Below are 101,207 nucleotides of genomic sequence, written 5' to 3'. Positions count from 1 at the left end.
ACCGTCGTTCCCGCGCAGGCGGGAACCCAAGTTATACGCGGCCCGCCGGCTGAAATTGGATCCTCGCCTTCGCGGGGACGACGCGCGCGGGCTTAAACCGCGTCCGGCCCCGTCTCGCCGGTACGGATGCGGATCACCTGCTCCACTTCCTGCACGAAGATCTTGCCGTCGCCGATCTTGCCGGTGCGCGCGGCCTTGATGATGGCGTCCACCACCTGCTCCGTCAGCGCATCGTCGACCACCACTTCGATCTTCACCTTGGGCAGGAAGTCGACCACGTATTCGGCGCCGCGGTACAGTTCCGTGTGGCCCTTCTGGCGGCCGAAGCCCTTCACTTCCGTGACGGTCAGGCCGGTGACGTTCACTTCGGCCAGCGCTTCGCGCACTTCGTCCAGCTTGAACGGCTTGATCACGCAGGTAATCTGTTTCATGTGTATCTCCTTTCAATTTCCCGGGATTATCGCATGGCGCCCGGTCAATCTGGAATCCTGGCCAGCTGCGCCATCCACACGGTCGCTTCCGAATCGCTGGGCGCGCGCCAGTCGCCGCGCGGGGACAGCGAGCCGCCGTTGCCGACCTTCGGCCCGTTCGGCACGCAGGAGCGCTTGAACTGGCTCGTCTTGAAGAAACGCCACAGGAAGATGCCCAGGTTCTTCTTGATCGCGGCGAGGCCGTACTGGTTGCGCGCCGGACTGCCGCCTTCCGGCCACGGTCCGTGTGCCGCGTCGCGCCAGGCGTTCCAGGACAGGAACGCGACCTTGGCCGGGCCGAAACCGTAGCGGATCGTGTAGTACAGGTTGAAGTCCTGCAGTTCGTACGGGCCGATGAAGTCTTCGGTCACCTGCGCCGGCTTGTTCGCGTCCCCCGCCTTGCCCGGCACCAGTTCCGGCGAGATCTCGGTTTCCAGCACGTTGATCAGGACATCGGACCCCGTCTCGCCGACCTGCTTCGTGTCCGCGACCCAGCGCACGAGGTGCGAGATCAGCGTCTTGGGCACGCTCGCGTTGACGTTGTAGTGCGACATGTGGTCGCCCACGCCGTACGTGCACCAGCCCAGCGCCAGCTCGGACAGGTCGCCGGTGCCGATCACGATCGCGTGGTGATGGTTCGCGAGGCGGAACAAATGGCTCGTGCGCTCGCCCGCCTGCACGTTCTCGAACGTGACGTCGTACTGTTCCGCGCCCTCCGCATACGGGTGGCCGAGGTCCTTGAGCATCTGGATGCAGCTGGGGCGGATGTCGATTTCGTGCGCCGTGCAGCCGACGACGCGCATCAGTTCGCGCGCCTGGCGCAAGGTGCGTTCGCTCGTCGCGAAGCCCGGCATCGTGTACGCGAGGATGTTCGCGCGCGGCAGGTCCAGCTTGTCCATCGCCTTGGCGCAGACGAGCAGCGCGTGCGTGGAATCGAGGCCGCCCGAGATGCCGATCACGACCTTCTGATGGCCGGACGACTGCAGCCGCTGCACCAGCGCCTGCACCTGGATGTTGTAGACCTCGGTGCAGCGCGCGTCGCGCCGGCGGCCGTCGGCCGGCACGTACGGGAAGCGCTCGACGAGGCGCGCCAGCGGCAGGTCGCGCTCGAGCGGCAGCGGCACGGCGAATTTCTGCACGCGGAATTTTGCCACCTCGTGCGCATGGCGCCGCACGGACTGCGCGAACGTCGTCGTGTGCATGCGGTCGACGGACAGGCGTTCCAGGTCGACGTCGCCATAGACGATGTGCGAGTCGCCCTGGAAGCGCTCGGACTCGGCCAGCAGGTCGCCCTTTTCGTAGATCAGCGACTGGCCGTCCCACGCCATGTCCGTCGTCGATTCGCCCTGTCCGGCCGACGTGTACAGGTACGCGGCCAGGCAGCGCGCCGACTGCTGCGCCACGAGCTGGTGGCGATAGCCGCTCTTGCCCACCACGACGTTCGACGCCGACAGGTTCACCAGCACCGTCGCGCCGGCCAGCGCGGCGTACGAGGACGGCGGGATCGGCACCCACACGTCTTCGCAGATCTCGACGTGGAAGCGCAGCAGCGGCAGATTCTCGAGCTCGAACAGCTGCTCGGGGCCGAACGGCACGTCCTGGCCCAGCAGCGAAATATGGTCGACGGCCGCGTTGTCCGCCGCGCTGAACTGCCGACTTTCGTAAAATTCGCCATAATTGGGCAGATAGCTTTTCGGAACCACGCCCAGGATGCGGCCGCCCGCGACGACGACGGCACAGTTGAACAGCACGTGGCCGACGCGCAGCGGCGCGCCGACGACGAGCGCCAGCGGCAGAGAACTCGATGCAGCGACCACCTCGGCCAGCGCGTCCAGCACGGCATCGAGCAGCGCGCGCTGGTGGAACAGGTCGTCGCACGTGTAGGCCGACAAGCCCAGTTCGGGGAAGGCGGCCAGCACGGCGCCCGCGTCGGCGGCCTCGCGCGCGAGGCGGATCGTTTCCTGCGCGTTGAAGGCCGGGTCGGCGACCTTGCAACGCGGACTGGCGACGGCCACGCGCGCGAAATCGTGGGAATACAGGTTGAAGAATCGCTTATCCATAGGTCTCAACAGCTCACGGAAGTCATCTTGAATTATCGCACGCATATCGTTTCTTCTCTGTCCGAGATCGGGCAAGCCCGGTGGGACGGCCTCGTCGCCCTGCAGGACAATGCCAACCCGTTCCTGTCCTTCGCGTTCCTGCACGCGCTGCACGAATCCGGCAGCGCGACGCCGGAAACGGGCTGGCAGCCGCAGTACATCGCGCTGTACGACGCCGCCGACGGCCTGGCCGCCGCCCTGCCCCTGTACGTGAAAGGCCATTCGTACGGCGAATACGTGTTCGACTGGGCGTGGGCCAATGCCTACCAGGAGCATGGACTCGACTATTATCCGAAGCTGCTGTCCGCGATCCCGTTCACGCCCGTCGCCGGCCCGCGCCTGCTCGCGCGCGACGCGCGGGCGCGGGCGGCCCTCGTCGACGTTCTCGTGAAGACGCAGAAGGCGACGGAGGTGTCGTCCACGCACGTGCTGTTCCCGCCGGACGAGGAAGCGAAACAGCTGGCCGACGCCGGCTTCATGCTGCGCAGCGGGGTGCAGTTCCACTGGATGAACGCAGGCTATGCGACGTTCGACGACTTCCTCGCCACCCTGGAACAAAAGAAGCGCAAGAACATCCGCGCCGAGCGGCGCAAGGTGCGCGAGGCCGGCGTCTCGCTGCGGCGCGTGCGCGGGCGGAACATCACGGACGAGGAATGGCGCTTCTTCACGCGCTGCTACCGCAACACCTATTCGGAACACTTTTCCAAGCCCTACCTGAACCTGGACTTCTTCCGCCGCATCGGAAAAACGATGCCGGACAACCTGCTGCTCGTGATCGCAGAGCGCGACGGCCACCCGATCGCGGCCTCGCTCGTCGTGCACGACGCGACCACCCTGTACGGCCGCTACTGGGGCGCGCTGGAACACGTGCCCTGCCTGCACTTCGAGGCGGCCTACTACCAGCCGCTCGAGTTCTGCATCGAACAGGGCATCCAGGTGTTCGAAGGCGGCGCGCAGGGCGAGCACAAGATGGCGCGCGGGTTCCTGCCGACGCGGACCTGGTCGGCGCACTGGCTCGCGCATCCGTCGTTCGCGGACGCCGTCGAGCGCTTCCTGGAGCGCGAAGCCGGCGGGATCGACGATTACATCGATGAGCTCAACGACCGCAACCCGTTCCGGAAATGAGCGGTAGGGTGGGCACGCCGTGCCCACGCGCTACGTCAACCGCAACACATAACGCGCATACGGCACGCCGCGGATCGGCGGCAAATTGTGATGGCGGCGCGGTCGGTCGGTCGGTCGGCCGGCACATAGTCGCGGATCACGCCGCCCTCCCGATGTCGCCCTTGTCCCACCACAGCTTCGGATTGTTGTCGGCCAGGTCGCGCAACAGGTCCCACACGACCTTCACGCGGCGCAGCCGGTACAGGTCCGTCGGCGCCGCCAGCCAGAACGAGCGCTCCGCGTAAAAGCCCTGCAGGACGGGCACGAGGCGGCCGTCGTCCGGCACCGCGTACGGCGGCGCCATCATCAGGCCCATGCCCAGCGACGCCGCCTCGATCTGCGCCCCCATGCCCGAGCAGCACAGGCGGCGGCGCGGCGTGAATCCGAGTTCGTTCAGGTACGACAGTTCGCGGCTGGCCAGGCGGTCCTGCACGTAGTCGACGAAGTGATGGTGCTCCAGGTCCGCATGCGTGCGGATGGGCGCGTGCTTGGCCAGATACGCCGGCGACGCGTACAGGTAGAAGCGGAACGAGGCGAGGCGCGTCACCATGTAGCGCCCCGTCGACGGCGGATCGAGCATGACGCCGAGGTCGGCCTCGCGGTTGGCCAGGTTGGCGAAGCGCGGCAGGGCCAGCAGGTCGATCGACAGGTCCGGGTGCTCGTCGAACAGTGTCACCAGCAGGGGCGCGACGACGCGCACCCCGAACACTTCCGGCACGCCCAGCCGAACGACGCCGTGCGCCGCCACTTCCGCCCCGCCCAGCTGCTCGGTGGCGGCCAGCGCCGCGCCTTCCATCGCCTCGGCGTGCGGCAGCAGGGCCAGGCCCATCTCCGTCAGCTCGTAGCCTTCGCGCGAGCGGTCGAACAGGGTCGTCCCCAGCTGCTGCTCCAGGCGGTCGATGCGCCGGGCGACGGTCGTGTGCTCGACGTCGAGGCGGCGCGACGCCCCCGACAGGGTGCCGGCGCGCGCCAGCTCCAGGAAAAACCGCAAATCCGTCCACTCCGGCAGGCTGTGCATGTTTGTCTCCCCCGGTCCCCGCCGACCCGTCACGCATGGGGTCACCGTTCAGTGCGGCTTTTTCGAGAACCCGTTGTTTGATATCAAGGTGACATATTGTGCACCAGTGCACATTGCCGCTGCAACGTTTTCGGAATATCTCTTGCGTATGCACAGCAGAGCGGTTTTCCGCGCGTTGCAACGTGCCGCGTCCTGTGGCGCCGCCTGCGATGGGCGATTCCGGCGTGCTGTGCATAAATGCACAACCGGTGGGCGCGGCGTTGTCTTTTCAACCAGTTTCATCCGAGGCACACTCCGATCATGCGAAACGTACCTGAACGCATAACACCAAACAAAATCAGGAGACATTCAATGCGTGTTAGCAAGCCGAAACTGCACCGCCCCGCCCGTTCCGCCATGTCCATTGCCGTGCTCATGGCAATGTACGGCAGCACGATCGGGGTCGCCCATTCCCAGGAAGACGCGAACACCGCCCCCGCCGCGTCCGCCACGGAAGACATCAGCAAGGTCGTCGTGACCGCTCGCCGCCGCGCCGAATTGATCCAGGACGTACCGGGCGCGGTGACCGCGCTGTCCGGCGCCGAGCTCGAAAAACAGGCCATCCCCGACCTCACCGCGCTCACCGACAAGGTGCCGAACACCACGCTGAAAACGTCGCGCGGCACCAACACCACGCTGACCGCATTCATCCGCGGCATCGGCCAGCAGGACCCCGTCGCCGGCTACGAGCAGGGCGTCGGCATCTATCTCGACGACGTCTACCTGGCGCGTCCGCAGGGCGCCCTCACCGACATCTACGACCTCGAACGCATCGAAGTGCTGCGCGGCCCCCAGGGCACGCTGTATGGCCGCAACACGATCGGCGGCGCCGTCAAGTACGTGACCCGCAAGCTCGCCCCGAAACCCATGCTGGATGCGAAGGCCACCGTGGGCAACTACGGCGAAGCGGACCTCGTCGTCAAGGCCAGCACGCCCGTGACGGACATCCTGCGCCTGGGCGGCACGCTCGCCACCTTCAACCGCAACGGCTTCGGCCACAACGTCCTCACCGGCCAGCAGAACTACAACAAGGACCTGTGGGCCGGCCGCATCAGCGCGGAACTGCTGCCGAACAGCGACCTGTTCGTGCGCTTCGCCTACGACCGCACGGTCGACGACTCGCAACCGCGCCAGGGTTATCGCGTGACGGCGGGCCCCGCGCCGGCCAACATCCAGCCGCTGCCCGGCCTGTACGACACGCGCGCCGACCTGTACTCGGTGGTCGGCCACAAGCAGCAGGTGATCAACCAGGGCACCTCGCTCTTGATCGACTACACCATCGATCCGACCCTGTCGTTCAAGTCGATCACCGCCAACCGCAAGTCGGAATCGTACGCCCCGATCGATTTCGATTCGCTCGAGACGCCGCTGTTCGAGGCGCCGGCCATCTACAGCGACCACCAGACCAGCCAGGAATTCCAGCTGACCTACACCGGCTCGCGCCTGCAGGGCGTGGCCGGCGTGTTCTACATGAAGGCCAACGCCTTCAACAAGTTCGACGTCCTGTACAACGCGGCCGGCGGCCTGTCGCTGCTGACGTACGACGACATCGACACGCGCACGTGGGCCGCCTTCGCCGACGCCAGCTACAGCCTGACCGACACGTTCAACGTCACGGTCGGCGGCCGCTATACGGACGACCAGCGGCGCGCGCGCATCTTCAAGCAGACCTATCTCGGCTTGAAAGGGTCGGCGCTGCTGGGCAATCCGGCCGCCTTCGCGTTCGGGCCGCCGAACACGGATCTCGGCAAGGACGACCTGGACCGCACCGACAAGAAATTCACGCCCAAGGTCGGCATCGGCTGGAAGTTCGCGCCGGACCACAACGTCTACGGCACCTTTTCCAAGGGCTTCAAGGGCGGCATGTTCGATCCGCGCATGGACCTGACGGCATCCGGCGGCCCGAACACGGCGGCCTCGCTGGCCAAGCGCCGCGGCGTCGATCCGGAAGAAGTCAGCACCGTCGAGCTGGGCCTGAAGTCGTCGATGCACGGCGGCCGCCTGCAGACGAATGCGGCCGTCTTCTACACCGACTACAAGAACGTCCAGATCCCCGGCTCGATCCCGACCTTCGACGCGAACGGCAACGTGAACGGCTTCGCCGGCACGCTGACGAATGCCGGCAAGGCCAGGATCGACGGCCTCGAACTGGAAATGATCGCCTACCTGACCAACGCGCTCAGCGTCAGCGCGATGTACAGCCACATCGACGCCAAGTACAAGCAGTGGTATGTCGCGAACGGGGCCAACCTGGTCAACATCGCGGGCAGCACGGAGTTCCAGAACACGCCCAGGAACGCCGCCAACCTGTCCGTGAACTACGACTGGCCGCTCGCGCTGGCGGGACGTTCGGGCACGCTGAGCCTGATGAACAGCATTGCCTACAAGAGCAAGGTGTACCAGACCGAGATCGCGCGCCCGACCGGCGTCCCCAGCCTGGATGCCACCATCCCCGGCAACCTGGCGCTGTCCCAGGGCGGCTTCGGCCTGTGGGACGCGGGCCTCGTCTGGACCAGTTCCGACCGCAAGTACCAGGTCGGACTGCATGGCCGCAACCTGACGGACAAGCGCTACAAGGTGGCCGGCTATAACTTCTCCGGCTTCTTCAACTCGGTCACCGCCTTCTACGGCGACCCGCGCAGCGTCCGCGCGACGCTGGACGTGAAGTTCTGATCGTCCGCCCGGACCGCGAGGAGAGCCCCCCGCCGGGGCTCTCCGCCGAGGCGCCCCAGGCTCGACGCGCCTGTCAACAAACCAAACGGTCACATGTCCACCTACACCGACATCACCTTCACCAGTGACGATGGCTTGTCGCTGCACGCACGCGACTACGCGGGCGCGGGCGGGCCGGCGCGGCTGCCCGTGATCTGCATCCACGGGCTGACGCGCAACGCGTCCGATTTCGACGAGCTCGCGCCGCGCATCGCCGCGCTGGGACGCCGCGTGCTGGCGCTCGACGTGCGCGGCCGCGGCGATTCCGAGCGCGATCCGAATCACGACAACTACACGCCGGGCGTGTACGCCGGCGACGTCGTCCGCCTGGCATCCGACCTCGGCATCGCGCGCGCCGTATTCATCGGCACGTCGATGGGCGGCCTGATCACCATGACGCTGGCGGCGCGGCGCATCGACCTGGTGGCTGCGGCCGTACTGAACGATATCGGCCCCGTCATCTCGGAAAAAGGCCTGGCGCGCATCACCGGCTACGCGGGCCGGACGGGCACCGTGGGCTCGTGGGAAGACGCCGCCGGCTACGTGCGCGACATCAACGCCTGCGCTTTCCCGGACAACGATGCCCCCGAATGGGACAAATGGGCGCGCCGCGCCTTCGCCCCGGACGCCGCCGGCCGGCTGGCGCCCCGCTACGACCCGAACATTGCCATCGCCCTGCAAACCGGTAAACTCAGGCCGACGTCGCTGCCGCTGCGGATGGCGTTCCGCAAGCTCTCGCACGAGCGCCCGGTGCTGCTGGTGCGCGGGGCGCTGTCCGACCTGCTGGAAGAACGGCAAGCCGCGTGGATGCGGCGCGCGGCACCCGCGATGACGTACGTCGACGTGCCGGGCGTGGGCCACGCGCCGATGCTGACCGAACCTGTGGCGCTGGACGCCATCGTGAAATTCCTGGCCACTGCACCGTAGGGTGGGCACCCCGTGCCCACCAAACATGGAGACAACATGAAACGCCTGATCAAACCCCTGCCCCTGGCCCTGTTCGCCGCCTTCGCCCTGACGGCGACGGGCTCTGCCCTGGCCGCCCCGGACCTGAAGGTCGCCCTGATCGCCGGCAAGACCGGCCAGCTCGAATCGTATGCCAAGGAAACCGAGACCGGCTTCATGCTGGGCCTCGAATACCTCACCGGCGGCAAGATGGAAATCAACGGCCGCAAGCTGAAAGTGCTCGTCAAGGACGACCAGGGCAAGCCCGACCTCTCGCGCACGCTGCTGGCCGAGGCGTATGGCGACGACAAGGTCGACATCGCCGTCGGCACCACGTCATCCGGCGCGGCGCTCGCGATGCTGCCGGTCGCGAAGGAATACAAGAAGGTGCTGATCGTCGAACCGGCCGTCGCGGACGAGATCACGGGCGCCCGGTGGAACAAGTACATCTTCCGCACCGCGCGCAATTCGATGCAGGACGCGCTGGCCGCGGCGTCGACGCTGAAGAGCGGCAGCATCGCGTTCCTCGCGCAGGACTATGCGTTCGGCCGCGACGCCATCAAGGCCGGCAAGGAAGCGCTGGCCGCGACCGGAAGCAAGGCGACCGTCGTCCATGAAGAATACGCCCCGGCCGCCGCGACCGATTTCACGGCGCCCACGCAGCGCCTGTTCGACGCCCTGAAAGACAAGCCGCAGCCGCGCGTGCTGGCCATCGTCTGGGCCGGCCCGAACCCGATGAACAAGATCGCCGACATGAAGCCGGAACGCTACGGCATCTCGCTCGCCCCGGGCGGCAACATCCTGCCCGTGATGAAGACGTGGAAGGCATACGCCGGCACCGAAGGCACCATCAATTACTACTACGGCTTCCCGAAGAACAAGATGAACGACTGGCTCGTGGCCGAGCACACGAAGCGCTACAAGGTCCCGCCCGACATGTTCACGGCCGGCGGCATGGCGGCGGCGGCGGCCGTCGTCGCGGCGCTGCAGAAGGTCCCGTCCGGGAATGGCGACCAGATGGTGACGGCGATGGAAGGCATGTCGTTCGACACGCCGAAGGGGACGATGACGTTCCGAAAAGAAGATCACCAGGCACTGCAGCCCATGTACCACTTCCGCATCAAGAAGGACCAGAAGAGCGAGTGGGACCTGCTGGAACTGGTGCGCGAGATCCCGGCGAGCGAACTGCCGCTGCCCATCCGGAACAAGCGCTGACATGACAGTCGCGAACGCCGCGCCCGCGCCCGCACTCGTCACGCGCGACCTGACCATCCGCTTCGGCGGCCACGTGGCCGTCGACGCGGTGACGGCCGAGTTTTATCCGGGCACCTTGACCGTGATCGTGGGCCCGAACGGCGCCGGCAAGACGACCTATTTCAACCTGGTGTCGGGCCAGTTGCAGGCGACGTCCGGCAGCGTGATCGTGCGCGGCCAGGACGTGACGCGCCTCGGCCCCGCGCGCCGCACCCGCCTGGGCGTGGGGCGCGCGTTCCAGCTGACCAACCTGTTCCCGCACCTCACCGTGCTGGAAAACGTGCGCCTGGCCGTGCAGAGCCGCGCCGGCATCGGCATGAGCATGCTGTCGCTGTGGTCCGGCCACAAGGAAGTCATCCAGCGCGCCGAGCACTACCTGGAGCGCGTGGCATTGACGCCCCGGCGCGGCGCGCTGGTCGGCACGCTGTCGCACGGCGACCAGCGCAAGCTCGAGGTGGCGATCCTGCTCGCGCTGGAGCCGGCCATCCTGATGTTCGACGAGCCGACGGCCGGCATGAGCGTGGACGAGGTGCCGGTCGTGCTGGAACTGATCCACCAGGTCAAGGCCGAGCGCGACAAGACCGTGCTGCTCGTCGAGCACAAGATGGACGTCGTGCGCGCGCTCGCCGACCGCATCATCGTGCTGCACAACGGCGCGCTGGTGGCGGACGGCGAGCCGGCCGAGGTGATGCGTTCGAAAATCGTGCAGGAGGCCTATCTTGGCACCCCCGAACCCGCATGACGTCCCGAACATGAAGCTGCCCATGAGCGAACCCATCCTGACGCTGTCCGGTGTCCACACGCACATCGGCCAATACCACATCCTGCAGGGCGTCGACCTCGTCGTGCCGCGCGGCGGCCTGGCCGTGCTGTTGGGCCGCAACGGCGCCGGCAAGACGACGACGCTGCGCACCGTCATGGGCCTGTGGAAGGCCAGCCGCGGCACCATCACGTTCGACGGCCGCGACATCACAAAGCTGAGCACGCCGGACATCGCCCGCGCCGGCATCGCCTACGTCCCGGAAAGCATGGCCGTGTTTTCCGAGCTGACGGTACGCGAGAACCTGTACCTTGCCGCCCGCAACGGCCCGCTGGACGCGGCGCGCGTGGACTGGATCTGCGGCTTCTTCCCGGCGCTGAAGAAATTCTGGAACTACCCGGCCGGAAACCTGTCGGGCGGACAGAAGCAGATGGTGGCCATCGCGCGCGCCATCGTCGAGCCCCGCAAGCTGCTGCTCGTGGACGAGCCGACCAAGGGCCTCGCCCCCGCCATCGTGCAAAGCCTGATGGCGGCGTTCCGCGACCTCAAGGACACGAGCACGACGATCCTGCTGGTCGAACAGAATTTCAACTTCGTGCGCACGCTCGGCGACAGTGTGGGCGTGATGGACGACGGCCGCGTCGTCCACGCCGGCCTGATGCACGACCTGACGCACGACGAGGCCTTGCAGCAACGCCTGCTGGGCCTGTCGCTCGACTCCCACCAATGAACAGGATAACCACGTGAGCGCAACCTTACCGATCGCCCAGGCGGACGCCCCGTTGCCGACGGCGCGGCGCGACATCGCCCCGCTGCTGCTCGTGCCGGCCGTCGTGCTGGCGGCGCTGCCCTTCATGAGCGTCCCGACGTGGGTCACCCTGACCGTGGCCGGGCTCGCGATGGGCATGATGATTTTTATTATGGCCAGCGGCCTCACGCTGGTCTTCGGCCTGATGAGCGTGCTGAACTTCGGCCACGGCGCCTTCGTCTCGGTCGGCGCATTCACCGCGACCTTCGTCCTGCTGCCCATGCGCGGCTGGCTCGAGACGGATTCGCTGCTGGCCAACCTCGGCGTGCTGGGCCTCGCCGTGCTGCTCGCGATGGTCGTGACGGCGCTGCTCGGCTGGGCGTTCGAACGGGTCGTCATCATGCCCGTGTACGGCCAGCACCTGAAGCAGATCCTGGTCACGATGGGGGGCATGATCGTGTCCGAGCAATTGATCAACGTGATCTGGGGCGCCGACCAGATCGCCCTGCCGCTGCCGGCCGCCCTGCGCGGCGCCATCTTCCTGGGCGACGCCGCCATCGAGAAATACCGGCTGCTCGCCGTCGCCGTCGGCCTCGTCGTGTTCGGCGCGATGTTCCTGACCCTGAACCGCACCAAGATCGGCCTGCTGATCCGCGCCGGCGTGGAAAACGGCGAGATGGTCGAGGCGATGGGCTACCGCATCCGCCGCCTGTTCGTGGGCGTGTTCGCGGCCGGGTCGGCGCTGGCGGGCCTGGGCGGCGTGATGTGGGGCCTGTACAAGGAAACGCTGGTGGCGCAGATGGGCAGCGAGATCATGGTGCTGACCTTCATCGTCATCATCATCGGCGGCCTCGGTTCCGTCGGCGGCTGCTTCATCGGCTCGCTGCTGATCGCCCTCGTCGGCAACTACGCCGGCTTCCTCGCGCCCAAGGTGGCGCTCGTCTCGAACATCGTGCTGATGATCGCCGTCCTCCTGTGGCGCCCGGCCGGCCTGTACGCGAAAGGACGTCACTGATGCTGATCCGCCTTCTTTCCGGCGACCTGCCGCGCAGCCGGCTGCTGTCCGCGATCCTCGTCGCGATCCTGCTCGGCCTGCTGTTCGCGCCCTTCCTCTTTTCCGGCGCGCGCCCGCTGAACACGGCGGCCACGATCTGCGTGTACATCGTCCTCGTCGCCTCGTACGATCTGCTGCTGGGCTATACGGGCATCGTCTCCTTCGCCCACACGATGTTCTACGGCATCGGCGCGTACGGGGTCGGCATCGCCCTGTCCAGCGTGGACGAGCCGACCTGGAGCGCGATCGTCGCCGGCCTGGCCACCGCGCTGGCGCTGACGGTCGTCCTCGCCTTCGTCGTCGGCCTGTTCGCGCTGCGCGTGCGCGCCATCTTCTACGCGATGATCACGCTGGCCGTGGCGTCGTCGTTCTCGGTGCTCGCATCGCAACTGTCGGATTTCACCGGCGGCGAAGACGGCCGCACGTTCAGCGTGCCGGAACTGCTGTCGCCCGGCTACACGCTCGTCGACCACGACGTGTTCGGGCGCGCCGTCGACGGCAGGCTGATCACCTATTACATCGTGTTCGCGGGCTGCCTCGTGCTGTTCCTGTTCCTGCTGCGCCTCGTGAATTCGCCGTTCGGCAGGGTCCTGCAGGCGATCCGCGAGAACGAATTCCGCGCCGAGGCCCTCGGCTACCGCACCGTCGTCTACCGCATCTGGGCGAACGTGCTGGCCGCCGTCGTCGCCGCGCTGGCCGGCGCGCTGATGGCCCTGTGGCTGCGCTACGTCGGGCCGAAGACGAGCCTCGGCTTCGAAATCATGACGGACATCCTCCTCATCGTCGTCATCGGCGGCATGGGCACGATGTACGGCGCGGTCGTCGGCGCGACGCTGTTCATCCTCGCCCAGAACTATCTCAAGGTGCTGATGGGGCAGGCGTCCGCGATGGTGTCCGGCATACCGCTGCTGGCCGCCGCCCTCCAGCCGGACCGCTGGATGCTGTGGCTGGGCGTGCTGTTCATTCTCTCGATCTACTTCTTCCCGATCGGCATCGTCGGCAAGCTGCGCCTGCGCCGCGCAGGGCGCTGATTCGGTAACTTTCCTGGCGGGCTCGGGGAGCCCGCCCTACCGCCCGCGCCGCGCGGGACGTCAATTCGGCGAGCATCCTGGCGCGCCCGGACCATCGTAGGGTGGGCACCCCGTGCCCACCATGCTTCACCTCATCATTCTTCCCCGCCAGCCCGCGTCAAGCGCCCATCGGTCCCACCCGACAGTACATTCGATTTGTCCAGCCTGTTCGTTAGCTAAATATCAAAATTCATTGTCATCCGACTCATAAGATGAGCCCAGCTATGGCCTCGTCGACCAGCCAGCGCGAGCGGTCCACCATCCTACTGGCTTCCATGAAAGGGCTTCCATGAAACCCGTAAAAACCTTGTATGCGGCAGCGGCATTGTCCCTGTCGCTGGCCGTGCCGGGCGCATCGAGCGCCCGTGCGGCCGGGGTCGAAGTGCTCAACGAAGGATTCGACAATGTCGCGGCCCTTGGCGGATGGGCGCAGGTCAACAACAGCGTCCCGGCCGGCAGCGGCTGGTTCCAGGGCAACGGCGCCCTGTTCCCGGCCCAGTCCGGCGCCCCGGATGCCTACGCGGCCGCCAACTTCCTCGGCGCCGCGAACGGCAGCGGCAGCGTCGACAACTGGCTGATCACCCCGGTCCTCGACCTGTCCGGCACCACGACGCTGAGCTTCTACACGCGCCACGACGACCTGCCCGGCTTCAACGACATGCTCGAAGTCCGCTACGCATCCGGCACGGGCACGGATGTGGCCGACTTCTCGACGCTGCTGGCGACGGTCGGCGGCACGGCCGCCTATCCGGCGGACTGGCAGCAGTTCACGGCCACCGTCACGGACAACGGCAGCGGCCGCTTCGCATTCCGCTACCTGGGCCCGGCCGATACCCTGAACTATGTGGGCCTCGATACGGTCTCGGTCGTAACGGCGGTGCCGGAGCCGGCGCACTGGATGATGCTGGCGCTGGGCCTGGGCATGTTCACCCTGCTGCGCCGCCAGTCGCGCCTTTGATCGGAGAAACGCCATGTCCAAGGAAAAACTGCTCACCATCGGTACGCTGGCCGCCCTGTGCCTGATGGCCGTCTTCTCGCTGCATGCCAAGGCCGCCGGCCAGGAAGGCATGGTCGTCGTGCGCGACCCGCAAACGGGCAAGATGCGCGCCCCGACACCCGACGAACTCAGGGACCTGCGCGCCAGGGCACCGGCGTCCGCCGGCCTGGCGGCGCCACGCGCGCCGAGCACCGTGAGCCGCGGCGACGGCTCGCGCGGCGTGCGCCTGGGCGACAAGACCATGGTCTACGACGTCGTCACGCGCGGCGCCGACGGCAAGCTGACGAGCGAATGCGTGCAGGGCGAGGCCGCCGTCGGCCATGCCCTCGACCATAACCACGGGGAGAAAACCCATGAAAGCCGCTAAACCTTCACGCCTGCAGCGGGCCCTGGGCGCCGCCGCCTGCGTGGCCGCCGCCTGCGCCCTTGCCCTGGGCGGCGCCGCGCCGGCCCAGGCCGCGGCCACCATCGTGATCGTCAACCAGAACGATGCCGGCGTCGGCTTCAACGACCCGACCCCGGTCGCGCCCGTCGGCGGCAATCCCGGCACGACGCTCGGCCAGCAGCGCCTGAACGCGTTCCAGCGCGCGGCCGAGATCTGGGGCGCCACGCTCACGAGCAGCGTGCCGATCCGCATCGGCGCCTCGTTCGTGCCGCTGGCCTGCACGGCGACGAGCGCCGTGCTCGGGTCGGCCGGCGCCTACGAGATCTGGTCCGATTTCCCGAGCGCGCCGCGCGCTTCGACCTGGTATCCGAGCGCCCTGGCCAGCAAGCTGGCCGGCCAGGACATCTCGACGCCGGGCTCGCCGCACATCGTCGCCCGCTTCAATTCGCGCCTCGGCCTGTTCCCGGACTGCCTGCCCGGCTCCGGCTTCTACCTCGGCCTGGACGACAACTTCGGCGACCAGATCGACCTCGTGACGGTCCTGCTGCACGAATTCGCGCACGGCCTCGGCTTCCAGACGTTCACGGACGACGAGACGGGCGCCGAAATCCAGAGCATCCCATCGATCTGGGATTACTACCTGCTGAACAATCGCACCGGCAAGCTGTGGGTGGAAATGACGGACGCCGAGCGCGCCGCCTCGGCCGTGACGTGGCGCGGGCTGTCCTGGAACGGCCCCATCGTGACGGCCGCCGTGCCCCAGGTGCTGGCGCCGTCCTCCAACCTGGGCGTCGGCGGCAGCGCGGCGGGCCAGGCCGCGGGCAACTATCCGGTCGGCGACGCGTCGTTCGGTCCGCCGCTGTCCAATCCGCCCGTCGCCGGCCAGTTGATGCCCGTCGTCGACCAGGCCGACGGCACGGGTCTCGCGTGCGACCCGCTGGGCGCCCTGAACGCCCTCGCGGTGCGCGGCAACGTGGCCCTCGTCGACCGCGGGTCCTGCGACTTCGTCACCAAGGCCAGGAACGTCCAGGCCGCCGGAGCGCTGGCCATGATCGTCGCCGACAACCAGCCCGGCGACGTGGCCGGCATGAGCGGCAGCGACCCGGCCATCACGATCCCGTCCGTGCGCATCACGCAGGCCGACGGCGTCACGCTGAAGGCCGTGCTGCAGCGCCGCTCGCGCACGCAGTCGGGCGTCGTCGCCAGCCTCGGCCTCGACACGACCCGCCTGGCCGGCACCGACAACGCGGGCCGCATCCTGCTGTACACGCCGACGACCTACTCACCGGGCTCGACCGTGTCGCACTACACGACGGAGGCCAAGCCGAACCAGCTGATGGAACCGGCGATCAACGACGACCTCACCCATGCGGTGGCGCCGCCGCGCGACCTGACCTTCCCGCTGCTGCGCGATATCGGGTGGTGATCGGGGTTGCGAGGCCGCCAACGACAAAGGGCCGCTCACCCGAAGGTGGCGGCCCTTGCCGTGGACGGTGCGGACACCGTCGGCGTCTTATTTGGCGCCCGATTCGAAGTTCTTCACGCCGGTGAGGATCTCTTCCTTGGCGGCATCCGGACCTGCCCAGCCTTCGACCTTGACCCACTTGCCCTTTTCCAGGTCCTTGTAGTGCTCGAAGAAGTGCTGGATCTGGCGCAGGGTCAGTTCCTGCACGTCCTCGACCTTCTGCAGGTTCGCGTAGACCGGCAGGATCTTCTCGACCGGCACGGCCAGGATCTTCGAGTCGCCGCCGGCTTCGTCGGTCATCTTCAGCACGCCCAGCGCGCGGCAACGCACGACGACGCCCGGGATCAGCGGGAACGGCGTGATCACCAGCACGTCGCACGGGTCGCCGTCGTCGGCGATCGTGTTCGGGATGTAGCCGTAGTTGCACGGATAGTGCATGGCGGTACCCATGAAGCGGTCGACGAAGATCGCGCCCGATTCCTTGTCCACTTCGTACTTGATCGGGTCGGCGTTCATCGGGATTTCGATGACGACGTTGAAGTCGTTCGGCACATCGCGGCCGGCGTTGACGTTATTCAGGCTCATGGATAGTCCTTGGTTGCAGGGGAAACAATAAAACAGCGATTATAACGAATCGCCTTGGGCTTGTGCGCCGCACAAGGTCCCAGAGGAATGGGATGAGCCGGTGTGCGCGCGGCGCATCGTGTTGGCACGCACCCGACACGCCCCGCGCGAACTGTTGCTCCAGGCCCGACTCGGCAGGCCAGCAACGGCCCCCCGCGCCCCGTCCGCGCCCGGTCCGGGGCGCTGGCACGCCCCATGCTGTATCGATGTCGTGAGCAAGACCGCTCACGCATCCGCAACCAGCATCGGGGGAAACAGCATGAACATCCAACAGCACATGGAAGCCATCTTCGTCACCACGCTTGCCGTCGTCGGCGCCGGGTCGCTCGTCGTCGACCGCCTGCCGGACGCCGAGGCCAGCACGGCCCGGCCGGCCGTCCCGGTCGCGAACCACCTCGGGACGCCGGGCCACATGGCCGTCGTCATCGTGCACGGCCACAAGGCGCGGCACGGTGCATGAGCGTCCGCGGGCACGAGCGCCGGCGCGGCCGCGGACACGCCCGTCACAGCACCGTCGCCAGCGCGCACTGCCGGTAGTGGTTGTCGGCCTCTTCCCGCTGGCCCAGGGCTTCGTGCAGCTGGGCCAACTTCAGGTGGGCGTCGCGCACCATGTGCGGCTCGGTGGCGTCGGACAGCGCCTGCTCCAGGTAGCGCTGGGCCTTGCCCCACAGTTTCTGGCGCAGGCACAGCGAGCCGAGGGTCAGTTCCAGTTCGGGGTCGTTCGGATGGGCGCGCAGCCAGGTCTCGCAATTCTCGATCTGCGCGAGCAAGGCGCTCGACCCTTCCGGGCCGGCCGCTTCGCGGTAGGCGCGCACGACGCGCTCGTCCCAGCCGGCCTTGAGCGCGTCCTCGACGATGCCGCGGGCCTCGTCGTGCAGGCCGCGCGCGTTGAAGGCGGCGGCCGCGCGGGCCGCGATGTACGGCTTGACGCGGTCGCCGCCCGGCACCGTGCCCCACACGCGGCGGATCGACTCGGCGTCGTGGCCGCCCTCGGACAGCAGGGCGTCGTAGGCAAGCTCGCGCAGCCTGCTCGAGAGCGCCGGATGCAGCGCGTTGCGCTTGTCCAGCGTGCGCACGAGGCGCAGCACCTCCGGCCAGTTGCGCGCCTGCTGGTTGGCCTTCATGGCCCACTGCAGCGCGTGGATGTGGCGCTGGCCGCTGGCGTTCAGTTCCGCCACGGCTTCCAGCGCGCCTTCCGGCTTGTGGTCGTCGACGAGCAGTTCCGTGACCGTCATCAGGCGCGCCGTCTTGAGCGACTGGTCGTGCGCGATGCCGGCCAGCCAGACGTCGCGCCGGGCCGGCTCGCGCATGCGGTGGGCGGCGCGCGCCGCGATCAGCGCGGCGAGACCGGCATTCTCGGGCAGGTCGGCGGCACGCCTGGCGGCCTTTTCGGCGTGGCCGAAGCGGCCCTCGAACAAGGCTTTCAAGGCCTCGCGCAGGCCGCGATTGGCGTCGCGCTCGCGCTTGCGGAAACGATACTCGGCCACGCGCTCGGGCATGTCGAGCGTGGCGCGCACGGCCCGCGCCAGCAGGTACAGCACGAGGAACAGCAGGGCCGTCAGGACGACGAACAGGTTCAGCGACAGGTCGATCCGGTGCGGCGGATAGAAAAAGACGACGTTGCCGGGATTGAAGCGCGCAGTCACGGCGATGCCGATCGCCGCGGCCATCAGGGCGACTAACCAGAGAAGTAAACGCATCGTTCAGGTCCCGCCGCTCAAGACTTCGATTTGTAATTGCGCACGGCGTTCAGGCTCTCCGACAGGTCGGGCACGTCGATGGTGACGTTATTGGCCTGCACCTGGCGCAGCAATGCCTGCGCGGCCTGGGTCGAGCGCGCCTTCGTGTCGAAGTATTTCACCAGCATCTGCTGCGCGCTGTTCAGGTCGTCGCGGAACGTGCCCTCGTTGCGCGAGAGCAGCGCCAGGCGCGCGTTCAGCAGGCGCAGCTTGAGGTTCTCGCGCACGAAATACGATTCGCTCGGCGACAGCATCAACGCGTCCGGATTGTCGACCGTGCGCACCCGGATCAGCTGGCGGATGTCGTCCCACATCTCGTGGCTCCAGTTGCGCCAGGTGTCCGCGACGCGCCGGCCCAGGCCCGGATTCGCAGGCGCCGCCGGCTGGCCCGCAGCCCTGGCGCCCGGCGTGGCGACGCCCGCCGGATTTACCCGCGTCGGGGCGATCGGCTCGGCCGGCTTTTCGTCGGACAGCAGCGGCAGGCTGTCGATCTGCGCAATGACGTTGTCCAGGCGCAGGGCGATGCCGGGCTGGTCGACGGACGGCAGCGCCTTCAGCTTTTCGATGTCGCGCGCGATGGCGCGGCGGATCGTGATGAATTGCGGCTTGTCCGAACGCGACAGCGAGCGGTCGGCGTTCTGCAGCGCGATCAGCGCGCCCTGCACGTTGCCGGCCAGTTGCAACTGCTGGCTCGCGGTGGACAGGACCTGCTCGATCTCGGACAGCGCCCACTCGTCGCGGTTCTTCGAGATGTCCTGGTACATCTGCTCGAGGGCGGCCTGCTGGCTCTGCGACTCGGTCTGGCGGTTTTCCAGCACGCCGACCTTGACCTGCAATTCCTTGGCGGCTTCCTGCGTGTCGCGCACGGCCTGCGCCGTCTCGGCGTTCGAGGCATTGTCTTTTTGCAGCGTACGCGCGACGTCCTCGCGCAGCCGGTTGAAGCGGGTGTGCGTGGACCAGGTCTGCAGGGCCAGCAGGACGGCCAGCGCCAGAATGGCCAGGTTCTGCGGCTTTTGCAGCAGCGCGCCGAGGCTTGACCCTTCGGGGACGCGGGGCTCGCCGGGACCGCCCACCGGCGCCGACGCCGGTGTGACGTAGCTCTCCGGCGGCACGACCGCACCGCCCACGTTTGGTTTTTCTGGATTGTTGGGCAATTCGTTCATGCTCGTGATTGTAACGCGGCAAGCAGCCGCTCGTCGCCGGACCCCGTGAGCGTCACGGTCTTGAAACCGAGTGCGCCCGCCGTTTCCGCGATGCGCGCATGCGGAACGATCAGGTGCTGCTGTTGCAATTTTGCCACACTTGCACCACCATCGAGCTGTTCGACGAGGCCGGCCAGGCCGCGCAGGGCTTCCGAGCTCGTGATGATCCAGTCGTTCGGACCGGCCAGCAAGGCGCGCAACGCCGCCGCCAGGTCCGGATTCAGGGACGGCACGGCGCGCCGATAGGCGGCCACCGCGTCGACCTGGATGCCGGCCGCGCGCAGGGCCTCCGGCAGCAGTTCGCGCCCCGTCTCGCCGCGCACGACGAGCACCTTGCGGCCGGCCAGCGCGGCCGTATCGAGCGCCTGCAGCAGGTGTTCTGAATCGCTGCGGGAAGGATCGAGCGGCGTGTGGATGCGGTAGCGCGCGCCGTCGATGCCGTGGCGCGCCAGCGCCGCCCGGCTGCCCTCGCCCACGACGGCCAGCGCCACCTCGGCGGGCCAGGCGTCGATGTGGGCAAAGGCGGCGTCGACGGCGTTGGGCGACACGAACGCGACGAGCGCATAAGCGTGCAGGCCGGCGAGCGCGGCGCGCAGCGGGGCGTCGTCGGCCAGCGGGGAAATCTCGAGCAACGGCAGGATCAGCGGCGTGCGGCCGAGCGCCGCCACCGCGCGGGCCAGCGGCTCGGCCTGCTGGCGCGGACGGGTGATGACGACCGCGTCAGGCATCGCCGGCGGCGGCCGCCTTGCATTCGGCCAGGATGCCGGCGGCGTCCTGAGCGGCCAGCTTCTGCGCGACCTGCTCGCCCACCGCTTCCGGCAGCGCGGCCGGGCCGCTGGCGGCGGCGTAGGCGCTGCGGCGGCCGTCCGGCGTCGCGACCATCGCGCGCAGGTGCAGCGTGTCGCCGTCGACCGTCGCGTGCGCCGCGAGCGGGACCTGGCAACTGCCGCCGAACACTTTCGACACCTTGCGCTCGGCCTGCACGGCCTGCGCCGTGTGCGTGTGGTTCAGCGGCGCCAGCAGCGCGCGCACGTCGAAACCGGCGGCGTCGTTCGACAGGATCTCGATCGCCATCGCACCCTGGCCGGCGGCCGGCAGGCTCTCTTCCGGCTCCAGATAGGCGCGGATGCGGCGCGTGAGGCCCAGGCGCTTGAGGCCGGCGGCGGCGAGGATGATGGCGGCGTAGTCGCCACGATCGAGCTTGCCGAGGCGCGTGTCGAGGTTGCCGCGCAGCGGCTTGATCACGAGTTGCGGGTAGCGCGCGGCGATCAGGGCCTGGCGGCGCAGGCTGCTCGTGCCGACGATGCTGCCGGCCGGCAGCGCGGCCAGGCTGTCGAAATCGTTGGAAACGAAGGCGTCGCGCGGGTCTTCGCGCTCGAGGATGGCGGCCAGTTCAAAGCCTTCCGGCAATTCCATCGGCACGTCCTTGAGGGAGTGCACGGCGAGGTGGGCGCGGCCGTCGGCCATCGCGACTTCGAGTTCCTTGACGAACAAGCCCTTGCCGCCCACCTTCGACAATGTCTTGTCCAGAATCTGGTCGCCACGCGTCGTCATGCCGAGAATGTCGATTTGGCACTGCGGATATAATGCGGCGAGCCGGTCGCGCACGTGCGTGGCCTGCCACATGGCCAGCCGGCTTTCGCGCGATGCGATAATCAGTTGCGCGGGAACGTGCTGCGTCGTGTCGTTAGAGTTCAAAACGGATTCTTTCACTGTCGTTGCGCCCGGATCGGGCAGCGCCGGTCAAGCCCATGCCCGAGACATAAATTCTAGCATGGGCCCACCCACACGCCACGGCCGACCGCCTGCGTGCCCCAGGAATGATTGGTAGTACCGATTCGTTGTCATGCAGTTCTCAACAATTCAACCATGGTCGATATGGACAATCCTGCTGCACTCACTCCCCCGCCCGGCGGCGTCGACAAGGACGCACCGCTGAAAGAAGACATCCGCCTGCTCGGCCGCCTCCTCGGCGACGTGCTGCGCGACCAGGAAGGCGAAGCCGTGTTCGACGTCGTCGAAACGATCCGCCAGACCGCCGTGCGCTTCCGCCGCGAAGACGACCAGGAAGCCGCCGCCGAACTCACCGGCCTGCTCTCCAGACTGTCGCGCGAAGAGACGAACTCCGTCGTGCGCGCCTTCTCGTATTTCTCGCACCTGGCCAACATCGCCGAAGACCAGCACCACATCCGCCGCCGCCGCGCCCACCTTCTGGCCGGATCGACGCCGCAGCCGTCCAGCGTCGCCTACGCCCTCACCCGCCTCAAGGACGCCGGCGTCGCGCAGGACACGGTCGAGGCTTTTCTCCGCGAGGCGCTCATCGCGCCCGTGCTGACGGCGCACCCGACCGAAGTCCAGCGCAAGAGCACGCTCGACGCCGAACACGACATCGCCCGCCTGCTGGCCGAGCGCGACCTGCCGCTGACGCCGAAGGAACGCGCGCGCAACCTGCAACTGCTGCAGGCCCGCATCGCGACCTTGTGGCAGACGCGCATGCTGCGCTATGAAAAACTGACCGTGGCCGACGAGATCGAGAACGCCCTTTCGTACTACCGCACGACGTTCCTGCGCGAGCTGCCGGCCGTGTACGACGACATCGAAGAAGAACTCGCGGCGCAGTACGGCGCGGCGGCCTCCGGCCTCGACGACGCGACCTATATGCAGATGGGCAGCTGGATCGGCGGCGACCGCGACGGCAACCCGAACGTCGACGCCACGACGATGCAGCGCGCCCTCGTGCGCCATTCGACGACGATCTTCGATTTTTACCTGGACGAAGTGCACGCGCTGGGCGCCGAGCTGTCGCCGTCCACGCTGCTCGTGCCGGCCAGCCCGGCGCTGCTGGCGCTGGCGGACGCATCGCCCGACCACTCGCCGCACCGCAGCGACGAGCCCTACCGCCGCGCCCTGATCGGCATCTACGCGCGCCTCGCGTCAACGGCGCGCGAACTGGGCGCCACCAACATCCTGCGCAAGGAAGTGGGCCATGCGGACGCCTACCGCGACTCGTGCGACTTCCGCGCCGACCTGCAGGTGCTCGTCGATTCGCTCAACGAAAACCACGGCGCCATCCTGGCCGTGCCGCGCCTGAACGGCCTGCTGCGCGCCGCGCGCATCTTCGGCTTCCACCTCGCCTCGCTCGACATGCGCCAGAGCTCGGACGTGCACGAGCGCGTGCTGGCCGAACTGTTCGCGCGCGCCGGCGTGCAGGCCGATTACGCCGCGCTCGACGAGGACGCGAAGGTCAAGCTGCTGCTGGACGAACTGGCCCAGCCGCGCCTGTTGTACACCCCGTACGAAAGCTATTCGGAGACCACGAACGCCGAACTGCAGATCCTGCGCACGGCACGCGAGATCCGCAAGTGCTACGGCGCGCGCGCGATCCGCAACTACATCATCTCGCACACGGAAACGGTGTCCGACCTGCTCGAAGTCCTGCTGCTGCAAAAGGAAACGGGCCTGTACCGGCCGAGCGAGAAGACGAGCGACGTGATGGTGATCCCGCTGTTCGAGACCATCCCCGACCTGCAACAGGCCGCCGCCATCATGGGCGAATGGATGGCACTGCCGATCGTGGCCGACGTCATCGAGCACCAGGGCCGCCTGCAGGAAGTCATGCTGGGCTATTCGGACTCGAACAAGGACGGCGGCTTCCTGACGTCGAACTGGGAGCTGTACCAGGCCGAGTTGAAGCTCGTGCAGGTGTTCGCGGACGCGAACGTCAAGCTGCGGCTGTTCCACGGCCGCGGCGGCACCGTGGGCCGCGGCGGCGGCCCGAGCTACGAGGCGATCCTCGCGCAGCCGCCGGGCACCGTGAACGGCCAGATCCGCCTGACGGAACAGGGCGAGATCATCTCGTCGAAGTTCAGCAATCCGGAAATCGGCCGCCGCAACCTGGAGCTGCTCGTCGCCGCCACGCTGGAAGCGGGCCTGATGCCGCACGGCGCCGACCGCGAACAGATCGAGCGCCTGGCGCGCTTCGAGCCCGTGATGGCCGAGCTGTCGCAGCGCGCGTACAAGGCCTACCGCAACCTCGTGTACGAGACCCCGGGCTTCACGGATTACTTCTTCGCCGCCACGCCGATCGCCGAGATCGCGGAACTGAACCTCGGCTCGCGCCCGGCGTCGCGCAAGTCGACGCGCCGCATCGAAGACCTGCGCGCGATTCCCTGGGGCTTTTCGTGGGGCCAGTGCCGCCTGCTGCTGCCGGGCTGGTTCGGCTTCGGCGCCGCGGTCTCCGGCTGGATCGCCGACGGCGACCGCGACGCACGCCTGGCGCTGCTGCGCGAAATGGCGCAGCACTGGCCGTTCTTCGCGGCGCTGCTGTCGAACATGGACATGGTGCTGGCCAAGAGCGATCTCGCCATCGCCTCGCGCTACGCCGAGCTGGTGCCGGACGCGATCCTGCGCGAACGCATCTTCAAGCGCATCTCGGCCGAGTACGCGGAAACGCTGCGCTGCCTGGAACTCGTCACGGGCACCGAGCAACGCCTCGTGAACAATCCGCTGCTGGCCCGTTCGATCCAGAACCGCTTCGCCTACCTCGACCCGTTGAACCACTTGCAGGTCGAGCTGATCCAGCGCCATCGCGCGCTGTCGTCCGAGCAGAAGGTCGATGAGCGCGTGCATCGGGGGATTCACCTGTCGATCAACGGGGTGGCGGCGGGGTTGCGTAACACCGGCTAAGACCTGCTGTTCATGTAAGGGCGGAGTCCGGCAACGGGCTCCGCCTGGCCATCCTCCTTCCCTTCATCAATAAGCGCTTCGACCCCGCCGCGCCACGGCGTCATGCGGGTCGCATTGCCGCCGCTCCGTTGCAAAGCAGTTTCTTGCGGCGACCATCAGGTTGTGTTTGCTCAAATTACCCCAAAGCATGCCCTTGAATAATTACAAGGTTCCGCAATGCGACGGGTAACGCGCAACCTGACAGGAGTCGAAGAAAGATGGCAGACACCGACATAGCAAGAACTCTCAGCCTCACCCAGTACAAGCTCGCGACGCGCCACCGTCCGCTTCGCCTGATCCTTGGTGACGCCGATGGCACCGGCGACGAGCCACTGCTGCCGCAACAAGTCATCGGCAACGAGGCAATATGCGGCGGACTCGAGCTCCGCATGCTGTGCGTGTCCGAAAGCGCGACACTGCCCCTCAAGAACTTCATCGGCGTGCCAGCCGAGCTGCAGATCGTCACCGACCGTGGCGAGCTGCGCCGAATTTGCGGCATCGTCATGGAGGCCGCATCAGGCCAAAGCGACGGCGGTCTCGCAACCTATCAACTGGTCATGCGCGACGCGCTGTCGGTAATGGAAAACAAGATCAACACGCGAGTGTTCCGGGACAAGAACGAACTTGACATCATCAAGATACTTGTCGCCGAGTGGCGAAAAGGTATCGCGGTCCTTGCGTCAAGCTTCGATCTCATCGTCGATATCGGTCTCGCCAACCGTTCGTTGCCCCGCCGTCAATTCATCATGCAGCACAACGAGTCGGATGCTGCTTTCGTCCGCCGATTACTGCAGCGGCGCGGCATCGCCTGGTTCTTCCGTTCGGGCTTGGCGCCAGGAGCGGACGCTGCCGGACACAGGCAGCAAAAAAAACGGATCGGTCATACTCTGGTGCTGTTCGACGACGCCAGCCAGCTCGACCAAAATGCGGCCGGCACCGTCCGCTTCCATCGCGACGACGCGACCGAGCAGCGCGACACCATTACTGGCTGGAGCGCAGTACGCACGCTGCGCTCGGGCAGCACGTCGCTATTCAGCTGGGACTGCCTGCAGCCGGGCAATAAGGCGTTCATGTCGGCCCAGGTGCCATCGCAAGTCGACCAGGGCGAAAACGGCAACCGGCTGGCTGCACGACTGGACGATTATCACATCGCCGCCCCGCACCTCGGCGACAGTCCACGCGATCTGCTGGACCTGAACGATACGCAGATGGCTTACCATGAGTACGCCTCTAAATGGTTCAAAGGCGAAGGCAGCGTGCGTGATCTGGCCGTTGGCGAGTGGTTCAGTCTGGAAGACCATCCGGAAATCGATACCCATCCCGCCAACGAACGCCAGTTCGTCGTCACCTCACAACATATCGTTGCCCGCAACAATCTGCCGGTGGAACTCGGCGAGCGTGTCGAGCGGTTGTTCGAGCGCAGCGGTTGGCCATGCTCGGCAAGCGCGGCCCAATCAAACGACGGCGAACAGCGTCCGCGCTACAAGACCAGCTTTACCTGTGTTCGTCGCAGCGTCCGCATTGTGCCGCCGCGCCCTGCTGCGCTGCGCCCGCAATTGCAGACGGCGATCGTGGTCGGGCCCGAGAACGAGATGGTCTGGTGCGATCCGCTCGGCCGCGTCAAGGTCCGCTTCCTCGCCACACGCCCGGAAGATCACGCACACGCCGCCGGCGCCGGCAGTTCCGATTCGGATCGCGATTCGGCCTGGGTGCGTGTCGCCTCCCACTGGGCCGGCAACGGACCGGGCAGCAACGCGCAATGCGGTACGCGCCTGTTGCCCTCCGTCGGAACGGAAGTGCTCATCGACTTTGCCGGAGGCGATCCCGACAAGCCCGTCATCGTCGGTCAGGTGTACAACGGCGACGCGCCACCACCGGCTTTCGCTCGCGAGGACGGGCTGCCCGATACCCGCTACCAGTCCGGCCTGCGCAGCCGTGAGATACGTGGTCGGCGCGGCAATCAGCTTCGGCTGGATGACACGCCAGGCCAGATCAGCGCGCAGTTGGCAAGCGACCACGGCACAACCGAACTGAACCTGGGATATCTCACGGAGCCGCGTCGCCAGAACGGCGCACGCCCGCGCGGCGACGGCGCGGAGCTCCGCACCGACGAAGCGATTGCGCTGCGCGCCGCGCGCGGCATCCTGCTGAGCGCCTGGAAGTTGCTCGGCGGCGCGGACATCAAAGGTGCCCAGCTTGCACGCGACGCCTACCAGGACTTGCTGCAGGAATGCGCCGACTTGTGCACCTCCCTCGGCAAGTACGCCACCGAACACGACGGCCTGGCGATCGACACCAAGGAGCAGGACGCGTTGCGTGCACGGTTCAAGAATTGGGACGACGGCAGCAATACCGCGCCCGAAGCCGCCGAGCCAAGAGAGCCTGTCATCGCTGTGACTTCTCCAGCCGGGATTGGGTTCGCCAGTTCCAAGGCCATCGTGAGCTATTCGGCCACCAACGTCGACACGGCCGCCCAGCAGCACTTGCAGCTGACGGCGGGCCAACGCTTCGCGGTCAACGCCGGCGATGGCGTCTCGCTCTTCGCCCGCAGCGGCGGACTCAGTGCAATCGCGCATACCGGAAAATTACTGCTGCAAAGCCAGCACGACGACGTCAGCGTCAATTCGGCGAAAGACATTCAGGTTACCGCCAGCGAAGGATCGATCACGATATCCGCCAAGACCATCCTGCTCGTCGCACAAGACGGTTCGTTCCTCAAGCTGGGGGAAGGCTCACCCGTCCTCGGGAGCAAGCAGTCCCTTAATTTTCACGCTCCCGATTTCGTGTGGGATGGCCCCGAAACGATGAATGCGCAGCTTCCGGCATTCAAAAAGGATGGGACGGATCTCAAGTTCGAACCACGCCTCTATCACCATCTCGACGGTGGCGTACCGGCAGCCGGCTTGGCCTACAAGATCGATTCTGCGGCCGGTGGCGGCACGGGCAATACGGACGAGCAAGGGTCGACCACGGTTCTGAAGCACGACCGGATGCACATTGCGAGCATTGATCTGAAGGAGGAAGGCCAGTCATGACTGACGCAAAGAGCGCATCGCTTTACAAGAAACTGCCGTTCAGCCGAGGTAACGGGCAAGGCGTGACTTTGCCGGGACAAGGCAACAAGAAGATCGTCGGGGTAAAGCACAATCTGCCGGGGTCGATCATCCTCGTGCATGGCGTGAACGACATCGGCGTCAGTTACGACGCGGTGGAATCGGGCTTGTGCGAAGGTCTGGCGGCCCGCCTGTGCGGCGATTTGACGCCCGGGACATATCGAATGCCGCAAACCGCAGACCGCGAAAAACTCGAGGAAGATCCCGATGCCGTTTTCTACAAACGGCAGATCACCGACGATACACACAGCCCGGTCATTCCGTTTTACTGGGGGTTCCGGGAAGAAAACGCGCACGTGCGCGACTGGAGAAAGACGCCGCACGGCCAAGCGGTCGACCGCTACGGCAACCGCCTGGACCGGGACTACTCGAAGGAAGGCGGGCCGTTCGCCAACGCGACAAACTCGCTCCCGGAGATGTGGAACCGCGGCAAGAGCGATGCGCATGGCAGCCTGGATTGGGCGTCGCACGATGCGACCCACCCCATCCTGAAAAACCCGGGCCGGCTTTACATGATACTGGCGGCACGCCGACTCGCCGCCCTCATTTCAATGATCCGCGACTATGACGAAAACGAAACGGTCTCGATCGTCGCGCACAGCCAGGGTTGTTTGCTCAGCCTGCTGGCACAGGCATTTCTGCTCGACCCCGCCATGCAGAAAGACCAGCCGGGCGCGCGTCCGGCCGACACGCTCATCCTGTGCAACCCGCCTTACAGTCTGATCGACGAATTGCCGACGTCGGCAGCCTTCGTCAACGGTTATTCCGGCGGAGACGCACAGATGACCGCAAATGGTGATCGCTACAAATACATCACCGGTGGACAGACGTTGCACGCCCGCCTGACGACGCTGGCGAACATCGTCAACGGCGTGCACACAAAAAAACATCAAGTGCCGGCGTTCGCGGAACTGGGGGACATAAAAAAACATGTCGGTGCGGTCGGCCCCAAGTGGGATGCGGCCAGGGACCGCGATAACAGGGGCAAGGTCTATCTGTATTTTTCGCCCGAGGACATGACGGTGGCGTTCGCCGGCGTCGAAGGAATCGGCTGGCAGGGCGTGCCGGATTTCCTGCGCGGCCATCGCATTCAAAATCAGCAGATTGTCGCACGCCCCGCCTTCAAGGATTCGTTCTCACGACAAGGCAATACAGTCGGAGTGCCGATCCCGACGACGTACAAACCACTTGCGGATTTGGGCGCCGGTTTCTTTCAGCGCGTTTTCACGCTGAAGCGCCGGCCGGATTTTCGAAACGGAAAACTCGTCATGGTCGGGCAGGCGCCCCATGACTTTGCCCTACGGGTGTCAGGCGAAGACGATCACGCCCACACGGCCGCTAGCGATTCATGGATCAGCAATCACGGTCTACGCGAGCACCTGGCCAGCCATGGCGACGCTCCCAGGGACGCGTCTCCCGAAGAGCGGGCGCGCTACGGTCTGCGCCGCATTACCGGCGAGACCTTGCCGAAACCTGTCATGGCAAGCATGGGCGAAGGCGCCTTTCCCGACGCGCAGCACCGCTACGGCGCCAGCGAGAACGTCGACCAGATCGACGCCGCGATCTCCGTCACCAGTGATTACGGCATCGATGGACATCATTGGGAATGCATCGCGGATGCCGGAGGTGCCGCGACGAAGTTGCTGGACTACCAGCCGGTTGCAAGTCCGAGGCCGGACCTGCATGCCGGCAGGGTGGCCAAATTGAACGACCAGCGAACGGCGTTGACGGAAAAGCTCAATTACGACAAGAAGACCGAGGACAGATGCGAGGTCAAGAATGTTTATGTTTGCCTGGAGGTTGGCTTTGATCGCCCGTGCAATCCGCCGAAGCTGTTGATCGAGCGGACCGAGACGCCGAACGAAGCACGGCTACGGTGGCAAAAAACGACCACGCCGCGCTCGTTCCACAGCGCGATTTACGGCGGGCGCAAGAATCACAGCCAGGTGACCGCATACGATGTGGCAATCGGCGGAGGGAAAGCGCCCACACATCCGCTGTTTTACCAGTATTTGTGTGCGGTAGCGGATTGGCGGCTGAAAAAGCCACTGCCCTCGGAGAAACCCCGGCCGGGGATACTGGTGTGGGAAAAACTTTTGCAACAGTTTGCAGACTATTGGGCGGACGAGCGCCCGTGGCGAAAGGCGCTGATCGAGGGCAATCAAGTGTACTACTCGACTGGAAAATTGCCGGCCGATCTTCCGCTTCCGCCAGAGGGAATTCCGCAAAGTCTGGTCGTCGAGTCGATGGCAGGGACAGTCGGAAAGGCAGAACGGGTGACATCATGAGTCCAGACAATAAGAAAAGGGTTTCGGCAGCGAAACGATTGTTAGCCGCCGCAGCGTTCTATCTGGTGCCAGTATCACTTCTCACGTTTTCAATTACCACAATCGCGGCACCCAATCGGACGGAGGTTTCAATGAACAAACCATGGTGGCTTCTAGCAATCGCATTAGGGATTGGGCTAGTACTTGGGGGCCGCTGGGTGCTGGCGGCACGCGAAGCCGACACTCGCGAGGCGCAGGCTTCAACAGCAGCATCGAAAGCCCGCGAACAGTTGGCGGCTGCGCATACCGAGCAAGGGCGGCGCGAATACGTGCTTGAAGTGGTCAATCTGGGCGTCACCCTGGATAAATACCGGCAGGGCAAACTGTGGGAAGCACTACAGTCCGGTAACCCGTACACATCGCTTCGCGAGCATGATCCCAAAAAATATCCTTGGACGATGTTTGACAAGCTTGGGCAGAGCGGCGGGCGCAGTGGCGACACGTTGGAAAACGGTGCCGGATATACCGTAACGGAATGGGGAACACCGGTCTTCAACGCAAGGCCGCCGGACCAGAGCAAATATGCAGGAAATCCGCTGATGCCCGACATCGGAATCGCCGCGTCGACTGAATCGTCCGGCATGGCCACCAGCCTGTTCGTGGCCGGTCCGGCGCGCTTTGCCGAACGGCCGGACCGCATCCTCGAAGACGTTTTCGAATTCTTTGACGCAAATCCTGATGTCCCTTATGTCGTGTTGAACTCGGACGATGGCATGGATGTCCGAGACATGTTTCGCCGCCCCGGTTCGCCGCCACTGGTCAAGGAAGGTTACTACGTTCCCGAAATGCCCGACTCGTCGGCGCTCTTCGTCCTCGCGCGTCGCGAACGGGTCGATCCGATCCGTCCTTTCGCCTACGAAGACATCGACGATTATCGGACCCCGATGGAAGTGCTCAATCGCGACGGCGTCGCGCGACGCCTCTTCCTGGGCCACCTCGAATTACAGAAATCGGTGCCTCGCCCGAACGACCCCGATTTGGCGGAAAGTCGGATCGTAACCGCCGCCGAATGGCTGGAATACGCCGCCAAATTCAGCAAGCGCCCGGACATCCGCGGCACCGGCCAGATCAGCTTCCTGGACCGTGAATTCAACGCCAGGCATCGACCGCCGCTGGACTGGAAGCCGACACCGTGGTTTCCCATCCCCTGGAGCAAGCTACAGTTGCAACAATTCGACCAGATGGCAACGCTCGGCTTCATCCATCGGCCCGTTTTCGTGAAAACTACCGACGAGCACGGCAAGCCCCTCGCCCGCCGCGATGCCCGCGAAAAGGCGCTGATGGATGGCTTGCAGGAGGCGCTGCGCACCCTGCCCGAAACCGAGCGAGCCAAAGGACCGGCGCGGGTGATCGCCGCCACCAACAACCAAACGGCGCAACTGGTCGCGCTCGAAGGCATGCTGCACCAGTTCGCCGCACAAGGGGGGCCCGAAATCGACAGCGGAAAACTCGACAAGTTCATCAATATCGATCGGCGCCTCGGCAACACCGGTGCGGCCACCTTGTTCATGGAGATGGCGATTGGCGTGATGGGCAGTTATCGGGCCGGTGGTCCAAGCCTGGCGGTCAACCTGCGCGATCCGCACGAGGCGAGTTTCATCTTCATCAGTCCGCCGTCCGACGAAAAACGCAAGACGCAGGACAAGGCGCGCGGCGATGTATTCCGCAGTATCAGGTCGATGGCGATCGATCCCGCGAACTACGCCGTTCCGGCAACCCAGTAACCAGCACATTCGTCATGAAAAATGTCATCCGGCTGGGCGACGCCACTACCCATGGCGGCAAGGTGATCAGCGCCGGCGCGTCCAACTTCAAGGTGCAAGGGATTCCAGTCGCGTGCGTGGGCGACACGTGCAGTTGCCCCATCCCCGGCCACTCGGGCTGCACGATTGCCAGTGGGTCGCCGCATCACACGATCGGCGGAAAACACATTGCCTTCGACGGCGACAGTCTCAGTTGCGGGGCAAAACTTATCTCGAGTTTCAAGCACTTCAGTACGAAGGTATAGCGTTGGCCCGCGCATTGGCCCGCGCTCGATGGGACGACGTTCGGGACTATCGTCTGACGGATATCCCGAACGCCAGGCTGAGCCCCGGCACGTTCCGGTTCAACCCATGCACGACCATCGCGTCGAGCTGGCAATCGCTGTTCACGAGCCACGACGCGCCCGCGTCGAGCACGGACTGCGTCCCGCCATGCGCCGCCCGCGCGATCTGCGGCGCGGCCACTTCCGCGAAGCCGTGCAGGCGCGCGCTGAACGCCTTGCCGAGCGACGCCGCGAACACGCCGTACGTGTAATGCGACCCGGCGTCGTCGCTATCGCGGCCGACGCCCGGCATCACGCCCAGCGACCAGTCGTTCCCGAGATCCCATTCGGCCGGCACGTCCAGCGATGGCCGGAACCCGGTGCCGCGCAGCGCCGCGCTGCCCGTCGGCAGGGCCGCTTCCGCGATCAGGCCGACCGCCGGCCGCATGCCGTCCTGGTCGCCGACATGCCATTTGACGCCGGCCGCGCCATCGGCCCAGCCGGCCCCCGTCGTGTGCGCGCCCGTGGCGGGGTCGCTCGCGTGCGCGATCGTGCGGCCGGCCGTTTCCACGCGCAGCTCCAGCGCGTCGGACAGGCCGATGCGCAACAGGGTGGGCGTCGTGAGCGTGCGCACGTGCGCGTCGTCATCGCGCTGGCGGTCCCATTGCACGCCCGTCTCCAGCTGCACGCGGCGTGCGCCGACCACCTGGCTGGAATTGGCGACGTTGGGACGGTCGGGGTTGATGGTGTCATCCTCCGCGCGGGCGGCCGGGACGGCGAGGACGCCCGCCGCGAGGCAGGCAACGAGGGGAAAACGCAGAGGCATCGGCATGGAGGCTATCGGTAACGCACATGCCGACAGTATGCCAAGGACGGCCCCGCGTGCACGTACGCCGGGCCCTTCCTGTCCAAACCGTAATGATCAGTGCAGCGCCAGGCGCGGCACGGCGGCCTGCGGCAGCGGGTCCCGCAGCGCGGCCGCCGGCGCCGCGTCGAGGACGAAGCTGGCGACGAGGCGTTGCAGCTGCTCCGCCTGCTGCTGCATGGCGCCCGCGGCGGCCGTGGCCTGTTCGACGAGCGCAGCGTTCTGCTGCGTGGCCCCGTCGATCTCGCCGATGGACCGGTTGACCTGGCCGATGCCCTCTTCCTGCTCGCGGCTGGCCGTGCTGATCTCGCCCATGATCGCGGTGGCGCGGCCCACGCTGTCGACGACGTCGCGCATGGTGGCGCCGGCCTCGCCGACGAGGCGGCTGCCCAGGTCGACCTGGGCCACGGAGTCGTCGATCAGTCCCTTGATCTCGCCGGCCGCCGCGTTGGCGCGCTGGGCCAGCGTGCGCACCTCGCCCGCGACGACGGCGAAGCCGCGCCCCTGCTCGCCGGCGCGCGCCGCTTCCACCGCGGCGTTCAGCGGGAGGATGTTGGTCTGGAACGCGATCCCTTCGATGACGCCGATGATGTCGACGATGCGGCGCGACGCCACGTCGATCGCGCCCATCGTGTCCACCACCTGGCCGACGACGGCGCCGCCGCGCCGGGCCACCTCGGACGCCGATGCCGCCAGGCTGTCGGCCTGGCGTGCGTGCTCGGCGTTCTGGCGGACCGTCGCCGTCAGCTGTTCGATCGACGACACCGTTTCTTCCAGCGCCGCGGCCTGCGCTTCGGTCCGGCGCGACAGGTCGGCATTGCCGGCGGCGATTTGCGCCGTCGTCGCCGCGATCGCCTCGGTGCCGCCACGCACGTCGCCGACGATGCGGCGCAGGCTCGCCTGCATCGCCTTCAGCGCGCGCTTGAGGCGGCCCGTCTCGCTGCGGTCGTCGTCGGCGCACGCCAGGTCGGCGTCCAGGCGGCCGGCCGCGATGCGGTCGGCCAGGTCGATGGCCTCGTCGAGCGGGCGGCTGATCGAGCGCACGAGCAGCAGGCCCGCGACGAACGTCGTCAGCACGGCCACCAGCGCCATGGCGACGACGCGCACGCGGGCGGCGTGCACCGTCGTGTCGCCGTCCGCGCGGGTCGCTTCCGACGCGGACTCGATGCGCTCGGACAGCGCCTCCATGCTCTTTTCCAGTACGTGGAAGCGGTCCATGAAGGCCGGAAAGACGGCGCGCGCCGCGGCGGGATCGCGCAGCGCCAGCGCGACGATCTTGTCGACGCTCTGCAGGTAGGCGTCGACGTCGGGTTTGACGGTCTGGATGGCGGCGCGGATGGCCGGGTCCGTCACCTGGGCGTCGAGGTCCGCCATCAGTTTGCGGAACAGGGCCGTGTGTTCGGTCGCGTCGCGGCGCGCGGCGTCGCGCGCGGCGGCGTCGTCGTTTTCGCCGGCCAGCAACGCGGCCAGCACGTCGGCGCGCAGCGCGTCGTGGGTCTGGTCGGCTTCCATCTGCTGGCGGATGGCGCTGCCGTTGGCGGTGATGGCGTCCATGGCGCCGTCGAGCTGGCTGACGGCCAGTTCGCCGATGGCGCCGACCATCACGACGAAGGCGATGGCGGCGACGTTCCAGGCAAGCATGCGCTGGCGGATGGTGAAGCGGTTCAGCATGGTGTTCTCCTTCAGCGGCGCACGGACAGGCCCAGGCCGATGCCCAGGTCGGCCGTGCGGCGGTTCAGGCCGCGGGTCAGCGCGGCGTCGATCTGGATGTCCTGCGCGAGCAGCCATGTCACGCCGGTGTCGAAGCTCGCCTGCGTGCCGCCGCGGTCCGCGCGCGCGACGCGGGGCGCGGCCAGTTCGACGAAGCCGTGCAGGCGTTCGCCCAGGTCCTTGCCGAGCGTGGCGGCGAGGATGCCGTAGCCGCGCCGGGCGCCGCGTTCGTCGTTGTCCGTGCCGACGCCGGGCATGACGCCGAACGACAGGCCATCGGCCAGTTCCCACTCGGCCGCAAGCCGCAACGACGGCCGCACGCCCGAGCCGCGCAGGGCCGTGCTGCCGCTGGGCAGGTCGGCATGCAGCAGGACGCCCAGCGACGGCGCCGCGCCGCTCTGGTCGGCCGTGTGCCATTTGATGCCGGCCGACGTGTCCGCGTAACCGGCGCCGGCGCCGCCGCCGCCCGCGTGCGCGACGGTGCGGCCGTCCGTCTCGAAGCGCAGCTCGGTCGTGTCGCCCACGCCGATGCGCAACAGGGTCGGCGTGGTGAGCGTGCGGGCCGTGACGCCATCGGCGCGGTCGCGCTCCCACTGCAGACTGGTTTCCAGCTGCAGGCGGCCACGGCCGACGACCTGGCTGGATTCGACGAAATCGGGACGGTCGGTGGCAATCGAATCGTCGGCGGCGGCCGATGCGGCCAGCGGCAGGCCGCAGGCGGCCAGCAGGAGGAAACAGGAACGGGAGGGGAACATGAGCAGCGAAACGGGAACTAACGATGTGCCAAGTATCCGCAAGCCGGCTAGGTATTGCCAGACGGAATTTGAATTTCCCGTCGGAACCATTTTTCGTTCGACAACTTATGTCGGACCGGCACAACAAAACCTTGTCGGTCCTGCATGCCCGACGCAGCGTATCAGTTTTGGAAGGAAATACGATGGCCGGGACGCAACGGAACCGCGACGGCCGCCAGCACGAGGCAGAGCGCGGCCATCAGCCACCATGCGGGGGCGAGATCCGCGAGGTACTCGCGCAGCAGTCCGGCGATGAACGGCAGAACCGCCGCCAGCAGATAGCCGCCGCCTTGAACGAATCCCGCGATCGCACCGGCATCCGCCGGGTTGTCGCCGTGATCCATCGCGACGATGAGCGACAGGGGAAACAGCGCGCCGATGCCGCATCCGGCCAGCACCGCCGCCGGCCACGCGAGGACGGCTGGCGCGACGGAAAAGCCGAGCATCCCGGCGAGGAGCGCCCCGATCGCCACGAGCAGCGCCGCGCGGCGGTCGGGCGCACGGCCGATCAATGCGGAGACCGCGATTCCCGACGCCACTTCCGCGCACGTGAGGGCGCCAAGCAACGCTCCCGCCGCCTCGGCCGTCCAGCCGAGCTGGGTGTAGAACGGCGGCAGCCATGCCAGGACCAGGGTGTAGGCACCGGTGCCCAGGCCGAAAAAAGCCAGCAAGAGCCAGCCGCGCCGCTTGCGATGGACCGGACGCCGTACCGCATGCACGGGCAGCACGTCGGACGGCGACGTGGCCAGGCACCAGGCAACCAGTCCCACCAGGGCCGGGAGCAGCCATACGCCGAGGGCCGCCGTCCATGTCAGTCCCTGCGCCAGCCAGGGACTGGCCGCGCTGGAGATCATCGCCCCGCCCATGATCGCCGTCGAATAGATCCCCATCAGCCCCGCCGCCCGCGTTCCCGCGCGCTGCCGGATCACGGCCGGCATCAACGCCTGGACCATCGCGATGCCGATGCCGCCGGCGACCGCCGTGGCGAGCAGCGCGCCGGCACCGATCCACACCCAGCGCCCCAGACAGGCCAGCATGATGAGCAGCACGCCGGACGCGATGCCCCGGCGGTCGCCAAAGGCGGCTTGCAGGCGGCCAGCGCCCAGCATGCACAGTCCCATCAGTGCGACCGGAAGCGTGGTCAGCAGGCTTGCCCCGGTATCGCTCAACCCTGTCTCATGCTGGATCACGTCGAGCAACGGCCCGATCGTCGCCATGGTGGGACGAAGATTGATACCGACGAGCACGATCGCTGCCGGAAATGCAAATGCGCTGAGTGATTTCGACATGAAGACTTCCCGGAACCCTTTGCCGTGCAACCGGCGTTCCATATAATTTGATGTGAAGATATTTTATCTCTACATCAAGATACTTGCAAACATGGATAGAGCACAAAAAGCAGCGGAACAATGGGCGCGCGAGCGGCCGGACCTCGACATGGGACCGATGATCCTGCTGGGACGGCTGGGCGAAGCGGGCGTGGTCATCATGCGCGACCACCTGAATCCGCTGTTCGCGCGCTTCGGCCTGCAGCCGGGCGAATTCGACGTGCTGGCAACGCTGCGGCGCAGCGGGACGCCGTATGCGCTGACCCCGACCGAACTCTACGAAGCGGCCATGATCTCGTCCGGGAGCATGACGAACCGCATCGATCGCCTGGAAAAGGCCGGGCTCGTGCAACGCCAGCCCAACCCCAGGGACGGACGGGGAACCCTGGTGGCGCTCTCCGCCACGGGACTCGCCCTCATCGATGAGGCCGTTACCGGGCATGTCGCCAACCAGCAGGCGGTCGTCGCCGGGTTGACGGACGGGGAGCAGGCGCAACTGTCGGCACTGCTGGCCAAGCTGCTCGTCTCGACCGGCGGCAAGGCGTCGGGCTGATGCAGACGCCGCTCCCGGCGCCAGCCGTCACGCCATGGATTCGGCGCGCAAGGACGCCTGCACGGCCGGCCGTGCGCCGACCCGCTGCGCGTACGCCTGCAGCGCCGGCCAGCGACCGAGGTCGATGGCGAAGAACCTGCACCAGCCCAGCACGGTAAAGAGGTAGGCATCGGCGACGCTGAATGACGCGCCCGCCAGATAGTCCTGATGGCGCAAAACGTCTTGCAGGAAATCGAATCGCTTGAACAGCCGGTTGCGGAAATACGCCAGGGTTTCCTCGGGAAGCGCGGCATTGAACAACGGCGCGGAACCGGCGTGGATCTCGCTGGTCACGAAATTCAGCCATTCCTGGAGCCGCACCCGTCCCCATGTACCGGCGCGCGGCGCCAGCCCGCTTTCCGGCTCGAGGTCGGCCAGGTACTGGACGATGGCCGGACCTTCGGTCAGGACCTGGCCGTCGTCCAGTTCCAGCGCGGCCACGTTGCCCTTGGGATTAATGGTGCGGAAATCGCGGCCGTCCGCGGTCTGTTTGGTCCGGTTGTCCACCTTGACGAGATCGAACGGCAGGCCGAGTTCGCGCAACACGATATGGGGCGACAGCGAGCAGGTATGGGGGGCGTAGTACAGCTTCATGGAACTCCTCGGAACGTTGACAGGCAGGCGCGGCACGTTGCCGGCGCCGCATGGCAGTGTCCGCGCCGGGCATCAGCCTGTAAAATTAATGTTCAATTTTCCATGTATTAGCTGAGCTACTGATCGACATGATGAATCTCCTGCACTGGCGCCTGCTGGTCGCCGTGGCCGATGCCGGCAACGTGTCGCGCGGCGCCGAGCGCGTGGGCATCACGCAGTCCGGCGCCAGCCAGGCCATCGCGCAACTGGAAGCGGCGCTGGGATTCCAGGTGTTCACCCGCGAGCGGCGGCGCATCGGCGTCACCGCGCTGGGCGAGCAAGCGATTGGGCACGCCCGTGCGATGGTGGCGCACCTCGATGCGATCCGCGTGCTGTCGGACGACAGCCGGGGCCTCAAAGGCGGGCGCATCCGTCTGGCCTGTTTTCCATCGGTGATCGCGCTGCTGCTGCCTGGACTGCTGCGGGATTTCCGCCGTCGCCATCCCGGCATTGAACTGGTGGTTCTCGAAGGCACGGACGAGGAAGTGGAAGAATGGCTGGACGCCGGCACGGTGGAGCTGGGCGTCGTATTGAATCCCGCGCCGGGCCGCGCCGCAGCGATACTGGGACGCGATGCCTGGGTGGCGGTACTGCCTTCCGGTCATCCGCTGGGCCGGCGCGCCAGCGGGAACGGCGTCACCCTCGAGGAAGTGGCCGCCCTGCCCTTCATCCTCGCCACCGGCGGTTGCGCCGAGCACGGACAGGGCCTGGTGGAGCGAGCGGGCCTGCGCCTGCCGGACGTGCGCGTGACCGTGCGCGACTGGGCCAGTGCCTGCATGCTCGTACGCGAGGGCATGGGCGCAGCCCTGGTGCCCGAATCGACGTTGCCGGAAGACCAGCGCGGCCTGCGCGTGATGCAGCTGAGCCCGCCTGTCCACCGCGAGTTCGGCCTGGTCTGCTCCGACGCCGGCAAGGCGTCCCGCCCGGTGCAGGCCCTGCTGGCAGGACTGCGCAAGAACGATTCGGCAACCCGGCGGTCGGGCGGGCACCCCGTGCCCACGCGGAACAGCCTTACTGGTTCTGCAGGAACGTCTTGAGCTTGTCCGAGCGCGACGGCTGGCGCAGCTTGCTCATCGCCTTCGCTTCGATCTGGCGGATGCGTTCGCGGGTCACGTCGAACTGCTTGCCCACTTCTTCCAGCGTGTGGTCGTTCGACATCTCGACGCCGTAGCGCATGCGCAGGACCTTCGCTTCGCGCGGGGTCAGCGAATCCAGCACTTCCTTGATCACGTTGCGCATCGAGGCGTGCAGCGCGGCGTCCAGCGGGGCCAGCGTCGCGTTGTCCTCGATGAAGTCGCCCAACTGCGAGTCGCCGTCCTCGCCCATCGGCGTTTCCATCGAAATCGGCTCCTTCGCGATCTTCATGATCTCGCGCACCTTCGATTCCGGCATCTCCATCTTCGTCGCCAGGGTCGCCATGTCCGGCTCGCTGCCCGTTTCCTGCATGATCTGGCGCGAGATGCGGTTCATCTTGTTGATCGTCTCGATCATGTGCACCGGCACGCGGATCGTGCGCGCCATGTCGGCGATCGAACGCGTGATCGCCTGGCGGATCCACCACGTCGCGTACGTCGAGAATTTATAGCCGCGGCGGTATTCGAACTTGTCGACGGCCTTCAGCAGGCCGATGTTGCCTTCCTGGATCAGGTCGAGGAACTGCAGGCCGCGGTTGATGTACTTCTTCGCGATCGAGATCACGAGACGCAGGTTGGCCACGGTCATTTCGCGCTTCGCCGTGCGGGCACGCTTTTCGCCGGCCGCCATCTGGCGGTTGATGGTGCGCAGGTCGGCCAGCGGCAGCGCCACGCGCGCCTGCAGGTCGATCATGCGCTGCTGCAGTTCCAGGATCGCCGGGGCGTTGCGCTTCAGGACGGCGCTGTACGGATACGCGCAGTCGACTTCGCGCTGCACCCACTCGAGGTCCGTCTCGTTGCCCGGGAAGACCTTGATGAAGTGGGCGCGCGGCATGCCGCAGCGGTTCACGCAGATGTCCAGCACGGCGCGTTCGATCGAACGCACTTCGTCCATCTGGTGGCGCAGCGTGTCGCACAGCTTTTCCACGACCTTGGCCGTGAAGCGGATGCCCAGCAGTTCGGTCGAGATCACTTCCTGTGCCGCCGTGTAGGCCGGCGAGCCGTAGCCCTGCGTCTTGAACGCGTGGCCCATCTTGTCGAACTGCTTTTCGATCGTGCTGAACTTGTCGAGCGCGCCCTTCCTCAGCGCGGCCAGCTGCTCGGCCGAATAGCCGGCCGCGGCGCTGCCGCCCGCGCCGCCGTCGTCCTCTTCTTCGCCGACGTCGTCCTCGTCCTCGTCGTCCTCGTCGCCGGCGCTGCTCACGGGCGCGCTCGCGGCGGTGCCTTCGTTCGGATCGATCAGGCCGTCCACGACGTCATCGATCTTGAGCTCGTCCTTGGCGATCTTGTGCGACAGCGCGATGATCTCGGAAATCGTCACCGGGCACGCGGAGATCGCCTGCACCATGTCCTTCAGGCCGTCCTCGATGCGCTTGGCGATGGCGATCTCGCCCTCGCGCGTCAGCAGCGACACGGCGCCCATTTCGCGCATGTACATGCGGACGGGGTCGGTGGTGCGGCCGAAGTCGGAGTCGACCGTCGACAGCGCCGTCGCGGCCGCCGCTTCCACCTCGTCCTCGCTCGTCGGGGTGACGACGGCGTCGGACAGCAGCATCATTTCCGCTTCCGGCGCGCGCTCGTAGACGGCGATGCCCATGTCGTTGAACGTCGCGATGATGCCTTCGATCGCTTCCGGATCGATGATGTTTTCCGGCAGGTGGTCGTTGATCTCCGCATGGGTCAGGTAGCCGCGCTCCTTCCCCATATTGATCAGGTTCTTCAGCTGCTGGCGGCGCTTTTCCAGTTCCTCGCTGGAAAAGCCTTCCGCGGCGCCGAACAGGTTGGCGCCGCCCTTGGCCTTGCGCTCGCGCAGTTTCGACACGGCCTTCAATTCGGCGCGCTCGACGGCGTTCAGCGCCGCGATCTCGTCGTTCTCCGGCACGAATTCGCTCGGCTTGCGGCCGCGGCGGCCCGGCACTTTCACTTGCGGCAGCAGATAGCCGGACGTGTCGATCGCGGCCAGCGCGGCGGCGTCGGTCGTCGTGCTGACGGTGCCGGTCGGCTGGGTGGACGTCGTCGCCGCGGCCGACGGCTCGATGCGGCGCGCGGTGCGGGCGCGCACGACGCGCGCGGCCGGGGCCGGATCCGACGCTTCGGCGGCCTGGACGGCCGGTGCTGCGGGCGCGGCGGCAACGGGTTCCGCCACGGCCGGGGCGTCGGCCGGCGTCAAGGCGGCCAGGCGCGACATGCGTTTCTTGACGATGACCGGCGGCGCGGCCGGCGCCGTCGGCGTCGGGAGCGCGCCGTCCGCCTCGTCGAAGGCCACGGCGGCGACGCCCGGCACGATCATCGGTTCGGCGGCGTCGACGGCGGACACGTCCGCCGGTTCGGCCGCGGCCGGCATGGCGCTGTCCGCGGTCTGCACGTCGGCCGCGACGGCGTCGGACGTTTCCGGCTGCGAGACCTGCCCGGCGTCGGTCTGGACCGCCTTCAGCGACGCCAGGCGCGAACGGGTCTTCACCACCGTCACCTTGGCGGCCGCTTCCGTTTCGAGGAAATACGAAGTCGCGGTCTTCGGCACCGACAGCTGCGCGGTGCTCTTGGCGGGCGCTTTCTTCGCTGTCAGTGTCAGGGTCTTGGCGGTGTTTTTCATATAATTTCTCCAGTCGAGGCGTGGCGCGCGCCTGCGAAGTCAATAACCCACCTGGCCCGCAGTGCGGACCCCGGAGGGCGGGGATGATGGGGATGGCCCGAGAAGGACGGTCTTACCTAAGGGCGGAAACCTGGATATCAAGCACTCCTGGCGCTGCGCCCGCTCGGCGGGCGTCGTACCGGGCAGCCTGGACGGGCTGCGGCACGCGCGCACAAGGGGATCGGGCGGAACGGTGAGTGGTTGAAATAGCGGCTTAGCATGTCGGAACGAAAAAAAGCCCGTCAGACAACGGGCTTGAATCTATTTTCCAGGTGAGAAATAGAGGAGACCTACGCATTATGCGTCAAGGAAATGTTTAGCGATAATTGAAATATCCGATAAGGGATATCACTCAGCCGCATATTTCCTTTTCCTCTTCCAGATCCTGGCTGCGTCGGCGCAAACCGTGCGCAAGGAAAGGGGCGGATGATACACGATTTCTCGGCCGCGCGCCGCTGCACATGCAGGAAATAACAGTCATTTGGTCAACAAAACGATCCGTTACACGGCTGAGCGGCGCACGCGCGGGGCGCGGCCATGCTATCCTTCCGCTTCCCGTTCTTACCATGAAGTCAATGAATACGATGAGTCCTGTCGCCGAGCTCCCCGAGGCCACCGAAAACGCCACCCACGCCGTTCCCGACGCGCATCCTGCCGACGGTGCGCCGCAGGCTCCGGTCCCGGAAGCCGACGCGCACGATGCGAGCGCAGCCGCAACCCCGGCCGCCGCCGCGTCGACCGCCGGCGCTGAAGTCCAGTCGCCGCGCGCCCTGCTGAAGCAGCTGCAACAGCAGTTCAAGGCCTTCCGCGACTGCCTGCCGCTGGCGATCGGCATCGACAAGCAGGTGCTGGCCCGCCTGCCCGGCCTGAACCGCAAGACCATGCGCGCCGCGCTGGGCATCCACACGGGCTCGATGCGCTATCTGCGCGCGATGGAAAAGGCCACCCTGCGCTACGACCTGGACGGCAATCCGGGCGCCGAAGTGACGGACACCCACCGCCAGCACGCCAAGGAACTCCTGCAGGAACGCTTCAAGAAGGAAGCCGAGCGCAAGAAGGCCGAGCGCGATGCGGCCGCGGCGGCGGAATCCGACCGCAAGCGCCAGGAAAAGCTGCAGCAGCTGGCATCCAAGTTCGCCAAGCGCTGAGCGGCCCCGGATGAGCGAGGCCGAGGACGACCTCCCCCCTTACCAGGGCATCGCGCTGGCCGATGTGCGCCTCGTCCGTAGCCGCCAGGACGCGGACGGCGCGCTGGCCGCGCTGCTGGCGTCCGACGCGATCGGCTTCGACACGGAGTCGAAACCCACGTTCCAGAAGGGCGAGCAATCGACCGGGCCGCACCTCGTGCAGCTGGCAACGGACGCGCATGCCTACCTGTTCCAGATCGGCATGCCCCGGCCCGCCGCCCGCGCGCCCGATCATGCGGACGGCGCCGCGCCGGAGGGTGCCGCCCCGGCGGCCGTCCCCGGCATCGACGTCCTGCGCGCCGTGCTGGAATCGCCCGCGATCCTGAAGGTCGGCTTCGGCCTCGGCGACGACCTGCGCCGCCTGCGCGCCAAACTGGGGATCGAGACGCGCAACGTACTCGATCTCTCCACCGCCCTGCGCCGCGGCGAACGCAACGCGCTGGGCGCCAAGACGGCTGTCGCGCGCTTCTTCGGCCAGCGCCTGCAAAAGTCGCGCAAGATCACGACGACCAACTGGGCGCTGCCGCGCCTGTCCGACAAGCAGATCCTGTACGCGGCGGACGACGCCCACGTGGCCCTGCGCATCTACCGCCACTGGCGCGCGAATCCGCCGCCCCCGCTGCCTTTGACACCGCTCGCCGGCGGCCCGGTGCGGGCAGCGCAGCCGAAGCCGCGTACTTCATAAGATGCGTGCCGCAGTCGCATGCATGGGCATGCTGCTCGCGCTGGCGGGCTGCTCGCGCCATGACGGTCCCGTCGACGGCGCGGCCGTCTTCAAGACCTGCGCGTCCTGCCACCAGATCGGCCCGAACGCGCGCGGCGGCTTCGGCCCGCAATTGAACGGCCTGTTCGGCCGGCGCGCGGGCACGACGGCCGACTTCGCGTATTCCGACGCCATGAAGGCATCCGGCATCGTCTGGGACGAGCGCACCCTGTCCGCCTTCCTGCGCGATCCGGACAAGACGGTACCCGGCACGAAGATGCGCTTCTGGGGCATCCACGACGACCGCGACCTGGCCGCCCTGCTGGCCTACCTCCGCCGTTGGTAGGGTGGCACGCCGTGACCACGCGTGACGTATCCGATGTGCTGGCGTTCCGCGTGGGCACAGGTGCCCACCCTACGGGAATCGTTCGAGCAGTGGCCGCGTTATCGCTTTCCACTTACACCGATTGTAGGGTGGGCATTTGAGGCCGGGGCCTCAAATGAAACGTGCCCACGCGTGACGTATGCGCTAAGTTAGTGTTTTCGAAAGATTGCGTGACCTTCAAGACGACGCGGTATCATGCGCCTTGTAAAGTCGTCAACCACAGGAATGCCATGTCCGTCCCGGTTCTCCGCTCCGCCGTGCTCCTCGCCGCCATCCTGCACGCGGCGCCGGCGCCGGCCCAGCCGGAGCGCGGCGTGCCGGACACCCTGGCCCAGCGCGTCGCCGCCTGCACGTCGTGCCACGGCAGCCCGTCCGCACCGCCGCCGACGGCGGGACCGCGCTACTACCCCCGCATCGCCGGCAAGCCGGCCGGCTACCTGTACAACCAGCTGCAGAACTTCCGCGCCGGCCGCCGCCAGTTTCCGCTGATGACGTATATGGTCGCGCCTTTGTCCGACGATTACCTGCGCGAGATCGCCGCGTATTTTTCGACCCAGCACCTGCCCGCGCCCGTGCTGGCGCGCACGAGCCTGCCGGCGGACCAGCTGGAACGCGGACGCGAACTCGTCACGCGCGGCGACGCGGTGTCGAAGGTACCGGCCTGCGTCGCCTGCCACGGCCAGCGCCTGACGGGCGCCCTGCCCGCGATCCCGGGCCTGCTGGGCCTGCCGCGCGACTACATCAACGCCCAGTTCGGCGCCTGGCGCAACGGCACCCGGCATGCCAACGCCCCCGACTGCATGGCGACGATCGCCGGCCGGCTGTCGCTGGCGGACGTGGCCGCCGTCTCGGGCTGGCTCGCGAGCGAACCGCTGCCGGACGACGCGGCCCCGGCCCCGGACGTCGCCCACCCGATGCCGCTCGCCTGCGGCAGCGAACCGGAGCGGCCATGAGACGCATCGTCCTCCGGGCTGCCGGTTTGTCGGTCGTGCTGGGGCTCAGCCTGGTCGTGCTCGCGTGGCCGCGCGCCGAATTCATCCCGGCGCGGTCGCAGGAGGCGTGGGCGGCGACGCCGGCCAACATCGCCCGGGGCGCCTATCTCGCCCGCGCCGGCGACTGCCTGGCCTGCCACACGGCGCGCGACGGCAGGCCGTACGCGGGCGGCCGCGCGCTCGCGACGCCGTTCGGCACGCTCTACGCGCCGAACATCACGCCGGACGCGACGACGGGCATCGGCGCCTGGACGGCGGACGACTTCTGGCATGCGCTGCACAACGGCACGGCGCCGGACGGCCGCCTGCTGTATCCCGCGTTCCCGTACACGAACACGACAAAGGTCACGCGCGACGACGCCGACGCGCTGTACGCCTACCTGCGCAGCCTCGCGCCGGTGCGCCTGGCGAATCGCCCGCACGCGTTGCGCTTCCCTTACGACCGGCAGATCGTGCTGGCCGGCTGGCGCCTGCTGTACTTCAAGCCGGGCGTGTACGCGCCGCAGCCGGCACGAAGCGCCGCGTGGAACCGCGGCGCCTATCTCGTCGAAGGCCTGGGCCATTGCGCCGCCTGCCACAGCCCGCGCAACGGCCTGGGCGCGACGGGCACGCGGCTGTCCGGCGGCCGGATCGCGACCAGCGGCTGGTACGCGCCCGCGCTGGACGCGGACAACGAAGCCGGCCTCGGCAACTGGGAACAAGCGCATATCGTGCAGCTGCTGCGCACGGGCGTCGCACCGCGCGGCGCCGTCTTCGGCCCGATGGCGGAGGTGGTTGGACAAAGCCTTCAATACCTGACGGAGGCGGATGCGGGCGCGATGGCCGTCTACCTGAAATCCTTGCCGCCCGAACCTGCGCCGCGCCAGCCTGCCGTGCCGCCGCCCGAGGACGTGATGAAGGCGGGCCGCCAACTGTACGCGCATCACTGCGCCGATTGCCACGGCACCGACGGGCGCGGCACCAGCGTGGCCGGCCACCCCGCGTATCCGCCGCTGGCGGGCAATGGCGCGCTGACGATGCGCGACCCCGTCAACGCCATCCGCATCGTGCTGAACGGCGGCTTTCCGCCGGCCACGCGCGGCAATCCGCGGCCGTTCGGCATGCCGCCGTACAGTCCGCAGCTGGACGATGCCGAGGTGGCTGCCGTCGTGACGTACGTCAGGAACAGCTGGGGCAATGCGGCGCCGGTGGTGACGGCGCCGGAGGTCAACCGGTGGCGGGAGGTGCCGCTGTATTGACCAGCGAGCATGCCTGCCGGCGGGCACGGCGACGCCTTCCACTCCGGACCGCATCGACATGCAAGTCGGGCGTTTTGCATAAATAATGTCCAGTCTGTGCCTGTCTCGTTAAAAACTCACTCAATCACCTCCACCACTCTATTTTTCATGGCGCCATTCCCAATCATAAAATCAACGCGTCCGGAGAACTGATCTGGTTTCTTCCTGCGGACAATTCAGATCACGTTGCGGACAACGCCGATGCCGATAAAAACACGGTATGTGCACTCGAATCGCCCGAGCTGGCCTAACTTCTGGCAGCAGATGGCCACTGGAAACTGGGCCGCGGCCGTAGATAATCCGAGAAACTGGTACGGCCCCGACCAGACCGACTCACGGCAACAAGATCTTGCGAACATCCTGGAAACGCAATGACTGCAAATCAACTTCCTTCAAATGCCGGCTCGACCAAATGCAACCAGGAAAGAACAACCATGATCAGTTCGAAAAATCTTAAAAAAGCTTTCGCGGCCGGATTGGTTTCATTGGTCATATCCGCATCGGCTCAGACATCCCCTCCCACGCAAACCCCGTCGGCCTCCGCGACGTCACTCGACTGGACGACCGATGGCACCCGTGACAGGCTGGCCTCCGCTGCCCAGATTCTATTTGGAAGCGAAGAAGGGCTTTACATATCGATTCCACGCGAGGAGAACAACCGCAACCTGATCGACTCCCAATTCGAGTTTGCGTTCAAGGGGCGTCCAGAACCGGAAGTCGCTCTGCCGAGTGGCAGGCGATTATTCGCCGGCGCCGACCCGGTGTCAATTTCCGAAAAGGCGCTGGTAGTTACCGATGCGGACCGCTCTACTGTTCGGGCCGTCGCAATGTTTCACTCCGGTTGCGGTGCCGCAAAACGGTTTGACAAAAAGGAAAAAAAATGGACCACGTGCCCGCCGCGTCCCGCTTTGACGTTTTTTGTCCGTGACGGCGACAAGCTTGATGACAATGTCCGCAAAGAGGTCGCGAACTGGATTATTGGCCTCGCCAAAGAAAACAACGCGGAAGTCAGTAAATTGACGGTAAAGGCGGATTCAATGTTTATCCGTTCCTTTGGGATCAACGTCGAGAGAATCTCCCGCAAATTCCATTAATTGAAGGCGCCGGGGAACTTATGCATGGCCTGTCGTCCATCGTGGGCCGGCCGGACCCGATTCAGGACATTAATGCGGAATGGTTCCGTTTGTCGCGCTACCGGCATCTCGATTGGACGTGAAAAACCTCAGGCTCACCTTGACCAGCGTTCGTCGACCGACCGCCCCTATCCATGTCGGATCTCGATATATCGGATCTCGATAAAGTGAACGAGAAATTCGTCGGGCGTCATGCCATCAGCTCTTCAAATGGACTGATTCTATTGAGGGGAAATCCGGGAACGCTCGCACATTGCGACAAAATTCATTTTTCTGGAATCGACGGCCAGGCCGGGCGTCCGATCACGATCCCGGTACCGGTCAACCCGGGCTGGCTGATCGCATGATCCTGACGCACCGACAGGCGCCGCGCGGCGCCGGCGCGCTCGGCCGATCTGGCATACTGCGGACATCCACCATCAGGAGACTGGCATGCCGATTTATCGAGTCTGGTACCGCAATAACGAGGAACCGCTGGAATTCGCGACGCCCGGCCGCTGCAGCGAGGCGGAGATGCTCGATCACGTCCTGGAATACGAACGCATCGAACGGGGCGCCCCGGCGACCGTGCCGGAACTCATCGCCAGGCACAACCTGGCGCCCGTGCGCTACACCGAGGATGAAAGCGAGATGAACACGATCGGATAGCAGCACTACCCGATCGCGGTCAGACCATCTCGGCGAAGCCGATCCGGTCCGTCGTCGCGGCGCGCGCGTCGTCGACGCCGACCTTGTGCGCCGCCAGCAGCGCTTCCAGCACGCTGTTCATCGTGTGGCAGCCGGGCCCGCGGCCCGCGTTCATGTGCGCGCGGATGGCGCCCAGGTCGCCCTCCTCGATCATCGCGCCGACGGCCGGGCTGAGCGTCAGGCACTCCGTGGCGAGGTGATAACGGTTGCCCTGCTTCGACGGCAGCAGCGCCTGGCACAGCACGCCGCGCAGCGCGTGTGCGAGGGCCTGGCCCTGCGCTTCCGAATTGCCCAGCAGGCGCAGCATCTTCTGCAGCCCGAGTTCCGTCGAGCGCGCATGGAGGGTCGCCAGCACGAGCGGGCCCGACTCGGCCAGCGCCAGCGCTTCCTGGGCCGTCTGGGCGTCGCGGATTTCGCCGATGACGATCACGTCCGGCCGCTCGCGCAGCGCGTCCAGCGCGCCCAGGTAATAGCTTTCGACGTCGCCGTCGACGCCCACCTCGCGCTGCGTGATGATGCATTTGCGCTGCGGGATCAGGGTCTCGACCGGGTCTTCGATGGTGATGATGTGGCCCGAGCGCTGCCGGTTGATCTCGTCGAGGATGGAAGCGATGGTGGTCGACTTGCCCTGGCACGTGTCGCCGATGATCAGGACCAGGCCGCTCGTCAGGCGCGCGAATTCGCGCTCGTCCGCGTGCAGGCCGAGGGTGTCCAGCGCCAGCGGTTCCTTCGGGAAGCGGCGGATCACGCAGCCGAGGCGCTTCTTGCCCTGGAAGCTGAAGCAGTTGGCGCGGATGCGCGCGGTGTGCAGGTCGATCGAGCGGTCGAACGCGCGGTCGACGATGCGCTCGGCCCAGTTCGGCTCGATGACGTCGAAGAATTCTTCCAGCTCTTCCTTCGTGATGGGCGAATCCGTCACGGCCACGAGGCCCTTCGGCTGGCGCAGCATCAGCGGACTGTTCTGGTGGATGATGATGTCGGAAAACACCAGCTTCGAATTCAGCAGGTGCAGGATCTGCTCGACCAGGGTCCCGAACACCGGGTGGTCTTCGTTTTCGATATACGACAGGGTGGGGATCTGCGACGACTGGTGGTGTTCCATCATTCTTCGATGTACCAAACGGGCTCGGATGAGCGATGCGTTGATTATAAAACCAGCATGCTGTCAAAATTCCAACTGGAAAGATATTTTTTCCAAGACCAAGCCCCGGACGTGCCGTCGCCGCCACATCGCGTTGTGTTTTCGCTCATTGTTAGCGCATGACATTTTCGTGTTAGCATCGCCAGAAACCAATAACAGGAGACTACGATGAACCACGAACCACGCCGCATCCCCTTCACGCTCGCCCCGCTCGCGCTGGCCGCCCTGTGCGCGGCGGCACCGGCGCTGGCCCAGCAGACGCCCGAGGCGCGCGCCGCCGACCTCGTCGCGCGCATGACGCTGGAGGAAAAAGCCGCCCAGCTCGGCAACGACACGCCGGCGATCCCGCGCCTGAAGATCCCGCGCTACAACTGGTGGAACGAGGGCCTGCACGGCGTCGCGCGGGCCGGGTACGCGACCGTGTTCCCGCAGGCCGTCGGCATGGCGGCCACGTGGGACGAGACGCTGATGCACGACGTGGGCGACGTCATCGCAACGGAATTCCGCGCCAAGTACATGGCGACGCGATCCCCGGACGGCGGCACGGACTGGTATCGCGGTCTCACCGTGTGGTCGCCCAACATCAACATCTTCCGCGATCCGCGCTGGGGCCGTGGCCAGGAGACGTATGGCGAGGACCCGTACCTCACGTCGCGCATCGCCGTGAACTTCATCCGCGGCCTGCAGGGTGACGATCCTGCCTCGTTCAAGACGATCGCCACCGCCAAGCACTTCGCCGTGCACAGCGGACCGGAATCGAACCGCCACCGCGAAGACGTCCACCCGTCCCCGCACGACCTCGAAGACACGTACCTGCCCGCATTCCGCGCCACCGTCACGGAAGGCAAAGTGGCATCCGTCATGTGCGCCTACAACGCCGTCAACGGCGTCCCCGCGTGCGCCAGCGACGACCTGCTCGATGCGCGCCTGCGCCGCGCCTGGGGGTTCAGCGGCTTCGTCGTGTCGGACTGCGGCGCCGCCGCGAATATCTACCGCGCCGACAGCCTCCATTACACCAGGACGCCAGAACAGGCGGTGACCGCCGCGTTCACGGCCGGCATGGACCTGATCTGCGGCGACTACCGCAACAAGATGACGACCGAGGCCGGCCCCATCGCGAACGCCGTGCGCCACGGCGAGCTGAAGGAGGCCGTCATCGACCGCGCCCTCGTGCGCCTGTTCGCGGGGCGCATCCGCCTCGGCCTGCTCGACCCGAATCCGCCCAAGGCCTACGCGGGCATCCGGCCCGACGACAACGACACGCCGGCCCACCGCGCCGTCGCCCTCAAGACGGCGCAAGAGGCGATGGTGCTGCTGAAGAACGACGGCCTGCTGCCGCTCAAGAAGGCGCCGCGGACCATCGCCGTCATCGGCCCGAACGCGGACAGCGAGGATGCGCTGGTCGGCAATTACAACGGCCAGCCGTCCCACCCCGTGACCGTGCTCGCGGGCATCCGCGCCCGCTTCCCGGATGCGACGATCCTGTACGCGCCGGGCACGGGCCTCGTCGGCCCGGCCGAGCCGCCGGTGCCGGACGCCAGCCTGTGTGTCGATGCCGCGTGCCGCACGCCCGGCCTCGCCGCCGAACACTTCGCCGGTCCGGACCTGGCGGGCACCGCGCACGGCGCCACGGAAACCAATGCCCGCGCCGCGTGGCAGGACGGCGGCCGCAATGCGTCCACGCGCTGGACCGGCTACCTGAAGGCGCCGCGCACCGGCGACTACGGCCTGCGCTTCCTGAGCAATGCCGGCTACCGCATCTGGGTCGACGGCAAGCTCGTCGTGGATGCGTGGGACGTCGTGGACTCGCCGTCGATCGCGGCCGGCAAGGCGACGCTGCAGGCGGGACGCACGTATCCGGTCAGGATCGAGGCCGTGCAGCGCGGCGCGCGCGGCGACCAGAAACTCGTGTGGAGCACGCCGGTCGACGGCGGCAAGGAGGCCGTCGCCCTGGCCCGCCGCGCGGACCTGGTCGTGTACGTCGCGGGCCTGTCGGCCAACCTGGAGGGCGAGGAACTCAAGCTGCAGGTGCCCGGTTTCATGGGCGGCGACCGCACCAGCCTGGACCTGCCCGCGCCGCAGGAACGCCTGCTGGAACAGGTCGTCGCGGCCGGCAAGCCGACCGTGCTCGTGCTGATGAGCGGCAGCGCGCTGGCCGTCAACTGGGCCGACAAGCACGTGCCCGCGATTATCCAGGCCTGGTATCCGGGCGGCGAAGGCGGCCACGCCGTGGCCGGCCTGATCGCCGGCGACTACAGCCCGGCCGGGCGCCTGCCCGTCACGTTCTACCGCGGCGTGGACGACCTGCCCGCGTTCGGCGACTACCGCATGATTGGGCGCACCTACCGCTATTTCAAGGGCCAGGTGCTGTACCCGTTCGGCCACGGCCTGTCGTACACGACGTTCCGCTACGGTACGCCGGCGCTGTCGGCGCCGACCATCGCGGCCGGCGCGCCCGTCGACGTGGACGTCGAGGTGGCCAACACGGGCAAGCGTGACGGCGACGAGGTCGTCCAGCTGTACGTGGCCAAACCGGGCGACGCCGCCAATCCGACGCTCGCGGCGTTCCGCCGCGTGCACCTGAAGGCGGGCGAGCGCACCCGGGTCGCGCTGGTCCTCGATGCGCGCGCGCTGTCGCAGGTCGACGCGGCCGGCGCGCGCAAGGTGATGCCGGGTACGTACACGATCTACCTGGGCGGCGGCCAGCCGGGCCACGCGCAGACCGTCAAGGCGGCGCTCGCGGTGACGGGGGCGCCCTCCGCGTTGCCAAAATAAGTCCTGGCCCGATGTGCCCTATCCCGTCGTCCCCGCGCAGGCGGGGACCCAAGTTTTGCGGCCATCTCCGGCGAAATTGGGTTCCCGCCTGCGCGGGAACGACGTGCTAATAACGTGCCGACGACGCGCTGATGCCTCGCTGACGGCGGGATGACGATCTGACGAACGCCGCCGGAACATATGCAGTTCACCCCGCGAGCATGCAGTCCGGTCCGGTTTTCGTGCGGCCTGTCGCAAACCGGTATCGTGACGCCCGCCTCGCGCCTACGATGTACCCATCGAGAACATCCACGTACTCAGGAGAACATCATGATCGACAATAAAACCCGCCGCCTCGTCATCGCCGCCTGCGCCCTCGCCTGCATCGCCGTCGCGCCGCAGGCCGTCGCTGGCGACTGGAGCTGGGGCAAGAGCGAACAGGTGCAAGGCAGCGGCAAGATCCAGCACCAGGCGCGCGACGTCGCCCATTTCGACGGGGTCGCGATGTCCCTGCCCGGCAATGTCGAGATCAAGAGCGGCAGCGGCCGCGAAGGTCTCACCATCGACACGGACGACAACCTGCTGCCGCTGATCGAGACCGTCGTCGAGGACGGCACGCTGAAGATCCGGGCAAAACACAACGCGAACCTGCGCACCCGCAACCTGAAAATCGTCGTGCAGGCGCGCAGCGTCGACCGCCTCGTGCTGGGCGGCTCGGGCAATATCGATGCCGACGTCGTGCACGGCGGCCGCGTCAAGTTCGACGTGGGCGGCTCGGGCGCCATCAAGGTCGGCCGCGTCGAGGGCGATACCGTCAACGTCGCCCTCGGCGGGAGCGGCGACCTCAAGGTGGCCGGCGGCACGGCGCGCAGCACGTCGATCTCGATCGGCGGCTCCGGCACCGTCGACCTGGCCCATGTGCGCGCCGACAACGCCAGCGTCACCGTGGCGGGCTCCGGCAACGTGACCTTGTGGGTGAAGGAGAGCCTGGGCCTGACGGTGGCCGGCTCCGGGGACGTCAGTTACTACGGCGATCCGCACGTGACCCGGTCCGTGGTCGGATCGGGCAATGTGCGCCGGCTGGGCGCGGCGCCGCGCTGATCGTAGGGTGGGCGCAGGGTGCCCACCCTGCCGCTGCGGCTGAACGGCCGCACGGACCGCGCCGTCCACGCTACAGATCCCAACGCACCTCGGCCACCACGGTCCGCTGCGTGTACGGGTGAAACGCCCAGTACTTGCGGTCGTTGAGGTTGTCCACCCCGACCGCCGCGCTCCACTGGCGGTCGAAGCGATAGCGCAGCCGCGTATCGATCACGAGATAGTCCGACGTCCCCATGTACGCATTGCCGTTCGGGTCGCTGTTGTCCAGCGTCGAGTACTGGCGGCCGCTGTAGCGGGCGCCGAGGGTGGCCGTCCACTTGTCGTTCGCCTTCCACGTCGCCAGCATCGTCGCGCGCCAGCGCGGCACGCGCGGCTGCCACTTGCCCACGCTTGCCGGAAAGCCCGCGTTCTCCGTGATGATGGAGTCGGCAAACGTCAGGCTGGACGACAGCCCGAATCCCTGCACGCCGACATCGTCCGCCTGCGCCGCCACTTCGAGGCCGTCGGTGCGGATGCGGCCCACGTTCTGCACCGTGTTCACGGTCGTCCCGCCGCTCACCAGCAGCGGCTGCGAATACAGCGCGTCGCGCGTCGTCTCGCGGAACAGCGTCACGCGCAGCGAGCCTTTGTCGCCGAGCGTCTCGGCCGACAGCTCGCTCGTCCACGACTTTTCCGCCTTCAGGTGCGGATTGCCGTTGACGATCGCATTGTCGACGATAGTCCCTTGAAACAGCTCGGCCGCCGTCGGATCGCGTACCGCGCGGCCCGTCGATGCCTTCAATGTCCAGTCCGGGCTCGCGCGCCACGCCAGCGCGGCCTTGGGCGACCATGCCGTCTCGCTGCGGTCCGGGAACGGCAGCGGCGCCGCCAGCACGGCGTTCGACAGCTCGCCGCCATACGCGCGCCACCGCTCGAAGCGCGCACCCAGCGTGGCGCGCCAGGCGTCGGCGATGCGCCAGCTGTCCTGCGCGTACAGGCTTTCCAGCCAGGTGTTCCCGTTGAAGATGGAGACCTGCCGGCCGTCGCCCGCGTGCAGCCAGTCCGTGCCGCTGCCGAACACGCGGGTGCGCAGCCGGGCGTGATCGGACTGCAGCCCGAATTCGACCGTGTGGCCGGACAGCGCGCCGGCATCCGGCCGCCAGATGCCTTTCAATGCCAGCATGTTCCAGCCGCTGCCGTGCATGTCCGTGACCTGGCCGGCGCCGTTCGTGTCCGCATCCGGCACCGGCACCGTCGGCGTGCGCACGAGATCGCGCGCATAGTCGTAGACGCTGGCGGCGATCTCCCAGTCGAACGTGGCGCGGCTGTGCTTCTTGAGCGACAGCCCGTGCAGCGCATGCTCCAGCGTGCCGCGGCTGGGCGCGAAGTCGGACGCCTTGATGTCGTACGCGCGGCCGTCGATGTTCACGCGGGGCGCCGTGACGACGGGGTTGCCGGCCGCGTCGCGCAGGTACGATTCGGCCGTGCGCGCGGCATCGTTGCGCCACCAGCCGAACGTGTAGCTGGCGCGCAGCGTCGGCGTGATGTCCCAGGCGAGCTTGAATTTCGCGTGGTCCTGCACCGTGCGCGTCCGGCTCGTCGCGCCGAGCAGCCACCAGTCCTTGTCCGACGGATTGCGGCCCGCGACGGCGCCCGTCACCGGGATGCCGCCGCCGTTCGGGATGCCGCTGGACAGCAGCCTGTTGGCGAACGCGATCGGCTGCGCGTCGCTGTCCATGCGCGACACGTCGATCCACCACGACCACGCGCCGCTGCGGTCGCCCAGCGCCGCGCTGCCCTGCCAGCCGTCGTAGCGGTCGTCCGTGCGGTACAGTTTGAAACCCTGCGAGTAGCCGGACAGCTTGACGTGGGCTTCGCGCTTCGTCGGCATGCGGGTCTGGAAGTCGACGACGGCGCCGACCGAGTTGCCCGGATACGCGGCCGCGAACGGGCCGTAGAGCACGTCGACGCGTTCGATCTCGTCGGGCGTGACGAGGCCCCAGCGCGGCGTGTACGAGGCGCCGTTGCCGAGCAGGTTCGAGAGCAGGATGCCGTCCGCGTACACGAGCGAGCGCGCGCTGTTGCCCGTGCCGGACGCGCGGCTCGCGAGCACGGCGTGGTCGTAGTCGCCCGTGTAGCGCTTGCGCACGTTCAGGCTGGGCAGGTATTTCAGCGCGTCCTCGCTGTCGAACGCGTTGATCCGCTCCTCGACCTGGGCACCGGTGATGCCTTCGATCGTCGTCGGGATCTGCGCGGGCAGCGACGTCGGGCGGCCGCCCGACACGATCACGGTGTTCAGGTGCGTGTCGTCGGCGTGGGCATGCGCGGACGCGCCGAGGCACGCCCATGCGGCGAGCGCAAGGCGATGATGTCGATGTCGCATGCGTGCCTCAATGATGGTGCATCGGCATGCTCATACCGGCAGGCGTCACCTCCAGCACGGGCGCGGGCGTCTTCGATGCGGCATCGTCGGCCCAGTCCACGCGGCCCTTCTCGCACTGCTGGCCGACCTTGAACACGTAGCGGCCCGGCGCGTCCGGCAGCCTGGCCTGCAGCGTGAATTCATCGTAGTACGCGTCCGGCAGCGGGCCGCCGCGCCAGGTGATCTCGCGCACGGCGCTCGTGATCGTCTTCCCGTGCATGCGCAGCGGCGCCGCGAGCTTGCCGTCGACGAGGTTGATGGTCCAGCCCGGCTTGGGCATGGGCTTCGCCGTCACGCCGTCGGGCAACGACACCGTGATGCCGGTGGTGGCGCTGCCGTCGCAGCCGTGGCCGACCTTGAAGACGAGCGTCTGGTAGGCGCCCGCCGGCGCGCTGGCCGGCGCGACGGTGATATGGGCGTGCGCCAGCGGCGCCGCGAACAAGGCGGCGATCCAATATGCTTTCATCGTGTGCTCCCGTCAGTGCGCGGCGGTGTAGGTAAGCGGTTTGACCGGCACCTGCACGGTGACGTTCTCGCGCTTTTTATCGGCCCCGACGAAGGTCAGGGTCAGCGGCACCTGCTCGCCGTCCTTGAGCTGGCGCTTCAGGTCGAACAGCATGACATGGTAGCCGCCGGATGCCAGGTTGACGGTCTGGCCGGCCGGCAGGTCGATGCCGTCGACCTTTTGCATGCGCATGGTCTGGCCTTCCATGCCCATCTGGTGGACTTCGGCGCGGCCCGCGACGGGGGTCTGGACGCCGACGAGGCGCGTGGCCGTGGCGGAACGCAGCTGCATGAAGGCGCCGGCCGTCTTCTGGGCCGGCACGGTGGCGCGGATCCACGGATCGCCGACGGTCACCTGGGCGAACGCGGCGGACGTAAACAGGCTGGCCGCGGCCAGCACGAGGAATTTGCTATACATGACTTTACCTGACTAAAAGTGAATGGCGGCGCACAGGCACCGGGACAAAGGTCAGGCAAAGGATGGCGGACCGCGCGGGACGGCCGCCAGCCAGACGGCCAGCGGACGGGGCGCGTGATGGAACAGGAAAGGACGGGGCGCCGTGCCGTGCACGAGCGCCAGCGGCGGATGCGCGGGCGGCGGCATGCCGTGGCTGCCCGCGTGGGCGAGGCAATAGCCGCAGTCGCCCAGCAGGCCCATGCCGCGATGTTCGTCCTGCATGAGCAGCGCGGCCGCGGCCGCGAACGGCGCGCCGCCATCGACGCTGCAGACGTCGATCGGGATCGCCGGCCGGCGCGCGGCCAGCGCATGCGAGACCGTAGGCGCGAGCGCGTTCAGCAGCACTGCGAACAGTGCCAGCCAGATGAAGCGCATGCGTTTTATCGAACGAATCGGCATGATCCGATTATAGCCGCGTATGCACGCCATGGCGCACACGCGGCCCCGGACAAATTGTCCGATCAGCGCTCGGCCATGAGGATCTCGCGCTCGACCTGCACGGTCTGCTGCCCGTCCGTCAGCCACACCTGGCCGTCCTGGATCGTGCATTGCAGCTGCATCGAGCGCTGCGCCATCTGCTCGAGCTGGGCGCTGGTTTCCGCCGGAATGTTAATGATGGAAATTTTCTTCGTACGTTCGAGCTTGCTGGCCAGGCCCTTGAACCAGATGTTGCTGGTGGCGCTGTAGCAGTACACGACCACGTGTTCGGCGCGGCCGGCCGCCTTCATGAGGCGGCGTTCGTCGGGCTGGCCGACCTCGATCCAGAGATCGATCGCGCCCGTCAGGTCCTTGAGCCACAGTGCGGGCTCCTCGACGTCGAACAGGTCCTTGCCGTAGGTAAGCTGAGGGTCGGCGTGCAGGGCGAAGGCTAGCAGGCGGATCATCACCCGCTCGTCGGTTTCGGAAGGATGCCGCGCGATGGTGAGCGCGTGCTCCTGGTAGTAGTTGCGGTCCATGTCCGCAATGCTCAGGTCTGCCTTGTAAATCGTTGCTTTCAGGGCCATTGAAGCCAGTCTTTCAATCTAAAGTGGTCAGCTGAACACGACGGTCTTGTCGCCGTTCAGCAGGATGCGGTGTTCCACGAACCACTTGACCGCGCGGGCCAGCACGACGCTCTCGACGTCGCGGCCGATCGCCGTCAGCTGATCCACGCTCATGGCGTGGTCGACGCGCTCGACGTCCTGCTCGATGATCGGGCCTTCGTCCAGGTCGCCCGTGACGAAGTGGGCCGTCGCGCCGATCAGCTTGACGCCGCGCTTGTGCGCCTGCGCATACGGACGCGCGCCCTTGAAGCTGGGCAGGAACGAATGGTGGATATTGATCGCCCTGCCCTTCAAGGCTTCGCACAGTCCCGGCGACAGGATCTGCATGTAGCGCGCCAGCACGACCAGGTCGATGCGGTGGGTGTCGAGCAGGTCGATGATGCGCGCCTCCTGGGCGAGCTTGGCCGATTCGCCGGCACCCGCCTCGAGCGGCAAGTGGTGGAAGGGGATATTGTAACTGGCCGCGAGCTGGTAGAAGTCCATGTGGTTCGACACGATGGCCGGAATCTCCACCGGCAGCAGGCCGCTGCGGTAGCGGAACAGCAGGTCGTTGAGGCAATGGCCGATCTTGGACACCATGATCAGCACGCGCGGTTTGCGCCTCGCGTCCTGCAGCGCGCCCTCGGCACCCAGGTCGGCGCACAGCGAGCCGAAGCCGGCGCGCAGCAGTTCGTCGGACATCGCGTCGTCTTCCAGCGCGAAGTGGACGCGCATGAAGAACAGTTTCGATTCCGGATCGCCGAACTGGGCCGAGTCGATGATGTTGCAGCCGTGTTCGGCCAAAAAACCGGACACGCGCAGCACGATGCCGCGGTGATCCAGGCAGGACAAGGTCAGGATATATTCTGGATACATTGCTAAATACTTCAGAATGGTTGAGGTTGACTGATCCGGCACATTGTCGCATGGATTGCCAATCCGCCATTTCCCCAAACCGGGGTCAGAGCCCGATTTAAAGACATTGCCAAAAACCGGGCTCTGACCCCGGTTGGCAAAAGGAGACGCACATGACCCCAATGAACCGGCAATTCCGCCTCGCCGCGCGCCCCGTCGGCCTGCCGAAGGCCAGCGACTGGCAATTGACCGAGGAACCGCTCGCTCCGCTGCAGGACGGCGAGGTGCGCGTGCGCGTGCTGTACCTGTCGCTCGATCCGGCCATGCGCGGCTGGATGAACGAGGGTAAATCGTATATCCGGCCGGTCGCCATCGGCGAGGTGATGCGCGCGGGCGGCGTCGGCGTCGTCGAGGCGTCCAGCTCGCCGCACGTCGCCGTAGGCGACCACCTGGCCGGCACCTTCGGCGTGCAGCAGTACTGGACGGGCCCCGTCGACGCCAAGGCGGCCGCGGCCATGAAGATCGATCCCGCGCTCGCCCCGCTGCCGGCCTGGCTGAACGTATTGGGCATGCCCGGCATGACGGCCTACTTCGGCCTCACCGACATCGGCCAGCCGAAAGCCGGGGAGACGGTCGTCGTCTCGGCGGCCGCGGGCGCCGTCGGCGCGACGGTGGGCCAGGTGGCGAAGCAGCTCGGGTGCCGCGTGGTCGGCATCGCCGGCGGACCCGATAAATGCCGCTACGTCGTCGACGAGCTGGGCTTCGACGCCTGCATCGACTACAAGGCGGGTCCCGTCGCGGCTGGCCTCAAGGAACATTGTCCGCAGGGTGTGGACGTCTATTTCGACAACGTGGGCGGCGACATCCTCGACGCCGTCCTGGCGCGCATCAACCTCAAGGCCCGCATCGTGATCTGCGGCGCCATCTCGCAGTACAACAACACGACGCCCGTACGCGGGCCGGCCAACTACCTGGCGCTGCTCGTGAACCGGGCCCGCATGGAAGGCATGGTGGTCTTCGACTATGCGCCGCGCTATCCGGAAGGCGTGCAGCGCCTCGGCGCCTGGCTGCGCGACGGCGCGATCAAGAGCCGCGAACACGTGGTCGAAGGGCTCGACCAGTTCCCCGCCGCGTTGACGATGCTGTTCGAAGGGAAGAACTTCGGAAAACTGGTGCTCAAGATCGCCGACGACATCCACTGAAACCAGCCGCACGCCGCCGGAACCATTTCATTTCCCGCCTCTCTAAACTCACGAGCGCATCCATTGACGCTCGCTTTGATTGTTCAGGCACAAGGAGATCGATATGGCGACAAGCAAGGATGGCGGCAACAAGGGCGCTGCCGACTCCGGCGGCAGCGAGCAGAAAAGCCAGCCGGCCAAGCGCGGTTTCGCTGCGATGGACCAGAACCAGCAGCGGCAAATCGCCAGCAAGGGTGGCCAGGCCGCCCACCAGAAGGGCACGGCGCACGAATTCGATTCGGAGGAAGCGCGCCGCGCGGGCCAGAAAGGCGGGGAAGTGGTCAGCCGCAACCGCGCCCACATGGCCGATATCGGACGCAAGGGCGGGGAAAGCCGGCAGTCGGCCAACCGCGCCGCGGCGGCCGCGAAAGCGGGCAACCGCCAGGGCGGCAAGGAGCAATGACGTTCGGGATCGGTCTGCGCCCTGGACCGGTCCTCTTCACGAAGCGCGCAAGCGCCGACCGCGCCGCCGTGCCGGGCGTGGTCGCCCGTTGCATCACCGTCATCCGCTGACGTCGAGACATGGACGTGCTACAGTGCCGCCCTTATGTCTTCTCCCTCCCGCCTGAAATACCTGAGCGCCTATCCCGCGCACGTGCTGTCCCAGGTCGAGCGCCTGATCGCCGACGACCGCCTGGCCGATCACCTGCGCCAGCGCTACCCCGACGCGCACGACGTCCGCACGGACAAGGCCTTGTACGGCTACGTGCAGGATTTGAAAGATGAATACCTGCGCAACGCGGCGCCCGTCGCGAAGGTCGCCTACGACAGCAAGATCGGCATCGTCCAGCAGGCACTGGGCCTGCACACGGCAATCTCGCGCGTGCAGGGCGGGCGCCTCAAGGCCAAGCACGAGATCCGCATCGGCACCGTGTTCCGCGACGCGCCGCCCGCGTTCCTGCGCATGATCGCCGTGCACGAACTGGCCCACCTCAAGGAAAAGGACCACGACAAAGCGTTCTACAAACTGTGCTGCTGGATGGAGCCGGATTACCACCAGTACGAGTTCGACCTGCGGCTCTACCTCACCCAGCTGGACCTGGGCGGCGCGCGCTTGTGGGAGTGACCCGGCCCGCCACGGCGGGATATCACTCCCGGTATCGGCGTTGTCATTTATTTCATCGGACAGCAACGAAATATTGCCTATCGGACATCATATAATCCTGGCGCACACAAGGAGAATCCATGCGCCGATATGCCGTGAATGTCGTTACCGTGGTGTCGCTCGTCCTGGCACCGTTGTCCCCCACGCTCGCGGCACCCGCCGCGCAGGCGGAAGAGCAGGCGCTCGCGGCGCGGATCGACGCGCTGATCGCTCCGTATTTCCCGGCCACCGGCCCCGGGGTCGCCGTGATCGTCACGAAGGACGGCAAGACCGTGTTCCGCAAGGGCTATGGCCGCGCGGACGTGGCGTCCGGCACGGCGCTGCGGGCGGATGCCCCGGCGCGGATCGGCTCGATGACGAAGCAGTTCACGGCCGTCGCCATCCTGATGCTGGCGGATGAAGGCAAGCTGGCCCTGTCGGACGACATCACGCGCTTCCTGCCCGACTATCCCACGCACGGCGCGAAGATCACGATCGAACATCTGCTGACGCACACGTCCGGCATCCCCAGCTACACGGGCAAGCGCGGGTTCCGCGACGTGATGCGCACCGACGTCACCGTCGCGCAAGGCATCGCCTTCTTCAAGGACGACGCGCTGGAATTCGTCCCCGGCAGCCGGTTCAGCTACGACAATTCCGGCTATTTCCTGCTGGGCGCGATCATCGAGAAGGCGTCGGGCCTGCCGTATGCCCGCTTTCTCGAGGAACGCATCTTCAAGCCCCTCGGCATGACGCACACCGGCTACGAGGACGCGCGCTTCCAGCCCGTCACCGGCTACGACGGCCGGGCGCAACCGGCAGGCCCGATCAGCATGACGTGGCCGTACGCGGCCGGCGCGCTCGTGTCGACCGTGGACGACCTCGCGCGCTGGCAGGCGGCACTCGCCGATGGCAAGCTGCTGCGGCCGGACACGCTGCGCCGGGCCTGGAGCGCCCACACGCTCAACGACGGCACGCCCAATCCGTACGGCTATGGATGGTTCGTGGGCCGGCTGCACGGCGTCGACGAAGTCTTCCACGGCGGGAATATCCCGGGTTTCACGTCCGACGCCGTCTGGCTGCCGAAGGAGCATGTCTATGTCGCCATGCTGGCCAACCGCGACGCCGACGGCATCCACGTGCCGCTTGCCAAGCTGACCCACGGGATCGCAATGGACGTGGCCGGCAAGCCGCTGCCGGTGCCGTCCGCGACGGCGCCCGATGCGGCGACACTGGACGGCTATGTGGGCGTCTACCCGATCGACGACAAGCGGGCCCACACGGTCCGCCACGAGAACGGCGGGCTGACGATCCAGGGCACGGGCATGCCGCGCGCGCCGCTGCGCGGGTACCGGAAGGACGGCTTCCTGATCGGTGACAGCTTAATCACTGTACAGTTCCAGCGCGACACAAAAGGTGTCGTCACGGACCTGACGATCGACGATGAACTGAACCGCACGACGCACCACCGCAGCAGCACGACGGTGCCCGAACTGCGGGCCGTGCAGGTGGCGCCCGCCGTCCTGGACCAGTACCTGGGCCGTTACCCGCTCGCGCCCGGACTCGTGATCGAGGTCACGCGCGAAGGCGGCACCTTGCGCGCCACGCCGGTGGGACAGCCGGCGATGAAGCTGACGGCGCTGGCGCAGGACACGTTCGTGGACGCGGAACACGACATCCGGCTCCACTTCGACAAGCAGGCCGACGGCACGGTCGGCATGACGCTGGAACAGGGGCCGCACAAGCTGAGCGCGCCACGGCAGTTATAAAGCGCGGCGGCGCGGCAGCCAATGGCCGGATCTGACGCAATCCCTCGTTGCCGTAGCGCAACAAGATTTTGAACAAGGGCGGCCGACGGGCAAAAGCTGTCGACTTTCCTTTGAGCAAGGATTACAGTCGAGTTCCGCACCCTGGCGCTCCCAGCCGGCCCATCCGTCGACTCAAATGCAGCAACAACGCCTCGTTCAGTTCCTGTTACTTTCCCTGTTCGGCCTCGCCTGCCTTGGCACCGCCCGCGCGCAGGACGAGCCGGTGCGCACCCCGGACTGGCGCATCTCCGGCTTCGGCACGCTGGGCGTCGCGCATGCCAGCGAACACGATGCGGACTACACGTCGTCCGTCTTCAAGGCCAGCGGCACCGGTCTCACGCGCCGCTGGAGCACCGACGTCGACACCCGCCTCGGCATCCAGCTCGACGCCACGCTCGCGCGGCACTGGTCGGCCGTGCTGCAGGTCGTGAGCGAACAGGGGCTGGACAACACCTACCGGCCGCGCATCGAATGGGCCAACATCAAGTACCAGGTGACGCCCGAACTGGCCCTGCGCGCCGGCCGCATCGCACTGCCCGTGTTCCTGACGGCGGACTACCGCAAGGTCGGCTACGCGTATCCGTGGGTGCGGCCGCCGGTCGAAGGCTACAACGTCCTGCCCGTCACCAGCAGCGACGGCGTCGACGCCACCCTGCGCTGGGACCTCGGCCCCGTGCGCAACGCGTCCCAGGTCTTCTACGGCCACAGCGCCGTGGCGCTGATCGCGCCCCTGCACGTGTACGGGCGCGGCGGCGTCGGCATCTCGAACACGAGCGACTGGGGCGCGTTGAGCGTGCGCGCCAACATGGTCAGCGCCGAGATCTCGAGCGACATCGCCGTCGACCTGTTCGACGCCTTCAATGCGTTCGGCCCGGCCGGCCGGGCCCTGACCCGGCGTTATGCGATGGACCACAAGCGCATGATGCTCGCCAATATCGGCGTGAACTACGACCCGGGCAGCTGGTTCGTGATGGCCGAGGCGGGCCGCACGGTCAGCCATTCCTTCCTCGGCGCGACGCGCAACGCCTATGTCAGCGCCGGCTGGCGCTGGAAGTCGCTGACGCCGTACGCGACGTGGGCGCGCGTGCGGGCCGTCGGGCCGACGCTGGACGCGGGCCTGCCGACGGCCGCCCTGCCCCCGGCGCTGGCGCCGACGGCGGCCATGCTGAACGCCGGGCTGAATGCCCTGCTGATCCGGATCCCGCAGCAGACGTCCGTGGCGGCCGGCCTGCGCTGGGACCTGCATACGAACATGGCGCTCAAGGTGCAGCTCGACCGCGTCACGCCGCACGACGACTCCGTCGGCACCTTCATCAACCCGACGCCGCGCTTCCGTTCCGGGCGCACCACCCACGTGGCCAGCGTCGCCCTGGACTTCGTGTACTAGCATGGCGGCCCACAAGTATTCCCGCTTCCTGGGATCGGCCCTGCTGCTCGCCTGCCTTGCCGATGCTCGCGCCGGCGCGGCCGACCTCGTCGTGATCGTCTCCGCGCGCAACCCCGTCGCCACGCTGCGCGCCGACCAGGTGGCCGCGATCTTCCTCGGCCAGTCGGTGCGCTTCCCCGACGGCGCCGAGGCCGTGCCGTACGACCTGCGCCTCGGCGCGCCGATCCGCGACGAATTCTATGCGCGCGTGACGAGCAAGACGCCGGCCCTGCTGAAGGCGCACTGGTCGAAGATGGTGTTCACGGGCCGCGGCCAGCCGCCCGCCGAACTGCCGGACAGCGCGGCCGTGCGGCGCAAGGTCGCGGACGATCCGGGCGCCATCGGCTATATCGAACGGGGCGCGCTCGACGGCAGCGTGCACGCCGTCCTCGTGGTGCAATGATGAAGCCCTCGTCCGCTTCACCTGGCCGGCGCCGGCGTCCCCGCTGGCTCGCGCGCGCCCTCGAGACGCATATCGCGCTGCCGCTGTTCGCGCTGCTGCCGCTGGTGGCCATCTGGGCCGCGACGTTCCATTTCATCGAGACCGAACGTCTCGCGGCCGTCGCCGCCGCGCACGATTCCGCGCGCGAGCAGCTCGACACGTACGAGGCGCAGGTCGCGCGCAACCTGAATGCGATCGACCAGACGCTGAAGGTCGTCAAGTATGCGGTCGAACTGAACGGCCCGCGTGGCGCCCTGCCGGCGCTGCGCGCCCAGGGCCTGCTGCCGCCCGGCCTCGTGTTCGAGGTCAGCATCGCGGACCGCGACGGCCGCATCGTCGACAGCAATCCACCGATGCCGGCGCAGGACGTGTCGCGCGCCCCCTATTTCACCATCCACGCGAACGACGATGCCAGCGCGGTCTTCGTCAGCCAGACCGCCGGCGATCCGGTCCGCCGGGAACCGCACCTGCATTTCACGCGCCGCATCGACGACGCCGAGGGCAGCTTCGCCGGCGTGGCCATCGTCGAAGTCGATCCCGCCTATTTCACCAGCTCGTACGAGCGCTCGCGTGCCGGGGAACTCGGCCTGCTGGCGCTCGTGGGCAGCGACGGCGTGGCGCGCGCCGTGCGCATCGGCGACGACGTCTCGTGGGGCCAGCCGATCGCGCTCGACGGCATCGGGGAGGAAGCCGTGGCGCCGCAACCGACGCCGCCCGACGGCGTGGAGCGCTACGCCGGCGCGCGCCGCCTGGCCGGGTTCCCGCTCACGGTCGTCGTCGGCCTGGCCGCGCGCGAACAGATGGCGCAGTACGAGCAGCACTACGGCACCTACCTGGTGGGCGCGACGGCCGCGAGCTCGCTGCTGGTGGCCGTCGTGGCGATGATCAGCGCCTGGTCGTGGCAGGTGGCCAAGGCGCGCCGGCGCGAGCGCCAGGCCCAGCAAACCTATGCGGCGGCGTCGGAGGCCAGTCCGGACGCCTTCTTCGTGCTGCGCAGCGTGACCGGCATGGACGGCGGCATCGTCGATTTCCTGGTCGAGGGCTCCAACAGCCGCGCCGAACTGTTCACGGGCATCGCCAACGAGGCCCTGCGCGGCCAGCTGCTGGGCGACGTGCTGCCCTACTACCGCACCAACGGCATGTACGACCATCTCGTCCAGGTGGTCGCCGAACAGCGCGTCATCGAGGCCGAATGGCAGGCCAGCGCCGGCCCGGCCGCCGGCCGCTGGCTGCAGCGCCAGATCGTGCCCGTCGAAGGCGGCGCCGTCGCGATGGTGCGCGACATCACGGAGCGCAAGCTGGCCGAGGACCGCATCCGCCACATGGCCCACCACGACGAGCTGACGGGGCTCCCGAACCGCAGCCTGATCCGCGACCGCCTCGACCAGGCCGTGCGCAACGCCCAGCGCAACGGCGGCCACCTGGCCCTCGCCTTCGTCGACCTGGACGGCTTCAAGCTCGTCAACGATGGCCTGGGCCACAATGCCGGCGACGAATTGCTGAAGGTCGTCGGCTGCCGCATGCAGGCCTGCCTGCGCCGCACGGACACCCTCGGCCGCCTGGGTGGCGACGAATTCGTGATCCTGCTGCCGGACGCCGGCGAGAGCCCGCTGGCGTTGACGCCCGTGCTGGAAAAGATCCGCCAAGCCGTGACGGAGCCGGTGCAGATCGGCGACCAGTCCGTGCGCGTCAGCTGCAGCATGGGCGTCGTCGTCTACCCGCGCGACGGCGACGACCCGAAGACCCTCATGATGAACGCCGACGCCGCGATGTACCGCGCGAAGGACCTGGGCAGCAACAACTTCCAGTTCTACACGCGCGAGATGAACGCCAGCGTCGAGGAAAAGCTCGTGCTGCTGGAAGGCCTGCGCGGGGCGCTGGACGCCACGCTGGCGGATGACGCGCCGGACAAGCCGGGCGCCGACGCGCCGGCGGTCGAGTCCCCGGCGGGACGTTTTTACCTGCTGTACCAGCCGAAAGTGGACCTGCGCACGGGCCGCGTGTTCGGCGTGGAGGCGCTGATCCGCTGGCGCCATCCGGAGCACGGCACGGTGCCGCCGATGCGCTTCATCGGGCTCGCGGAGGAATCGGGGCTGATCGTCGGCCTGGGCGAATGGGTCGTGCGCACGGCCTGCCGCCAGGCCCAGTTGTGGCGCGCGGCCGGGCTCGACGCGCTCACGGTCTCGGTGAACGTGTCGGCCCGCCAGTTCGAGGAAAAGCGCCTCGTCGAGCGCGTCGCCGGCGCGCTGCGCGACAGCGGCCTGCCGCCCTCCTCGCTCGACCTGGAAGTGACGGAAAGCCTGCTGATGCGCGACCTGAACCAGGCCGTGGAGCGCATGCGCGAACTGAAGGAAATGGGCGTGACGCTGTCGATCGACGATTTCGGCACCGGCTATTCGAGCCTGTCCGCATTGAAATCGTTCCCGATCTCGACGCTCAAGATCGACAAGTCGTTCGTGCGCGACCTGGCCTCCAGCTCGGACGACCAGGCCATTGCGCTGGCCGTGATCTCGCTGGGCCACCGCCTGCACCTGCGCGTGATCGCCGAGGGCGTGGAGACGGTCGAGCAGCGCGACTTCCTGCTCGCGAACGATTGCGACGAGATGCAGGGCTATCTGTTCAGCCCACCGGTGGCGGCCGAGCGCATCACGGAGATGCTGCAGGCGCAGGCCCAGCAACGGCGCCTGGGGAATGCCGAAGCCGTCGCAGGATAAGGAGCTCGGCTACCGGGCGCCGGGCGCGGCCAGCCGCAAACGCCGGATCAGCGCATCGGGATCGGCGTCGAGCGTCATGAGTTCGGCGTGCGCGGGACGCACGAAGCCCGTCTCGACGAGGTGGCCGACGAAGGACGCCAGTCCGTCGTAGAAGCCGTCCACGTTGAGCAGGCCGATCGGCTTGGCGTGGATCCCCAGTTGGGCCCAGGTGACCATCTCGAACAGTTCTTCCAGCGTGCCCATCCCGCCGGGCATGGCGATGAAGCCTTCGGCCAGGTCGGACATCATCGCTTTCCGTTCGTGCATGTCCTTCACGACGAACAGGCGCGTGAGGCCGGCGTGGCCAACCTCGCGCTCGACGAGGTGCTTCGGGATCACGCCGGTCGCGTCGCCGCCGAGGCGCAGCACTTCGTCCGCGATCACGCCCATCAGGCCCACCTTGCCGCCGCCGTAGACGAGGCCGATGTTGTGCTCGACGAGCGCGCGCGCCAGGCCGCGCGCGGCGTCGGCATACACGGGATCGGCGCCCAGCGAGGCGCCGCAGTAGACGGCAATGGATTTCATGGAGTCCTCAGGGTTCCGGCGGCAGCTTGGCGAGAAAATCGTCGGACAGGCGCTGGAACAGCGTGAGCGTGTCGCCGCGCAGGTAGGGGCCGAGCATCGACAGCACCTGGTAGCAGCCGCGCGCCAGCGCGTCGGCGATGGCCTGCTGCTCGCTGTACTTGCGCGGATTGCGCACGTATTCGTACGACAGCCAGTACGTGGCGACGACGACCATGTTCGTGGCCATCGCGCCGATCTGGGCGTCGCCCGCCTCGAGCGAGCCTTCGCTGCGCAAGTCTTCGCACAACTGGCGCGCGACCTTGATCTTGTGGGCGAGGATCGCCTTGAAGTGCAGTTCGAGCTTGCGGTTGCGCGACAGGAGGTCGTTCAGGTCGCGATAGAAGAACCGGTATTTCCAGATCAGCTCGAACATGAGGTGCAGGTACAGCCACACGTCTTCCATGTTCGAGCGGCGGCCGGCCGGTACGGTCAGCATGCGCTCGATCTCCGCCTCGAACTGGACGAAGATCGAATTCACGATGTCGTCCTTGTTGCGGAAGTGGTAATACAGGTTCCCCGGCGAGATGTTCATCTCGTCGGCGATCACGGTCGTCGTGATGTTCGGTTCGCCGAATTCATTGAACAGCCGCAGCGACAGCTCGAGGATGCGTTCGCGGGTTCGGCGCGGGGCTTTTTGTTGCATGGAAACAAATGTGGGTGGACTCACCCGCAAGGATATCATCGACCGGACGGCGCGGCCACAGCCGCCGTCCTTCACGCCTCCGCGGGACGCAGTTCGCGCAGTATGCGCAACACCTCGGCCAGCACGCGCGGGTTGCTGCCCAGCGCCACGTGGCCAACGCCGCCGAACGCCACGTTGCGCGCGCCCGCCAGCACGCTCGACTCCCGCGGGGCGACGATGTTGTCGTGGTGCGTGTACAGCGACACGATGCGCGCGCGCACGTCCCCGGTCTCGCCAGCGGCCAGCGCGCGCAGCCACGGGCTGTCGCGGCGCATCTGGGCGGCGTTCGCACCAAGGCCGAAGCGCGCCAGCGCCGTGCCGTGGTGCGGCGTGCCGAGCGTGATCAGTGCCGCCACGCGCGCGCTGCCGCCGGTTTCATACCGTCGCATCCACGCGCGCGCGGCCAGCCCGCCCATGCTGTGCGCGACGATGGCGACGCGCGCGGCGCCGGTCGCGGCGCACAGTTCGCGCACGCGCGCCTCGATCAGCGGCGCGTAATCGTCGATGCTGCCCACGACCGGTTCGAGGTCGATGCCCGCGTGGCTGATGCCCTCGCGGTCCAGCAGCGGCGCCAGGTGCGCCCAGTAGCCGCTGTTGCAGCCGTAGCCGTGCACGAGCAGCACGGGCGGGTAGGCGCCGTGCGGGTGGATCGTCATGCGCGCACGGCCGCGCGGCACGTGCCAGGACGTCACCAGCATGCTGGCGCAAAATTCCTCGGCCAGCAGGCGCAGGCGCGCACCGGGCCCGAGCCGGTGCTCGGGCGGCGTGACGCTCGCCGCCCACCCCGCCATGACGAAGTTGTTCATGTTGATGACGAGGCGCACCAGCGCCACGGCCCCGACGCCGGCCGCCAGCGCACCCCACGCCGGCACGCCGCGGCGCAGCAGCACCCACGCGACCAGCAGCGCGGCGGCGGCCTGCACGAGCAGCACGACGCGCAGCAGCGTGCGGGCGCTGGCCGGCTTCATGGCTTCATCGCGTCACGCCTGCGCCTGCGGGCGCGCGGCCGGGCGTCCCGTCAGCGCTTGCGCGAGATCGCTGGCCAGGCGCGCGGTGATGCCGTAGATCGACAGTTGCGGATTGGCGCCGATCGAGGTCGGGAACAGCGAGCCGTCGTGCACGGAGACGTTCGCGAGGCCCCGGTAGCGGCCGTCCGGTCCCGTCACGCCGGCGTGGTCCGCGCCCGCCATCGCGCAGCCGCCCATCACGTGGGCCGACACGACGCGCGTCAGGTGCCGTTCGAACGGCAGCGCGGCGATGCCGGCCTTCGCGTCGTTCCAGCTGGCGTAGCGCGGCGCCCGTTCGTGCGCCACCTGCACGCCGCTGGCGCCGGCCGCGAACTGGATCTCGGCCATCGTCAGCAGCGCGCGCCGGGCGCCGTCCCAGATTGGATCGTTCAGCGGGTAATCGAGCACCGCGGCGCCGTCGCCGTGCAGGCCGACGCTGCCGCCCTGCGACTCGGGATGGAAGCCGTCGCGCAGCAGCGCCAGCATGCCCTGCAGGTACGGGAACTGGCGCATCATCCCGGCGTGCTCGCGGCCGAAGCCCTGCATCGTCGTGGCCAGCAGCACCGGGTGCAGCGGCGGCGCCTCCAGCTTGAAGCCGAGCGGGCCGTCGATGGCCTGCGTGTGCATGAAGTGGTCCGAATAGACGGTCTGCGGCGCGCCGGCATAGCCGTCCACGCGCTGCGGGAACAGCGCGGCCGAGACGAGCGTCGGATGCAGGAACGTGCGCTTGCCCAGCTGTCCGCTGGGGTCCGGCGCGTTCGAGCGCAGCAGCAGCGCCGGCGTGTTGATGGCGCCGCCGGCCAGCACGTAATGGCGGGCACGCACGCGCAACGTCCGTCCCGTGGCGTGCAGCCCGGCCGCGTCCAGCAGCGTGCATTCGAGGCCGTCGACCTTGTCGCCCTTGACGACGAGCCGCTGGGCGCGGGCGCGGGTGACGAGCGTGGCGCCGTGGTCCAGCGCGGACGGGATCGTCGTCACGAGCATCGACTGCTTCGCATTCGTCGGACAGCCCATGCCGCAGTAGCCCAGGTTCCAGCAGCCGTTGACGTTGCGGCGGATGAGACCCGTCGCGATGCCGAGTTTCGCGGCGCCGCGCCGCAGCAGCTCGTTGTTCTCGTTCGGCGCGCCGGGCCAGTCGGCCACGTGCAGCCGCGCCTCCATCAGCGCGAACCACGGCGCCAGCGCGGCCTCGTCGTACGTCGCGAGGCCGAACTGCCGCTGCCAGAACGCGAGCGTCGACGGCGGCGTGCGGAAGCTCGACGTCCAGTTCACCGTCGTCGAGCCGCCGACGGTACGGCCCTGCAGGATGTTGACGCCCTTGTCGCGCGTCTTGCGCGCGGCCGATTCCTGGTACAGGGTCGGGTAGGCGTCGGCCTCGCGCATCCTGAAGTCGCGCGACGACTTGAGCGCGCCCTCTTCCACGACGATGACGGCGAGGCCCGACAGCGCGAGGATCTCCGCCGTCACGCCGCCGCCGGCACCGCTGCCGACGATGACCACGTCGGCGGACAGGTCGCGGTCGCGCTCTTCGCGCGCGCCGTCGATCACCTTCCAGCCGCGCGCGAGGCCGGCGTGGATCGGATCCGGAATCACGGATTCGGCGCTCATGCCAGCTCCTTCAGCGGTCCGGGATAGCCGATGGCATCCCAGTGCGCGGGATCGCTGTACCAGCCGCCGAGCACGAGGTCGTGCAGGGCCGCGTACGCCGTGCGCAGCAGGGCGAGGCGATGCACGCGCCAGTCCTGCAGGAAGGCGGCGACGTCGACCTCCCGCGCCTCGGCCCAGCCGTGCGGGATGCCCGTCAGCAGGCGCCGCGCCGGCGCCAGCGCGAGCAGGCCGAACAAATCCTGCACTTCCTGCTGGGCGGCGAGCGGCAGGCCGAGGATGGTCTGGTGCACGCGTTCGGTCGTCGCGGCGATGGCGCGGGCCTTGTCGGCAGGCGCATCCGGCAAGGCGCCGGCCAGGATCGCGGGGACGATCGCGTCGAGCGCCGCGCGCGCCTCGCCGTCGAGCACGAACCCGCGCGGCGGCGCCGGATGGGTGACGCGATACCAGCCGCCGCCCGCGGCCAGCAATGCGGCCGACAGCAGGCCGGCCTTCAGGAAGGTCCTACGGGTTGTCTCCATGCCTACCCTTTTATCAGTATTTGTAAAAGTGTAAGCGAAACGACGCGCCCCGCGACGGGATGAAACTAGAGCGCGGCGTCTAAGGCTCGCCGACCAAAGCCGCCGCACAATTGCCCAAAACCGGGCTCTGACCCCGAATTGTCGACCCCGAATTGTCGACCCCGAATTGTCGACTCGCGGATTAATCGTGGCCGGCTTCGGCGTCGTTGGCCGGTGCGGCTTTCAGCATCTGGCGGGCGATGCCGCGCAGGATGTTGACTTCTTCCGTCTCCAGCTGGGCGCGCGCGAACAGGCGTTTCAGGCGCGGCATCAGCTTTTTCGGATTGGTGGCGTTCAGGAAGCCGATCGCCACCAGCGCTTCTTCGAGGTGCGCATACATGCCCTCGACCTGGGCCACGCTCGCGGCCTCGCCCTGGAAGCCGACGCCTTCCTGCGTGCGGTTTTCGCCCTGGGCGGCCAGCCGGCATTCATAGGCCAGCACCTGCGCGGCCTGCGACAGGTTCAGCGACGAATAGTCCGGATTGGCCGGGATGTTGATCAGCACATTGCACTGCTCGACGATCTGGTTCGGCAGGCCGAAGCGCTCGTTGCCGAGGATCAGGACCGGACGCAGGTCCGCCGTGCCGGCCGCGTGCGCGGAAAATGCGCGCGGGCTCCACACGGGCGGCGAGAACTCGCGCAGCCGGGCCGACACGGCGGCCGCGAAATTGCAGCCGTCGAGGGCGTCGGCGATGCTGTCCACGATGCGCGCGCCTTCCAGCACGTCGATCGCGCCGCTGGCGAAGGCGACGCTTTCCGGGTCGTGCAGCGGGTCGGCGCAGCGCGGCGACACGAGCACGAGGTCGGAAAAGCCCATCGTTTTCATGGCGCGCGCCACCGAGCCGACGTTACCGGCGCGACTCGTCTCCACCAGCACGAAGCGCAGACGTTTGAAAAGAGAAGAGACAGTTTCGGTCGGGTTCATTTAAAATAACGCCATCGCGCGGTGACGAGCGTTGAAATGCGGACAAGAAGTTCGCGATTTTAACGGCTTCGGCACCGCTTTGCTCTTTAATTATTTCTCGTTCAGATCGTTCACGGCGCCCGCGCGCGGTGGGCGTCAGCATTTTTTACGGATAGCTTATGCACCCCATGCTCAATACGGCCATCAAGGCCGCCCGCCGCGCCGCGACCGTCATCAACCGCGCATCCTTCGACCTCGACCGCATCACCGTCAGCGAAAAGAGCCACAACAACTTCGTCACCGACGTCGACCAGGCTTCGGAACAGGCGATCGTCGAAACGCTGCTGAAAGCCTACCCCGACCACGCCATCCTCGGCGAGGAATCGGGCGCCACCGCGAACCTGAACGACGAGAGCGAATACGTCTGGATCATCGATCCGATCGACGGCACCACCAACTTCCTGCACGGCTATCCCAACTACTGCATCTCCATCGCGCTGCAACAGCGCGGCGTGATCACGCAGGCCGTCATCTACGACCCGGTCCGCAACGACCTGTTCACCGCCACCAAGGGCGCCGGCGCCTACCTGAACGACAAGCGCATCCGCGTGCGCAATCCGGACCGCATCAACAAGGCGCTGATCGGCTCCGGCCACGGCGCGGAGCCGCGCGACCTCGCCGAATACCTGCGTATGTACGAAGTGGTCGCCCCGCGCTGCCACGGCCTGCGCTCGAGCGGCTCGGCCGCGCTGGAACTGGCCAACGTGGCCGCCGGCCGCGTCGACGGCTACTTCGAAAAGCACCTCAAGATCTGGGACATCGCCGCCGGCTCGCTGCTCGTGACCGAGGCGGGCGGCATCGTCGGCGAATTCAGCGGCGAATCCGAATACCTGAACAAGGGCGACATCATCGCCGCCGGCCCGAAGGTCTTCGCCGGCATGGTCGCGCTGCTGAAACCGTTCGCCTGAGCGGCCACCCGCCGTTTCGCGTAAAATACGTCTCGTGTAAGTCCGGGGAATGCCGCGGGCCTTGCTGGCCGCGCGGCCTTCCCGCGGCAGGCGGGCATCGTCGGCGCCTGCAACCATGCCTCCGGCACCCACGAGGTGTCGCGCTCCCGCTTCCACCGGCCCTGTCCCAAATCGGCACAGGCCGCGCTAAAATTTCCATAGCGAAACATTTTTTAACTATAATGTCGCGTGATCGTTGACGTTGCGTCTGCGTTCACGTCTTGGCGTGCCGGCACCAGTACCGGCCGCCCTGTTGTGTAATCCGATCGGCTGGACTGGCGTTTCCGCTGCAAAAAGGCGTGGAAACGACGGGCCGATCCCTACCAGATAACTATGTCATTCAATTCTCTCGGTCTGTCCGACGCCATCGTGCGCGCCGTCACTGAAGCTGGCTATACCGCCCCGACCCCGATCCAGGCCAAGGCGATTCCCGCCGTGCTGGGCGGCGGCGACCTGCTGGCCGGCGCCCAGACCGGCACCGGCAAGACGGCCGGCTTCACGCTGCCCGTGCTGCACCGCCTGTCGACCGACAAGGCCGGCACGCAACTGACGAACAAATCTTCCAAGCGCCCGATCCGCGCCCTCGTGCTGGCCCCGACCCGCGAACTCGCGGCCCAGGTCGAGGAAAACGTCCGCACCTACGCCAGGCACACCAACCTGAACTCGGCCGTGATCTTCGGCGGCGTCGGCATCCACCCGCAGATCAAGATGCTGGCCAATGGCGTCGACATCCTCGTTGCCACGCCGGGCCGCCTGCTCGACCACGTGGGCCAGGGCACGATCAAGCTCGACAAGATCGAAATCCTGATCCTGGACGAAGCCGACCGCATGCTGGACATGGGCTTCATCCACGACATCCGCAAAGTGCTGGCCGTGCTGCCGCCGAAGCGCCAGAACCTGCTGTTCTCGGCCACGTTCTCGGACGAGATCAAGGGCCTGGCCGACCGCCTGCTGGACAACCCGGCCATGATCGAAGTGGCGCCGCGCAACTCGACCGTCGAAGTCATCGCCCAGAAGATCCACCCGGTCGACCGCGACAAGAAGCACCCGATGCTGGCGCACCTGATCAAGACGCACGGCTGGAAACAGGTGCTCGTGTTCACCCGCACCAAGCACGGCGCGAACAAGCTCGTCGAACAGCTCGGCAAGGACGGCATCGGCGCGATGGCGATCCACGGCAACAAGAGCCAGTCGGCGCGCACCAAGGCGCTGGCCGAGTTCAAGGACGGCAGCCTGACGGCGCTCGTCGCCACCGACATCGCGGCGCGCGGCATCGACATCGACCAGCTGCCGCACGTGGTCAACTACGACCTGCCGAACGTGCCGGAAGACTACGTGCACCGCATCGGCCGCACGGGCCGCGCCGGCGCCACGGGCGAGGCCGTGTCGCTCGTCTGTGTGGACGAGCACCAGATGCTCAAGGACATCGAAAAGCTGATCAAGCAGACCCTGCCGCGCCAGGTGATCGCGGGCTTTGAGCCGGACCCGACCGCGAAGCCGCAGCCGATCCAGCTGCGCAGCGGCGCGCCGGGCCATCCGGGCCGCGGCCGTCCGGGCGGCAACCGCGGCGCCGGCAACGGCGCAGGCGCTGCCGGCGGTGCCAAGCCGCGCACGCAGGCTGCGCCGGCCGCGGGCCAGCGCAATGCCGGCAACGGCGGCGGCAACAACGGCGCGCGCGCCGGCCAGCCGGGCAACCGCAGCGGCGGTGGTGGCGGCGGCAATGGCGGCGGCCGTGGCCGCGGCCCGCGTCCGGCGGCGCCCCGCTCCGGCGGCGACCGCTGACGCGCGGGCGCCGGTACGCCGGCGTCCGCCCGCACTTCGAAGGCCGGGACCTTGTTCCCGGCTTTTTTGTGGCTGGCCGGGATATTTGCGAACTCAAGTACTTGCAAACCATTAAAAGCACGCCTATACTTGACGAATCAAGTAATAGTCCAGTACCCGGAGCCCCCAATGACCTCGACCACCACCCCGACCGACATCCCTGACACCCCCGACAACCTCACCACCGAATTCTGCCTGCGCCTCTCGCGCGCCTGGGCGACGCTCGTGCGCCGCCTCGACAGCGCCCTGGGCGGCCACCACGGCATCAGCTTCGCCGACTACCAGCTGCTGCTGCACCTGCAGCGCGCGCCGGGCGGACGCCTGCGCCGCGTCGACCTGGCCGACAAGCTGGGCCTGACGGCCTCCGGCGTCACGCGTTCCCTGCTGCCGCTGGAAAAGATCGGCCTCGTCACGCGCCAGAGCGACCCGCGCGACGCCCGCGTCGGCTACGCGCTGATCACGCCGACGGGCGGCGAGCTGGTGACGAACGCGACGACCGTCGTCGACAATATCAGCCGCGCCATGCTCGGCGGCCCGGCGCGCGCACAACTCCAGGCGACGTCGGACCTGCTCGCCCAGATCGCCGGCATCGGCCGCTGATGTCCTGAGCCGCCACGCCTGAACCGGCGCTGCGGCTCGCAACCCCAACCGCAACCACGATGGCGTGCAGGCCAGGCCCGCGCACGCCCCTGCGACGACAAGGAGCTCGCATGAACAACCCATCCCGGCCGCTGCTGCGCGACCGCAACTTCGTCTGGCTGATGAGCGGCGGCGCCATCTCCGTCCTCGGCGACCAGTTCACCCTGATCGCCCTGCCCTGGCTCGTGCTCGAGCTGACGGGCGATCCCGTCGCGCTCGGCATGTCCGTCGCTCTGATGGGTCTCCCGCGCGCCGTATTGATCCTGTTCGGCGGGGCGCTCGTCGACCGTTACGCGCCGAAGCGGGTCCTGATGCTCACCAAGCACGTCAACACCGCGCTGCTGGCCGTGCTGGCCATCCTCGTCTACAGCGGCCATGCGCACCTGCCGGCCGTGCTCGCGCTGGCGCTGAGCCTGTCGCTCGCCTCGGCGTTCGGCATCCCGGCCGGCACCTCGATGCTGCCGCATGCCGTCGCGCCGCCCTACCTGCAAGCGGCGAACGGCATGATGATGGGGCTGCGCCAGGCGGCGATGCTGGCCGGGCCGCTGCTGGCGGGCCTGCTGTTCGCGCTCGCCGGCGACGGCAGCGGCGGCCCGCGCCACATGCACGGCCTCGCGCTGGCATTCGGCGTCGACTGCCTCAGTTTCGCCGTGTCGGCCTGGACCCTGGCGCAGGTCGAACCGCGGCCGTTCACGCCGCCGGCGCCGCAACCGGTGCTGCGCTCCGTGGCGGACGGCCTCGCGGCCGTGTGGCGCGACACCTTGCTGCGCACCTGCTTCATCTACTGGGGCCTGTGCGCCTGCGTGATCGGCGGCGTGATGCAGGTCGCGCTGCCGCTGCTGGCCAGCAGCCGCCTGCACGGCGCGTCCGCGCTCGGCCTGCTGCTGGGTGCCCATGGCGCCGGCGCCCTGCTGGGCATGGCCGCAAGCAGCATCGGACGCCGCCGCGCCGGCAATCTCGGCATGACCTTGTTGCTGATCGACGGCATCGTCGGCCTGCTGCTCGTGCCGCTGGGCCTGATTACCGCCAGCTGGCAGGGCATGCTGATCAACGTCGTCATCGGCGTGCTGGGCGGCTTCGTGCAGGTCGCGGTGTTCACGTGGATCCAGCAGCGCGTGCCGCGCGAACTGCTGGGCCGCACGATGAGCCTGTTCATGTTCGTCTTCATGGGCCTGGCGCCGTTGGCCGCCGCGCTGTCCGGGTGGATCGCCGGCCGCGTCGCGCTGCCGGCGCTGTTCGGCGGTGCCGGCGCGTGCCTCGCGGGCGCGGCGCTGCTGGCCTGGCTGTTCACGCCGATGCGTGCGCTGCGCGACGCGCCCGCCACGACGGTTTAGCATAGGCGCTGTAACATAGTGGGTTATCCCACGTCAAAGGAACCCGCATGCCCCGCTTCGCCGCCAACCTGAGCCTGATGTTCAACGAGCTCGGCTTCCTGGAACGTTTCGGCGCCGCGCGCGCGGCCGGCTTCGACGGCGTCGAGTTCCTGTTCCCGTATGCCTTCGACGCCGAACAGATCGCGGGCCGCCTGCAGCGCCATCGGCTGGAACTGGCGCTGCATAATTTTCCGGCCGGCGACTGGGCGGCCGGCGAACGGGGCCTGGCCTGCGATCCGCGCCGCGCCGGCGAGTTCCAGGACACCGTCGAACTGGCGCTGGAATACGCGCTCGACCTGGGCGTCAAGCGCCTGCATTGCCTGGCCGGCAAGCTGCCGCCGAACGTGGCGCCGGAACGCGCGCACGCGGCCTTCGTCGACAACCTCCGCTTCGCCGCCGCCGCGCTGGCGCCGCACGGCATCGCCCTGCTGATCGAACCGATCAACGACCGCGACATCCCCGGCTATTTCCTGACCCGCAGCGCGCAGGCTGCCGCCATCATCGCGGAGGCGGCCGTGCCCAATCTGTTCCTGCAATACGACATTTATCACATGCAGCGCATGGAGGGCGACCTCGCCAACACGCTGCGCGAACGCCTGCCGCTGATCCGCCACATCCAGCTGGCCGACGTGCCCGGCCGGCACGAACCGGGCACCGGCGAGATCAATTTCCCGTTCCTGTTCCGCACCTTGGACGAGCTCGGCTACGACGGCTGGGTCGGCTGCGAATACATCCCGCAGGGCGACACCGTGGCGGGCCTGGGCTGGCGTCCGTCCGTTTAAATTGATCATTGGCAATAACGAAGCGCCCAGGTTTGAAAGAATGGGGGCTTTTCCGGCCGGCCTTTTGCCGCCCAGAAAGGACCCATGGACCTGCGCCGCTGCCTCTCCCTTTTTGTCCTCGCCGCCAGCCTGTTGCTGGGCGGGTGTGCCAGTACCGGCCAGGTGAGCCTGGTCGAGGTGCGGCAATTCGCCGACGCCTCGGCCCGCCTGGGCGGCTACGGCGAGCTGTCGCGCCGCTACCGCGACACGTACGAGCGCGAACAACCGTACCTGTCGCCGGCCGCCGACCGCATCGCCAAGGAAAACGATGCGCGCCGGCGTGCCGTCTACGACGACTTCGTCAGCATCCAGAAGACCGTCGTGCTGTACATGCAGACGCTCAGCGTGCTGGCGGGCGACACCCGTTACGACCTGTCCGACCGCATCGACGACCTCGGCAGCGGCCTCAAGGCCAATGCGGAATCGGGCCTGCAGCAGCGCCAGATCGCCGCCTACACGGGGCTGGCGCGGCTGCTGACGCGGGTGATCGCGTCCGGCTACCAGAACCGCAGCGTCGAAACGATGGTGCGCGACGGCGACGCCGACGTGCAGATCCTGCTGGAAGCGATGATCACGCTGACGCGGCTGTACGCCAAGACCAACGACAACGAAAAGAAGACTGTGCTCGGCATCTTCGACGTCGAAATCCCCTTTTCCAGCAAGACATCCGACCGCATGCTGGTGACCCTCGCCAAGGTCCATTACCTGAACAAGTCGACGGAATACAAGCTGGTCGACAAACGCTATGACCTGGCCTTGCAGGGTTTGACGAAGGTCGCCCTGGGCCATCAAAAACTGCGCGAAAACATCAATAACCTGCACGGCGACGAAATACGCAGGATGCTGGCCGCGTACGCGCGCGACCTCACGAGCCTGCGCGACGCCCTGTCCGATTGAGCGCACGAGGAGAGATCATGGCAAACGACACGAATTCCCGGCAGGACGGCGCCAAGGCCGCGCCGACCGCGCCGCCGCCCGGCCCGGCCGAGGCATTGTCGACGGCACACCAGGTGGAAGAACTGGCCGACAAGCTGTCGGAGTGCGCGGACAGCATCCACGAGCGCGTGATGCGCGACATCCGGCGCCACCAGGGCGAGGACGTACCGGAATCGGAGCAGGCGGCCGCGCGCGCCCTGCTGAACGCGGAGATGGAGCTGCGCCAGCGCGCCAACCGGCTGTACGCGGAGGCGGCGGCCTGCATCGTGTCGGCGCTGGGCCAGCCGCAGCAACACCTGATTCAGCTGACCGTGGACGCCGCCGACAAGATCCGCCGCATCACGCGCATCGGCGACGGCATCACGCTCGTGGCCCGCCTGCTGGGGCTGGCGGCGGCGGCCAGCACGGGCCAGGTCGTGCCCATCCTCGCCGCCGTCGAGGGTCTCAAGGGCCAGCTCGACGTCATCGCCGTCGACAACGCGCCCGCCGCGCCCGCCGCTCCGGCCTGAGGTGCGGCGGTAGGCATCCCCGTCGTTCCGCGCTACACTGGGTTGCCGCCGCGCGGCATCCAATGACACGAACGAAGGGGATCTCCATGAACGTCAATCCACACGTCGAGTCCGGCGCCTGCCGTCACGCCTTCCCCGTGGCCATGGCGTGACCATGGAACCCCTTACGCCCGAGCAGTTGGCGCTGCTCAAGACCATGCTTGAACGGCGCATCGAGGCGCTGTCCCGCGTCGAGCAACCGCCACAGGACACGAGCGAGCTGCCCGTGGACGAGGTCGAGACGTCGCCGCTGGACCGTGCCACCGTACGCCTGCTGAACGACCTGTCGCGCGAAGCCGCCGACCACCACTCGGCCGAGATGCGCCAGCTGCGCCAGGCCCTGGCGCGTTTCGAAGACGGCACGTATGGATTGTGCGAGGAATGCGGCCAGCCGATCGGCGCGTCGCGCCTGCTGGCACGGCCGGAGGCGCGGCTGTGCATCGATTGCCAGACGCGCGCCGAACGACGCTAGCGCGCATATGGGACGGTCGGGCGCCCCATGAAAAAGAGCGGGAGGCCCGTCGGACAGGCCGTCCCGCCCCGCACTGCCTGGCGCCCCGCGCTGGCCGGCGCCGGCTCCCCCGAACCAGCCGGACCGGCCAGGCGCGGCTGCGCCGTCGCACAACAGTCGGCGCGCAGCGTGTGCCGCACACCCTATGCCGCACACCGTGTGCCGCTTAATACATGTGTTGGCCGCCGTTGATGGCCAGGTTGGCGCCCGTCATGAAGCCGGCGTCTTCCGAGGTCAGGTAGGCGACGAGACCGGCGATCTCGTCCGGCTCGCCCAGGCGGCCCACGGGGATCTGCGGCAGGATCTTGCCGGTCATCACGTCGCTGGGCACCGCCTCGACCATCTTGGTGCGCAGGTAGCCGGGCGATACCGTGTTCACGGTCACGCCATGGCGCGCCATTTCCAGCGCGAGCGCCTTCGTGAAGCCGTGCATGCCGGCCTTTGCGGCCGAGTAATTGGCCTGGCCAAACGCGCCCTGCTGGCCGTTGACGGACGAGATATTGATGATACGCCCCCAGCGCTGCGCCATCATCGGTTCGACCGCCTGCTTGCTCATGTTGAACACGCTGTCGAGGTCGGCACGCAGGACGGCCTGCCAATCCTCGAGCGTCATCTTGCGCAGGCTCTTGTCGCGCGTGATGCCGGCATTGTTCACCAATACGTCCACCCGGCCCATCTCGGCCAGCAGTTTCTGCATCATCCATTCGCAGTCGCCGTAGTCGGTGACGTCGACGCGATACGCCGTGAATCGGTATCCTTCGTCCCTCTGGGCGGCCAGCCACGCGTCAGGCGTGGCATTGCCGGGCGAATAGGTTGCCGCCACGCGGAACCCCTCCGCCTGCAGGCGCCGGCAGATTGCCGTGCCGAGTCCACCCATTCCTCCAGTCACCAAGGCTACTTTGTTATCGTGCATGGTTTCATCGTCCTGTCATCAAACCTGCCGCGCCGGGTGCGCAGCACGAAGCACCGAGTCTAGGGCGCCGGACAAAGCCGTCCTTGACGAAGCGCAAACGGATAAAGCTGGGGCGGCCGGACATGGCGGAGGGAAAACGATGTACCTGAGTAATCGGACAGAACGCCGCCGCAGCACGCGGCGGCGGATACTCAGTGGATGATGTCGGGGACGGTAGCCGGGTCGAAGTCGGCCCAGTCGCCGTCGACGATATTGCCCCTGGCCCGTTCGATATGATGGGCGCCGAGGTCGCGCAGCAGGTCGACGGCGCGCTGTTCGAGGCCCCCATCGTCGAATGCGACGGCCACGAGCATGCCGGCCGGACGGTTTTCCACCGGCGCGCGGCCGCCCTCTTCACTCTCGCCCGATTCTTTCATCTTGGAAAAGCTGAACAGCGAACCGACGTGCGCGCCGACGAGGCCGCCAACCACGGGCCCCAGCGGCCCGGTGACGGGGGTCGTCAAGGCGCCCGCGACGATGCCGATCGCCGCACCTGCGCCGGCGCCCTCGGCCACGCCCATCGGCGACTCCTTCGCGCCCGGCGAGTGGATATTGTCGCCGCCGATCGGCGTCAGGTCGTGCTGGCCCGGCTGGCTCAGGTAGAACCCACTGATGCGTTCGCTCGAAAAACCGGCGTCGACGAGGGCGCGGCGCGCCCGCTCGACGTCATCCTGCAGCTGGAAGTGCCCTGCAATGATCGTGGACATGGATGACCTCCTGCGTCGAAAGTAAGTGCATCATGCATCCCGCTGGGCTGGCTCTCTGTACGCGAGCGCACGCTGGCGCGCGGCTTAGCGCCATTGGCCATAGACTTCGCCGTAATGCTCGGGTTCCGGCGCCGGCGCGGCAAACCAGGCGCGCGGGTCCACGCGGTAATACGCCTCGAACTCCGCGTACAGGCCGGGATGGCGCGCGGCCAGCTCGTGCGGTTGCTCGAAGAAACTTTCCGTGGCCACCGCAAAGAACTCGGCCGGGTTCGTGGCGCCGTATGGATCGAGCACGTCGCGCTGGCCCCAGTACGCATCGCGCCGCAGCAGGGCGAAATCGCGCGACAGCGTTTCCGACCAGCTGCGATAGCGTTCCGGACTGCCGAGGAAGGGCGCGCCGTTGTTGCTGCCCGATTCGCTGTCGAGCTGGTGCGCGAATTCGTGCAGCACGACGTTGTGCGTGCCTTCGGCCGGCAGGCCCGCGCGGCGCACGTGCTCCCAGGACAGCACGACGCGACCGTCGCCCCACGATTCGCCCAGCAGGTCCTGGCGCGTTTCCGTGACGACGCCCGCCGCGTCCTGCTCGCGGCGCGGCACGAGGAAGGCACCGGGATAGACGAGCACGGCATGAAGGCCGGGATACACGCGGCTCGGGCGATTGAGCAGCAGGAGGCAGGCCTGCGCGGCGATGGTCACGCGCATCTCTTCCGTCACCTCGAGGCCGGCGCAGCCGACGAACGTCTTGTGGTGCAGGAACTGCTTGACGAGGCCTTGCAGCTGCGCGCGCAGTTCGGTGGACATGCCCCGGTATTGCGCGACGTTGCGTTCGATGACGCCGAGCTGAAAGGCGGTCAGCGGCCGCCCGAGCACGCGGCGCAGGCGCCAGCGCGGCACGAGCCAGGCCAGCAGCACGGCGAGCGCCAGCGCGGCGCAGACGAAAGCGGCTTCCATCGCAATCTCCCGATGCCGGTATTAATTGACCTCGGCCGGCGCCTGGCGCGCGAAATGCGCCGCGACCGCCTCGGCGTCACCGATCAGCTTGCCGCCGATGAAGACCTGCGGCCACGTGGTGCCGCCGGAGACGGCACGCAGCACGCTGGTCGTGATCTTCGCATCCTGCGGGATATCCGTGAAGACGATGCCGTTCGCCTTGAGCACGGCCTTGGCGCGCGCGCAGAACGGGCAACCCGGCTTGGAGAACATCACGACGGGCTCGCGCGGGGCCGCATCCGGATTAATGTAGCGCAGCATGGTGTCGGCATCCGACACTTCGAACGGATCGCCTTCCTTGTCCGGCTCGATGAACATCTTGGCGATGATGCCGTCCTTGACGAGCATCGAGTAGCGCCACGACCGCTTGCCGAAGCCGAGGTCGCGCTTGTCGACGAGCAGGCCCATGCCTTCCGTGAAATCGCCATTACCGTCGGGGATCATCGTGATATTGCCCGCTTCCTGGCCGGCCTGCCAGGACTGCAGGACGAACGCATCGTTGACGGCCATGCAGACGATGTCGTCGACGCCGTTCTCGCGGAATGCGGGCGCCAGTTCGTTGTAGCGCGGCAGATGCGCCGAGGAACAGGTTGGCGTGAACGCGCCCGGCAGGGCGAACACGACGACGGTCTTGCCTTTGAACAGCTCATCGGTCGTCACATCGCGCCATTGATCGTTCGGGCGCGCCTTGAACGTGACACGGGGAACCGGTTTTCCTTCCAGGGCTTCGGCACTCGGCAGCATGGATTCTCCTTGATGGGGTAAGCGGTCAGGGTGCCGCATCCGGCATATGAGCGCGCTTGTCGCCTTTTCAATTGCAAATCTGGAAAAAAACAGCGCCACCCGGCCTGTCGGCGGGGTGGCGCGTCGACCGTGGCCGCTTCCTGCGGCCGCGGGGCAGATTCCGGGCGCTCAGGCGCGCTCTTTGCCGACCTGGCTCGGCGGCGGGCCGAACAGTGCGGCGACGAGCGGATCGCGGGTCACCGGGCTGCGGTTGACGCGGATCGCGTAATGGGTGTCGTCGGCAAGGATGTGGAAGTGGCGGCCGGTGCCGGCCATGCTCTGCTCGCGCAGGCCCGGACGCTCCTTGCGCGGGGCGACGCCTTCGCGCTTGGGCTGGCAGATGGCGCCCAGGAAGGCCTTGACGCGATCCGGGTCCGGCGAAATGCGGTACACGGCCTTGCCCAGGTAGGTGGCGGTGCCTTCGATGTAGCGGGCCAGTTCGATGACGCCGGCTTCGCGCAGGTCGCGGATGTATTTGCGGGCGCCCGACGGCGAGAATTTGAGGAACCAGGCGATTTCGTCGGCCAGCATCTCATGGGTTTGCAGCTCGCCAATCAGCTTCTGCATGTTCTCGATCCGGCGCTGGGTGGCCGACGTCGACCGCACCCGCTCGATCGGCGCGAGCGAAATCGGTGCGCGCTCGGTCGGTTGCGGTGGAACGCGTTCGATCAGTGCAGAGTTGCTGGAAGTGTGCACCGCGTTGAGATCGCCTTGTACCGCATTGTGGTGAGTCGCTGCATGCATATTGGTCTACTCCGTGAAAAGGACTGTGTTCTGGTATGGCCCGGACCGCCGTATCTGTATGACCACTCGTCAACACGCCGGTTCCGCTTAACTGGATACAAGATTGCCTGCCTCATCACGCATGGTCTGTGCGCCATCCAACATTTCTAAAAATTTCTGAAAGTTATTTATCCCTCAAGGCAAGAGAAATCCGCGCACGCATTGACGAGCGCCAAATTGGCGGGGCTCAACGGGAACCATGCAGCGCAGCCTGAAATCGAAAGCGGTATTGATCAGTCATCGCGTGACGAACGCGCGACCTCGCCAAGCGGATGATGACGAAGCTGTAATGAAAGGAAGCTACATCGCAGAAAGGGCGACGTTGGGCGCAATAGGCAGGAATTACCGCGCAGTTCGTAACATCCTGAAACAACCGGCAACCATGGCATAGTTGACTACGTTGTAAAATCGCCACAGCAACCGGGCGTTAGGTGCGCTAGCGCACTGACCTGAAAAACGGCCGACTTGTATGCTTGGCATCAACATCTCTGCAAGGCATGCGATGTCAAGTACCTTTACAACTTATGGGAGTTACCTGTGAATAATACGAAGAAGATCGCTCTGGCGGCCGCCATCCTGTGCTCAGCCGGAACGGCCCTGGCCCAGGACACCACCGAGGTCATCAATCCATCGTGGTACATCGCCCCGACGGTGGTCGGCATCAAGCCCGACCATGATTTCCTGACCTCCAAGAAGGACTGGGGCGGCGGCTTGAAATTCGGCAAGGCCGTGCATCCGCTGTGGGATATCCAGTTCGGCGCCACCCAGGCGCGCGTCGACGACAACGGTTACAACTACCGCCAGACCCTCGTCGGCGTCGATGCCCTGCTGATGCTGTCGCGCAAGACCTTCCGTCCGTACCTGCTGGTCGGCGTGGGCGGCGAACGCGACCACGAGAGCAATCCGATCCGTAATGCGTCCGGCTGGTCTCCCTACTACCAGGCCGGCTTCGGCTTCCAGGTCAGCATGAACGACCAGTGGTCCCTGCAGGCCGACCTGCGCGACGTGCGCGCCCACCTGCGCGACGACGACAAGTTCGGCTTCTCGCGCGCCAACACCAAGTACGCGACCGTCAGCCTGAACTACGCCTTCAATCCGCCGCCGCGTCCGGCACCTGCCCCGGCACCGGCACCTGCGCCGGCGCCGGTCGTCGAGACCCCGCCGCCGGCACCGGCCGCGCCGCCGCCACCGCCGCCGGCCCGTTTCGAGAAGGTGACCCTGTCGGCCAGCGAGCTGTTCGGCTTCGACAAGGCGACCCTGAACATGCCGCAGCCGAAGCTGGATGACATCGCCGCCGCGCTGCAGGCCGATCCGTCGATCACCGACGTCGACATCACGGGCTACACCGACCGCCTGGGTTCGACCAAGTACAACCAGAAGCTGTCGGAGCGCCGTGCCAACGCCGTGCGCGAGTACCTGATCGGCAAGGGCGTCGACGGCAACCGCCTGAAGGCCTACGGCAAGGGCGAGCAGAACCCTGTCGTGACCGACTGCCACCAGAAGAAGCGCAAGGACCTGATCGAGTGCCTGGCACCGAACCGCCGCGTGGAAGTGGAGCCGATCACCATCGAGCGCCGCGTGCAGTAATGCGACCATGCAGGGCGCGCCCTGCGCGCAGCCGGCAGCGGTACGCCGGCCGCGCCTGAGCGATACCGGGCGTAGGCCCTTGAACGCGCCTTTCGGGCGCGTTCGTCTTTTTGGAGGTTACCTGATGGCAGTACAAAACTGGATTCCCTTCTCCCGCCAGGTCGTCCACGTGATGCGCTGCGCCGTGACCGAATGGCTGGGCCACCGGGCGTCGAGCAAAGGCGCCGCCCTCGCCTTCTACACGTTGTTCTCGCTGGCGCCCATCCTCGTGCTCGTCATCGCGATCGCCGGCTTTTTCTACGGCACCGACGCCGCCCAGGGCCAGTTGCTGGACGAGCTGCGCGGCCTCGTCGGCAAGCAGGGCGCGGAAACCATCCAGGCGATCCTGGCCGGCGCCCGCAACAAGGAAAGCGGCAAGCTGGCGACGATAATCGCCACCGGCCTGCTGCTCGTCGGCGCGACGAGCGCATTCGCCGAACTCAAGGACAGTCTCGACGAAATCTGGGACGTCCCGCCGCCGCAGGACGCGACCTGGTGGGATACCGTGCGTACCCGCCTGCTGTCGTTCGGCCTGATCCTCACGCTGGGCCTGCTGCTGATGTTCACGCTCGTCGTGTCGGCCGCGCTGACCCTGCTCGAAAAATACCTGGGCGGCATGTGGCATTCGGCCACGATCGTGCTCGGCTGGGTGGCGTGGGCCTTCAGCTTTCTCGTCATCGCCGTGATGTTCGGCGCGATCTACAAGCTGCTGCCGCGCGTGAAACTGTCCTGGCATGACGTGACCATTGGCGCCCTCGGCACCGCCATCATGTTCACGCTGGGTAAATTCGCGATCGGCCTGTACATCGGCAACAGCGGGACGACGAGCAGCTTCGGCGCGGCCGGTTCGCTGATCGCATTGCTGCTGTGGGTGTATTACTCGGCGCAGATCTTTTTCCTGGGTGCGGAATTCGCCCGCCAGTACGCCCTGCAGATGGGCAGCCTGCGCGACAAGGACGTCCCCGGTGCGCGCAAGCCGGACGCCGCGCCCGGATCGCACCCGTCGCCCGCCCGCTGAACCGGGCGCGGCGCGCTGCCAGCGTGCGCGGCAACCGAGCCGCGCACGCACTATTCACCGAGCAGTTCGGCGATGACTTCCATCCCCTCGACACGCTCGGCCACGACCTTGATCACGACGACGACGGGCACGCCGAGCAGCAATCCCCACATGCCCCACAGCCAGCCCCAGAACAGCAGGCTGACGAAGACGGCGGCCGGGTTCATCTTCGCGATCTTGCCCGTCATCCAGGTCGTGACAACCATGCCGACAAGCGTCGCGAGCGCCAGCGACGCACCGGCCACGAGGATCACCATGCGCAGCGATTCGAACTGAAAAAACGCGACGAGGCCCGTGACCGACGTGATCAGCAGCGGGCCGAAGTAAGGCATGATGTGCGCCACGCCGGCGAAGATCGCCCACGCGCCCGCGTTTTCCAGGCCGATGGCGCGCAACGCCGCCCACATCAGCAGGGCCAGCAGGACGTTCGTGACGAGCAGCATGAACATATAGTTCTGGATCGACGTGTTGATGTCTTCGAGGATGTGCACCGTGACCTTTTTCTGCGTCAGCGACGGTCCCGTCAGCTTGACGAGCTTGCGCTTGAACGTGTCGCCCGCGAGCAGCAAGAAGAACACGAGGAACACGACCATCGTGGCCTGCGAGATGAAGCTGGCGAGTCCGACGGACCCGGCCAGCAGCCAGTCCATGACGCGGAAATTGCTGCCGCCCGGCGTCGGCGTGGCGGCCGCTGCGCGGCGCGGCGGCGCCGCCCGTTTCGCGCCGCCGCCCGCATTGGCCGCGGCCTGCTCGAGCTCGGCCGCGGCGGCCTGCACCTGCTGGATCGTCGACGGACCGTCCGACCCGTCCGTGAGGATGCGCGTGACCTTGTGCGTCAGCGTCGGCAGTTCGTCGACGATGTTCAGGAATTCGCCCTGCACCCGTTGCGCGGTCAGGGCCATGCCGACGAGGATCAGGGCGGTGACGGCGGTGGCGCCGATGGCGCGCCTGATGTGCCAGCGTTCCAGCCAGCGCACGACGGGGCTCAGGGTGTAGGCGATGAAGATGCCGAGCAGGAGCGGCACGAAGAAATTCTTGGCCCACTGCAGGCCGAAGACGAAGGCGACGGTCGCGATCACGCCGAGCGTGAGACCGCGCGCATTCACATGGACAGGCAGGCGCAGTTCGCCGTGGACGGCACCGAGCTCGTCGCCGGTCGGCGCGCCGGCATCGTTCACGAGGCCGGCTTCACGCGCCGCCTGTTCCATGTCGGTAGCCGGTACGGCAACCGGAACGATGGTGTCGGATGCCCCGGACGTAGCGGGGCCGGATTGGGCGAGCTGCATGATACCTGCCTGAAGAAAACAGCCGATCCCGGGCATCCGCCGGCCAGCGCACTGCCCTGGCGGATGCCGCATGGTGCGGCGATCGAACTACCGTCGGGCCGGCCGTCGACCGGCCGTCCCGATGATTTTATTTTACGCGGATGTCGTTCTTGACCGACGACACACCCTTCACGCCACGCGCCACGTCGGCAGCCTTCTGCGCATCCTGCGGCTGGGCCACGAAGCCCGACAGCTGCACGTCGCCCTTGTAGGTCTCGACGTTGATCTCGGTGGACTTCAAGGTCGGCTCGTTGAAGATCGCGGCCTTGACCTTCGCCGTGATGGCGGCGTCGTCGACGTATTCGCCGGTGCTTTCGTGGGCCGGGGTCGACGAGCAGCCGACGACGGTGAACGCGACGGTGGCGGTGAACAGAGCGGTGGCGATGCGTTTGCTGACGTTCATGATGAACTCCTTGTTAGTGGTGGTACTTGGTTGTGCTCTTGACGAGCGAGGTGCGGATGGCCCGCTTATTTACCGAACTCGGCCTTCGCGGCCGAGACGCATTGATCCTTGGCGGCGCCCGCGAAGGCGTCGCATTTCTCCATGGCGACGCGATACGCGGCCGCCACCTTGTCGTCGCGCGCCTGGTTGCGCGCTTCGATCGTCTTCTGGTCGGCCTTGGCATCGGCCTGGGCCGCGACGAGGCGGGCCTTGGCCTGTTCCTGGCAGACATCCTTCGGGTTGCCCGTGAGGCCGGCGCAGCGCGCCTTGTCGGCGTCGTAGTTCGCGGAGGCGATGCGCATGCGCGCCCGGGTGTATGCCTTCAACGTGTCTTCGTACCGGGCCCGCGCTTCTTCCTCGGCATGCACGCGCGCGGCTTTCGCCTCGAGCACGCAGACGTCTTTCGGATTGCCCGTGATGGCATCGCAACGGGCGCGTGCGGTCTTGTAGTCGGCCGCCGCCGCGTCGCGTGCCTGCTGGTAGGCCAGCTTGGCTTCCGGCGTCGCCGCGTGGACATGTCCAACTGCCCACATCAAGGCGGCCGCCAACAACAGGATCATGTGTGGTGCGCGCATTTTTTATCTCCACTCTTGTTCGATGTCCTGTTAACGTTTTACTCTGCCGTAACGACGATTTCTGTTCGCTGACGAACACAGGAAAGGAGATGGTGAAAACGCGTCGGTCCATGGCCGGGAAGTGGGTGCGTCATCGCACAGACCCGTTACACATGACTGCGTAATCTGATCCTACATTTTTTGCCAGGAGAATAAGTCATGAAAGCTACTCGTACCCTTGCCGCCCTCGTCGCGGCCAGTGCGCTCCTCGGTGGCTGCGCCAGCCAGTCGTCCCAGCCCTCGTACGCCAATGACGGCTACCGCAGCGGCTACGACAACACGGCTTCGACGGGCTACGGCACGATCGAATCGATCCAGGTGAGTACCGGCGAAGCCCGCACGAGCGGCGCCGGGGCGATCGTCGGCGGCCTCGTCGGTGCGCTGGCGGGCAACCAGGTCGGCAGCGGCGGCGGCCGTACCGCGGCCACCGTGGCCGGCGGCGTGGCGGGCGCGGCGATTGGCAACCGCGTGGAGGCGAATCGCAATCCGGAAGGCCAGCAGATGTACTCAGTCAATGTCCGCCTCGACAATGGCGAATACCGCACCGTCGTCCAGGACAATGTGTACGACCTGCGCGTGGGCAACCGTGTGCGTATCGTCGACGGGCGCGTCTATCGTTACTGAGTGTCTTCCGGCAGCGCAGCCATCCTGTCCAGCCGGCGCGAGCCGGCTTTTTCGTGGCCGCGCGATCCGAAGTGTTCCGCAGTGTTCCGACACCCACGGCGCACATAAAAAGACGGCGTCCAATCAATGATTGCGACGCCGCTCAAGCCCCACCATATTCGTGATCGGCAACGACTCGGGGTCGATGTCGACGCGTTGTCCCTAGTATGCCACTTGCTGCGCGCGTTTGCGCTGCAAGTACCAACCGAGCGCGCCCAGGATGACGGCGACGCCCAGCGCCGGCTTGCCGAGCTTGCGCTTGCGGATGAAGCCCAGCACGGTCAAGGCGTACGGCGCCATCACCGAGATGCTCGTGCCGGTCGGCTTGAGCAGCGCGTCGGCCCGGGTACGCAGCGCCCAGGTCGCGTGGTCGATGGCCGAGTGCAGCATCACCTCGGGACGGGCCGCGTGCTTGATCTGCGCGCGTGCGTGGGCGACGCCCGTGCGGAAGAACTCGCCGTCGCGCAACAGGGCCCGCTTGCGCTCCTCGTGGGAGCCCTGGGTGTGATGGCCTATCGTCTTTTCCATGTCGTGATCCTTTCTGCTTACATCAGCATGTCGCGGTCGTTGCGCAATTCCTTCATGGTCTCCGGGAACGCCAGCTTGCCCTGCTTGAGCAACGAGAGTCCCTTCATCACGAGGATCAGGGTGATCACGGCGAACACGGCGAACATGACGAGCAGGATCTTCCACCCCATTTCGTCCCAGGCCAGGGCCACGATCATGGCGGTGCCGTAGGCCAGCGCGAACCACGTGGCGAGGGCGGCCAGCGCGAAGATGGCCACGAGTTCGATCACGTGATTGCGCACTTCCGACAGCTCGAGCGCGGCGAGTTCCACGCGCGACACCACGAGGCCGAACAGGTTCCTGGCCAGGCCCGTGATCCCACCCATGAGGCCGGGGCTATGCACGACGGTTTCGTTGTTATCCATGGCTGCCCCCGACCGTTATTATTTGCGGCCCAGAATGACACCCAGCAGCAGACCGACGCCGGCCGCCACGGCCACGGTGCGCCATGGGTTGTCCTTCACATAGACATCGGCCGTATGCGCCAGTTCCTTGCCCTTGACCATGGCTTGACCCTGGTATTTGCTGGCCTTGCCCAGCGCCTCGTCCAGCAGTTCCATGCCGCGCTCGCGCAGTTCGTCGGCCTTGTTGCCCGTGAGGGAGGCGGCGGCGCTCAGCAGCGACTGGGCGTCCTTGACGAGCGCTTTCATGTCGCCCGAGGTGTCTTTCGCGGCGCCGTTGACGGCCGATGCGTTGCCGTTGGCGCGGCTGATGGTATCCAGCATGATGTGCTCCTTGTTATTGGTGGGTAGGTAAAAAGTTCAGGCCAGCAGGTCGCGCATGTCGTCGGCGTGCTCTTCCTCGACGGCGAGGATCTCGGTCAGCATGATCTTGGTGGTCGGATCGCTGTCGCCGATGGCCTGGATCATCTGCCGGTACGATTCGATCGCCACGCGCTCGGCGATCAGGTCGGCGCGGATCATCGCCTGCACGTCGTCCGAATCGTCGTACTCCGCATGGCTGCGCTGGGTCAGCGTGGCCGGATTGAAATTCGGCGAGCCGTTCAGCTGCACGATGCGCTCGGCGATGCGGTCGGCGTGGTCCTGTTCCTGCTGCGCGTGCTCGAGGAATTCGGCCTTGATGTGGCCCGTGTTCGGACCGCTGACCGTGAAGTAATGGCGCTTGTAGCGCAGCACGCACAGCAGCTCGGTCGCGAGCGCGGCGTTGAGCATCGCGATCACGGCTTCGCGGTCGGCCGCATAGCCTTCCGTCACGGCGCCGTCCTCGAGATTGGCGGCCGCGCGGCGGATTTCCGCGATGTCGAAGCCGTGCGCCAGGTTGGATGCGTTCTGTTCCATGATGAATCTATCCTCGTTTCTGTGGTGGGTTCAAGCTTCAGCGCTGCGCCGCTCGCGGCGGGATCGTCGCGCCCTCGTTCGACAGCACGATCTCCACGCGGCGGTTCAGCTGGCGGTTGGATGCCGTGTCGTTCGACGCGACCGGGAAGGCCTCGCCGTAGCCGCGCATGCCGATGCGTTCGCGCGGCACGCCGAGGCTGGCCAGGGCCTGCGCCACGGACGCCGCGCGGCGCTCGGACAGGTCCTTGTTATGGGCCGCGCTGCCGGTGCTGTCGGTAAATCCTTCGACCATGACGGTGCGGTCGGGGTTCTGCATCATGATCTCGGCCAGCTTGCGCACGTTCGCCATGCCGTTCGCGTTCAGTTCCGCGCGGTCGGTGGCGAACAGCACGTCGCCGATCGTGACGACCATGCCGCGGTCGGTCTTCTGCGCATGCAGTTCGGCGAGCAGGGCTTCCAGGTGCGCCGCGCGGTCGGCCTGCTGGGCCGCCTGCTGCTGGGCCGCGGCGGCCTGCTGCTGGGCATCCTGGGCCTGCGCCTGGGCAGCAGCGGCCTGTGCCTGGGCGGCGGCCGCGTCGCGCTTGGCGCGGTCGGCCTCGGCGGTGCGGGCTTCCAGCTGCACGCGGTCGCGCTGGCGGCTCGCGTTGGCGACCTCGGCCTCCGCGGCCTTGGACTTCGCCACTTCCTGGGCCGTGGCGATGCGCTGCTTGGCGACGTAGGCCAGGCGGTCGATCGTGTCGAGGCTCTCGCGCTGGGCGGCGGCCTGGTTGGCGCGGTCGAGCGCCTCGCCGGCCTGCTTGAATTCCATCGGTGCGTACGTCGCGACCTGCGGATTGTTGTTGGCGGCAACGAAGTCGGCACGCGCTTCATCCAGCGTGGGCGTCGTGGTCGGTACGGTGCTGCACGCGGCCAGCGCGACGGTGCCGGCAAGTACGATGGCCTTCAGGAATTTCAATGTCATGATGCTTCCTTTCTGCGGTCTGGCGCGCCTTCACGGCGCGGTTCTTGTCGTCGGATGAAGCTGCAGTACTGCCCTGATCAGTGCTGGTCGGAATTGGCGCGGTCGACTTCCTGGCGCAGCACGCGCAGGTCCTCGTTGAGCGCATCGGCGGCGGCCGTGGCCTTGGCCGAATTGGCCTTGCTCTGCGCCAGCTTGGCGTCGGCCTGGGCCTGGACCGCCAGTTCGCGCGCCGTCTTGTAATCCTTGGCGGCGAGCGCCTGGTTGGCGCGCATCATCTTGTCGCGCGCGGCGTTGATCTCGACCGGCGCCAGCTCCGGCGCGCCGGCCGACACGGCGTTCTCGACCGCATTGTGCGAAACCGCGACGGCAGCCGTGGCCGGGGTCTTTTCCGGACTGGCGCAGGCGGCCAGCGAAAGTACCGCGGCGGCCGCGCCGACCCGCATCAGCAGGTTCATCGATTTCGTATCCATCTTGCGACTCCATTCTTGAATAGTGTTGGTAACGTTATAACCCTCCAGCCCGCCGAGATCGGTTCGCTGGCGCACATAGACACTCCCTTGGCCTTCCTGCGGCCGGGCTACGGTGCGGCACCGCACATTGACGGACTGACCTTTGCGATAATCTCCGATCAACCCATCCCACCAGAACAAATAAAAGGAAGGCCATGACAGCCCAACAGCCCAAGCCCGGCGCGCACATGTCGCGTCCGGTCAAGATCACCCTCGGCATCGTCGGCGTGCTGGTGGCGATCCCCGTCATCGCCATCATCATCCTGCTCACGTTCGACTGGAACCGCATCAAACCCTGGCTCGACGACAAGGTCAGCGACGCGATCGAGCGCCCGTTCGCCATCCGCGGCAACCTTGCCGTGCATTGGGAGCGTCCGTCCGACAGCATACCGAAAGGCCAGCGCACGTGGCGCGATTACATCCCGTGGCCGCACCTGTATGCGGACGACGTCCACGTGGGCAACCCCGCCGGCCTGCCGCAGCGCGACATGGCGAGCGTGCGCCAGTTCTCGTTCTCGCTCGATCCGTTCGGCCTGCTGACCCACACGATCCACGTGCCGGTGCTGCGCTTCGACGGCCCGCAGGCCGAGCTGCTGCGCACGGACGCCACGCACTACAACTGGGTGTACAAGCCCGAACAAAAGAAATCGAAGTGGACGCTCGACCTCGAGCGCGTCGTGCTGAACAAGGGCACCGTGCACGTCGTCGACGCCGTCACCAAGGCCGACGTCACGGCCGACATCGACACGATCGCGAACGACCCCACGTACGGCATCGCCTGGACCCTGCGCGGCGAGTACAACGGCGCGCCCGTCGGCGGCGGCGGCAAGGCGGGCGCCGTGCTGTCGCTGCGCAACCAGGACGAGCCGTTCCCCGTCAAGGCCGACGTGCGCTCGGCCAACACCCGCATCGCGGTCGAAGGGACGGTCACGCGCCCCGCCCACCTGGCCGGCATCGACCTGCGCCTGACGCTGGCGGCGCCGTCGATGGCGCGGCTGTATCCGTTCACGGGCGTGCTGCTGCCGGAGACGCCCGCGTTCTCGACGGAAGGCCACCTGACGGGCGAACTGGGCAAGGACAAGAGCCGCTGGGTCTACGACAAGTTCAAGGGCAAGGTGGGCCAGTCCGACATCGCCGGCCGCCTCGAATTCGCGACCGGCAAGCCGCGCAACAAGCTGACCGGCAACGTCGTGTCGCACCAGCTGCGCTTCGCCGACCTCGGCCCGCTGATCGGCGCCGACTCCAACGCGAGCAAGCGCGCGCGCGGCGTCGCCGACGTGCAGCCGGAAGGCAAGGCCCTGCCCGTCGAGAAATTCCATACGGAGCGCTGGAAGGTCCTGGATGCCGACGTGCGCTTCACCGCCGACCGCATCGTCAAGGACAAGGACCTGCCGATCAGCAAGCTGCAGAGCCACGTCGTGATGAACGACGGCGTGCTGACCCTGCAGCCCCTCGATTTCGCGATGGCCGGCGGCAACGTCAACTCGAACATCAAGCTCGACGGCAGCGACGCCGGCAACCCGATCAAGGCCACGGCCGACGTCAAGGCGCGCGACATCCACATCAAGGAATTGTTCCCGCAGATCGAAAAGATGCAGGCGACCGTCGGCTCGATCTATGGCGAAGCGAAGCTCACGGCGACCGGGGACTCCGTCGGCGCGATGCTGGCCGACGCCAACGGCGAAGTGAAGGGCCTCGTCAGCCAGGGCGTCGTCAGCAAGCTCCTGCTCGAGGAAGCGGGCCTGAACGTCGGCAACGTCATCATCACAAAACTGTTCGGCGACAAGGAGGTCAAGCTGAACTGCCTCGCCGCCGACCTCGGCGTGAAGGACGGCGTGGCGAACACGCGCACGTTCGTGCTCGACACGGACGACGCGATCGTCGACATCAATGGCTGGGTCAATATGTCGACCGAGCAGTTGAACCTGCGCATCAAACCGGAGACGAAGGCGCTGCGCGTGTTCACCTTGCGCACGCCGTTCTTCGTGCGCGGCACGTTCAAGCATCCCGACCTGTCGCTCGACAAGAAGGTATTGGCGCTCAAGGGCGGCGCGGCAGCCGCGCTCGCGATCGTCGCGGCACCGGCCGCGGCCCTGCTTCCGCTGATCAACACGGGGCCGGGCAAGGACAGCCCATGCAACGCCCTGCTGGCGAAGGCCGGTGCGAAGCCGGTGGCACCGCCGCCTGGCAAAAGCGCCAAGCGTTGAGGCTGGCACAGTGTTATTTGTCGTACAGAGCGCTATGCGATGCACATGTAAGCTGGAGTCATGGTAAGGCCGGCGTCGTTCCCGAACACAGGCCGGCATCGCGAGGAAGCGCAGGCGTAATGAAACGTTTCGGTATTGGCAAGGTCCCGGCAGCATCGGCAACGGCACTGCTGGCGGCCCTGGCACTATGCGGGATCGCGGGATGTGCGACTGCGCCACCCTCGGCGGCCGTCCGGCAGACCGACGACACCCGCATCACGGCCGGCGTGAAGACTGCCCTCCTCGGCGATGCCAGCCTGAAGGCAAACGAGATCGACGTCGACACGGACCAGGGTGTCGTCAGGCTGAGCGGATTCGTCAGCTCGGCAGACGACGTGGCGGCGGCCGCCGCGGCCGCGCGCACCGTGAGGGGCGTGAGATCGGTCAGGAATGAGCTGCGCCTCAAGTGAGCATTGGAAACCGTGAAGAAGCGTAAGCAACCCACCTCAAGGAGATCATCATGAAAACCATCAAGCACATCATCGTGACCGCATCGCTGGCAACCGTGGCCCTGGGCCTGTCCGGCTGCGCCGGCATGTCGACGCAGGACCGTAACACCGCCATCGGCGCCGGCGCCGGCGCAGTGGTCGGCGGCGCACTGACCGGCGGCAGCGCGGTCGGCACCGTCGGCGGCGCGGCCGTGGGCGGCGTGATCGGCAACCAGGTCAAGTCGACGCACTGAGCACGTGTGACGCGGCAGTGAAGGACGCCCCGCGAGCCGGGGCGTTTTTTTCGTCGTCGCCGCTGGACACGTTTGCGGACCGGACCTGCTTCGTGGGCACGGGGTGCCCACTCTACGGGGTGAGCACGTTTGACGCGGTGATCGGGGCGGGTGACAAAATCATGCGCGTGCCGGCTGGCACAATCTATCACCGCGTGGAGAGGTTGCAAAATCGCGCACGTATCGGGGATGCGCAACCGTAGGGCGCACGGCCCTCGCCCACGACATACGGGCTGACGCATTACCGTAGGGTGGGCGGCCCCCGCCCACGATGCCGAGATGCCGAGATGCCGACAAAAGGACTCAGGCCAGCACCGGCGCCCCCACGCCCGCCCCCGCTTCGCGCACGATCTCGTAGCAGGTGCACGCCGCCGCGGCCAGCCGTTCCGGGTCGAGGATCTCGATATTCCCGCGGCTGTAGTTGATGAGCCCCTGCTGCTGCAACGCGCTGGCGGCCTTGGTGACGCCCACGCGGCGCACGCCCAGCGCGTGGGCGAGGAATTCGTGGGTCAGGTGGAATTTGTCGGATTGCAGGCGGTCGCGCGTGACGAGCAGCGAGCGCGCCAGCCGCGCTTCCAGCACGTGGTAGCGGCTGCACACGGCGATCTGGATGGCCTGGGCCAGCAGCGAATCGGTGTAGCGGTACAGCACGCGCTGCAGGACCGGATTACGGGCGAATTCGGCGCGCAGGCGGGCGGCCTCGATGCGGCTCGCGCTGCCCGCGCGCTGCACCACGGCGCGCACCTGGGTCGTGTCGTGGCCGAGGGCCACCGTGGCGCCCAGCATGCCTTCGCGGCCGACGAGACCGACCTCGAGCGTCATGCGGCCCTCGGCCACGGCCATCAGCGAGATCAGGCAGTCGTGCGGAAAATAGATGTGCCGGATGACGTCGCCCGGCTCGCACAGGACCGCGCCGACGTCCACCTTCACCTGGTCGAGCGCGGGCAGCATCCGGGCCAGTTCCTGCGGCGGCAACGCGGCCAGCAACAGGTTGGCATTGTGCTCGGCGACCACGGGTGGAGCGGCTGAGTTCATCGGACCCTCGCGGTTGGACTTCATCGGTTCACACGGTGGCTGAGGTTCGAAAACAAAACAGCGGTATTTACACCGTCCGGAAACATTTGCAAACAACTTTCAGTCAGCCTACCGGCCACGCCATGGCAAGTATGTACGGTGACGCACGGAACGGGGTGTTGTTGCCAGGGACAATGGAAACGTACCGGACTCAGGGGCTTGCGGCCCCACACCGTCCCCACAGACACCGGAAAGGATAGCCATGGAAACGCACCCCACCCCGCCCGCAAGGGCCAGGCAACACCCCCTGCTGATCGCCGCCGCGATCGCGATCATCCTGTTCTGCGCCATCGGCACGGCCGCCATCATGGGCTGGTTGCCGACGTCGACCGGCGGCAACCGCGGCCAGTTGAACGACGCCGACCGCGCCGCCCTGTCGGCCGGCCTGCAACAGCCGGGCCAGCCGGGTTACGCGGTGCCCAATGCCTTGCCGCCCGCCACCGTACCGGCCGCGCCGCTCGCGGCACAACCGCTGGCGTCCCCGGGCGTCGCTGCGCCGGGCTATGCTGCGCCGGCACCGTCCACCTATCCGGCACCGGCGGGCGCCCAGGCCTACGGCGACAGCGGCAGCCAGGGAGCGACCGGCGCCGGCACCGATTACGCCGCCGCGCCGGTGGAACCGCGGACCGTGCATAAACCGACCCGCGTGGCGCAAGCCGACACCCGCGAGAACTGGTGCGGCAACTGCGGCAACATCGAATCGATCCGACTGATCAAGACGCGCGCCCAGGGCAGCGGCGTGGGCGCGGCCGGCGGCGCCATCCTCGGCGGCCTGCTCGGCCACCAGCTGGGCGGCGGCCACGGCCAGCAACTGGCGACCGTCGCCGGCGCGGTCGGCGGCGCCGTCGTCGGCAACCAGGTCGAAGGCAACATGAAGGCCGACTCCAGCTACGAAATCCGGGTCCGCCTGGACGACGGCACCCTGCGCACCTTCCACCAGCACAGCGTGCCGCCGTGGCGCACGGGCGACCGCGTGCGCATCGTCAAGGGCACGCTGCGGTCCGCCTGAACGGGGGGAGCATGTGCACGACGAACCGGGGCTGCGGCCCCGGTTTTGTTTTTGTACGGCCGACGTGCTATGTTGAAGACGGGTGCCGGCTCGCATGGATCGCACCTTGTACGATCGCTCACTAAGTTTTCTTTTTCGCAATGTGCGCTGGCGCACGGATGAGTTCGCCTGCGCACATAAGAATCGACCTCAGCTTCATACGGCAGAGAACACTCAAGCGAAAGGACGTGACATGAACAGCGTGGCATGGATCGGCATCATTCTCTGGGGACTTCTCCTGACGGGCTTCGGCCTGGTCAGCGCGGGCCCGGCACCGCAGGCCGCAACGGCCGACCTGGCGGCCCAGGACGTGTTTTTCCTCATCACGGGCGGCCTCCTGACCTGCCTGATCGGCTTCCTGGGACTGATGGGCTTCATGGGCTGGATCCCGGGCTTGCACAAGGAGCAAAAAAGCGCGATGTAATGTACGGCATCGTACGGAGCGCAGAGGTCGATAGTTCGATACTGGAAACACGGCAAGCAAGCCGTCAACCTCCCGCCGTCAACCATGAGGACATCATCATGCTCTATACAATTGCCGTCATTCTCATCATTCTGTGGCTCGTCGGTCTGGTAACCTCCTACACCGTCGGCGGTTTCATCCATATCCTGCTGGTCGTCGCCGTCATCATGATCCTGGTGCGCCTGATCAGTGGCCGAGGCATATAGTCATCACGACGAAGGCACGCACCGTCGTGCCGAACCGCAGCGACGTGCGGTCCTGACCGATCCGTTTCGCGGTCGTGCCTGCTACTGCGGGTGCGACCACGAAACGGATATTTTTTTTTGAAGGAGACTCCCCATGAAAACAACCCTGATCCGTTCGACCCTGTGCGCCACCGCCCTCGCCGTGGCCGCCACCGGCTGTGCCGACATGAACCAGACCCAGCGCGGCACCGCCAGCGGCGCCGGCATCGGTGCCGGCCTCGGCGCGATCCTCGGCGCCACGACGGGCGGCGGCGGTTCCGGCCGGGCCACGCGCGGCGCGATCCTGGGCGCGGCGGCGGGCGCCGTCGCCGGCAACGTCTGGTCGCGCCACATGGAACAGCAGCGCCAGGCGATGGAACAGGCCACGCGCGGCACCGGCGTGCAGGTCTCGCAGACGTCCGACAACCGCCTCAAGCTAGAGATCCCGAGCGACATCTCGTTCGACACGAACCGCTCCGACATCAAGCCGAATTTCCGCCCCATCCTCGACCGCTTCGCCGCCACCCTGAACGAGAATCCGGCCACCAACGTGACCATCATCGGCCACACGGACAACACGGGCGGCGACCAGATCAACCAGCCGCTGTCGCTCGACCGCGCCGCCCACACGCGCGACTACCTGACGGCGCGCGGCGTGAATCCGGCCCGCATCACGGTCGAAGGCCGCGCTGCCCGCGAGCCCGTTGCCTCGAACGACGATCCGGCCGGCCGCGCGCGCAACCGCCGCGTCGAAATCTTCGTCGGCGAACCCGCCCAGCAAGGCTGAGCGCGCCGGCGCAGGTGCGCGCCGGATCTCACGACGCACGGTGTATCCTCCGGCAAGGCCAACCACAGGAGATGCCATGTCCAGCGACACGGTGCGCATCGTCCGCGAGGAAATTCTCTCGGACCATTATCTGCCCCTGAAAAACGTCACCTACGCGTTGCGCCGCCATGACGGCGACCTGCAGGTGCAATCGCGCGAGGTCTACGACAGCGCGGACGGCGCCGCCGTGCTGCTGTACAACCGTACCCATCGCTCGGTCGTGCTGACGCGCCAGTTCCGCGTCGGCGCGCGGCTGGCCGGCCACGATGGCTTCCTGCTCGAAGCGGCGGCCGGCATGCTGGATGGCGCCGACCCAGCCACGCGCGCGCTGGCCGAGGTGCGCGAGGAAACCGGCTACGACATCGAGCGCGTGCAACCGGCGCTGCAGCTGTATGCCAGTCCGGCCTCGACCACGGAACGCGTCCACCTGTTCGTCGCCGAGTACGAGCGCGAGCGGCGCCGCGACGGCGGCGGCGGCAATGCCGAGGAAGGCGAGGACATCGAGGTCGTGGAACTGGATTTCGACGACGCGCTCGCCATGGTCGAAACGGGCGACATCGTCGACGCCAAGACGGTGCTGCTGCTGATGTACCTGGAGCGCAAGGTGCTGGGGCGGCACGGCGAAGCGTCGTGATCGCGCATCGATGACAAGGAACCCATGACGATGAACAAAAACATTGCCCTCACCCTCCTGCTGGCCTGCGCCTGCGCGGCGCTCCCCGCCGGCGCCCAGACCATGAAGCCGGGCCTGTGGTCGCTGTCGAACCAGGTCACGTCGAGCGATCCGGCGGTGGCGCAAGCGATGGCCGCCGTGCAGCAGCAGATGGCCAGCATGTCGCCCGAGCAGCGCCGGCAGATGCAGCAGATGATGCAGCAGAACGGCGTGCAGCTCGACATCGGCGCGGGTGGCGCACTGCAGACGCAGCTGTGCATGACGCGCGACATGGCCGAGCGCAAGGAATTTCCCGTCCAGCAGGGCGACTGCAAGCAGACGTTCACCCAGCAGTCGGCCACCCGCGGCCACATCGCCTTTACCTGCACGAAGCCGCGCGTGAGCGGCGAAGGCGACGTCACGTCGGACGGCGACACGCGCTACCGCGCCCGCATGAAGATCAGGAGCGACGAACAGGGGCGCAACCAGGTCGTCGACATGGACGTGACCGCCAAATGGCTGGCGGCCGACTGCGGCAACGTCCGTCCGATCGCCGTCCCGCGGGCAAAATAGCGGCAAACCCCGGCGGGACGTCCGGCCAGGCCGCGTGCCTGGCTTTTTATTGTCGACGCGCCGCGTTGGTTTTGCCCCAGACAACTTGCCCAAAACCGGGCTCTGACCCTAATGCCGTTAAGTTAAGCGGCAAGTTCAGCAACGATCGC

The 101,207-nt window shown here is 67.2% G+C and carries 98 protein-coding genes; 56 read left to right on the top strand and 42 right to left on the bottom strand.

What is annotated here, in order from left to right:
• Positions 1 to 92 precede the first annotated feature (92 nt).
• Complete coding sequence (locus ASC93_RS28880; protein WP_036236923.1) at positions 93 to 431, bottom strand: P-II family nitrogen regulator; 339 nt, start codon at positions 429 to 431, stop codon at positions 93 to 95.
• A gap of 44 nt (positions 432 to 475) precedes the next feature.
• Positions 476 to 2,530, bottom strand: coding sequence for an NAD(+) synthase (locus ASC93_RS28875; protein WP_056450958.1), 2,055 nt, complete (start codon positions 2,528 to 2,530; stop codon positions 476 to 478).
• Between the two features lie 27 nt (positions 2,531 to 2,557).
• Between ASC93_RS28875 and ASC93_RS28870 the strand changes: the two genes are divergently transcribed.
• Positions 2,558 to 3,694, top strand: a complete 1,137-nt coding sequence (locus ASC93_RS28870; protein ID WP_056450955.1) for a GNAT family N-acetyltransferase — start codon at positions 2,558 to 2,560, stop codon at positions 3,692 to 3,694.
• A gap of 136 nt (positions 3,695 to 3,830) precedes the next feature.
• Here the strand turns inward: ASC93_RS28870 and ASC93_RS28865 are convergent, their stop codons facing one another.
• The gene (locus tag ASC93_RS28865) at positions 3,831 to 4,751 is read right to left on the bottom strand and encodes a LysR family transcriptional regulator (protein ID WP_056450952.1); all 921 of its coding nucleotides are present in this window, start codon (positions 4,749 to 4,751) and stop codon (positions 3,831 to 3,833) included.
• A gap of 351 nt (positions 4,752 to 5,102) precedes the next feature.
• Between ASC93_RS28865 and ASC93_RS28860 the strand changes: the two genes are divergently transcribed.
• From ASC93_RS28860 to ASC93_RS28815, 10 genes are all read left to right on the top strand, one after another.
• A complete protein-coding gene (locus tag ASC93_RS28860; RefSeq protein WP_056450949.1) occupies positions 5,103 to 7,463 on the top strand; it encodes a TonB-dependent receptor in 2,361 nt (786 codons plus the stop codon).
• A 93-nt stretch (positions 7,464 to 7,556) separates the two neighbouring features.
• Positions 7,557 to 8,429: an alpha/beta fold hydrolase gene (locus tag ASC93_RS28855; protein WP_056450946.1), complete on the top strand. Its 873-nt coding sequence runs from the start codon at positions 7,557 to 7,559 to the stop codon at positions 8,427 to 8,429.
• Positions 8,430 to 8,465: 36 nt separating this feature from the next.
• Entirely contained in the window at positions 8,466 to 9,662 is a 1,197-nt protein-coding gene (locus tag ASC93_RS28850; RefSeq protein WP_056450942.1) for a substrate-binding domain-containing protein, read from the top strand.
• Between the two features lies 1 nt (position 9,663).
• The gene (locus tag ASC93_RS28845; protein WP_056450939.1) at positions 9,664 to 10,443 is read left to right on the top strand and encodes an ABC transporter ATP-binding protein; all 780 of its coding nucleotides are present in this window, start codon (positions 9,664 to 9,666) and stop codon (positions 10,441 to 10,443) included.
• Positions 10,444 to 10,465: 22 nt separating this feature from the next.
• Positions 10,466 to 11,191, top strand: coding sequence for an ABC transporter ATP-binding protein (locus ASC93_RS28840; RefSeq protein ID WP_056451002.1), 726 nt, complete (start codon positions 10,466 to 10,468; stop codon positions 11,189 to 11,191).
• A 13-nt stretch (positions 11,192 to 11,204) separates the two neighbouring features.
• Complete coding sequence (locus ASC93_RS28835; RefSeq protein WP_056450936.1) at positions 11,205 to 12,224, top strand: branched-chain amino acid ABC transporter permease; 1,020 nt, start codon at positions 11,205 to 11,207, stop codon at positions 12,222 to 12,224.
• Positions 12,224 to 13,294, top strand: a complete 1,071-nt coding sequence (locus ASC93_RS28830; protein ID WP_200958423.1) for a branched-chain amino acid ABC transporter permease — start codon at positions 12,224 to 12,226, stop codon at positions 13,292 to 13,294. Before ASC93_RS28835 ends, ASC93_RS28830 begins: the two co-directional genes overlap by 1 nt.
• Before the next feature lie 328 nt (positions 13,295 to 13,622).
• The gene (locus tag ASC93_RS28825) at positions 13,623 to 14,291 is read left to right on the top strand and encodes a choice-of-anchor J domain-containing protein (RefSeq protein ID WP_082548425.1); all 669 of its coding nucleotides are present in this window, start codon (positions 13,623 to 13,625) and stop codon (positions 14,289 to 14,291) included.
• Between the two features lie 13 nt (positions 14,292 to 14,304).
• Positions 14,305 to 14,697 carry a hypothetical protein gene (locus ASC93_RS28820; RefSeq protein ID WP_056450931.1) on the top strand — a complete coding sequence of 131 codons (393 nt, stop codon included), beginning with the start codon at positions 14,305 to 14,307 and terminating at the stop codon, positions 14,695 to 14,697.
• Positions 14,684 to 16,141, top strand: coding sequence for a PA domain-containing protein (locus ASC93_RS28815; RefSeq protein WP_056450928.1), 1,458 nt, complete (start codon positions 14,684 to 14,686; stop codon positions 16,139 to 16,141). Before ASC93_RS28820 ends, ASC93_RS28815 begins: the two co-directional genes overlap by 14 nt.
• 87 nt (positions 16,142 to 16,228) lie before the next feature.
• On the opposite strand, the gene ppa is transcribed toward ASC93_RS28815, so the two are convergent.
• A complete protein-coding gene (gene ppa / locus ASC93_RS28810) occupies positions 16,229 to 16,765 on the bottom strand; it encodes an inorganic diphosphatase (RefSeq protein ID WP_056450925.1) in 537 nt (178 codons plus the stop codon).
• Between the two features lie 298 nt (positions 16,766 to 17,063).
• Between ppa and ASC93_RS28805 the strand changes: the two genes are divergently transcribed.
• Entirely contained in the window at positions 17,064 to 17,264 is a 201-nt protein-coding gene (locus ASC93_RS28805; protein ID WP_056450922.1) for a hypothetical protein, read from the top strand.
• A gap of 43 nt (positions 17,265 to 17,307) precedes the next feature.
• Here the strand turns inward: ASC93_RS28805 and ASC93_RS28800 are convergent, their stop codons facing one another.
• Genes ASC93_RS28800 through hemC form a run of 4 tightly spaced genes read right to left on the bottom strand, consistent with a single transcriptional unit; the run spans position 17,308 to position 21,443 of the window.
• Positions 17,308 to 18,504: a heme biosynthesis protein HemY gene (locus tag ASC93_RS28800; protein ID WP_082548421.1), complete on the bottom strand. Its 1,197-nt coding sequence runs from the start codon at positions 18,502 to 18,504 to the stop codon at positions 17,308 to 17,310.
• 17 nt (positions 18,505 to 18,521) lie between these two features.
• A complete protein-coding gene (locus tag ASC93_RS28795) occupies positions 18,522 to 19,706 on the bottom strand; it encodes a uroporphyrinogen-III C-methyltransferase (protein ID WP_056450916.1) in 1,185 nt (394 codons plus the stop codon).
• The gene (locus ASC93_RS28790) at positions 19,703 to 20,473 is read right to left on the bottom strand and encodes a uroporphyrinogen-III synthase (protein ID WP_056450913.1); all 771 of its coding nucleotides are present in this window, start codon (positions 20,471 to 20,473) and stop codon (positions 19,703 to 19,705) included. Before ASC93_RS28790 ends, ASC93_RS28795 begins: the two co-directional genes overlap by 4 nt.
• Positions 20,466 to 21,443: a hydroxymethylbilane synthase gene (gene hemC, locus ASC93_RS28785; RefSeq protein WP_267874996.1), complete on the bottom strand. Its 978-nt coding sequence runs from the start codon at positions 21,441 to 21,443 to the stop codon at positions 20,466 to 20,468. The genes ASC93_RS28790 and hemC overlap by 8 nt, the downstream gene beginning before the upstream one ends.
• 180 nt (positions 21,444 to 21,623) lie before the next feature.
• On the opposite strand from hemC, the gene ppc reads away from it, so the two are divergent.
• The 5 genes from ppc to ASC93_RS30270 all read left to right on the top strand — a co-directional run bounded on the left by ppc (position 21,624) and on the right by ASC93_RS30270 (position 31,918).
• Positions 21,624 to 24,431, top strand: a complete 2,808-nt coding sequence (gene ppc / locus ASC93_RS28780; protein WP_082548424.1) for a phosphoenolpyruvate carboxylase — start codon at positions 21,624 to 21,626, stop codon at positions 24,429 to 24,431.
• 257 nt (positions 24,432 to 24,688) lie between these two features.
• Positions 24,689 to 27,505 (top strand): type VI secretion system Vgr family protein, encoded by a 2,817-nt coding sequence (locus ASC93_RS28775; protein WP_056450907.1) that lies wholly within the window; start codon positions 24,689 to 24,691, stop codon positions 27,503 to 27,505.
• Positions 27,502 to 29,871 (top strand): DUF3274 domain-containing protein, encoded by a 2,370-nt coding sequence (locus tag ASC93_RS28770; RefSeq protein ID WP_056450905.1) that lies wholly within the window; start codon positions 27,502 to 27,504, stop codon positions 29,869 to 29,871. The genes ASC93_RS28775 and ASC93_RS28770 overlap by 4 nt, the downstream gene beginning before the upstream one ends.
• Before the next feature lie 131 nt (positions 29,872 to 30,002).
• On the top strand, positions 30,003 to 31,634 hold the full coding sequence (locus tag ASC93_RS28765) for a DUF2875 family protein (RefSeq protein WP_162251961.1): 1,632 nt from the start codon (positions 30,003 to 30,005) through the stop codon (positions 31,632 to 31,634).
• Between the two features lie 14 nt (positions 31,635 to 31,648).
• Complete coding sequence (locus ASC93_RS30270) at positions 31,649 to 31,918, top strand: PAAR domain-containing protein (protein WP_082548418.1); 270 nt, start codon at positions 31,649 to 31,651, stop codon at positions 31,916 to 31,918.
• Positions 31,919 to 31,964: 46 nt separating this feature from the next.
• On the opposite strand, the gene ASC93_RS28760 is transcribed toward ASC93_RS30270, so the two are convergent.
• The 4 genes from ASC93_RS28760 to ASC93_RS28745 form a co-directional block, all read right to left on the bottom strand.
• Positions 31,965 to 32,768, bottom strand: a complete 804-nt coding sequence (locus ASC93_RS28760) for a transporter (protein ID WP_056450899.1) — start codon at positions 32,766 to 32,768, stop codon at positions 31,965 to 31,967.
• Positions 32,769 to 32,858: 90 nt separating this feature from the next.
• Complete coding sequence (locus tag ASC93_RS28755) at positions 32,859 to 34,472, bottom strand: methyl-accepting chemotaxis protein (RefSeq protein ID WP_162251960.1); 1,614 nt, start codon at positions 34,470 to 34,472, stop codon at positions 32,859 to 32,861.
• A gap of 11 nt (positions 34,473 to 34,483) precedes the next feature.
• Positions 34,484 to 35,266 carry a transporter gene (locus ASC93_RS28750; RefSeq protein WP_056450896.1) on the bottom strand — a complete coding sequence of 261 codons (783 nt, stop codon included), beginning with the start codon at positions 35,264 to 35,266 and terminating at the stop codon, positions 34,484 to 34,486.
• Positions 35,267 to 35,427: 161 nt separating this feature from the next.
• A complete protein-coding gene (locus ASC93_RS28745) occupies positions 35,428 to 36,594 on the bottom strand; it encodes an MFS transporter (protein WP_056450993.1) in 1,167 nt (388 codons plus the stop codon).
• A 91-nt stretch (positions 36,595 to 36,685) separates the two neighbouring features.
• Between ASC93_RS28745 and ASC93_RS28740 the strand changes: the two genes are divergently transcribed.
• A complete protein-coding gene (locus ASC93_RS28740; RefSeq protein WP_056450894.1) occupies positions 36,686 to 37,186 on the top strand; it encodes a MarR family winged helix-turn-helix transcriptional regulator in 501 nt (166 codons plus the stop codon).
• 27 nt (positions 37,187 to 37,213) lie between these two features.
• Here the strand turns inward: ASC93_RS28740 and gstA are convergent, their stop codons facing one another.
• A complete protein-coding gene (gstA, locus tag ASC93_RS28735; RefSeq protein ID WP_056450891.1) occupies positions 37,214 to 37,819 on the bottom strand; it encodes a glutathione transferase GstA in 606 nt (201 codons plus the stop codon).
• Between the two features lie 128 nt (positions 37,820 to 37,947).
• Between gstA and ASC93_RS28730 the strand changes: the two genes are divergently transcribed.
• Entirely contained in the window at positions 37,948 to 38,895 is a 948-nt protein-coding gene (locus ASC93_RS28730) for a LysR family transcriptional regulator (RefSeq protein ID WP_056450888.1), read from the top strand.
• Here ASC93_RS28730 and rpoD read toward each other — a convergent pair.
• On the bottom strand, positions 38,870 to 41,584 hold the full coding sequence (gene rpoD, locus ASC93_RS28725; RefSeq protein WP_056450885.1) for an RNA polymerase sigma factor RpoD: 2,715 nt from the start codon (positions 41,582 to 41,584) through the stop codon (positions 38,870 to 38,872). The two genes, ASC93_RS28730 and rpoD, sit on opposite strands and share 26 nt — an antisense overlap.
• Before the next feature lie 614 nt (positions 41,585 to 42,198).
• On the opposite strand from rpoD, the gene ASC93_RS30265 reads away from it, so the two are divergent.
• The 8 genes from ASC93_RS30265 (at position 42,199) to ASC93_RS28690 (ending at position 47,948) form a co-directional block, all read left to right on the top strand.
• Positions 42,199 to 42,771 carry a ProQ/FINO family protein gene (locus tag ASC93_RS30265; protein WP_082548416.1) on the top strand — a complete coding sequence of 191 codons (573 nt, stop codon included), beginning with the start codon at positions 42,199 to 42,201 and terminating at the stop codon, positions 42,769 to 42,771.
• A 10-nt stretch (positions 42,772 to 42,781) separates the two neighbouring features.
• Positions 42,782 to 43,495, top strand: coding sequence for a 3'-5' exonuclease (locus ASC93_RS28715; protein WP_082548415.1), 714 nt, complete (start codon positions 42,782 to 42,784; stop codon positions 43,493 to 43,495).
• Between the two features lie 22 nt (positions 43,496 to 43,517).
• Positions 43,518 to 43,859 carry a cytochrome c family protein gene (locus ASC93_RS28710; protein WP_229412914.1) on the top strand — a complete coding sequence of 114 codons (342 nt, stop codon included), beginning with the start codon at positions 43,518 to 43,520 and terminating at the stop codon, positions 43,857 to 43,859.
• A 269-nt stretch (positions 43,860 to 44,128) separates the two neighbouring features.
• Positions 44,129 to 44,851: a cytochrome c gene (locus ASC93_RS28705; RefSeq protein WP_056450879.1), complete on the top strand. Its 723-nt coding sequence runs from the start codon at positions 44,129 to 44,131 to the stop codon at positions 44,849 to 44,851.
• Complete coding sequence (locus ASC93_RS28700) at positions 44,848 to 46,128, top strand: cytochrome c (RefSeq protein WP_056450876.1); 1,281 nt, start codon at positions 44,848 to 44,850, stop codon at positions 46,126 to 46,128. The genes ASC93_RS28705 and ASC93_RS28700 overlap by 4 nt, the downstream gene beginning before the upstream one ends.
• Before the next feature lie 410 nt (positions 46,129 to 46,538).
• Positions 46,539 to 47,261: a hypothetical protein gene (locus ASC93_RS28695; RefSeq protein WP_157202168.1), complete on the top strand. Its 723-nt coding sequence runs from the start codon at positions 46,539 to 46,541 to the stop codon at positions 47,259 to 47,261.
• Positions 47,262 to 47,434: 173 nt separating this feature from the next.
• Complete coding sequence (locus ASC93_RS31240) at positions 47,435 to 47,647, top strand: hypothetical protein (protein ID WP_157202167.1); 213 nt, start codon at positions 47,435 to 47,437, stop codon at positions 47,645 to 47,647.
• Between the two features lie 85 nt (positions 47,648 to 47,732).
• Entirely contained in the window at positions 47,733 to 47,948 is a 216-nt protein-coding gene (locus ASC93_RS28690) for a hypothetical protein (RefSeq protein WP_056450872.1), read from the top strand.
• A gap of 19 nt (positions 47,949 to 47,967) precedes the next feature.
• Here ASC93_RS28690 and ASC93_RS28685 read toward each other — a convergent pair whose 3' ends face one another.
• Entirely contained in the window at positions 47,968 to 49,089 is a 1,122-nt protein-coding gene (locus tag ASC93_RS28685; protein WP_056450868.1) for a type IV pilus twitching motility protein PilT, read from the bottom strand.
• Between the two features lie 207 nt (positions 49,090 to 49,296).
• Between ASC93_RS28685 and ASC93_RS28680 the strand changes: the two genes are divergently transcribed.
• Together ASC93_RS28680 and ASC93_RS28675 are read left to right on the top strand one after the other, a co-directional pair.
• Positions 49,297 to 51,903, top strand: a complete 2,607-nt coding sequence (locus ASC93_RS28680; protein ID WP_056450866.1) for a glycoside hydrolase family 3 protein — start codon at positions 49,297 to 49,299, stop codon at positions 51,901 to 51,903.
• Between the two features lie 309 nt (positions 51,904 to 52,212).
• The gene (locus ASC93_RS28675; RefSeq protein WP_056450863.1) at positions 52,213 to 52,983 is read left to right on the top strand and encodes a head GIN domain-containing protein; all 771 of its coding nucleotides are present in this window, start codon (positions 52,213 to 52,215) and stop codon (positions 52,981 to 52,983) included.
• A 70-nt stretch (positions 52,984 to 53,053) separates the two neighbouring features.
• Here the strand turns inward: ASC93_RS28675 and ASC93_RS28670 are convergent, their stop codons facing one another.
• The 6 genes from ASC93_RS28670 to purU all read right to left on the bottom strand — a co-directional run bounded on the left by ASC93_RS28670 (position 53,054) and on the right by purU (position 58,243).
• Positions 53,054 to 55,345 carry a TonB-dependent receptor gene (locus ASC93_RS28670; RefSeq protein WP_056450860.1) on the bottom strand — a complete coding sequence of 764 codons (2,292 nt, stop codon included), beginning with the start codon at positions 55,343 to 55,345 and terminating at the stop codon, positions 53,054 to 53,056.
• Positions 55,346 to 55,352: 7 nt separating this feature from the next.
• Positions 55,353 to 55,850 (bottom strand): YcnI family protein, encoded by a 498-nt coding sequence (locus ASC93_RS28665; RefSeq protein WP_056450857.1) that lies wholly within the window; start codon positions 55,848 to 55,850, stop codon positions 55,353 to 55,355.
• 12 nt (positions 55,851 to 55,862) lie between these two features.
• A complete protein-coding gene (locus ASC93_RS28660; protein WP_056450854.1) occupies positions 55,863 to 56,306 on the bottom strand; it encodes a copper chaperone PCu(A)C in 444 nt (147 codons plus the stop codon).
• A gap of 51 nt (positions 56,307 to 56,357) precedes the next feature.
• Positions 56,358 to 56,720, bottom strand: a complete 363-nt coding sequence (locus ASC93_RS28655) for a DUF2946 domain-containing protein (RefSeq protein WP_056450850.1) — start codon at positions 56,718 to 56,720, stop codon at positions 56,358 to 56,360.
• Positions 56,721 to 56,806: 86 nt separating this feature from the next.
• Positions 56,807 to 57,349: a YaeQ family protein gene (locus ASC93_RS28650; protein ID WP_056450847.1), complete on the bottom strand. Its 543-nt coding sequence runs from the start codon at positions 57,347 to 57,349 to the stop codon at positions 56,807 to 56,809.
• A gap of 27 nt (positions 57,350 to 57,376) precedes the next feature.
• Entirely contained in the window at positions 57,377 to 58,243 is an 867-nt protein-coding gene (purU, locus tag ASC93_RS28645) for a formyltetrahydrofolate deformylase (RefSeq protein WP_056450844.1), read from the bottom strand.
• A 152-nt stretch (positions 58,244 to 58,395) separates the two neighbouring features.
• Between purU and ASC93_RS28640 the strand changes: the two genes are divergently transcribed.
• The 7 genes from ASC93_RS28640 to ASC93_RS28610 all read left to right on the top strand — a co-directional run bounded on the left by ASC93_RS28640 (position 58,396) and on the right by ASC93_RS28610 (position 66,937).
• Positions 58,396 to 59,424, top strand: coding sequence for an NADP-dependent oxidoreductase (locus tag ASC93_RS28640; protein WP_056450834.1), 1,029 nt, complete (start codon positions 58,396 to 58,398; stop codon positions 59,422 to 59,424).
• Between the two features lie 103 nt (positions 59,425 to 59,527).
• Positions 59,528 to 59,866 carry a KGG domain-containing protein gene (locus ASC93_RS28635; protein ID WP_056450831.1) on the top strand — a complete coding sequence of 113 codons (339 nt, stop codon included), beginning with the start codon at positions 59,528 to 59,530 and terminating at the stop codon, positions 59,864 to 59,866.
• A gap of 144 nt (positions 59,867 to 60,010) precedes the next feature.
• Positions 60,011 to 60,529, top strand: coding sequence for a M48 family metallopeptidase (locus ASC93_RS28630; RefSeq protein WP_056450829.1), 519 nt, complete (start codon positions 60,011 to 60,013; stop codon positions 60,527 to 60,529).
• Positions 60,530 to 60,648: 119 nt separating this feature from the next.
• Positions 60,649 to 62,316: a serine hydrolase gene (locus tag ASC93_RS28625; protein ID WP_056450820.1), complete on the top strand. Its 1,668-nt coding sequence runs from the start codon at positions 60,649 to 60,651 to the stop codon at positions 62,314 to 62,316.
• Between the two features lie 175 nt (positions 62,317 to 62,491).
• The gene (locus tag ASC93_RS28620) at positions 62,492 to 63,742 is read left to right on the top strand and encodes a hypothetical protein (RefSeq protein WP_056450817.1); all 1,251 of its coding nucleotides are present in this window, start codon (positions 62,492 to 62,494) and stop codon (positions 63,740 to 63,742) included.
• Position 63,743: 1 nt separating this feature from the next.
• Positions 63,744 to 64,184, top strand: a complete 441-nt coding sequence (locus ASC93_RS28615) for a hypothetical protein (RefSeq protein ID WP_056450815.1) — start codon at positions 63,744 to 63,746, stop codon at positions 64,182 to 64,184.
• Positions 64,181 to 66,937 (top strand): EAL domain-containing protein, encoded by a 2,757-nt coding sequence (locus tag ASC93_RS28610; RefSeq protein ID WP_056450814.1) that lies wholly within the window; start codon positions 64,181 to 64,183, stop codon positions 66,935 to 66,937. Before ASC93_RS28615 ends, ASC93_RS28610 begins: the two co-directional genes overlap by 4 nt.
• A 9-nt stretch (positions 66,938 to 66,946) precedes the next feature.
• Here the strand turns inward: ASC93_RS28610 and ASC93_RS28605 are convergent, their stop codons facing one another.
• The 6 genes from ASC93_RS28605 to ASC93_RS28580 form a co-directional block, all read right to left on the bottom strand.
• Positions 66,947 to 67,501, bottom strand: a complete 555-nt coding sequence (locus ASC93_RS28605; RefSeq protein ID WP_056450812.1) for a TIGR00730 family Rossman fold protein — start codon at positions 67,499 to 67,501, stop codon at positions 66,947 to 66,949.
• A 7-nt stretch (positions 67,502 to 67,508) separates the two neighbouring features.
• The gene (locus ASC93_RS28600; protein ID WP_056450810.1) at positions 67,509 to 68,183 is read right to left on the bottom strand and encodes a TetR/AcrR family transcriptional regulator; all 675 of its coding nucleotides are present in this window, start codon (positions 68,181 to 68,183) and stop codon (positions 67,509 to 67,511) included.
• A gap of 71 nt (positions 68,184 to 68,254) precedes the next feature.
• A complete protein-coding gene (locus ASC93_RS28595; protein WP_056450806.1) occupies positions 68,255 to 69,190 on the bottom strand; it encodes a triacylglycerol lipase in 936 nt (311 codons plus the stop codon).
• A gap of 12 nt (positions 69,191 to 69,202) precedes the next feature.
• Positions 69,203 to 70,837 (bottom strand): GMC family oxidoreductase, encoded by a 1,635-nt coding sequence (locus tag ASC93_RS28590; RefSeq protein WP_056450802.1) that lies wholly within the window; start codon positions 70,835 to 70,837, stop codon positions 69,203 to 69,205.
• Complete coding sequence (locus ASC93_RS28585; RefSeq protein ID WP_056450794.1) at positions 70,834 to 71,355, bottom strand: twin-arginine translocation signal domain-containing protein; 522 nt, start codon at positions 71,353 to 71,355, stop codon at positions 70,834 to 70,836. The genes ASC93_RS28590 and ASC93_RS28585 overlap by 4 nt, the downstream gene beginning before the upstream one ends.
• 181 nt (positions 71,356 to 71,536) lie before the next feature.
• Positions 71,537 to 72,319 (bottom strand): RNA methyltransferase, encoded by a 783-nt coding sequence (locus ASC93_RS28580; RefSeq protein ID WP_056450792.1) that lies wholly within the window; start codon positions 72,317 to 72,319, stop codon positions 71,537 to 71,539.
• Between the two features lie 167 nt (positions 72,320 to 72,486).
• Between ASC93_RS28580 and ASC93_RS28575 the strand changes: the two genes are divergently transcribed.
• The 8 genes from ASC93_RS28575 to ASC93_RS28540 all read left to right on the top strand — a co-directional run bounded on the left by ASC93_RS28575 (position 72,487) and on the right by ASC93_RS28540 (position 79,915).
• Positions 72,487 to 73,266, top strand: a complete 780-nt coding sequence (locus ASC93_RS28575) for an inositol monophosphatase family protein (RefSeq protein WP_056450987.1) — start codon at positions 72,487 to 72,489, stop codon at positions 73,264 to 73,266.
• Between the two features lie 372 nt (positions 73,267 to 73,638).
• On the top strand, positions 73,639 to 75,087 hold the full coding sequence (locus tag ASC93_RS28570; protein WP_056450789.1) for a DEAD/DEAH box helicase: 1,449 nt from the start codon (positions 73,639 to 73,641) through the stop codon (positions 75,085 to 75,087).
• Between the two features lie 168 nt (positions 75,088 to 75,255).
• On the top strand, positions 75,256 to 75,726 hold the full coding sequence (locus ASC93_RS28565; protein WP_082548413.1) for a MarR family winged helix-turn-helix transcriptional regulator: 471 nt from the start codon (positions 75,256 to 75,258) through the stop codon (positions 75,724 to 75,726).
• 110 nt (positions 75,727 to 75,836) lie between these two features.
• Positions 75,837 to 77,099, top strand: coding sequence for an MFS transporter (locus tag ASC93_RS28560; protein WP_056450785.1), 1,263 nt, complete (start codon positions 75,837 to 75,839; stop codon positions 77,097 to 77,099).
• 47 nt (positions 77,100 to 77,146) lie between these two features.
• Positions 77,147 to 77,920 carry a 2-oxo-tetronate isomerase gene (otnI, locus tag ASC93_RS28555; protein ID WP_056450782.1) on the top strand — a complete coding sequence of 258 codons (774 nt, stop codon included), beginning with the start codon at positions 77,147 to 77,149 and terminating at the stop codon, positions 77,918 to 77,920.
• 84 nt (positions 77,921 to 78,004) lie between these two features.
• Entirely contained in the window at positions 78,005 to 78,856 is an 852-nt protein-coding gene (locus ASC93_RS28550) for a hypothetical protein (protein ID WP_056450779.1), read from the top strand.
• A gap of 17 nt (positions 78,857 to 78,873) precedes the next feature.
• A complete protein-coding gene (locus ASC93_RS28545) occupies positions 78,874 to 79,404 on the top strand; it encodes a hypothetical protein (protein WP_229412913.1) in 531 nt (176 codons plus the stop codon).
• Between the two features lie 154 nt (positions 79,405 to 79,558).
• The gene (locus ASC93_RS28540) at positions 79,559 to 79,915 is read left to right on the top strand and encodes a TraR/DksA family transcriptional regulator (RefSeq protein ID WP_056450776.1); all 357 of its coding nucleotides are present in this window, start codon (positions 79,559 to 79,561) and stop codon (positions 79,913 to 79,915) included.
• 205 nt (positions 79,916 to 80,120) lie between these two features.
• Here the strand turns inward: ASC93_RS28540 and phbB are convergent, their stop codons facing one another.
• The 5 genes from phbB to ASC93_RS28515 form a co-directional block, all read right to left on the bottom strand.
• Positions 80,121 to 80,867 carry an acetoacetyl-CoA reductase gene (phbB, locus tag ASC93_RS28535; protein WP_056450774.1) on the bottom strand — a complete coding sequence of 249 codons (747 nt, stop codon included), beginning with the start codon at positions 80,865 to 80,867 and terminating at the stop codon, positions 80,121 to 80,123.
• Between the two features lie 191 nt (positions 80,868 to 81,058).
• A complete protein-coding gene (locus ASC93_RS28530) occupies positions 81,059 to 81,613 on the bottom strand; it encodes a hypothetical protein (protein ID WP_056450771.1) in 555 nt (184 codons plus the stop codon).
• Between the two features lie 84 nt (positions 81,614 to 81,697).
• Complete coding sequence (locus tag ASC93_RS28525; protein WP_056450768.1) at positions 81,698 to 82,564, bottom strand: zinc-dependent peptidase; 867 nt, start codon at positions 82,562 to 82,564, stop codon at positions 81,698 to 81,700.
• 21 nt (positions 82,565 to 82,585) lie between these two features.
• Positions 82,586 to 83,347, bottom strand: a complete 762-nt coding sequence (locus ASC93_RS28520) for a glutathione peroxidase (protein WP_056450765.1) — start codon at positions 83,345 to 83,347, stop codon at positions 82,586 to 82,588.
• A gap of 168 nt (positions 83,348 to 83,515) precedes the next feature.
• Positions 83,516 to 84,130: a winged helix-turn-helix domain-containing protein gene (locus tag ASC93_RS28515; protein ID WP_056450762.1), complete on the bottom strand. Its 615-nt coding sequence runs from the start codon at positions 84,128 to 84,130 to the stop codon at positions 83,516 to 83,518.
• A 576-nt stretch (positions 84,131 to 84,706) separates the two neighbouring features.
• Here ASC93_RS28515 and ASC93_RS28510 point away from each other — a divergent pair.
• Both ASC93_RS28510 and ASC93_RS28505 read left to right on the top strand, forming a co-directional pair.
• Positions 84,707 to 85,756, top strand: coding sequence for an OmpA family protein (locus ASC93_RS28510; protein ID WP_056450759.1), 1,050 nt, complete (start codon positions 84,707 to 84,709; stop codon positions 85,754 to 85,756).
• A 124-nt stretch (positions 85,757 to 85,880) separates the two neighbouring features.
• Positions 85,881 to 86,813, top strand: a complete 933-nt coding sequence (locus ASC93_RS28505; protein WP_056450756.1) for a YihY/virulence factor BrkB family protein — start codon at positions 85,881 to 85,883, stop codon at positions 86,811 to 86,813.
• 50 nt (positions 86,814 to 86,863) lie between these two features.
• On the opposite strand, the gene ASC93_RS28500 is transcribed toward ASC93_RS28505, so the two are convergent.
• From ASC93_RS28500 to ASC93_RS28490, 3 genes are all read right to left on the bottom strand, one after another.
• A complete protein-coding gene (locus ASC93_RS28500) occupies positions 86,864 to 88,138 on the bottom strand; it encodes an AI-2E family transporter (RefSeq protein ID WP_082548412.1) in 1,275 nt (424 codons plus the stop codon).
• A 127-nt stretch (positions 88,139 to 88,265) separates the two neighbouring features.
• Positions 88,266 to 88,580, bottom strand: coding sequence for a BON domain-containing protein (locus ASC93_RS28495; protein ID WP_056450754.1), 315 nt, complete (start codon positions 88,578 to 88,580; stop codon positions 88,266 to 88,268).
• Positions 88,581 to 88,645: 65 nt separating this feature from the next.
• Positions 88,646 to 89,194, bottom strand: coding sequence for a hypothetical protein (locus ASC93_RS28490; RefSeq protein WP_056450751.1), 549 nt, complete (start codon positions 89,192 to 89,194; stop codon positions 88,646 to 88,648).
• 198 nt (positions 89,195 to 89,392) lie between these two features.
• On the opposite strand from ASC93_RS28490, the gene ASC93_RS28485 reads away from it, so the two are divergent.
• Positions 89,393 to 89,857, top strand: coding sequence for a glycine zipper 2TM domain-containing protein (locus ASC93_RS28485; protein ID WP_056450748.1), 465 nt, complete (start codon positions 89,393 to 89,395; stop codon positions 89,855 to 89,857).
• A 201-nt stretch (positions 89,858 to 90,058) separates the two neighbouring features.
• Here the strand turns inward: ASC93_RS28485 and ASC93_RS28480 are convergent, their stop codons facing one another.
• The 6 genes from ASC93_RS28480 to ASC93_RS28455 form a co-directional block, all read right to left on the bottom strand.
• Positions 90,059 to 90,424, bottom strand: a complete 366-nt coding sequence (locus ASC93_RS28480; protein ID WP_056450745.1) for a hypothetical protein — start codon at positions 90,422 to 90,424, stop codon at positions 90,059 to 90,061.
• Between the two features lie 17 nt (positions 90,425 to 90,441).
• Positions 90,442 to 90,828, bottom strand: coding sequence for a phage holin family protein (locus tag ASC93_RS28475; protein WP_056450742.1), 387 nt, complete (start codon positions 90,826 to 90,828; stop codon positions 90,442 to 90,444).
• A gap of 18 nt (positions 90,829 to 90,846) precedes the next feature.
• Complete coding sequence (locus ASC93_RS28470; protein ID WP_056450972.1) at positions 90,847 to 91,113, bottom strand: YqjD family protein; 267 nt, start codon at positions 91,111 to 91,113, stop codon at positions 90,847 to 90,849.
• A 111-nt stretch (positions 91,114 to 91,224) separates the two neighbouring features.
• The gene (locus tag ASC93_RS28465; protein WP_056450739.1) at positions 91,225 to 91,761 is read right to left on the bottom strand and encodes a bacterioferritin; all 537 of its coding nucleotides are present in this window, start codon (positions 91,759 to 91,761) and stop codon (positions 91,225 to 91,227) included.
• A 37-nt stretch (positions 91,762 to 91,798) separates the two neighbouring features.
• A complete protein-coding gene (locus ASC93_RS28460; protein ID WP_056450735.1) occupies positions 91,799 to 92,722 on the bottom strand; it encodes an OmpA family protein in 924 nt (307 codons plus the stop codon).
• A 77-nt stretch (positions 92,723 to 92,799) separates the two neighbouring features.
• Entirely contained in the window at positions 92,800 to 93,192 is a 393-nt protein-coding gene (locus tag ASC93_RS28455) for a DUF4398 domain-containing protein (protein WP_056450732.1), read from the bottom strand.
• Between the two features lie 194 nt (positions 93,193 to 93,386).
• On the opposite strand from ASC93_RS28455, the gene ASC93_RS28450 reads away from it, so the two are divergent.
• The 3 genes from ASC93_RS28450 to ASC93_RS28440 all read left to right on the top strand — a co-directional run bounded on the left by ASC93_RS28450 (position 93,387) and on the right by ASC93_RS28440 (position 96,159).
• Positions 93,387 to 95,438 (top strand): AsmA family protein, encoded by a 2,052-nt coding sequence (locus tag ASC93_RS28450; RefSeq protein WP_229412911.1) that lies wholly within the window; start codon positions 93,387 to 93,389, stop codon positions 95,436 to 95,438.
• A gap of 119 nt (positions 95,439 to 95,557) precedes the next feature.
• Positions 95,558 to 95,887, top strand: coding sequence for a BON domain-containing protein (locus ASC93_RS28445; RefSeq protein ID WP_056450726.1), 330 nt, complete (start codon positions 95,558 to 95,560; stop codon positions 95,885 to 95,887).
• 50 nt (positions 95,888 to 95,937) lie between these two features.
• Positions 95,938 to 96,159, top strand: coding sequence for a glycine zipper 2TM domain-containing protein (locus tag ASC93_RS28440; RefSeq protein WP_056450720.1), 222 nt, complete (start codon positions 95,938 to 95,940; stop codon positions 96,157 to 96,159).
• Positions 96,160 to 96,501: 342 nt separating this feature from the next.
• Here ASC93_RS28440 and ASC93_RS28430 read toward each other — a convergent pair whose 3' ends face one another.
• The gene (locus ASC93_RS28430) at positions 96,502 to 97,233 is read right to left on the bottom strand and encodes a Crp/Fnr family transcriptional regulator (RefSeq protein ID WP_056450965.1); all 732 of its coding nucleotides are present in this window, start codon (positions 97,231 to 97,233) and stop codon (positions 96,502 to 96,504) included.
• A 241-nt stretch (positions 97,234 to 97,474) separates the two neighbouring features.
• Between ASC93_RS28430 and ASC93_RS28425 the strand changes: the two genes are divergently transcribed.
• From ASC93_RS28425 to ASC93_RS28400, 6 genes are all read left to right on the top strand, one after another.
• Positions 97,475 to 98,281: a glycine zipper 2TM domain-containing protein gene (locus tag ASC93_RS28425; protein WP_056450715.1), complete on the top strand. Its 807-nt coding sequence runs from the start codon at positions 97,475 to 97,477 to the stop codon at positions 98,279 to 98,281.
• A gap of 232 nt (positions 98,282 to 98,513) precedes the next feature.
• A complete protein-coding gene (locus ASC93_RS28420; protein ID WP_056450713.1) occupies positions 98,514 to 98,744 on the top strand; it encodes a hypothetical protein in 231 nt (76 codons plus the stop codon).
• Between the two features lie 98 nt (positions 98,745 to 98,842).
• Complete coding sequence (locus ASC93_RS31235; RefSeq protein WP_157202169.1) at positions 98,843 to 98,989, top strand: lmo0937 family membrane protein; 147 nt, start codon at positions 98,843 to 98,845, stop codon at positions 98,987 to 98,989.
• 133 nt (positions 98,990 to 99,122) lie between these two features.
• Positions 99,123 to 99,794 carry an OmpA family protein gene (locus ASC93_RS28410; protein WP_200958422.1) on the top strand — a complete coding sequence of 224 codons (672 nt, stop codon included), beginning with the start codon at positions 99,123 to 99,125 and terminating at the stop codon, positions 99,792 to 99,794.
• 76 nt (positions 99,795 to 99,870) lie between these two features.
• A complete protein-coding gene (locus ASC93_RS28405; protein WP_056450703.1) occupies positions 99,871 to 100,467 on the top strand; it encodes an NUDIX domain-containing protein in 597 nt (198 codons plus the stop codon).
• 30 nt (positions 100,468 to 100,497) lie between these two features.
• Positions 100,498 to 101,058, top strand: coding sequence for a DUF3617 domain-containing protein (locus tag ASC93_RS28400; RefSeq protein WP_162251959.1), 561 nt, complete (start codon positions 100,498 to 100,500; stop codon positions 101,056 to 101,058).
• The last annotated feature ends 149 nt before the right edge of the window (positions 101,059 to 101,207 follow it).

Origin of the sequence: Massilia sp. Root335 (assembly GCF_001425685.1) — a bacterium.
Taxonomy (GTDB): domain Bacteria; phylum Pseudomonadota; class Gammaproteobacteria; order Burkholderiales; family Burkholderiaceae_D; genus Telluria; species Telluria luteola.
Note: the sequence above shows the minus strand (reverse complement) of the source record. Positions and strands in the feature narration are given on the sequence as shown.

Bases quoted from the DNA above. Each gene is read 5' to 3' on its own strand.
- ASC93_RS28775 (WP_056450907.1), top strand. From the start codon at position 24,689: ATGGCAGACACCGACATAGCAAGAACTCTCAGCCTCACCCAGTACAAG.
- ASC93_RS28640 (WP_056450834.1), top strand. From the start codon at position 58,396: ATGACCCCAATGAACCGGCAATTCCGCCTCGCCGCGCGCCCCGTCGGC.
- ASC93_RS28460 (WP_056450735.1), bottom strand. From the start codon at position 92,722: ATGACATTGAAATTCCTGAAGGCCATCGTACTTGCCGGCACCGTCGCG.
- ASC93_RS28600 (WP_056450810.1), bottom strand. From the start codon at position 68,183: ATGCAACAAAAAGCCCCGCGCCGAACCCGCGAACGCATCCTCGAGCTG.
- ASC93_RS28770 (WP_056450905.1), top strand. From the start codon at position 27,502: ATGACTGACGCAAAGAGCGCATCGCTTTACAAGAAACTGCCGTTCAGC.
- ASC93_RS28610 (WP_056450814.1), top strand. From the start codon at position 64,181: ATGATGAAGCCCTCGTCCGCTTCACCTGGCCGGCGCCGGCGTCCCCGC.
- ASC93_RS28760 (WP_056450899.1), bottom strand. From the start codon at position 32,768: ATGCCGATGCCTCTGCGTTTTCCCCTCGTTGCCTGCCTCGCGGCGGGC.
- ASC93_RS28580 (WP_056450792.1), bottom strand. From the start codon at position 72,319: ATGAACCCGACCGAAACTGTCTCTTCTCTTTTCAAACGTCTGCGCTTC.
- ASC93_RS28830 (WP_200958423.1), top strand. From the start codon at position 12,224: ATGCTGATCCGCCTTCTTTCCGGCGACCTGCCGCGCAGCCGGCTGCTG.
- ASC93_RS28455 (WP_056450732.1), bottom strand. From the start codon at position 93,192: ATGGATACGAAATCGATGAACCTGCTGATGCGGGTCGGCGCGGCCGCC.
- ASC93_RS28485 (WP_056450748.1), top strand. From the start codon at position 89,393: ATGAAAGCTACTCGTACCCTTGCCGCCCTCGTCGCGGCCAGTGCGCTC.
- ASC93_RS28685 (WP_056450868.1), bottom strand. From the start codon at position 49,089: ATGGAACACCACCAGTCGTCGCAGATCCCCACCCTGTCGTATATCGAA.
- ASC93_RS28520 (WP_056450765.1), bottom strand. From the start codon at position 83,347: ATGCTGCCGAGTGCCGAAGCCCTGGAAGGAAAACCGGTTCCCCGTGTC.
- ASC93_RS28590 (WP_056450802.1), bottom strand. From the start codon at position 70,837: ATGAGCGCCGAATCCGTGATTCCGGATCCGATCCACGCCGGCCTCGCG.
- gstA (WP_056450891.1), bottom strand. From the start codon at position 37,819: ATGAAGCTGTACTACGCCCCCCATACCTGCTCGCTGTCGCCCCATATC.
- ASC93_RS28570 (WP_056450789.1), top strand. From the start codon at position 73,639: ATGTCATTCAATTCTCTCGGTCTGTCCGACGCCATCGTGCGCGCCGTC.
- ASC93_RS28430 (WP_056450965.1), bottom strand. From the start codon at position 97,233: ATGAACTCAGCCGCTCCACCCGTGGTCGCCGAGCACAATGCCAACCTG.
- purU (WP_056450844.1), bottom strand. From the start codon at position 58,243: ATGTATCCAGAATATATCCTGACCTTGTCCTGCCTGGATCACCGCGGC.
- ASC93_RS28845 (WP_056450939.1), top strand. From the start codon at position 9,664: ATGACAGTCGCGAACGCCGCGCCCGCGCCCGCACTCGTCACGCGCGAC.
- ASC93_RS28855 (WP_056450946.1), top strand. From the start codon at position 7,557: ATGTCCACCTACACCGACATCACCTTCACCAGTGACGATGGCTTGTCG.
- ASC93_RS28495 (WP_056450754.1), bottom strand. From the start codon at position 88,580: ATGAACGTCAGCAAACGCATCGCCACCGCTCTGTTCACCGCCACCGTC.
- ASC93_RS28860 (WP_056450949.1), top strand. From the start codon at position 5,103: ATGCGTGTTAGCAAGCCGAAACTGCACCGCCCCGCCCGTTCCGCCATG.
- ASC93_RS28635 (WP_056450831.1), top strand. From the start codon at position 59,528: ATGGCGACAAGCAAGGATGGCGGCAACAAGGGCGCTGCCGACTCCGGC.
- ASC93_RS28475 (WP_056450742.1), bottom strand. From the start codon at position 90,828: ATGGATAACAACGAAACCGTCGTGCATAGCCCCGGCCTCATGGGTGGG.
- ASC93_RS28875 (WP_056450958.1), bottom strand. From the start codon at position 2,530: ATGGATAAGCGATTCTTCAACCTGTATTCCCACGATTTCGCGCGCGTG.
- otnI (WP_056450782.1), top strand. From the start codon at position 77,147: ATGCCCCGCTTCGCCGCCAACCTGAGCCTGATGTTCAACGAGCTCGGC.
- ASC93_RS28420 (WP_056450713.1), top strand. From the start codon at position 98,514: ATGAACAGCGTGGCATGGATCGGCATCATTCTCTGGGGACTTCTCCTG.
- ASC93_RS30270 (WP_082548418.1), top strand. From the start codon at position 31,649: ATGAAAAATGTCATCCGGCTGGGCGACGCCACTACCCATGGCGGCAAG.
- ASC93_RS28620 (WP_056450817.1), top strand. From the start codon at position 62,492: ATGCAGCAACAACGCCTCGTTCAGTTCCTGTTACTTTCCCTGTTCGGC.
- ASC93_RS28450 (WP_229412911.1), top strand. From the start codon at position 93,387: ATGACAGCCCAACAGCCCAAGCCCGGCGCGCACATGTCGCGTCCGGTC.
- ASC93_RS28850 (WP_056450942.1), top strand. From the start codon at position 8,466: ATGAAACGCCTGATCAAACCCCTGCCCCTGGCCCTGTTCGCCGCCTTC.
- ASC93_RS28400 (WP_162251959.1), top strand. From the start codon at position 100,498: ATGAACAAAAACATTGCCCTCACCCTCCTGCTGGCCTGCGCCTGCGCG.
- ASC93_RS28815 (WP_056450928.1), top strand. From the start codon at position 14,684: ATGAAAGCCGCTAAACCTTCACGCCTGCAGCGGGCCCTGGGCGCCGCC.
- ASC93_RS28740 (WP_056450894.1), top strand. From the start codon at position 36,686: ATGGATAGAGCACAAAAAGCAGCGGAACAATGGGCGCGCGAGCGGCCG.
- ASC93_RS28530 (WP_056450771.1), bottom strand. From the start codon at position 81,613: ATGTCCACGATCATTGCAGGGCACTTCCAGCTGCAGGATGACGTCGAG.
- ASC93_RS28840 (WP_056451002.1), top strand. From the start codon at position 10,466: ATGAGCGAACCCATCCTGACGCTGTCCGGTGTCCACACGCACATCGGC.
- ASC93_RS28575 (WP_056450987.1), top strand. From the start codon at position 72,487: ATGCTCAATACGGCCATCAAGGCCGCCCGCCGCGCCGCGACCGTCATC.
- ASC93_RS28865 (WP_056450952.1), bottom strand. From the start codon at position 4,751: ATGCACAGCCTGCCGGAGTGGACGGATTTGCGGTTTTTCCTGGAGCTG.
- ASC93_RS28805 (WP_056450922.1), top strand. From the start codon at position 17,064: ATGAACATCCAACAGCACATGGAAGCCATCTTCGTCACCACGCTTGCC.
- ASC93_RS28550 (WP_056450779.1), top strand. From the start codon at position 78,005: ATGGACCTGCGCCGCTGCCTCTCCCTTTTTGTCCTCGCCGCCAGCCTG.
- ASC93_RS28605 (WP_056450812.1), bottom strand. From the start codon at position 67,501: ATGAAATCCATTGCCGTCTACTGCGGCGCCTCGCTGGGCGCCGATCCC.
- ASC93_RS28705 (WP_056450879.1), top strand. From the start codon at position 44,129: ATGTCCGTCCCGGTTCTCCGCTCCGCCGTGCTCCTCGCCGCCATCCTG.
- ASC93_RS28820 (WP_056450931.1), top strand. From the start codon at position 14,305: ATGTCCAAGGAAAAACTGCTCACCATCGGTACGCTGGCCGCCCTGTGC.
- ASC93_RS28615 (WP_056450815.1), top strand. From the start codon at position 63,744: ATGGCGGCCCACAAGTATTCCCGCTTCCTGGGATCGGCCCTGCTGCTC.
- ASC93_RS28755 (WP_162251960.1), bottom strand. From the start codon at position 34,472: ATGCTGAACCGCTTCACCATCCGCCAGCGCATGCTTGCCTGGAACGTC.
- ppa (WP_056450925.1), bottom strand. From the start codon at position 16,765: ATGAGCCTGAATAACGTCAACGCCGGCCGCGATGTGCCGAACGACTTC.
- ASC93_RS28700 (WP_056450876.1), top strand. From the start codon at position 44,848: ATGAGACGCATCGTCCTCCGGGCTGCCGGTTTGTCGGTCGTGCTGGGG.
- ASC93_RS28665 (WP_056450857.1), bottom strand. From the start codon at position 55,850: ATGAAAGCATATTGGATCGCCGCCTTGTTCGCGGCGCCGCTGGCGCAC.
- ASC93_RS28505 (WP_056450756.1), top strand. From the start codon at position 85,881: ATGGCAGTACAAAACTGGATTCCCTTCTCCCGCCAGGTCGTCCACGTG.
- ASC93_RS28745 (WP_056450993.1), bottom strand. From the start codon at position 36,594: ATGTCGAAATCACTCAGCGCATTTGCATTTCCGGCAGCGATCGTGCTC.
- ASC93_RS28655 (WP_056450850.1), bottom strand. From the start codon at position 56,720: ATGCGCTTCATCTGGCTGGCACTGTTCGCAGTGCTGCTGAACGCGCTC.
- phbB (WP_056450774.1), bottom strand. From the start codon at position 80,867: ATGCACGATAACAAAGTAGCCTTGGTGACTGGAGGAATGGGTGGACTC.
- ASC93_RS28650 (WP_056450847.1), bottom strand. From the start codon at position 57,349: ATGGCCCTGAAAGCAACGATTTACAAGGCAGACCTGAGCATTGCGGAC.
- ASC93_RS28675 (WP_056450863.1), top strand. From the start codon at position 52,213: ATGATCGACAATAAAACCCGCCGCCTCGTCATCGCCGCCTGCGCCCTC.
- ASC93_RS28715 (WP_082548415.1), top strand. From the start codon at position 42,782: ATGAGCGAGGCCGAGGACGACCTCCCCCCTTACCAGGGCATCGCGCTG.
- ASC93_RS28690 (WP_056450872.1), top strand. From the start codon at position 47,733: ATGCCGATTTATCGAGTCTGGTACCGCAATAACGAGGAACCGCTGGAA.
- ASC93_RS28405 (WP_056450703.1), top strand. From the start codon at position 99,871: ATGTCCAGCGACACGGTGCGCATCGTCCGCGAGGAAATTCTCTCGGAC.
- ASC93_RS28480 (WP_056450745.1), bottom strand. From the start codon at position 90,424: ATGGAAAAGACGATAGGCCATCACACCCAGGGCTCCCACGAGGAGCGC.
- ASC93_RS28545 (WP_229412913.1), top strand. From the start codon at position 78,874: ATGGCAAACGACACGAATTCCCGGCAGGACGGCGCCAAGGCCGCGCCG.
- ASC93_RS28730 (WP_056450888.1), top strand. From the start codon at position 37,948: ATGATGAATCTCCTGCACTGGCGCCTGCTGGTCGCCGTGGCCGATGCC.
- ASC93_RS28660 (WP_056450854.1), bottom strand. From the start codon at position 56,306: ATGTATAGCAAATTCCTCGTGCTGGCCGCGGCCAGCCTGTTTACGTCC.
- ASC93_RS28790 (WP_056450913.1), bottom strand. From the start codon at position 20,473: ATGCCTGACGCGGTCGTCATCACCCGTCCGCGCCAGCAGGCCGAGCCG.
- ASC93_RS28880 (WP_036236923.1), bottom strand. From the start codon at position 431: ATGAAACAGATTACCTGCGTGATCAAGCCGTTCAAGCTGGACGAAGTG.
- rpoD (WP_056450885.1), bottom strand. From the start codon at position 41,584: ATGAAAAACACCGCCAAGACCCTGACACTGACAGCGAAGAAAGCGCCC.
- ASC93_RS28680 (WP_056450866.1), top strand. From the start codon at position 49,297: ATGAACCACGAACCACGCCGCATCCCCTTCACGCTCGCCCCGCTCGCG.
- ASC93_RS28695 (WP_157202168.1), top strand. From the start codon at position 46,539: ATGACTGCAAATCAACTTCCTTCAAATGCCGGCTCGACCAAATGCAAC.
- ASC93_RS28630 (WP_056450829.1), top strand. From the start codon at position 60,011: ATGTCTTCTCCCTCCCGCCTGAAATACCTGAGCGCCTATCCCGCGCAC.
- ASC93_RS28515 (WP_056450762.1), bottom strand. From the start codon at position 84,130: ATGCATGCAGCGACTCACCACAATGCGGTACAAGGCGATCTCAACGCG.
- ASC93_RS28470 (WP_056450972.1), bottom strand. From the start codon at position 91,113: ATGAAAGCGCTCGTCAAGGACGCCCAGTCGCTGCTGAGCGCCGCCGCC.
- ASC93_RS28410 (WP_200958422.1), top strand. From the start codon at position 99,123: ATGAAAACAACCCTGATCCGTTCGACCCTGTGCGCCACCGCCCTCGCC.
- ASC93_RS28625 (WP_056450820.1), top strand. From the start codon at position 60,649: ATGCGCCGATATGCCGTGAATGTCGTTACCGTGGTGTCGCTCGTCCTG.
- ASC93_RS28445 (WP_056450726.1), top strand. From the start codon at position 95,558: ATGAAACGTTTCGGTATTGGCAAGGTCCCGGCAGCATCGGCAACGGCA.
- ASC93_RS28795 (WP_056450916.1), bottom strand. From the start codon at position 19,706: ATGAACGAATTGCCCAACAATCCAGAAAAACCAAACGTGGGCGGTGCG.
- ASC93_RS30265 (WP_082548416.1), top strand. From the start codon at position 42,199: ATGAATACGATGAGTCCTGTCGCCGAGCTCCCCGAGGCCACCGAAAAC.
- ASC93_RS31235 (WP_157202169.1), top strand. From the start codon at position 98,843: ATGCTCTATACAATTGCCGTCATTCTCATCATTCTGTGGCTCGTCGGT.
- ASC93_RS28500 (WP_082548412.1), bottom strand. From the start codon at position 88,138: ATGCAGCTCGCCCAATCCGGCCCCGCTACGTCCGGGGCATCCGACACC.
- ASC93_RS31240 (WP_157202167.1), top strand. From the start codon at position 47,435: ATGTCGGATCTCGATATATCGGATCTCGATAAAGTGAACGAGAAATTC.
- ASC93_RS28560 (WP_056450785.1), top strand. From the start codon at position 75,837: ATGAACAACCCATCCCGGCCGCTGCTGCGCGACCGCAACTTCGTCTGG.
- ASC93_RS28670 (WP_056450860.1), bottom strand. From the start codon at position 55,345: ATGCGACATCGACATCATCGCCTTGCGCTCGCCGCATGGGCGTGCCTC.
- ASC93_RS28800 (WP_082548421.1), bottom strand. From the start codon at position 18,504: ATGCGTTTACTTCTCTGGTTAGTCGCCCTGATGGCCGCGGCGATCGGC.
- ASC93_RS28465 (WP_056450739.1), bottom strand. From the start codon at position 91,761: ATGGAACAGAACGCATCCAACCTGGCGCACGGCTTCGACATCGCGGAA.
- ASC93_RS28425 (WP_056450715.1), top strand. From the start codon at position 97,475: ATGGAAACGCACCCCACCCCGCCCGCAAGGGCCAGGCAACACCCCCTG.
- ppc (WP_082548424.1), top strand. From the start codon at position 21,624: ATGGACAATCCTGCTGCACTCACTCCCCCGCCCGGCGGCGTCGACAAG.
- ASC93_RS28540 (WP_056450776.1), top strand. From the start codon at position 79,559: ATGGAACCCCTTACGCCCGAGCAGTTGGCGCTGCTCAAGACCATGCTT.
- ASC93_RS28440 (WP_056450720.1), top strand. From the start codon at position 95,938: ATGAAAACCATCAAGCACATCATCGTGACCGCATCGCTGGCAACCGTG.
- ASC93_RS28525 (WP_056450768.1), bottom strand. From the start codon at position 82,564: ATGGAAGCCGCTTTCGTCTGCGCCGCGCTGGCGCTCGCCGTGCTGCTG.
- ASC93_RS28565 (WP_082548413.1), top strand. From the start codon at position 75,256: ATGACCTCGACCACCACCCCGACCGACATCCCTGACACCCCCGACAAC.
- ASC93_RS28765 (WP_162251961.1), top strand. From the start codon at position 30,003: ATGAACAAACCATGGTGGCTTCTAGCAATCGCATTAGGGATTGGGCTA.
- ASC93_RS28490 (WP_056450751.1), bottom strand. From the start codon at position 89,194: ATGCGCGCACCACACATGATCCTGTTGTTGGCGGCCGCCTTGATGTGG.
- ASC93_RS28825 (WP_082548425.1), top strand. From the start codon at position 13,623: ATGAAACCCGTAAAAACCTTGTATGCGGCAGCGGCATTGTCCCTGTCG.
- ASC93_RS28585 (WP_056450794.1), bottom strand. From the start codon at position 71,355: ATGGAGACAACCCGTAGGACCTTCCTGAAGGCCGGCCTGCTGTCGGCC.
- ASC93_RS28710 (WP_229412914.1), top strand. From the start codon at position 43,518: ATGGGCATGCTGCTCGCGCTGGCGGGCTGCTCGCGCCATGACGGTCCC.
- ASC93_RS28595 (WP_056450806.1), bottom strand. From the start codon at position 69,190: ATGAAGCCGGCCAGCGCCCGCACGCTGCTGCGCGTCGTGCTGCTCGTG.
- ASC93_RS28750 (WP_056450896.1), bottom strand. From the start codon at position 35,266: ATGTTCCCCTCCCGTTCCTGTTTCCTCCTGCTGGCCGCCTGCGGCCTG.